Source organism: Streptomyces spiroverticillatus (assembly GCA_014650415.1).
GTDB classification, from domain to species: Bacteria; Actinomycetota; Actinomycetes; order Streptomycetales; family Streptomycetaceae; genus Streptomyces; species Streptomyces spiroverticillatus.
In genome coordinates this window covers 57672-173014 of record BMUX01000011.1, presented here as the reverse complement: position 1 = coordinate 173014, position 115343 = coordinate 57672, and the positions used below count along the sequence as shown (strand labels likewise).

95 protein-coding genes, 5 tRNA genes and 1 pseudogene (2 of these 101 cut by a window edge) are annotated in these 115343 nt (G+C 71.1%); 32 read left to right on the top strand and 69 right to left on the bottom strand.

The window, feature by feature from the left end:
* The 5 genes from ffh to nsdA all read right to left on the bottom strand — a co-directional run.
* Positions 1 to 612 carry the start of a signal recognition particle protein gene (ffh, locus tag IE269_RS27435; RefSeq protein ID WP_189825838.1) on the bottom strand. The gene continues 945 nt to the left of window position 1, outside the view, so 612 of the gene's 1557 nt are visible here — the first part of the coding sequence; its start codon is at positions 610 to 612; the stop codon falls past the left edge of the window.
* Between the two features lie 451 nt (positions 613 to 1063).
* A complete protein-coding gene (locus IE269_RS27430; protein WP_189825837.1) occupies positions 1064 to 3496 on the bottom strand; it encodes a [protein-PII] uridylyltransferase in 2433 nt (810 codons plus the stop codon).
* A 193-nt stretch (positions 3497 to 3689) separates the two neighbouring features.
* On the bottom strand, positions 3690 to 4028 hold the full coding sequence (locus tag IE269_RS27425; protein ID WP_069170469.1) for a P-II family nitrogen regulator: 339 nt from the start codon (positions 4026 to 4028) through the stop codon (positions 3690 to 3692).
* Positions 4025 to 5398 (bottom strand): ammonium transporter, encoded by a 1374-nt coding sequence (locus IE269_RS27420; RefSeq protein ID WP_189825836.1) that lies wholly within the window; start codon positions 5396 to 5398, stop codon positions 4025 to 4027. The genes IE269_RS27425 and IE269_RS27420 overlap by 4 nt, the downstream gene beginning before the upstream one ends.
* A gap of 266 nt (positions 5399 to 5664) precedes the next feature.
* Positions 5665 to 7140, bottom strand: a complete 1476-nt coding sequence (gene nsdA / locus IE269_RS27415; RefSeq protein ID WP_438817633.1) for a transcriptional repressor NsdA — start codon at positions 7138 to 7140, stop codon at positions 5665 to 5667.
* Between the two features lie 519 nt (positions 7141 to 7659).
* On the opposite strand from nsdA, the gene IE269_RS27410 reads away from it, so the two are divergent.
* Positions 7660 to 8313, top strand: coding sequence for a bifunctional DNA primase/polymerase (locus IE269_RS27410; protein WP_189825834.1), 654 nt, complete (start codon positions 7660 to 7662; stop codon positions 8311 to 8313).
* Between the two features lie 102 nt (positions 8314 to 8415).
* Here IE269_RS27410 and ftsY read toward each other — a convergent pair whose 3' ends face one another.
* Positions 8416 to 9624 (bottom strand): signal recognition particle-docking protein FtsY, encoded by a 1209-nt coding sequence (gene ftsY, locus IE269_RS27405; protein ID WP_189825833.1) that lies wholly within the window; start codon positions 9622 to 9624, stop codon positions 8416 to 8418.
* 197 nt (positions 9625 to 9821) lie between these two features.
* On the opposite strand from ftsY, the gene IE269_RS27400 reads away from it, so the two are divergent.
* Together IE269_RS27400 and IE269_RS27395 are read left to right on the top strand one after the other, a co-directional pair.
* Complete coding sequence (locus IE269_RS27400; RefSeq protein ID WP_189825832.1) at positions 9822 to 11303, top strand: cytosine permease; 1482 nt, start codon at positions 9822 to 9824, stop codon at positions 11301 to 11303.
* Between the two features lie 50 nt (positions 11304 to 11353).
* Entirely contained in the window at positions 11354 to 12349 is a 996-nt protein-coding gene (locus tag IE269_RS27395) for an LLM class flavin-dependent oxidoreductase (protein WP_189825831.1), read from the top strand.
* 3 nt (positions 12350 to 12352) lie between these two features.
* Here the strand turns inward: IE269_RS27395 and IE269_RS27390 are convergent, their stop codons facing one another.
* The 4 genes from IE269_RS27390 to IE269_RS27375 form a co-directional block, all read right to left on the bottom strand.
* Positions 12353 to 13774, bottom strand: a complete 1422-nt coding sequence (locus IE269_RS27390; protein WP_189825830.1) for a sugar porter family MFS transporter — start codon at positions 13772 to 13774, stop codon at positions 12353 to 12355.
* A gap of 137 nt (positions 13775 to 13911) precedes the next feature.
* The gene (gene smc / locus IE269_RS27385; RefSeq protein ID WP_189825829.1) at positions 13912 to 17460 is read right to left on the bottom strand and encodes a chromosome segregation protein SMC; all 3549 of its coding nucleotides are present in this window, start codon (positions 17458 to 17460) and stop codon (positions 13912 to 13914) included.
* Between the two features lie 238 nt (positions 17461 to 17698).
* The gene (locus IE269_RS27380) at positions 17699 to 17920 is read right to left on the bottom strand and encodes a hypothetical protein (protein ID WP_189825828.1); all 222 of its coding nucleotides are present in this window, start codon (positions 17918 to 17920) and stop codon (positions 17699 to 17701) included.
* Positions 17921 to 18317: 397 nt separating this feature from the next.
* Complete coding sequence (locus IE269_RS27375; protein WP_189825827.1) at positions 18318 to 18611, bottom strand: acylphosphatase; 294 nt, start codon at positions 18609 to 18611, stop codon at positions 18318 to 18320.
* 134 nt (positions 18612 to 18745) lie between these two features.
* On the opposite strand from IE269_RS27375, the gene IE269_RS27370 reads away from it, so the two are divergent.
* Positions 18746 to 19672 (top strand): CAP domain-containing protein, encoded by a 927-nt coding sequence (locus IE269_RS27370; protein ID WP_189825826.1) that lies wholly within the window; start codon positions 18746 to 18748, stop codon positions 19670 to 19672.
* A gap of 55 nt (positions 19673 to 19727) precedes the next feature.
* Here the strand turns inward: IE269_RS27370 and IE269_RS27365 are convergent, their stop codons facing one another.
* From IE269_RS27365 to rpmB, 11 genes are all read right to left on the bottom strand, one after another.
* The gene (locus IE269_RS27365) at positions 19728 to 20474 is read right to left on the bottom strand and encodes a DUF1963 domain-containing protein (RefSeq protein ID WP_189825825.1); all 747 of its coding nucleotides are present in this window, start codon (positions 20472 to 20474) and stop codon (positions 19728 to 19730) included.
* A gap of 78 nt (positions 20475 to 20552) precedes the next feature.
* A complete protein-coding gene (mutM, locus tag IE269_RS27360) occupies positions 20553 to 21419 on the bottom strand; it encodes a bifunctional DNA-formamidopyrimidine glycosylase/DNA-(apurinic or apyrimidinic site) lyase (RefSeq protein WP_189825824.1) in 867 nt (288 codons plus the stop codon).
* Between the two features lie 81 nt (positions 21420 to 21500).
* Entirely contained in the window at positions 21501 to 22304 is an 804-nt protein-coding gene (gene rnc, locus IE269_RS27355) for a ribonuclease III (RefSeq protein ID WP_189825823.1), read from the bottom strand.
* Between the two features lie 19 nt (positions 22305 to 22323).
* Positions 22324 to 22497, bottom strand: a complete 174-nt coding sequence (rpmF, locus tag IE269_RS27350; protein WP_003965982.1) for a 50S ribosomal protein L32 — start codon at positions 22495 to 22497, stop codon at positions 22324 to 22326.
* Between the two features lie 2 nt (positions 22498 to 22499).
* The gene (locus IE269_RS27345) at positions 22500 to 23138 is read right to left on the bottom strand and encodes a YceD family protein (protein ID WP_229898269.1); all 639 of its coding nucleotides are present in this window, start codon (positions 23136 to 23138) and stop codon (positions 22500 to 22502) included.
* Between the two features lie 170 nt (positions 23139 to 23308).
* Positions 23309 to 24391 (bottom strand): ATP synthase subunit B family protein, encoded by a 1083-nt coding sequence (locus tag IE269_RS27340; RefSeq protein WP_189825821.1) that lies wholly within the window; start codon positions 24389 to 24391, stop codon positions 23309 to 23311.
* A gap of 91 nt (positions 24392 to 24482) precedes the next feature.
* Entirely contained in the window at positions 24483 to 24983 is a 501-nt protein-coding gene (gene coaD / locus IE269_RS27335; protein ID WP_189825820.1) for a pantetheine-phosphate adenylyltransferase, read from the bottom strand.
* Between the two features lie 26 nt (positions 24984 to 25009).
* Positions 25010 to 25594, bottom strand: coding sequence for a 16S rRNA (guanine(966)-N(2))-methyltransferase RsmD (rsmD, locus tag IE269_RS27330; protein WP_189825819.1), 585 nt, complete (start codon positions 25592 to 25594; stop codon positions 25010 to 25012).
* Between the two features lie 74 nt (positions 25595 to 25668).
* Positions 25669 to 28899, bottom strand: a complete 3231-nt coding sequence (locus IE269_RS27325) for a helicase-related protein (protein WP_189825818.1) — start codon at positions 28897 to 28899, stop codon at positions 25669 to 25671.
* Between the two features lie 48 nt (positions 28900 to 28947).
* Positions 28948 to 32028 carry an AfsR/SARP family transcriptional regulator gene (locus IE269_RS27320; RefSeq protein ID WP_189825817.1) on the bottom strand — a complete coding sequence of 1027 codons (3081 nt, stop codon included), beginning with the start codon at positions 32026 to 32028 and terminating at the stop codon, positions 28948 to 28950.
* A gap of 109 nt (positions 32029 to 32137) precedes the next feature.
* Positions 32138 to 32323, bottom strand: coding sequence for a 50S ribosomal protein L28 (rpmB, locus tag IE269_RS27315; protein WP_003957616.1), 186 nt, complete (start codon positions 32321 to 32323; stop codon positions 32138 to 32140).
* A 245-nt stretch (positions 32324 to 32568) separates the two neighbouring features.
* On the opposite strand from rpmB, the gene IE269_RS27310 reads away from it, so the two are divergent.
* Together IE269_RS27310 and IE269_RS27305 are read left to right on the top strand one after the other, a co-directional pair.
* Complete coding sequence (locus IE269_RS27310; protein WP_189825816.1) at positions 32569 to 34239, top strand: DAK2 domain-containing protein; 1671 nt, start codon at positions 32569 to 32571, stop codon at positions 34237 to 34239.
* Between the two features lie 197 nt (positions 34240 to 34436).
* Positions 34437 to 35663 carry an FAD-dependent monooxygenase gene (locus IE269_RS27305; protein ID WP_189825815.1) on the top strand — a complete coding sequence of 409 codons (1227 nt, stop codon included), beginning with the start codon at positions 34437 to 34439 and terminating at the stop codon, positions 35661 to 35663.
* Here the strand turns inward: IE269_RS27305 and thiD are convergent.
* Positions 35654 to 36493: a bifunctional hydroxymethylpyrimidine kinase/phosphomethylpyrimidine kinase gene (gene thiD, locus IE269_RS27300; protein WP_189825814.1), complete on the bottom strand. Its 840-nt coding sequence runs from the start codon at positions 36491 to 36493 to the stop codon at positions 35654 to 35656. The genes IE269_RS27305 and thiD overlap by 10 nt on opposite strands.
* Before the next feature lie 35 nt (positions 36494 to 36528).
* Complete coding sequence (locus tag IE269_RS27295) at positions 36529 to 37494, bottom strand: thiamine-phosphate kinase (RefSeq protein WP_189825813.1); 966 nt, start codon at positions 37492 to 37494, stop codon at positions 36529 to 36531.
* Positions 37495 to 37715: 221 nt separating this feature from the next.
* On the opposite strand from IE269_RS27295, the gene IE269_RS27290 reads away from it, so the two are divergent.
* Both IE269_RS27290 and IE269_RS27285 read left to right on the top strand, forming a co-directional pair.
* Positions 37716 to 37949 carry an Lrp/AsnC ligand binding domain-containing protein gene (locus IE269_RS27290; protein WP_189825812.1) on the top strand — a complete coding sequence of 78 codons (234 nt, stop codon included), beginning with the start codon at positions 37716 to 37718 and terminating at the stop codon, positions 37947 to 37949.
* A 20-nt stretch (positions 37950 to 37969) separates the two neighbouring features.
* Positions 37970 to 38458, top strand: coding sequence for a DUF3515 domain-containing protein (locus IE269_RS27285; protein ID WP_189825811.1), 489 nt, complete (start codon positions 37970 to 37972; stop codon positions 38456 to 38458).
* A 43-nt stretch (positions 38459 to 38501) separates the two neighbouring features.
* Here IE269_RS27285 and IE269_RS27280 read toward each other — a convergent pair whose 3' ends face one another.
* From IE269_RS27280 to IE269_RS27270, 3 genes are read right to left on the bottom strand one after another with little or no spacing between them, the layout of a single operon-like run.
* Positions 38502 to 39659 (bottom strand): D-alanine--D-alanine ligase family protein, encoded by a 1158-nt coding sequence (locus IE269_RS27280; RefSeq protein WP_189825810.1) that lies wholly within the window; start codon positions 39657 to 39659, stop codon positions 38502 to 38504.
* A 58-nt stretch (positions 39660 to 39717) separates the two neighbouring features.
* On the bottom strand, positions 39718 to 40716 hold the full coding sequence (locus tag IE269_RS27275) for an NAD(P)H-dependent glycerol-3-phosphate dehydrogenase (protein ID WP_189825809.1): 999 nt from the start codon (positions 40714 to 40716) through the stop codon (positions 39718 to 39720).
* Positions 40713 to 41489: a lysophospholipid acyltransferase family protein gene (locus IE269_RS27270; RefSeq protein ID WP_189825808.1), complete on the bottom strand. Its 777-nt coding sequence runs from the start codon at positions 41487 to 41489 to the stop codon at positions 40713 to 40715. The genes IE269_RS27275 and IE269_RS27270 overlap by 4 nt, the downstream gene beginning before the upstream one ends.
* Positions 41490 to 41717: 228 nt before the next feature.
* Here IE269_RS27270 and cofC point away from each other — a divergent pair, with 228 nt between their 5' ends.
* Together cofC and IE269_RS27260 are read left to right on the top strand one after the other, a co-directional pair.
* Entirely contained in the window at positions 41718 to 42395 is a 678-nt protein-coding gene (gene cofC / locus IE269_RS27265; RefSeq protein WP_189825807.1) for a 2-phospho-L-lactate guanylyltransferase, read from the top strand.
* Between the two features lie 10 nt (positions 42396 to 42405).
* Positions 42406 to 42636: a hypothetical protein gene (locus IE269_RS27260; protein WP_189825806.1), complete on the top strand. Its 231-nt coding sequence runs from the start codon at positions 42406 to 42408 to the stop codon at positions 42634 to 42636.
* Positions 42637 to 42774: 138 nt separating this feature from the next.
* Here IE269_RS27260 and IE269_RS27255 read toward each other — a convergent pair whose 3' ends face one another.
* The 4 genes from IE269_RS27255 to leuC all read right to left on the bottom strand — a co-directional run bounded on the left by IE269_RS27255 (position 42775) and on the right by leuC (position 46128).
* Complete coding sequence (locus IE269_RS27255) at positions 42775 to 43458, bottom strand: HU family DNA-binding protein (protein WP_189825805.1); 684 nt, start codon at positions 43456 to 43458, stop codon at positions 42775 to 42777.
* 161 nt (positions 43459 to 43619) lie between these two features.
* Entirely contained in the window at positions 43620 to 43847 is a 228-nt protein-coding gene (locus tag IE269_RS27250) for an SCO5555 family protein (RefSeq protein ID WP_189825804.1), read from the bottom strand.
* A 257-nt stretch (positions 43848 to 44104) separates the two neighbouring features.
* Positions 44105 to 44698 carry a 3-isopropylmalate dehydratase small subunit gene (leuD, locus tag IE269_RS27245; protein WP_189825803.1) on the bottom strand — a complete coding sequence of 198 codons (594 nt, stop codon included), beginning with the start codon at positions 44696 to 44698 and terminating at the stop codon, positions 44105 to 44107.
* Between the two features lie 5 nt (positions 44699 to 44703).
* Entirely contained in the window at positions 44704 to 46128 is a 1425-nt protein-coding gene (leuC, locus tag IE269_RS27240; protein ID WP_189825802.1) for a 3-isopropylmalate dehydratase large subunit, read from the bottom strand.
* A 175-nt stretch (positions 46129 to 46303) separates the two neighbouring features.
* Between leuC and ndgR the strand changes: the two genes are divergently transcribed.
* Complete coding sequence (gene ndgR, locus IE269_RS27235; protein ID WP_189825801.1) at positions 46304 to 47023, top strand: IclR family transcriptional regulator NdgR; 720 nt, start codon at positions 46304 to 46306, stop codon at positions 47021 to 47023.
* A gap of 310 nt (positions 47024 to 47333) precedes the next feature.
* Here ndgR and IE269_RS27230 read toward each other — a convergent pair.
* The 9 genes from IE269_RS27230 to IE269_RS27190 all read right to left on the bottom strand — a co-directional run bounded on the left by IE269_RS27230 (position 47334) and on the right by IE269_RS27190 (position 51417).
* Positions 47334 to 47406: transfer RNA gene (locus tag IE269_RS27230), tRNA-Glu, on the bottom strand.
* A 27-nt stretch (positions 47407 to 47433) separates the two neighbouring features.
* Positions 47434 to 47505 (bottom strand) — tRNA-Gln (locus tag IE269_RS27225).
* Positions 47506 to 47553: 48 nt separating this feature from the next.
* Positions 47554 to 47626: transfer RNA gene (locus tag IE269_RS27220), tRNA-Glu, on the bottom strand.
* A gap of 63 nt (positions 47627 to 47689) precedes the next feature.
* Positions 47690 to 47762 (bottom strand) — tRNA-Glu (locus IE269_RS27215).
* A gap of 48 nt (positions 47763 to 47810) precedes the next feature.
* Positions 47811 to 47882: transfer RNA gene (locus IE269_RS27210), tRNA-Gln, on the bottom strand.
* A 90-nt stretch (positions 47883 to 47972) separates the two neighbouring features.
* Positions 47973 to 48692: an HAD family hydrolase gene (locus tag IE269_RS27205; RefSeq protein ID WP_189825800.1), complete on the bottom strand. Its 720-nt coding sequence runs from the start codon at positions 48690 to 48692 to the stop codon at positions 47973 to 47975.
* A 123-nt stretch (positions 48693 to 48815) separates the two neighbouring features.
* Positions 48816 to 50300: a glutamate--tRNA ligase gene (gltX, locus tag IE269_RS27200; RefSeq protein WP_189825799.1), complete on the bottom strand. Its 1485-nt coding sequence runs from the start codon at positions 50298 to 50300 to the stop codon at positions 48816 to 48818.
* Positions 50293 to 51078, bottom strand: a complete 786-nt coding sequence (locus tag IE269_RS27195; RefSeq protein ID WP_189825798.1) for a fumarylacetoacetate hydrolase family protein — start codon at positions 51076 to 51078, stop codon at positions 50293 to 50295. The genes gltX and IE269_RS27195 overlap by 8 nt, the downstream gene beginning before the upstream one ends.
* A gap of 99 nt (positions 51079 to 51177) precedes the next feature.
* Positions 51178 to 51417, bottom strand: coding sequence for a hypothetical protein (locus tag IE269_RS27190; protein ID WP_189825797.1), 240 nt, complete (start codon positions 51415 to 51417; stop codon positions 51178 to 51180).
* Positions 51418 to 51922: 505 nt separating this feature from the next.
* Here IE269_RS27190 and IE269_RS27185 point away from each other — a divergent pair.
* The 8 genes and pseudogenes from IE269_RS27185 to IE269_RS27150 all read left to right on the top strand — a co-directional run bounded on the left by IE269_RS27185 (position 51923) and on the right by IE269_RS27150 (position 63225).
* Positions 51923 to 56161 carry a sensor histidine kinase gene (locus IE269_RS27185; protein ID WP_474184267.1) on the top strand — a complete coding sequence of 1413 codons (4239 nt, stop codon included), beginning with the start codon at positions 51923 to 51925 and terminating at the stop codon, positions 56159 to 56161.
* A 9-nt stretch (positions 56162 to 56170) separates the two neighbouring features.
* Positions 56171 to 56584, top strand: a complete 414-nt coding sequence (locus tag IE269_RS27180; RefSeq protein ID WP_189825947.1) for a roadblock/LC7 domain-containing protein — start codon at positions 56171 to 56173, stop codon at positions 56582 to 56584.
* Positions 56585 to 56708: 124 nt separating this feature from the next.
* Positions 56709 to 57122, top strand: coding sequence for a DUF742 domain-containing protein (locus IE269_RS27175; protein ID WP_189825946.1), 414 nt, complete (start codon positions 56709 to 56711; stop codon positions 57120 to 57122).
* Entirely contained in the window at positions 57103 to 57690 is a 588-nt protein-coding gene (locus IE269_RS27170; protein ID WP_189825795.1) for a GTP-binding protein, read from the top strand. Before IE269_RS27175 ends, IE269_RS27170 begins: the two co-directional genes overlap by 20 nt.
* 392 nt (positions 57691 to 58082) lie before the next feature.
* A complete protein-coding gene (locus tag IE269_RS27165) occupies positions 58083 to 61526 on the top strand; it encodes a sensor histidine kinase (RefSeq protein ID WP_189825794.1) in 3444 nt (1147 codons plus the stop codon).
* Positions 61527 to 61536: 10 nt separating this feature from the next.
* Positions 61537 to 61950: a roadblock/LC7 domain-containing protein gene (locus IE269_RS27160; RefSeq protein ID WP_030980891.1), complete on the top strand. Its 414-nt coding sequence runs from the start codon at positions 61537 to 61539 to the stop codon at positions 61948 to 61950.
* Positions 61951 to 62107: 157 nt separating this feature from the next.
* Positions 62108 to 62752 (top strand): DUF742 domain-containing protein, encoded by a 645-nt coding sequence (locus IE269_RS27155; protein ID WP_189825793.1) that lies wholly within the window; start codon positions 62108 to 62110, stop codon positions 62750 to 62752.
* Positions 62733 to 63225: pseudogene (locus IE269_RS27150) on the top strand (GTP-binding protein). Before IE269_RS27155 ends, IE269_RS27150 begins: the two are co-directional and overlap by 20 nt.
* A gap of 179 nt (positions 63226 to 63404) precedes the next feature.
* On the opposite strand, the gene IE269_RS27145 reads toward IE269_RS27150, so the two are convergent.
* The 3 genes from IE269_RS27145 to IE269_RS27135 form a co-directional block, all read right to left on the bottom strand.
* Positions 63405 to 63617: an acyl-CoA carboxylase subunit epsilon gene (locus IE269_RS27145; RefSeq protein WP_189825945.1), complete on the bottom strand. Its 213-nt coding sequence runs from the start codon at positions 63615 to 63617 to the stop codon at positions 63405 to 63407.
* 56 nt (positions 63618 to 63673) lie between these two features.
* Positions 63674 to 65263 carry an acyl-CoA carboxylase subunit beta gene (locus tag IE269_RS27140; protein WP_189825792.1) on the bottom strand — a complete coding sequence of 530 codons (1590 nt, stop codon included), beginning with the start codon at positions 65261 to 65263 and terminating at the stop codon, positions 63674 to 63676.
* Positions 65264 to 65466: 203 nt separating this feature from the next.
* On the bottom strand, positions 65467 to 69336 hold the full coding sequence (locus IE269_RS27135) for an endo-alpha-N-acetylgalactosaminidase family protein (RefSeq protein ID WP_189825791.1): 3870 nt from the start codon (positions 69334 to 69336) through the stop codon (positions 65467 to 65469).
* Positions 69337 to 69585: 249 nt separating this feature from the next.
* Here IE269_RS27135 and IE269_RS27130 point away from each other — a divergent pair, with 249 nt between their 5' ends.
* Positions 69586 to 70197, top strand: a complete 612-nt coding sequence (locus IE269_RS27130) for a YceI family protein (protein ID WP_189825790.1) — start codon at positions 69586 to 69588, stop codon at positions 70195 to 70197.
* Between the two features lie 137 nt (positions 70198 to 70334).
* A complete protein-coding gene (locus tag IE269_RS27125) occupies positions 70335 to 70598 on the top strand; it encodes a hypothetical protein (protein ID WP_189825789.1) in 264 nt (87 codons plus the stop codon).
* Between the two features lie 36 nt (positions 70599 to 70634).
* Here the strand turns inward: IE269_RS27125 and IE269_RS27120 are convergent, their stop codons facing one another.
* The 8 genes from IE269_RS27120 to IE269_RS27085 all read right to left on the bottom strand — a co-directional run bounded on the left by IE269_RS27120 (position 70635) and on the right by IE269_RS27085 (position 80450).
* Entirely contained in the window at positions 70635 to 72008 is a 1374-nt protein-coding gene (locus tag IE269_RS27120; RefSeq protein WP_189825788.1) for a hypothetical protein, read from the bottom strand.
* Between the two features lie 48 nt (positions 72009 to 72056).
* Entirely contained in the window at positions 72057 to 74072 is a 2016-nt protein-coding gene (locus IE269_RS27115; protein ID WP_189825787.1) for an ABC transporter ATP-binding protein, read from the bottom strand.
* Positions 74062 to 74478, bottom strand: a complete 417-nt coding sequence (locus IE269_RS27110; RefSeq protein WP_189825786.1) for a lasso peptide biosynthesis B2 protein — start codon at positions 74476 to 74478, stop codon at positions 74062 to 74064. The genes IE269_RS27115 and IE269_RS27110 overlap by 11 nt, the downstream gene beginning before the upstream one ends.
* Entirely contained in the window at positions 74475 to 74750 is a 276-nt protein-coding gene (locus tag IE269_RS27105) for a lasso peptide biosynthesis PqqD family chaperone (RefSeq protein ID WP_189825785.1), read from the bottom strand. The genes IE269_RS27110 and IE269_RS27105 overlap by 4 nt, the downstream gene beginning before the upstream one ends.
* Positions 74747 to 76717: an asparagine synthase-related protein gene (locus tag IE269_RS27100; RefSeq protein ID WP_308436985.1), complete on the bottom strand. Its 1971-nt coding sequence runs from the start codon at positions 76715 to 76717 to the stop codon at positions 74747 to 74749. Before IE269_RS27100 ends, IE269_RS27105 begins: the two co-directional genes overlap by 4 nt.
* A 30-nt stretch (positions 76718 to 76747) precedes the next feature.
* Positions 76748 to 76867: a keywimysin-related RiPP gene (locus tag IE269_RS27095; RefSeq protein ID WP_189825943.1), complete on the bottom strand. Its 120-nt coding sequence runs from the start codon at positions 76865 to 76867 to the stop codon at positions 76748 to 76750.
* 319 nt (positions 76868 to 77186) lie between these two features.
* Positions 77187 to 78845: a citramalate synthase gene (gene cimA / locus IE269_RS27090; protein ID WP_189825784.1), complete on the bottom strand. Its 1659-nt coding sequence runs from the start codon at positions 78843 to 78845 to the stop codon at positions 77187 to 77189.
* Positions 78846 to 79226: 381 nt separating this feature from the next.
* The gene (locus IE269_RS27085; RefSeq protein WP_189825783.1) at positions 79227 to 80450 is read right to left on the bottom strand and encodes a PD40 domain-containing protein; all 1224 of its coding nucleotides are present in this window, start codon (positions 80448 to 80450) and stop codon (positions 79227 to 79229) included.
* A 144-nt stretch (positions 80451 to 80594) separates the two neighbouring features.
* On the opposite strand from IE269_RS27085, the gene IE269_RS27080 reads away from it, so the two are divergent.
* Both IE269_RS27080 and IE269_RS27075 read left to right on the top strand, forming a co-directional pair.
* Positions 80595 to 81419 (top strand): endonuclease/exonuclease/phosphatase family protein, encoded by an 825-nt coding sequence (locus tag IE269_RS27080; RefSeq protein ID WP_189825782.1) that lies wholly within the window; start codon positions 80595 to 80597, stop codon positions 81417 to 81419.
* On the top strand, positions 81416 to 82582 hold the full coding sequence (locus tag IE269_RS27075) for an amidase (RefSeq protein WP_189825781.1): 1167 nt from the start codon (positions 81416 to 81418) through the stop codon (positions 82580 to 82582). The genes IE269_RS27080 and IE269_RS27075 overlap by 4 nt, the downstream gene beginning before the upstream one ends.
* A 161-nt stretch (positions 82583 to 82743) precedes the next feature.
* Here IE269_RS27075 and IE269_RS27070 read toward each other — a convergent pair whose 3' ends face one another.
* From IE269_RS27070 to IE269_RS27060, 3 genes are all read right to left on the bottom strand, one after another.
* Positions 82744 to 83835 (bottom strand): branched-chain amino acid aminotransferase, encoded by a 1092-nt coding sequence (locus tag IE269_RS27070; RefSeq protein WP_189825780.1) that lies wholly within the window; start codon positions 83833 to 83835, stop codon positions 82744 to 82746.
* A 247-nt stretch (positions 83836 to 84082) separates the two neighbouring features.
* The gene (locus IE269_RS27065; RefSeq protein ID WP_189825779.1) at positions 84083 to 85126 is read right to left on the bottom strand and encodes a 3-isopropylmalate dehydrogenase; all 1044 of its coding nucleotides are present in this window, start codon (positions 85124 to 85126) and stop codon (positions 84083 to 84085) included.
* An 86-nt stretch (positions 85127 to 85212) separates the two neighbouring features.
* Positions 85213 to 85365 (bottom strand): hypothetical protein, encoded by a 153-nt coding sequence (locus IE269_RS27060; protein WP_189825957.1) that lies wholly within the window; start codon positions 85363 to 85365, stop codon positions 85213 to 85215.
* A 336-nt stretch (positions 85366 to 85701) separates the two neighbouring features.
* On the opposite strand from IE269_RS27060, the gene IE269_RS27055 reads away from it, so the two are divergent.
* Both IE269_RS27055 and IE269_RS27050 read left to right on the top strand, forming a co-directional pair.
* On the top strand, positions 85702 to 86088 hold the full coding sequence (locus tag IE269_RS27055; protein ID WP_189825778.1) for a PadR family transcriptional regulator: 387 nt from the start codon (positions 85702 to 85704) through the stop codon (positions 86086 to 86088).
* Positions 86088 to 86834 (top strand): hypothetical protein, encoded by a 747-nt coding sequence (locus tag IE269_RS27050; RefSeq protein ID WP_189825777.1) that lies wholly within the window; start codon positions 86088 to 86090, stop codon positions 86832 to 86834. The genes IE269_RS27055 and IE269_RS27050 overlap by 1 nt, the downstream gene beginning before the upstream one ends.
* Positions 86835 to 86847: 13 nt before the next feature.
* Here IE269_RS27050 and IE269_RS27045 read toward each other — a convergent pair whose 3' ends face one another.
* On the bottom strand, positions 86848 to 87402 hold the full coding sequence (locus IE269_RS27045; RefSeq protein WP_189825776.1) for a GNAT family N-acetyltransferase: 555 nt from the start codon (positions 87400 to 87402) through the stop codon (positions 86848 to 86850).
* Between the two features lie 100 nt (positions 87403 to 87502).
* On the opposite strand from IE269_RS27045, the gene IE269_RS27040 reads away from it, so the two are divergent.
* From IE269_RS27040 to IE269_RS27030, 3 genes are read left to right on the top strand one after another with little or no spacing between them, the layout of a single operon-like run.
* Positions 87503 to 88090 carry a CDP-alcohol phosphatidyltransferase family protein gene (locus tag IE269_RS27040; RefSeq protein WP_189825775.1) on the top strand — a complete coding sequence of 196 codons (588 nt, stop codon included), beginning with the start codon at positions 87503 to 87505 and terminating at the stop codon, positions 88088 to 88090.
* Positions 88087 to 89034 (top strand): phosphatidate cytidylyltransferase, encoded by a 948-nt coding sequence (locus tag IE269_RS27035; RefSeq protein WP_229898264.1) that lies wholly within the window; start codon positions 88087 to 88089, stop codon positions 89032 to 89034. Before IE269_RS27040 ends, IE269_RS27035 begins: the two co-directional genes overlap by 4 nt.
* A complete protein-coding gene (locus IE269_RS27030) occupies positions 89034 to 90260 on the top strand; it encodes a lysophospholipid acyltransferase family protein (RefSeq protein ID WP_189825774.1) in 1227 nt (408 codons plus the stop codon). The genes IE269_RS27035 and IE269_RS27030 overlap by 1 nt, the downstream gene beginning before the upstream one ends.
* On the opposite strand, the gene IE269_RS27025 is transcribed toward IE269_RS27030, so the two are convergent.
* Positions 90238 to 90675, bottom strand: a complete 438-nt coding sequence (locus IE269_RS27025) for a hypothetical protein (RefSeq protein WP_189825773.1) — start codon at positions 90673 to 90675, stop codon at positions 90238 to 90240. The genes IE269_RS27030 and IE269_RS27025 overlap by 23 nt on opposite strands.
* Positions 90676 to 90832: 157 nt before the next feature.
* Here IE269_RS27025 and IE269_RS27020 point away from each other — a divergent pair, with 157 nt between their 5' ends.
* Positions 90833 to 91660, top strand: a complete 828-nt coding sequence (locus tag IE269_RS27020) for a DUF1206 domain-containing protein (protein WP_189825772.1) — start codon at positions 90833 to 90835, stop codon at positions 91658 to 91660.
* A 4-nt stretch (positions 91661 to 91664) separates the two neighbouring features.
* Here the strand turns inward: IE269_RS27020 and IE269_RS27015 are convergent, their stop codons facing one another.
* From IE269_RS27015 to IE269_RS27005, 3 genes are all read right to left on the bottom strand, one after another.
* Positions 91665 to 92762: a family 43 glycosylhydrolase gene (locus tag IE269_RS27015; protein ID WP_189825771.1), complete on the bottom strand. Its 1098-nt coding sequence runs from the start codon at positions 92760 to 92762 to the stop codon at positions 91665 to 91667.
* 192 nt (positions 92763 to 92954) lie between these two features.
* A complete protein-coding gene (gene pruA / locus IE269_RS27010) occupies positions 92955 to 94586 on the bottom strand; it encodes an L-glutamate gamma-semialdehyde dehydrogenase (RefSeq protein ID WP_189825770.1) in 1632 nt (543 codons plus the stop codon).
* A gap of 90 nt (positions 94587 to 94676) precedes the next feature.
* Positions 94677 to 95603 carry a proline dehydrogenase family protein gene (locus IE269_RS27005; protein ID WP_189825769.1) on the bottom strand — a complete coding sequence of 309 codons (927 nt, stop codon included), beginning with the start codon at positions 95601 to 95603 and terminating at the stop codon, positions 94677 to 94679.
* Between the two features lie 193 nt (positions 95604 to 95796).
* On the opposite strand from IE269_RS27005, the gene IE269_RS27000 reads away from it, so the two are divergent.
* On the top strand, positions 95797 to 96945 hold the full coding sequence (locus tag IE269_RS27000) for a PucR family transcriptional regulator (protein WP_189825768.1): 1149 nt from the start codon (positions 95797 to 95799) through the stop codon (positions 96943 to 96945).
* Positions 96946 to 96947: 2 nt separating this feature from the next.
* Here IE269_RS27000 and IE269_RS43315 read toward each other — a convergent pair whose 3' ends face one another.
* The 10 genes from IE269_RS43315 to IE269_RS26950 all read right to left on the bottom strand — a co-directional run bounded on the left by IE269_RS43315 (position 96948) and on the right by IE269_RS26950 (position 112201).
* Positions 96948 to 98216: a hypothetical protein gene (locus tag IE269_RS43315; RefSeq protein WP_308436986.1), complete on the bottom strand. Its 1269-nt coding sequence runs from the start codon at positions 98214 to 98216 to the stop codon at positions 96948 to 96950.
* Complete coding sequence (locus tag IE269_RS26990) at positions 98213 to 98920, bottom strand: hypothetical protein (protein WP_189825767.1); 708 nt, start codon at positions 98918 to 98920, stop codon at positions 98213 to 98215. Before IE269_RS26990 ends, IE269_RS43315 begins: the two co-directional genes overlap by 4 nt.
* A gap of 75 nt (positions 98921 to 98995) precedes the next feature.
* Positions 98996 to 101392, bottom strand: coding sequence for a Tox-REase-5 domain-containing protein (locus IE269_RS26985; RefSeq protein WP_189825766.1), 2397 nt, complete (start codon positions 101390 to 101392; stop codon positions 98996 to 98998).
* Between the two features lie 328 nt (positions 101393 to 101720).
* Entirely contained in the window at positions 101721 to 102290 is a 570-nt protein-coding gene (locus tag IE269_RS26980) for a TetR/AcrR family transcriptional regulator (RefSeq protein ID WP_189825765.1), read from the bottom strand.
* An 88-nt stretch (positions 102291 to 102378) separates the two neighbouring features.
* Positions 102379 to 103974 (bottom strand): phosphoglycerate dehydrogenase, encoded by a 1596-nt coding sequence (gene serA / locus IE269_RS26975; RefSeq protein WP_189825764.1) that lies wholly within the window; start codon positions 103972 to 103974, stop codon positions 102379 to 102381.
* A gap of 332 nt (positions 103975 to 104306) precedes the next feature.
* The gene (gene ilvC / locus IE269_RS26970; protein ID WP_189825763.1) at positions 104307 to 105308 is read right to left on the bottom strand and encodes a ketol-acid reductoisomerase; all 1002 of its coding nucleotides are present in this window, start codon (positions 105306 to 105308) and stop codon (positions 104307 to 104309) included.
* A 107-nt stretch (positions 105309 to 105415) separates the two neighbouring features.
* Entirely contained in the window at positions 105416 to 105943 is a 528-nt protein-coding gene (gene ilvN, locus IE269_RS26965) for an acetolactate synthase small subunit (RefSeq protein WP_189825762.1), read from the bottom strand.
* Between the two features lie 27 nt (positions 105944 to 105970).
* Entirely contained in the window at positions 105971 to 107827 is a 1857-nt protein-coding gene (locus IE269_RS26960) for an acetolactate synthase large subunit (protein ID WP_189825761.1), read from the bottom strand.
* A gap of 218 nt (positions 107828 to 108045) precedes the next feature.
* Entirely contained in the window at positions 108046 to 110952 is a 2907-nt protein-coding gene (locus IE269_RS26955; protein ID WP_189825760.1) for an EAL domain-containing protein, read from the bottom strand.
* Positions 110953 to 111283: 331 nt separating this feature from the next.
* Positions 111284 to 112201: a 2-hydroxyacid dehydrogenase gene (locus IE269_RS26950; protein WP_229898271.1), complete on the bottom strand. Its 918-nt coding sequence runs from the start codon at positions 112199 to 112201 to the stop codon at positions 111284 to 111286.
* Between the two features lie 125 nt (positions 112202 to 112326).
* Here IE269_RS26950 and IE269_RS26945 point away from each other — a divergent pair, with 125 nt between their 5' ends.
* Positions 112327 to 113349: an aldo/keto reductase gene (locus IE269_RS26945; protein ID WP_189825758.1), complete on the top strand. Its 1023-nt coding sequence runs from the start codon at positions 112327 to 112329 to the stop codon at positions 113347 to 113349.
* Between the two features lie 69 nt (positions 113350 to 113418).
* Entirely contained in the window at positions 113419 to 114609 is a 1191-nt protein-coding gene (locus tag IE269_RS26940) for a PQQ-dependent sugar dehydrogenase (RefSeq protein ID WP_189825757.1), read from the top strand.
* 21 nt (positions 114610 to 114630) lie between these two features.
* Here the strand turns inward: IE269_RS26940 and IE269_RS26935 are convergent, their stop codons facing one another.
* Positions 114631 to 115343: the final stretch of a helix-turn-helix transcriptional regulator gene (locus IE269_RS26935; protein ID WP_189825940.1), read on the bottom strand. It continues 2371 nt past the right edge of the window; the window shows 713 of its 3084 coding nt (coding positions 2372–3084); its start codon lies off the right edge, out of view; the stop codon is at positions 114631 to 114633.

Here is a 115343-nt window from a genome sequence, read left to right as displayed (position 1 = left end):
CATCAGCTCCTGGTCGATGCCGAGGCGACCGGCGGTGTCGACGACGACCACGTCGTACTGCTTGGTCTTCGCGTACTCGATGGAGTCCTTGGCCACGGTGACCGGGTCACCGACACCGTTGCCCGGCTGCGGCGCGTACACGGCCACACCGGCGCGCTCGGCGACAACGCTGAGCTGGTTGACGGCGTTGGGGCGCTGGAGGTCGCAGGCGACGAGGAGCGGGGAGTGCCCCTCGCCCTTCAGCCACAGGCCGAGCTTTCCGGCGAGGGTCGTCTTACCGGCGCCCTGGAGACCCGCGAGCATGATCACGGTCGGGCCGGACTTGGCGAACCGCAGACGGCGGGTCTCGCCGCCGAGGATCGTCACGAGCTCTTCGTTGACGATCTTGAGCACCTGCTGGGCAGGGTTGAGCGCCTTGGAGACCTCGGCACCGGCGGCGCGTTCCTTCACCTTCTTGATGAAGGCACGGACGACGGGCAGCGCCACGTCCGCTTCCAGCAGGGCGATGCGGATCTCGCGGGCGGTGGCGTCGATGTCCGCCTCGGACAAGCGGCCCTTGCCCCGGAGATTCTTGAAAGTCGCGGAAAGGCGATCGGAGAGGGTATCGAACACTGTGGTCGCAGATCCTCGGGTTGGGGGCGGAGTCCTTGGCCCCCCAGAGTATCCGGCCCGGCAAAACGTCAGCCCCCGCCCGCCGGTTTCCGGCGGACGGGGGCTGGAGCCCCGCATGCGTGGGGAGCAGGGCGGCCTCCAAGAGGCTGCCGTTTCCTCGGAGTGGACCATCCCCGCATGTGGCGGGGACCGATAGAAGGTGAACGAGCGAGCCCGATCCAGCGTCACGACGTGCGGCGGCCCGCCGCCCAAGGGGGTCGAGGGAGGCTGCGAAGCAGCCGTCCCTCCAGGGGCGCGGGGAACTGCGCGGCCAGCCACGGCGCACCCGCACGTCACGGGACCAGCCGCGCGGCCAGCGCTCCAGGGAAGGGGCGGGTAGGGGCGGGGAGGGGAGAAATGCCCCGCGCAGCGGCCTGACCCGCAGCCCCCACCGGCCCGCACAAACGCCCCCTCACCCCAACGCCGCCCCCACCCCCCGCGCCACCCCCGCCGCCTCGCCCGCCCCCAGCGGCCCACCATCAACCCCCGTCACATAGAACGCGTCGACCGCACTCGCCCCCAACGTCGACACATGCGCACTCCGCACCCGCACCCCCGCCCCCTCCAGCGCCCGCCCGATCCGGTGCAGCAGGCCCGGGGCGTCCTGGGCCCGTACCTCCAGCACCGTCGCGTGCCGGGAGGCCGAGGCCGCGACCGTGACCCGGGGCGGCGGGGGCTGCACCGACCTGCGCCGCACCCCCGCCTCGTACGCCTTCTCCCGTTCGGCCAGCCGCGACGGCAGGTCCAGCGAGCCGTCCAGCGCCCGCACCAGGTCCGCCCGCAGCCGCGCGGCCTCCGGGAGGCCCCCGTAGGCCGCCGCCACCCGCCACACCAGCAGCAGCACCGGCTCAGCCCCCTCCACCGGCACGTCGGCCAGGCGGAGTTCGGCCGTGCGTACCGTCAGCCGGTGCATCGCCAGCACGCCCGCCACCGCCGGGAGCACCCCGGGCTGGTCCGGCAGCGCGATCGACAGCTCGACCCCGAGCGCCGCGTCCCCCTCCTCCCGGGCCCGCAGAGCCAGCACAGGACCGCCCGTGCGGTACGCCTCGACCGCGAGCCGCTCCTGCTCGGCGCTCGGTACGGCGGGTTCCGCCTCGGCCAGGGGCTCCCCCGCCAGCACGGCGCCCACCCGCTTCACCAGGTCCGCCACCAGTGACGCCCGCCATGCCGACCACGCCGCCGGTCCCGTCGCCAGCGCGTCCGCCTCGGTGAGGGCGTGCAGCAGCTCCAGCGTGGAGACGGACCCGACCGCCTCCGCGACCCCTCGCACCGTCGCCGGGTCGTCCAGATCGCGCCGGGTCGCCGTCTCGACCAGCAGCAGGTGATGACGTACGAGAGTGGCGAGGACGGCGACGTCCGCCGCGTCGAAGCCGATCCGCGCGGCCATGTCGCGGGCGATGGTCTCCCCCGCCACCGAGTGGTCGCCGGGCCAGCCCTTGCCGATGTCGTGCAGCAGGGCTGCCACGAGCAGCAGGTCGGGGCGGTGCACCCGCCGGGTCATCCCGGCCGCGCGCACCGCCGTCTCGACCAGGTGCCGGTCGACGGTCCAGGTGTGCACGGGGTTGCGCTGCGGCCGGCACCGCACGCGCTCCCAGTCCGGCAGCAGCCGGGTGATCAGCCCCTCCGCCTCCAGCGCCTCCCACACCGGAACCGCTGCCTCCGCCGCGCCGAGCAGCGTCACCAGCTCCTCCCGGGCCTCCGCCGGCCACGGCACCGGCAACGGCGGGGCGACCTTCGCCAGTTGTCGTACGACATGGAGGTTGACCGGCACTCCCGCCTGTGCGGCAGCGGCCGCCGCGCGCAACGGGAGCACCGCGTCCTTCTCCGGCCGGGCGGTGCGCGCGAGCACCGCCTCGCCGTCCTGCTCGACCACCCCGTCGGCGAGCGGCGTGCGCTCCGGCGCCGGACGCCCGCCGAGCAGCGCCTTCAGACGCGGGCGTACGGAACGGGACTTGAGCACGCGCTCGACCTCCCGCCAGGTCACCTCGCTGGCGTACGAGAGGGTGCGCGCGGCCTCGTACACCTGCCGCAGCAGTACGTCCGCGTCCAGCAGCCCGAGGGCGTCGGCGACCTGGTCCTGCTCCTGGAGGGCGAGGCGGTCGGTGGCGCGTCCGGTGGTGAGGTGGAGTGCGTCGCGTACGTCGAGGAGGGTGCGGCGGGCGGCGGCCAGGCCCTCGCGGGGGGCGTCGGCCACCCAGGAGGCGGCGACGGCGCGCAGGGCGGTGGCGTCGCGGAGGCCGCCGTGCGCCTCCTTGAGGTCGGGCTCCAGGAGGTACTGCAACTCCCCGGCGCGCTCGGCCCGTTCGAGGCCCAGCTCGCGCAGTTCGGGCAGCCGCTTCACCGCCTGGTTGCGCCAGTCGGCGAGGACGGCGGTGCGCAGTCCCGCGGTGAGGCCGAGGTCGCCGGCGACGTGCCGGGCGTCGAGGAGGCCGAGGTGGACCTTGAGGTCGTCACCGGCGACCTTGCGGGCCTCGGACGCCGTGCGTACGGAGTGGTCGAGGGCGATGCCGAGGTCCCACACCGGGTACCAGACGCGGTCCGCGAGGGCGGCGATCGCGCCGCTGTCCCGCCCGTCGTGCAGGAGCAGCAGGTCGAGGTCGCTGCGCGGGGAAAGCTCGCCCCGCCCGTACCCGCCGACGGCGACGAGGGCGGCGCCGCGCACCCCGGACTCGCGGGCGGCGGTCTCGAAGAGGGCGCTCACCCACTCGTCGGTGATCCGGGAGAGCCCGGAACGGCGCGGCGGCCCGGACCGCGACTCCGCGTCGAGGAGTCGCAGCCGGGCCGCCGCGTAGCCGCTGGGTCCCGGGGAGTCGTTCCGGTCGTCGTTCTCTTCCACACTCGCCACCAGGGGTTCGTCGTCAGGAATTCGTACGTCCGCGGGCTCCGGGGCCGCGTCCGGGACCCGCCTCTGGGGACCCGCCTTCGCAGTACGGTCTCCGGGGGCGTCCGGTGCGGCTCCGGAAGCGCGCGGTGCTCGGCCGCTGCCACGACCGGCACCGCGCCAGTACCCGGAGCCCGCCCGCACCCAGCGCTCCGCGCTACAACGCGTCCGGCCCGCGCTCCCCCGTCCTGACCCGGACCGCCGTCTCGACCGGCACGCTCCAGACCTTGCCGTCGCCGATCTTGCCGGTGCGGGCGGCCTTCACGACCACGTCGATCAGCTGCTCGGCGTCCTCGTCCTCGACCAGCACCTCGATGCGGATCTTGGGGACCAGGTCGACGGTGTACTCGGCGCCCCGGTAGACCTCGGTGTGGCCGCGCTGGCGGCCGTAGCCGCTGGCCTCGGTAACGGTCAGGCCCTGGACCCCGAAGGCCTGGAGGGCTTCCTTGATCTCGTCCAGCCGGTGCGGCTTGACGACCGCCGTGATCAGCTTCATGCGTCCACCTTCTTGCTCGCTTCTGCGGTCGGGCCGGGGACGGGAGTGCGGGGCGCGGTGCCGCCGCCGGCTCCCGTGAAGTCGTAGGCAGTCTCCGCGTGTTCGGTCTGGTCGATGCCGGAGACTTCGACGTCCTCCTCGACCCGCATGCCCATCGTCTTGTCGATGAGGAAGGCGAGGAGCGCGGAGACCAGGAGAGAGTAGGCGAGGACGGCGAAGACGCCCACGGCCTGCTTGCCGAGCTGCTCGAGCCCGCCGCCGTAGAAGAGGCCCTTGGCCTCGGACTGCACGCCTCCGGTGGCGAAGAAGCCGACCAGCAGCGAGCCCAGCACACCGCCGACCAGGTGGACGCCGACGACGTCCAGGGAGTCGTCGTAACCCAGCTTGTACTTGAGGCCGACGGCCATGGCGCACACGACACCGGCGATGACACCGATGGCGATCGCGCCGAGCGGGGAGCAGGAGCCGCCGGACGGGGTGATCGCGACCAGTCCGGCCACCGCGCCCGAGGCCGCGCCCAGCGTGGTGAACGCACCGTGCCGGATCTTCTCGTACGCCAGCCAGGCCAGCATCGCGGCGGCCGTGGCGACCTGGGTGTTGACGAACATGACCGCGCCCACACCGTCGTCGTTGCCCAGCCACGAACCGGCGTTGAAGCCGAACCAGCCGAACCACAGCAGGCCCGCGCCGAGCATGACCAGCGGCAGGCTGTGCGGCCGCATCGGGTCCTTCTTGAAGCCGACCCGCTTGCCGATGACGAGGATGACGCCGAGCGCCGCCGCACCCGCGTTGATGTGGACGGCCGTACCGCCCGCGAAGTCGATGACGCCCATCTCGAAGAGCCAGCCGCCGGCGCCCCACACCCAGTGGGCGACGGGGAAGTACACGACGACCGCCCACAGCGTGATGAACAGCGCCCAGGCGGTGAACTTCACCCGGTCCGCGAGCGCACCGCTGATCAGGGCGGGCGTGATGATCGCGAACATCAGCTGGAAGACGGCGAAGACGTAGATCGGGACGGTGTAGCCGTCCCAGAGTTCGGTGAGGCCGAGGCCGCTCAGCCCGACGAAGTCCGAACTCCAGCCGATCACGGAGCCGATGTCGTCGCCGAAGGCGAGGCTGAAGCCGAAGAGCACCCACAGGATCGTGACGATCCCGAGGCTGATGAAGCTCATCATCAGCATGTTCAGGGTGGACTTGACCCGGACCATGCCTCCGTAGAAGAAGGCCAGGCCCGGTGTCATCAGCATCACCAGGGCGGAACAGATGAGCATGAAGCCGGTGTTGGCGGCAGACAGCGTGGGGGTGTCGGCGGCGAGCGTCACCGCGAGCCCGGATTGCAGGGTGTCTGTCGTGATGCCTGGGGGCATCGGCGTCTCCTCGTCTCGGGGCGGCCAGTGCGGGGGTGGCTGGTTATGGGCCCTGAGAGTGGCGGAGCGCGGTTTCGGCGGATGCCGCTGGGTGTTTCGCCGGGGTGACGATGACGTCGTACGTGTTACGCGGAAATGAACGGACCGATCATCGCCGACAGACATGGGCCGACCGCGACAGCTACCCGGGTGACCTGGCGTGGGGGAGCCGAGTCGGGCTTCACGGGGTCGCTGTCGCGGCCGGGTTCAAGGAGTCCCGCAGGGGACTACACCGCCTCGGCGGCTTCGGGGAGCTTCGCCCCCAACTGGTCGGTGAGATCGTGCACTTCGGCCACGTCGCCGAACTCCCGCACAGCACCTTCGACGGTCTTGCGCAGCCGGTTGTTGACCCGCTCGGAGCGGATCTTCCCGGCGATCTCCAGCGCCCGCTCGGAGTAGTCGACGGCCTGCTCGGGCTCGCGCTTGAGGAGGTGCACGGTGGCCATGCCGATGAGGTTGAGTGCGTACGAGCGCTGGTGCTCGGTGTCCTTCTCGAAGAGCTGCACGGCCCGCTCCATGACCGGTTCGGCGAGTGAGGCGTAGGTGGGGCTGCGGCCGGCGACGTAGGCGAGGTCGCGGTACGAGTGCGAGTTCTCGCCGTTGAGTTCGGCCTCGGAGAAGAAGCCGATCCAGTCGGGGTCCTGCTCGTCGTCGAGGCCTGCGTCGACGAAGGTGTCCTCGGCCATCCGGACGGCCCTCTTGCACTTGCTGGGCTGGCCCATGTTGGCGTAGGCGCGGGCCTCCATCGCATACAGCATGGCCTGGGTGCGGGCGGTGGCGCACTCGCGGCTGCCGTACTGGGCGAGGTGGATGAGTTCGAGTGCGTCGTCGGGGCGGCCGAGGTGGATCATCTGGCGGCTCATGCTGGACAGGACGTAACTGCCGAGCGGCTTGTCGCCCGCCTCCTTGGCGGCGTGCAGGGCGAGCACGAAGTACTTCTGGGCGGTGGGCTGGAGCCCGATGTCGTAGCTCATCCAGCCCGCCAGTTCGGCCAGTTCGGCGGCGCAGCGGAAGAGCCGCTTGGAGGTGGCGGCGGGCTGCGGCTCCTGGAGCAGGTCGGTGACTTCGTGGAGCTGGCCGACGACGGCCTTGCGGCGCAGTCCGCCGCCGCACTGGGCGTCCCACTGGCGGAACATCTTGGTGGTCTCTTCGAGGAGCCGCAGTTCGGGCTCGGACAGCCGGGAAGGCCGCCGGGACGCTCCCGCGGTCTCGGCGGGTCCCGGATCACCGGCCGGCGAGGGAACCAGCCAGCGCTGCATCGGCTCGATCAGCGCGGGCCCGGCGGACAGGGCGAGCGAGGAGCCGAGGAAGCCGCGCCGGGCCAGCATCAGGTCGCTGCGGGAGAACTCGCTGAGCAGCGAGACGGTCTGCGGCCCGGCCCACGGCAGGTCAACGCCGGAGACGGAGGGCGACTGGTGGGCGGCGCGCAGCCCGAGGTCCTCGATGGCGACGACGGCGCCGAAGCGCTCGGAGAACAGCTCGGAGAGGATGCGCGGAATGGGTTCGCGGGGGTTCTCCCCGTCCAGCCAGCGGCGCACCCGGGAGGTGTCGGTGCTGATGTGGTGGGCGCCCATCTGCCGTGCCCTGCGGTTGACCTGACGCGCCAGCTCGCCCTTGGACCAGCCGCTGCGCGCGAACCACGAACCGAGCTGCTCGTTCGGGCGCTTTCCAGCGTTTCCTGCACCAGCGCTGCTGCCGCCCACGGGAACGCCCCCCATTCGTCGTCCGTCGTCCGGAGCGGGCCGCACACCGCGCTCCGGGATTCCTGCCGCATCCATGCCCTGTCTGGGACCTGCGTCCACCACATCCGCCGGGACACAACCCCTTACAGAATGCCGTGAGTTGACGCCCTCTGTACCCACGATGCGCCCCCTCGAACGGGAAACCGGCTTGCCCCCGGCATACCCACGAACGCGCGCACCTCCGGGGTCCATGCACCGAAAGTAATCCTACGATCACCCCCGTAGCGAGGGCACTTACAGAAACGCCACCATTCGCCACCCCTCCGAGTGAACTCCCTTCGCGCGAGGCGCGATTCACTTGACACGGGACGATCAGGATCCGGCGGAGCGACGCACGCCTCGGCGCGCGCACCGCCCCGCACCACCCCGGACGCCCCGGAGCGCCGCCGAAGCCGGATCGACGGCACCACCGACATGACGGAGAGTCACCGAGCCGCTCCGCCTCGTAACCACCGGCGAGTTCGACCCGTTGGAGGGGGCATGGGCTTCACGATCGGCGGCATCCGGGACATGCGCTCCGGCACACGGCGCCGCAGCCGTACGTCAGAGGGCACAGCGGTGGCGGAGTACACCGGGCTGTGGGGCTGGGACGTGGTCCCGGGAGCGAGGGCCGTCGCGGGAGTCTGCTCCTGCGGCAACACCTTGTGCGAGGCGCCCGGCGCCCATCCCTTCGACTTCGCGCAGGTCGTCCCGGCCGGGGCGACGCTGGACGACGTCACGGCGGCGTGGGCGCAGTTCCCCGGGGCAGCGGTGCTGCTCCCGGTGGGCCGGACCTTCGACGTGCTGGAGGTGGCGGAGGCGGCGGGCCGCCGGGCGCTGATCCGGCTGGAGCGGATGGGCGTGCCGCTGGGCCCGGTGAGCGTGACGCCGGACGGGCGGGCGCACTTCTTCGTGGCGCCGGGGGCTGCGGCGGCGCTGCCGGAGCTGCTGTACCGGATGGGCTGGGACGACGCGGACCTGGATCTGCGCTGTCTGGGCCCGGGTTCGTACCTGACCGCTCCCCCCTCGGACCACGCGGGCCTGGGGCACGTCCAGTGGCTGCGCCCGCCGTCGCTCGACACGGCGACGAAGCCCCCGCAGGCCCGGCTGCTGCTGGGCACGCTGGCGTACATCTGTCACCGGCACCTGGCCTGAGCGCCGTACACCGGACGGCCCCACAACCGTACGCACACAAGCCGAAGGGCCCCACCACATCTGCACCATGTGGTGGGGCCCTTCTTCGTGAGGATGCGGGGGTCAGTCCCCGATGAGCGCGTCCACGAACGCCTCCGGCTCGAACGGAGCCAGGTCGTCCGCGCCCTCACCGAGACCCACCAGCTTCACCGGCACACCGAGCTCGCGCTGGACGGCGACGACGATGCCGCCCTTGGCGGTGCCGTCGAGCTTGGTGAGGACGATGCCGGTGATGTCCACGACCTCGGCGAAGACCCGCGCCTGCACCAGGCCGTTCTGACCGGTGGTGGCGTCCAGGACAAGCAGCACCTCGTCCAGCGGGCCGTGCTTCTCCACGACGCGCTTGACCTTGCCGAGCTCGTCCATGAGGCCGGTCTTGGTGTGCAGGCGGCCCGCGGTGTCGATGAGCACGACGTCCGCGCCCTCCGCGATGCCTTCCTTGACGGCGTCGAAGGCGATCGACGCCGGGTCGCCGCCCTCGGGGCCGCGCACGGTGCGCGCGCCGACCCGGTCGCCCCAGGTCTGGAGCTGGTCGGCGGCGGCGGCGCGGAAGGTGTCGGCGGCGCCGAGCACGACCGAGCGGCCGTCGGCCACCAGGACGCGGGCGAGCTTGCCGGTGGTGGTGGTCTTGCCGGTGCCGTTGACGCCGACGACCATGACGACGCCGGGGGTGTCGACGCCGCTCTCCGTCTTCACGGCGCGGTCGAAGTCGGTGCCGACGAGGTTCAGCAGCTCCTCGCGGAGGAGGGTGCGCAGCTCGTCGGGGGTGCGGGTGCCGAGCACGCGGACGCGCTCGCGCAGGCGCTCGACGAGCTCCTGGGTGGGGGCGACGCCGACGTCGGCGGTGAGGAGGGTGTCCTCGATCTCCTCCCAGGTGTCCTCGTCGAGGTTGTCCCGGGAGAGCAGGGTCAGTAGACCCTTGCCCAGGGAGTTCTGGGAGCGGGCGAGCCGGGCGCGCAGGCGCACCAGGCGGCCGGCGGTGGGCTCGGGGACGTCGAGTGCGGGGGCCTCCGGCTCCGGCTCGACGACCGGCTCCTCGACGACGACGGGCGCGTCGGGAAGCTCGACCTCCTCGATGGTGCGGCGCGCTTCGTCCTTCGGCGGAGCGGCGTCCTCACCGACCTGAGGTTCGGCGGGCGGGGCAGTGATGGTCGGCGTGCTCGGCGGTGCCGAGGGCGGCAGCTGCTTCTTCTTGCGGCTGCTGACCACGAGCCCGCTGATCGCGCCGACCGCGACCAGGGCGATGACTACAGCAAGGATGAGGATGTCCATAACCCCACCAGTATCGGCCACGAGTTCGCCCGGGGCCCTCGTGGTGGCTTCCTCCAAGCGACATACCCCTTTTCAGGGGCGCAGTCGGGTCAAAGTACGATGGCCGTGCCTGTATCAACGCGCGTAGAGTCCTGACGATCACTCCCCCACCGGCCCGCGACGTGGCGTGCCGAGCGAGAGGCATGGAACCCCACACCATGAGCAGCACCACCGCAGAAACCCCTCCTGCCGAGGGCAACGAGGGCAAGCCCGGAGCCCAGACCGAGGGCACCGTCGAGACCCGTGGTCTGGAGCCCGTCCCCGACAACGAGCGCACCGGCCGCGTCGGCGAGCTCTTCCCGACCTGGGTCGCCGCCAACATCAGTGTGCTTCTGCTCACCATGGGCGCGGGCCTGATCGTCTTCAACGGCCTGAACTTCTGGCAGGTTCTGGTCGTCTCGATCACCGCGCCGATCGTCTCGTACGGCCTGGTCGGTCTGATCTCCATCGCCGGCAAGCGCGGCGGCTCCCCCGGCATGGCGCTCTCCCGTGCGGTCTTCGGCCAGCGCGGCAACCTCTTCCCGGGCTCGCTGATCTGGGTGGCCCGCTGGGGCTGGGAGACCATCAACGCGGTGACCGGCGCGTACGCAGTACTTACTGTGCTGGATCTGCTCTTCGGGGTGAAGAGCAACACCACCCTGGTGGTCGTCACCCTCCTCCTCTTCGTGGCCTGCACCTTCGTCGTCTCCGGCCTCGGCATCAACGCCCTGCGCGTGTGCCAGAAGTGGTCGACGTACCTCTTCGGCGTCTTCAGCGTGCTCGTCCTCGTCTACCTGATCGCGAACACCGACTGGGCGTCCGTCTTCGCCAAGCCCGCGGGCTCCACCGCGATGCTGATCGCGGGCATCGGCACGATCGCCGCGGGCGGCATCAGCTGGGTCCCCTCGGGCCCGGACTTCACCCGCTACCTGCCGCGCACCGCATCGCCCAAGGGCATGGTCGGCGCGTCGATCGGCGGCGCGGGCATCGTGGTGCTGCCGATGGTGCTGATGGGCGCGGTCATGGCGGTCTCCACGCCGGACCTGGCGAAGGCGCAGGACCCGGTGTCCTTCATCGGTGAGCTGCTGCCGACCTGGATCTCGGTGCCGTACCTGGTGATCGCCCTGATCGGCATGCTCCTCATCAACTCGATGTCGATGTACTCGGCGGGCTTCACCGCGCAGACGCTGGGCATCAAGGTGCCGCGCGCCTGGGCGGTCAGCGTCAACGCGATCATCAGCCTGGTCTTCGGCTTCCTGCTGATGGTGGTGGCGACCAGCTTCATCGGCTCGTTCATCTCCTTCCTGACGCTGCTCGCGGTGGCGTTCTCGGCGTGGATCGGCGTCTTCGGCGTCGACATGTTCACGCGTACGTCGTACGACGGCGAGGCACTGATGGACACCACGCGCACCAGCGCCTACTGGTACAAGGGCGGTTTCGCCTGGACCGCGATGGTCGCCTGGGGCGTCGCGCTGGTCGTCGGTCTGCTCTTCACCAAGGTCGAGTGGTTCACCGGCCCGCTGGCCACCACCTGGCTGGGCGAGAACGGTCTCGGCTGGGTCGTGACGATCCTGGTCGCCGCCGCCCTGTACGCGGTCCTGCCGCGCCAGAAGCCCGCGCCGCAGGCCGCGACGGAATCGCGCGAGACCCTGTCGATCTGACGCTTCGTCAGCTAAGGTCCCCCTCCACCTGTGGAGGGGGATTTCGCGTCATGGCGTTCTCAGTGGTCCGGTTCAACCTGGTCGACCCCGACGCGACTCCGGCGTCCCTGTCCGCGCGCTATCGCGCCGCCCTGGAGATGACCGCGTACGCCGACGAGCACGGCATCGACACGGTCCAGACGGAGGAGCACCACGGCGCCGCCAACGGCTGGCTGCCCTCCCCCTTCGCCTTCGCGGGCGCGGTCTTCGGCGCGACGGAGCGCATCGCCGTGACGGTCTCGGCGATCATCGGTCCGCTGTACGATCCGCTGCGCCTCGCCGAGGACATCGCCGTCCTGGACCTGCTGAGCGGCGGCCGGCTGGTCACCGTCGCGGGGATCGGCTACCGCCCCGAGGAGTACGAGCAGTTGGGCGCCGAATGGGGCAGGCGCGGCAAGCTCCAGGACGAACTGCTGGAGACCCTGCTGAAGGCCTGGTCCGGTGAGCCGTTCGTGTTCCGCGGCCGGACCGTGCGGGTCACCCCGCGCCCGTACACCCAGCCCCACCCCATGCTCTTGGTCGGCGGCAGCTCGAAGGCGGCGGCCCGGCGGGCGGCCCGGCTCGGGCTGCCATTCTTCCCGAGCGCGCACCTGCCGGAGCTGGAGGCGTACTACCAGGAGCAGTGCACGGCCCACGGGACGCAGGGTTTCTGCATGATGCCGGGGGCCGAGACCCCGCTGCTGCACGTCAGCGAGGATCCGGAGCGCGCTTGGGCGACGTACGGGAAGCACTTCCTGCACGAGGCCCGTACGTACGCCTCCTGGCAGTCCAAGGACATCCGCTCGGCGGTACGTTCCTCCGCGACCAGCGTCGCGGAGCTGCGCGCCGAAGGGGTGTACCGGATCGTGACGCCGGAGCAGTGCGCGGCGCTGGACGCGCAGAGCCTCGTACTGCATCCGCTGTGCGGAGGGATGCCGGTGGAGGAGGGGCGGCGCAGCCTGAGCCTCTTCGCCGAAAAGGTGCTGCCCCGGCTCGCGTCGCGAACCGGGGCAGCAGCCGGGGAATGAGCGTCAGCCCATGTCCTCCAGCCGCTTGCCCTTGGTCTCCTTCACGAACTTGAGCACGAAGGGGATCGAGAGGGCCGCGAAGACCGTGTAGATGACGTACGTCCCGGAGAGGTTCCACTCCGACAGGCTCGGGAAGCTCGCGGTGATCGCCCAGTTGGCGATCCACTGGGCGGCGGCGGCCACGCCGAGCGCGGCGGCACGGATGCGGTTGGGGAACATCTCGCCGAGGAAGACCCAGACGACGACACCCCACGACAGGGCGAAGAAGAGCACGAAGACGTGGGCGGCGATCAGGGCCACCATTCCCTGGGTGTCGGGGAGCTTGCCGTCGACCATGTCGGCGGAGAAGGCCCAGGCCTCGAAGGCGAGGGCGACCGTCATGCCGATGGAACCGATCAGGGCGAGCGGCTTGCGGCCGATCCGGTCGACGAAGATCATCGCGATCACGGTGCCGATGATGTTGATGATCGACGTGGTGAACGAGTAGAAGAACGACTGGCTCGGGTCGATGCCCACGGACTGCCACAGCGTCGCCGAGTAGTAGAAGGCGACGTTGATGCCGACGAGCTGCTGGAAGACCGAGAGGCCGATGCCGATCCAGACGATCGGCAGGAAGCCGAACTTACTGCCCAGCAGGTCCTTGAAGGTCGACTTGTGCTCGCTGCGCATGCCCTGCTCGATCTCGGCAACACGGGCGTCGAGGTCGATGCCCTCGCCCTCGACCTCGGTGAGGATCTTCTTCGCCTTGGCGGTCTTGCCGACGGAGATCAGGAAGCGGGGGGACTCCGGGATGGCGAAGGACAGCAGACCGTAGATCACGGCGGGGATGACCATCACCCCGAGCATGACCTGCCAGGCCTCCATGCCCCACAGGATCTTGTGCCGGTCGTTCTCGCCCGCCCAGTTGAGGATGGCCCAGTTGACGAGCTGGGAGATCGCGATGCCCAGCACGATCGCGCCCTGCTGGAAGGAGCCGAGCCGGCCCCGGTACGCGGGCGGGGCGACCTCCGCGATGTACGCCGGGCCGATCACCGAGGCCATGCCGATCGCGATGCCGCCGAGGAAGCGCCACATGGTGAGGTCCCACAGCGCGAACGGCAGTGCGGACCCGACGGCGCTGACCGTGAACAGCGTGGCGGCGATCTGCATGACCCGGATACGGCCGATCCGGTCGGCGATGCGGCCCGCGATGGCGGCGCCGATCGCACAGCCGATCAGGGCGACGGCGATGACCTGCCCGAGGGCGCCGGCCCCGATGTCGTACTTGTCGCCGATGGCCTTGGTGGCGCCGTTGATCACGGAGCTGTCGTAGCCGAAGAGGAATCCACCCATCGCGGCAGCGGCGGTGATGAAGATGACGTGCCCGAGGTGGTCCGGGGCCGGTTGGCTCCCGGACGACGCCGGCGTCTGCTCTGTGCTGGTCACGTGAACTCCTGGGACCCGGCCGCTTCGCCGGGCATGTCCGTGGGGGGCAGGCTCGTCAAGTGGACTTCCAGTGGCGCACACCTGCGCGGTGTTCACCACTCGAAGCCCCGGTACCTGCCCCTGGTACCCCGGGAAGCTCAGCGCAGCCGCTGGCTGATCACCTTCGACACCCCGTCACCCTGCATCGAGACGCCGTAGAGGGCGTCCGCCACCTCCATCGTGCGCTTCTGGTGGGTGATGACGATGAGCTGGGAACTCTCCTGGAGCTCCTTCATGATCCGAATGAGACGCTGGAGGTTGGTGTCGTCGAGCGCCGCCTCCACCTCGTCCATCACGTAGAAGGGGCTGGGCCGCGCCTTGAAGATCGACACCAGCAGCGCGACCGCCGTGAGCGAGCGCTCGCCACCCGAGAGCAGCGAGAGCCGCTTCACCTTCTTGCCCGGCGGACGCGCCTCCACATCGACACCGGTGGTCAGCATGTTGTCGGGATCGGTCAGGATCAGTCGCCCCTCGCCGCCCGGGAACAGCCGCGAGAAGACGCCCTCGAACTCGCGCGCCGTGTCCCGGTACGCCTCGGTGAAGACCTGCTCCACCCGCTCGTCGACCTCCTTGATCACCTGGAGGAGGTCGGCCCGGGTCCGCTTGAGGTCCTCCAACTGCTCGGAGAGGAACTGGTGCCGCTCCTCCAGCGCCGCGAACTCCTCGAGCGCGAGCGGATTCACCTTTCCGAGCTGCTGATACGCCCGTTCGGCGGCCTTGAGCCGCTTCTCCTGCTCCGCCCGTACGAAGGGCCTCGGCCGGTTGCGCGGGTGCTCCGGATCCTCCGGCAGCTCCTCGCCCTCGGCCGCGAGCGACGGCGGCACCGGCTGCTCGGGCCCGTACTCGCCCACCAGCGCCGCCGGCTCCACACCCAGCTCCTCCAGGGCCTTGGTCTCCAGCTGCTCGATGCGCAGCCGCTTCTCCGCGCCCAGCACCTCGCCCCGGTGCACCGAGTCGGTGAGCTTGTCGAGCTCCTGCTTCAGCTCCCGCCCCCGCACCCGCTCGGCGGCCAGCTCCTTCTCCCACTCCGCCTTCGCCGCCTCCGCGACCGACCGCTCCTCGTCGGCCCGTACGAGAGAGACCTCGGCGTGCGCCAGAAGCTGCCGGGCACCGGCCGCGACCGCCGCCGCCACCTGCGCCTCGTACCGCATCCGGGCCCTGCGCTGCTCCGCCCGCGCCCTGGCCTCGCGCTCGGCCCTGGCCCCCCGGTCCAGCGAGTCGGCCCGCCCGGCCAGCCCCTTCACCCGCTCCTCGTGCGTACGGACCTGGAGGCGCGCCTCCATCTCGGTCTGCCGGGCGTTCGCCCCGTCCGCCGCGAGCCGGTCCCGCATCGAGGTGTCCGGCTCCTCCTCGACGGGCGCCTCCTCGGCCACCGCGAGCCGCTCCGCGAGCACCTCGGCCTCCTCCACGGCCCGCTCCAGCGCGTCCTGCGCCTTCGCCGCCGCAGCGGCAGACCGCTCGGCCTCCCCCGAGGCCCCGCGCGCCTGCCCGGCGAGCCGCCCGAGCTGCTGCGCCACCGCCGACCGCTCCCGGTCCCCGGCGCGCCGCACCTCCCCCAACTCCTCGACCAGCGCGGCACATCGGGCCTTGCGCTCCTTGGCGGCCACCAAGGCCCCGGCCAGCTCCTCGCACCGCAGGCCCAGCCCGGCCAGCTCCGCATCCGCCTCGTCCACGGACGCCTGCACCTCAAGCAGACTCGGCGCACCCGCCGAACCACCCTGCGCGAAGTGCGCCCCGAGCACATCGCCCTCGGCGGTCACCGCCGTCAGCCCGGGGTGCGCATAGACCAGGTCCTCGGCGTCCTCCAGGGTCCCGACCACGACGATGCCGCGCAGCAGCCGCCGCACGGCCCCCATCAGCTCCTCGGGTCCGCGTACGAATTCCACGGCGTACGGTGCGGGCCCCTCGCCCGTGGTGACCTCCGTCCGCTCCCCCGCCAGCAGCAGCGCCGCCCGCCCCGCGTCCTGCTTGCGCAGCAGCCGGATCGCCTCGGCCGCGGCCGCGGGGCCCTGCACGGCGACGGCGTCGGCCGCCGCCCCGAGCGCGGCCGCGATCGGGACCTCGTACCCGGGAGTGACCGTCAGCAGCTCCGCCGCCGGACCGAGCAGTCCGGCCAGCTCCTGATCCGCGGCGAGCAGCGCACCGGTGCCGTCCTTGCGGCGCAGCCCGAGCGCCAGGGCCTCCCGGCGGGCGGAAGTGGCGGCCCTGGTGCGCTCGCTCGCCGTCAGCTCCTCCCGTACGTCACTCAACTCGCGCTCTGCATCGGCGAGTTCACGCTTGGCGGCGTCGTCCCGGACGGCCAGTTCTTCGTCGCCCGCGTCCAGACCGTCGACCTCGGCCTTGAGCTGCTCGTACTCCTCCTGCGCGGTGACGGCACGTTCCTGCGCCGCGTCCCGCGCCTCGGCGAGCCGGTCGATCTCGGCCTGCGCCGAACCGGCCCTGCTGCGGGCCGCGTTGACCTGCCCGTGCAGCCGGGCCAGACCCTCGCGGCGATCGGCGATGGCGCGCGCGAGGTCTTTGAGCCGGCGCTCCTCGGCGGCAAGGTCGCGCTCCAGCTCGGCGCGGTGCTCGACGGTGTTGTCCAGGGCGTGCTGCGCCGCCTCCAGGGCGGCCTCCAGCTCGGCCTCCTGTTCGCGGATCCGGGCGGCCTCGCGCTCCATGTCCTCGGGGTCACGACCCCGGCGCTCCTCGGCGGGAGCGGCGTTCGCGCTGGTCACGCGGGCGTCGGCGAGCGAGATCGTGCCCCGCACCCGCTCGGCGAACTGCGACAGCTCGTACCAGGTCTGCTGCGCCCTCTGGAGCCTCGGCGCGAGCCTGCGCACCTCCTCCTCCAGCTCCGCCTCCCGCTGGAGGGCGGCCTTGAGCTGCGTCTCGGCGGCCTCCTTGCGGGCCTTGAGCGCGGCCTCGTCGGCGATCTCCGCGCCGAGCGCTTCTTGCATCCGTACGAGATCGTCGGCGAGCAGCCGCAGTCGTACGTCGCGGAGGTCCGCCTGGATGACGGCGGCCCGGCGCGCGACAGCGGCCTGGCGGCCCAACGGCTTGAGCTGGCGCCGGAGTTCACCGGTGAGGTCCTCGACGCGGGCCAGGTTGGCCTTCATCGCCTCCAGCTTCCGCAGCGCCTTCTCCTTGCGCTTGCGGTGCTTGAGGACGCCCGCCGCCTCCTCGATGAAGGCGCGGCGGCCCATCGGATCGGCGTGCAGGACGGAGTCGAGCTGGCCCTGGCCGACGATGACGTGCATCTCGCGGCCGATGCCGGAGTCGGAGAGCAGGTCCTGGATGTCGAGCAGACGGCAGGTGTCGCCGTTGATCTGGTACTCGCTGCCGCCGTTGCGGAACATGATCCGCGTGATGGTGACTTCGGCGTACTCGATGGGCAGCGCGCCGTCGGAGTTGTCGATGGTGAGCGACACCTCGGCCCGGCCGAGCGGGGGCCGCCCGGTCGTGCCGGCGAAGATGACGTCCTCCATCTTGCCGCCGCGCAGCGACTTGGCGCCCTGCTCGCCCATGACCCAGGAGAGCGCGTCCACCACGTTGGACTTGCCCGAGCCGTTGGGACCCACCACACAGGTGATGCCCGGCTCGAAACGGAGCGTCGTGGCCGACGCGAACGACTTGAAACCTCGGAGGGTCATGGCCTTGAGATGCACGCAGCCGGACTTTACCGGGATGTCGCGATCTCACACCGGACTCGCCGTGCCGTCCCGGTTTCACCGATGAACGTGCAGGGCACATCAGACGTTAAGAAAACGTGGTGTGACCGGGGGGTCGACCAGAGGCGACGAGAGATCGACGGGGGCCGACGAAAGAGAGAAGGGACGCCGAGACGTCCCTTGCAGGATCCACAGGAAACCGCGCAGGTGACGACCTGGGGCGGCGACTGAGGGATCAGGTGAGTGCGGGCTCCGCACGCGGGACGTCGATGTCGAAGTCCTCGTCGAGCAGAGAAGAGTCTCCGCGGTGCTGAGCGGCGGCGGTGAGCGTGTCGTTCTCGTTCTGAATCCGGGTGAGCTCGGACTCGAGATCCTGGACACGCTGCTGAAGCCGTCGCATCTCGGCGAGGAGTCGCGGGTCGGAGCCGCCGACGTAACCGAGAAGCGCCTTTGCCATGATGAGTGGTCCTCCACACTGAGTGACCGACCGAGAGCGGTGTGGGTCGTGAGGGAATCGCACCCGCGGTGCTTGGCAGTGCTGTTGTTTCACTGCGGTTCTCGCTGCCAAACAGCTAAGGTGCGCGGGGATTCCAGAGTCTCACCAAAAAGTTTGACGGTCAACACGATCACAGCCCGTATCGACGGGCAACCCGGGGGCGTTCGGCCGTCTGCGGCACTGGGGGCCGGCGGCGACGCTCTCTCTGCGGGGCCCTGGGGGCGTGGAGATCATCCTCGTACGGGCAGCCTTCCACGGCAACCCGTTTCTGGCAACCACCAGGGCATTTCTGCCGAACGCACGTGACTGCGGCACCCCGGCGCCCGGGGCCCGCAGCATGCTCGGGACGGCCGGCGGGTCAGCGGATCGCGAAGCCGGTGTAGCCCCCACGGGGTGTGCCCCATATCTCAGTGACGCCGTCGACCCGGCCGGGAGTGTCGTCGGAGCGCAGCCACTCCAGCAGACGGTGGCAATTCTCACGCGGCCCCTCGGCGACCACCTGCACCCGGCCGTCGTCGAGGTTGAGCGCGAAGCCTTCGAGGTCACCGATCTGCAAAGCGTTTGCCCTGGTGAACCAGCGAAAGCCCACTCCCTGTACCCGACCGCGCACCCATGCGGTGAGCCGTGCATCGGGTCGTGCATCTTCGTTCATGACTGCACGCTAACCGGCCAAATGCTCAAGCGGCACTTCACCCCCACCCGTCATGCCGTACAGTCCCGACCCAATGAGCCTCATCCTTATGGGTGAACACATTGACCGTCGAGTTTTTGAGGAAGGCACAGCAGATGGGACGCCATCGACGCACTGCCGCCGGGCCCGCCGCAGAGGAATTCGCGGACGGAACGGCAGGCGGCAACCACGGCGGCGACCGCCGGAAGAAGCGCCCCGCCCCCGTGCGCACCGGCCTTCTCGGTGTCTCCGCGGCCATGGCCTTCGGCGCCGTGGCAGTGGCCTCCGGCATCCTCCCCGGCGGTGACAACTACTCCCTCGGCGGCAGCGGGAACAGCGCCGGGGACCACGTGACCGCGGGCGGCGCGGTGGACCTCAAGGCCCAGGGCGGCGCCGACGCGTCCCCGACCGACCGGGCGTCCGCCCCGGCCTCGGCGCGGGGGCAGGAGCGGCCGCAGGGCCCCTCGAAGACCCCGGCCCCCGAGCGCCCCGCACTGCCCGAGGCGCACAAGGCCGACGACGCCGATTCGCAGAAGCAGACGAAGCCGGACGAGGCAAAGAAGGACGCCGCGAAGGCCCCGGAGTCGGCGACCCCGCAGCGTACGGAGAAGACTCCGGCCGCCGAGGCGCCTGCCACCCCCCAGCTACGCAAGGCCCCCGCCTCCGCGAACGACGCGGCGGCCGCGGTCCTGTCCCTGGTCAACCAGGAGCGTGCGAAGGTCGGCTGCAGCCCGGTCCGCCCGGACACGGGGCTGGCCACGCTGGCCGCCAACTTCAGCCGCGACATGGCGGCCCGCGGCTTCTTCGACCACACCGACCCGGACGGCGCGACCCCGTGGGACCGCGCCGCGAAGGCCGGTATCAAGAACCTCGGCGGCGAGAACATCGCCCGCGGCCAGGCCGACGCCCAGGCGGTGATGGACGCTTGGATGAAGAGCGAAGGCCACCGCAAGAACATCCTGAACTGCGAGTACACAACCCTGGGCGTCGGCGTGCACATGGCCGAGGGCGGCCCGTGGTGGACGCAGGACTTCGGCTTCTGACGCTGATGGACCGGGCCCCTGCGGCCCGGTTCCGCCGTCCGGCCCGCCGTCGCTGTCAGTGACAGTCGCCGCGCCAGTCCCACGGCTCTCCCGGGCACCTGCGGCAGCGGAAGAAATAGACGCCGCCGCAGTCACCGAGCTGGATGTCGCCGGTGAGGGTCAGCAGGTGCTCCATGCGGTGCCCCTCCGCGCAGTCGGGCCAGTTCGGGGGCTGCGTCCAGGCGGGCCAGCCTCCGGCCTTGGACGCGATGACATGCCCGTCCCCTTCGCCCTCGTCGTCCTCGTCCTCGCCGCCCCGGGAGTTCCAGGTCTCCCACCCGCTCGGCAGGTCCCGCACCACGGTCGGCGCCAGTACGGACAGCTCCGGGACGTTGTCCTCGTCGTACTCCCCCTCGCGCGCCACGGGTGCCTCGGCCTGCGCCCCGTCGGCCACGACCTGCGCCTCGTTGCGCCAGTACAGCCGCGGCGACACCAGGAAGGGGCCGTCGTCGTGGTTCAGCGCACACCACACCACCTGCAACACGTCCTTCCCCGCGGGGAACTCCAGGCCCGGCGCGTCACGGGCGAAGAGCTGGAGTATCGGCACCATGGGCACCGCGCCGGGGACGATCGGCTCGCTGCTTCCCCCGGCGGAGCCGTACGTCCAGTGCTCCTCCTGCGCGCAGTACGGCCAGGGCTCGTCGGCGGGCCACAGCGGCGGGCCGCCGAGCGAGCTCTCCCGCGCCCCCGGCGAGCCGGGTTCCGCGTTGAGGACGACGGCCTGCCTCTCGGAGAGTTCGGCCGTCGTGAAGGCTTCGGACATCGTGGCTCCTTGCGTACCCTGCGGATCAACGAGACATCGATCGCACACTAGTACGCACCACTGACAACTCGTGGCCGCCTACTGCGCGGTGACCACCCGCGGCGGCCGCTGGCACTTCGGGCAGAAGTAGCTCGACCGGTTCATCCACGGCCGCCGCCGCATCAGGGTTCCGCACCGTCCGCACGGCTGGCCCTCGCGCCCGTACGCGTCGAGCGACCGGTCGAAGTAGCCCGACTCCCCGTTCACGTTGACGTAGAGACTGTCGAAGCTGGTGCCGCCGACGGCGAGAGCCGCGTTCATGACGTCCCGTACGTGGCCGAGCAGTTCGGCCGAGCGGGGCCGGGTCATGGTGGCGGTGGGCCGGTCGTAGTGCAGCTTCGAGCGCCACAGCGCCTCGTCCGCGTAGATGTTGCCGACCCCGCTGATCAGCGACTGGTCGAGCAGCGCCCGCTTGATCGTCGTACGTCGCAGCCGCAGCGCCGTGTGGAAGGCCGCGTCGTCGAACGCCTCGTCGAGGGGGTCGCGGGCGATGTGTCCGATGACGTCCGGCAGGCCGTCCGGGGTGGTGTCGTGCAGCGAGAGCCCGCCGAAAGTGCGCTGGTCGACGAAGCGCAGCTCCGTACCGAGCCCGTCCTCGAACCGCACGCGCACCCGCAGGTGCTTCTCGTCGGACGCCTCCTCGGGCTGCACCAGCAGCTGCCCGCTCATCCCGAGGTGGCCGAGCACCGCGAGCGGTGCGTCGTCCAGCGGCAGCCACAGGTACTTGCCGCGCCGCATGGCGCCTCCGATGCGGTGTCCGCGCAGCCGGTGCGCGAAGTCCTCGCCGCCGGCGAGGTGGCGGCGCACAGCACGCGGGTGCAGGACCTGGACCTCGGCCACCGTGCGCCCGGCGACCCACCGCTCCAGTCCTCGGCGTACGACTTCCACTTCGGGCAGCTCGGGCACGGCTCTCCTCCGGGGGGTATGCGTCCGGCCCCGGTGCGGCCCTGCGAGGGGCGGCACCGGGGCCGGACGTATTGCTGCTGGTCAGGCGACCGGCGACGTGTTCTCGTCGTCCGGCTGGGAAGCGGGAGCCGCCGCCGGAGCCTCGGCTTCGGCCTTCGCCGCCGCCTCGCGCTCCGCCGCAGCCGCGCTGATCGCGCGCCATGCGGACTCCGCCGCCTGCTGTTCCGCTTCCTTCTTGCTGCGGCCGGTGCCGGTGCCGTACGAGACACCACCGACGCGGGCGGCAGCAGTGAAGGTCTTCTCGTGGTCCGGGCCCGTCTCCGTGACCAGGTACTCGGGAACACCGAGCCCCTCGGCCGCGGTGAGCTCCTGGAGACTGGTCTTCCAGTCCAGTCCGGCGCCGAGGCTGGACGACTTCTCGATCAGCGGATCGAAGAGCCGGTGCACCAGCTCGGAAGCGGCGTCCAGACCCTGGTCGAGATAGACCGCACCGATCACCGCTTCAAGGGTGTCGGCGAGGATGGATGCCTTGTCCCGGCCTCCCGTGCCCTCTTCGCCCCGGCCGAGCCGGATGAAGGAGCCGAGTTCGAGGCCGCGGCCCACCTCCGCCAGCGCACGAGAGTTGACCACCGCGGCCCGGAGCTTGGCCAACTGGCCTTCCGGGAGGTCGGGGTGGGTGCGGTACAGCGTGTCCGTGACGACGAGGCCGAGCACGGAGTCCCCGAGGAACTCCAGACGCTCGTTCGTCGGCAGGCCGCCGTTCTCGTACGCGTACGAACGATGGGTCAGCGCACGCACCAGAAGGGCGGACTCGAGGTGATACCCGAGCCGCCCTTCCAGAAGCGTGTGAGACGAGGCATTGTCCGTCTTGTGTGACTCAGACATGGTGCCTCTCACCAGCCGCTCAGACCTCGAGGACCTGGCGCTTGTTGTACGTGCCGCAGCTCGGGCACGCAATGTGCTGGAGCTTCGGCTCCTGGCAGCGCTCGCACGACACCAGGGTGGGGACCGCAGCCTTCCACTGCGACCGGCGGTGGCGCGTGTTGCTGCGCGACATCTTCCGCTTCGGAACAGCCACGGCTACTTCTCCTGCTTCTCGTCAACGCCAGATTCAGCGTCGTCCACGTTGTCCTTCTCGTCGACCTGGCCGGTCTCGACGAGTCCCTGCAACGCCGCCCAACGGATGTCGACGGCGTCATGGTGGTGGTCCGGGTTCTCGTTCAGGCTGGTCCCGCACTGCGAGCACATACCTGCACAGTCCTCCCGGCACACCGGCTGCATCGGCAGTGCGAGCACCACCGCATCACGCAGCACCGGTTCGAGGTCGAACAAGCCGTCCTCGAGGAAGAGTGTGTCCTCGTCGTCCTCGGCGTCGTCGCCCGGTTCCGCTTTTGCACGGCCCCGGTCGTCGGCGTCAGGGTACGAGAACATCTCCTGGAAGTCCGCCGCGACGTCGAGTCGCACCGGCTCCAGACACCTTACGCACTCCCCCTCGGCCTCCGCACGGACGGTGCCTGTGACAAGCACCCCTTCCATGACGGATTCGAGGCGGAGCCTGATCTCCAAGGGCGCACCTTCCGGTACGCCGATGACCCCTTCGACACCGAAGTCCTTGGGGGCCTCCGCGGAGCGGGTCAGCCGCTGAAGGGCACCGGGACGCCGGCCCAGCTCGTGTGTGTCGAACACGAGAGGGTTGCGGTGGTCGAGGCGCGCGTTCAGGGGATTTCCTGCTTTCGGATTGCTGTGGAGGGACTGCCGTAGCGTCGCAGGACGGAAATCCATGGCGAATCGGGCAGCCGAAATCGCAGACGTGGTCCGCGACGAATGGCCAGGATACTTGACGCTTCGCCCAGGGCCCAATCCGGTCCCCGGGCTCCCCCGGCCAGGCGCTAGCGGCCCTGTTCGTACTCGCGCAGCTGGTCGAGATTGATCATGCTCGTGTCGAACATGCTGGTCTCGTCGAGGGCGCCCTGCTGCTGGTGGGACTGCTGGGGCTGGTGCTGCTGCTGCGGTACGGGCTGGCCGTACTGGTCGTACCCCTGCTGGGCATAGGAGGCCGCGTACGGGTCCTGCTGGTAGCCGTACGGGTCCTGCTGGCCGTAGCTCGCGGCGTAGGCGTCCTGCTGGGGCTGCTGCCCGTACTGGGCGGCGTAGGGGTCGTACGGCTGCTGGGCGGGGACCTGGGGCTGGAGCTGCGGGGGCTCGGGGGCGCGCGGCGGGGCGGCCTGGGCCGGGACGGCGGGCTGCGGCTCGGCGAGGTCGGCGAGGAAGTCGGCGTCGGAGCCGCGCAGGCCGGAGGGGTTCAGGTCGTCCTGGGCGGCCATGTGCAGGCCGAGGTCGTCGTGGGCGACGCGGCCGTGCAGCTTCTGGCGGCCCTTGCCGACGGCTTCGAGGGTCTTGGCGAGGACGGCCTCGAAGGCGCCCAGCTTGGTGTCGACGTACTCGTCGGCGCGGCTGAGCAGGGTCGCCGGGTCCGGGCTGTAGTCCGGGGCGTCCTCGTCGGCGTACCCCTGCTCGTCCAGGCCGGGGCCCCGGCCGAGCAGCTTCTCGCGGCCGCGGCCCACCGAGCCGATGGTCTTGGTGAGGACGACCTCGAAGTTGGCCAGCTTGGAGTCGACGTACTCGTCGGCCTCCGCGCGGATCTCCTCGGCCTCCGCGCGGGCCTCGGCGAGGATGCGGTCGGCCTCGGCCTGGGAGCGGCGGGCGACCTCGGTGTCGGAGATCAGGTCGCCGCGCTGGGCCTGGGCGGACTCGATGATCCGCGCGGCCTCCTCGCGGGCCTGCTCGACCAGCTGCTCGCGGCCGCCGATCAGCTCCTGGGCATGCGCCAGGGAGTTCGGCAGGGCCTGCCGCACCTCTTCGAGCATGTCCAGCAGGTCGGCGCGGTTGACCACGCACGAGGCCGACATGGGCATGGACCGGGCGCTGCCGATCGCCTCGACGATCTCGTCCAGCTTGTTCTGCACGTCCACCGTGTACTCGCCACTCTCTCGGCCTGGTGTGGAGACGGACGGGACGACTGTAAGGCCAGTCGGCTCCCGCCCGACACCTGCTGACGGTCTGTCAGTTCTCCTGCGCCTGGGCGCGCTTCTCCGCGAGGCGCTTGGTGAGCTCCGCGTGGACGTGCTCCGGCAGCAGGTGCGCGACGTCGCCGCCCCAGGCCGCGACCTCCTTGACCAGACTGGAGGAGAGGAAGCTGTAGGTGGGGTTGGTGGGGATGAAGAGGGTCTCGACGCCCGAGAGCCCGTTGTTCATCTGCGCCATCTGCAGCTCGTAGTCGAAGTCGCTGACGGCCCGCAGACCCTTGACGATCGCGGGGATGTCGCGTTCCTTGCAGAAGTCGACGAGCAGCCCGTGGTGGGACTCGACCACGATGTTGCCGTAGTCGGCGGTGGCCTCCCTGATCAGCTCGATCCTCTCCTCCACGGAGAAGAGACCTTTCTTCGACTGGTTGATCATCACCGCGACGTGCACCACGTCGTACAGCCTGGAGGCTCGGCCGATGATGTCGAGATGTCCGTTGGTGATGGGGTCGAACGACCCGGGACAGACTGCCCGGCGCATCTGTGGTCCCTCGCTCTCCGGTCCGGTCATCGTGCGTCTTCGCACGGTGAGGCGGCGTGACCGTACCAAAGCGTCCCCTCGCCGTAACGACGGGCCCGCAACGGCTCGAATCCCTTGGGCCACTTGAATTCTCCGCCCCTGGTGCTGCGTTCCACGGTGGCGATCGCGTCCTCGGCGAGCCAGCCCTGGGTCCGCAGTGTGAGGAGAATCTCCCGAAGATCGTCATCGGTGACGGCGTACGGCGGGTCCAGGAAGACGATGTCGTACGGATCGGCGGGCGCCTGCGTGGTCACGACCTGCTCCGCCTTGCCGGCCCGGACCTCGGCTCCGGGCAGCCCCAGCGTGCGTACGTTGTCCCGAATCGTCCGTACGGCCTTCGGGTCGGCCTCCACGAGCAGGGCGTGCACCCCGCCCCGGGACAGCGCTTCGAGCCCGACGGCGCCGGAGCCCGCGTACAGATCGGCGATCCTGACGCCCTCCAGGGTCCCGAGCAGCGCCTCCCAGGTCGAGAACAGGCCCTCGCGCGCGCGGTCGGAGGTGGGGCGGGTGCCGTTGCCCGGCGGTACGGCCAGGCGGCGTCCGCCGGCGGTGCCTGCGATCACGCGGGTCATGGGGTCCTCTGGGTCGTGCCTGCTGGGGGTGTTTCTCGGGTGCGTCTCCTTCCACGATATGGCGTACGGGCCGGTCAGCCCTTGTCCAGGTACTCCTCCCGGTCCTTGTCCAGCAGCGCGTCCAGCGCGGTCCGCAGCTCCGGCAGCCGCTCCAGCTCGGGGTCGTCGGCGACGATCCGGACGGCCTCCTCGCGGGCGGCGGCGATGACCTCCTCGTCCTCGATGACGGCGAGCACGCGCAGCGAGGACCGCACTCCGGACTGGGCCTGTCCGAGCACGTCGCCCTCGCGGCGCTGTTCGAGGTCGATACGGGACAGCTCGAAGCCGTCGAGGGTGGCGGCGACGGCCGCGAGCCGGGCCCTGGCCGGGCTCGCCTCGGGCATCTCGCTCACCAGGAGGCACAGGCCGGGGGCCGATCCTCGTCCGACCCGGCCGCGCAACTGGTGCAGCTGCGAGACCCCGAACCGGTCCGCGTCCATGATCACCATGGCCGTGGCGTTGGGCACGTTGACCCCGACCTCGATGACCGTGGTCGCGACCAGCACGTCCACCTCACCGGCCGCGAACCGGCGCATCACGTCGTCCTTGTCGTCGGGCTGCATCCGCCCGTGCAGCACCTCGACGCGCAGCCCGCCGAGCGCCCCCGTACGGAGCTGTTCGGCGATCTCCAGGACGGCCAGCGGCGGCCTCTTCTCCGGGTCCTCGGCCTCCTCCGCCGCCTTCTTGGACTTCTTCTTCGGCTCGTCCTCGCCGTCCCCGATGCGCGGGCAGACGACGTACGCCTGATGCCCGTTCTCCACTTCTTCCCGCACCCGCTCCCAGGCCCGCGTCAGGAAGTGCGGCTTGTCCTTCGCCGGTACGACGTGGGTGGCGATCGGCGAACGCCCGGCCGGGAGCTGGTCCAGCACGGACGTCTCCAGGTCGCCGAAGACGGTCATGGCGACGGTGCGCGGAATCGGGGTCGCCGTCATGACCAGCAGGTGCGGCGGCTGCTTCCCCTTCGACCGCAGCGCATCCCGCTGCTCGACCCCGAACCGGTGCTGCTCGTCCACGACGACCAGCCCCAGGTCGTGGAACTGCACCTTGTCCTCGATCAGCGCATGCGTGCCGATGACGAGTCCGGCTTCACCGGTGACCAGGTCGAGCAACGCCTGCCTGCGCGCGGGCATCCCCATCGACCCGGTGAGCAGGACGACCTTCGTCCCGAGCACGGACCCACCGAGCATCCCGCCCTCGGCCAGCTCCCCCATCATCTCGACGATCGACCGATGGTGCTGCTGCGCGAGCACCTCGGTGGGCGCCAGCATGGCCGCCTGCCCGCCCGCATCCACGACGGCGAGCATGGCGCGCAGGGCCACCATCGTGTTGTGGGTGACGGTGAAGTGATCCGTCACGTAGGCGTGGCTCGGATGGGCAACGCTGATGCATTGCACTTCCTTGCGGCCTACGTACTCGACCGCCCTGATTCCCCGGCGGAAGGTGTTGTATTTCGGCCTGCCTGTCATCCGCCGCGCCTTCCGCTCCAGCCGGAAGGGCGGGTAGGCATCGGGCAGGGCGACGGACACGTTGAAGGCGGCCTTCTGCGGAAGGACTCTCGCACGTCCTCCGAGGGACCGGACGAGCCATGCCACGTCGTCGGCCAGTCGCCGGGAAGCGGAACAGAACGAGACGGACATGCCGTTGGCCTGCACGGTCCCGTCTGTGTCCATCAACCCCTGCAGGACCGCCAAACGGTTCTTGAGCGACGTGTCCTTGAACTTCGCAGGAACGAACTTGTCGTGCGAGGAAGCTCCCCACAGCCCGAGGGCCCTCAGCTCACTGATGACGGGGTTGCGACGCGTGCCGTCCTTCGGTCCCGTCATGCGGATGGTGAAGTCACAACGGGATCCCGGGACCGGTCGCAACTCGCACTCCGGGGCCACTGTGGAACGCACTGCGGCGATGAGTTCGTCGTCGGCCGAGCTGAAGCGCAGGTTGTGCCGGAACGACCCGTCTCCGAGGAGGAGGCCGAAGAGGTACGGGTCGAAGGGAAGCAGTTCGTCACCTCCGAGATCCACCGGAGCTGCCACGGGGAGATACCACTTCGAGCTTCCATTGGCCTTGTAGGTGTCCGACCTGATCTCGCGTGTGGTCATGACCTTCGGGGCCTGCTCACGGGCCCAGGCGCAACTCGTACCGACGATCCACAGATGCTCGTCGTCGCACTCCACGGACGTGCCGTCGGAGAGCTGAATGCGCCAGACGTCGCGTTTCCCCTGGGGGAAGACTCCGTCCAGTACCGCGATGTCCCCGGACGGCACCACGACTTCGTCTCCGACAGCCATGTCGCCCATGCGCCGGAAGCCCTGCGGCGTCAGCACCAGGGAATCGAGCGGCTGCGCCTTCCCGCTGCCGACCTCCCCCTGGAGCAGCCGGTGCATCGGATGTTCGGTGGCGAGGTCGTCGAAGATCTCCTTGGAGACCTGTCGCTGGCCGTCGGTGAGGGTGAAGGGGAGCTTGGCGTCGAAGGCGTCGAGGAGGCCGTCGGGGGTGGGTTTGCGGGCGACGGCGGGGAGTTGGGTCTCGGCGAACCGGCGGCGGGCCAGGGCGACTTGGAGGACGAAGGCCTCGTCCCACTTGAGGCGGTCGCGGGCGTCGGCGATCTCCGCCTTGGTGCGCGGGCGGTGGATCTTGCGGAAGGCGTCGGGGAGCGGGATCAGGCCCCGGCCCTCGCGGAGGGCGGGCGGGAGCGGGTCGACCAGCTCGGACCAGTTGGTGGCCTCCATGGAGGCCAGGACCAGGTCGACGGTCTTGGCGATCTTCCAGCTCTCCATCTGGGCGCAGGCCGGGTAGAGCGGGATCAGCTGGTTCGCCCAGGCCTCCACCGCGTCGGAGCCCGCGTCCTTGCCGAGCATCTCGTACGCCGGGTGGGAGAGCTGGCGGATGTTGCGGAACATGCCGACCTTGCCGGAGAACATGCCCTTGCGGCCCGGCAGGAGCTCTTTCTGGTGGTGGTAGATCGTCTTGCCGAAGAAGACCAGCTGGAGGCGTCCGCTGCCGTCGGTGAGGGTGACTTCGAGGCGCTGGCCCTTGCCGTTGTTGAACCGCAGGATGCGGGCGTCCGCGACCTGGGCGACGACGGTGGCGTGCTCGTCGAGCGGGAGGTCGGCGAGCTGGGTGAGCTCGCCGCGCTCGGCGTACCGCCGGGGGTAGTGGTGCAGCAGGTCACCGACCGTGTGCAGGTCGAGGTGCTCGGCCATCACCTTCGCGGTGGTGCCGCCGAGTGTCTTCTTGAGTGGTTCGTCGAGCGAGGGCACGAGATCCATTGGACACCATCCCTCTGACAACACCCGTCCCCTGTGGAAAACCCCGCGTCACGCGCGGGCCCGACGCCCCCGCTCGTACGCAGCCCGGTACGCATCCGGGGTCAGCGCAGCGCGGGCCGCCTGCATGGTTCGTACGACGTCGAGGTCGCCCAGCTGGGGTGCCCCGCGATGGGCCTCCGCCTCGCCCAGCAGTTCCGCCGTTCGTCGCGGCGGGCCCGCTTCCGCCCGGGCTTCGGCGAGCTCGGCCAGGATCAGGCGGCCGGGCTGGTTCCGGGCCAGGACGGCGGCCTGGGCGAAGCACTCCTCGGCCAGGTCCCGGTCGCCCTCCGCGAGGGCGGTGCGGCCGAGGCCGAGGAGCACGCGCAGGGTTTCGCCCGTGCCGAACCAGCTGTCCGTTCCGCCGGCGAGCGCCGTTTCGTAGTGCGCGCGAGCGCGGGCCGTGTCCCCGGCGATGCGGGCCGCGTCGCCGAGTCCGCGCAGTGCGCCGGCCGCCTTGTCGGGGACACCGACGGCCCCGGACAGTTGGGCGGAGCGGGTGAAGAGGGCGACGGCCTCGTCGGCGCGGCCCGCGTGCAGCAGGACGTGGCCGCGTCGCATCAGCATGTCGGCGGTCTCCTCGGGGGCACGGAGCTCGGTGACGAGGACGAGTGCTTCGTCCAGGAGTTCCAGCGCCCGGGTGTGGTCGCTGCGCCAGTGCGCGAACGTGGCCAGCGGGTCGAGGGAGTTGGCGATGCCCCAGCGGTCCCCTGTCGCCCGGAAGCCGGTCAGGGCGTCGGTGAAGTCCTCCTCCGCCGGTCCGGGCCGCCCCGCGAACAGGTGCTGGTAGGCGCGGCCCATCCGCAGCAGCGCCGCCGCCCAGGGGCTGCTGTCGCCGTACGCCGCCTCCGTCTCCGGCGGCGCTCCGGTGCTCGTGCGAGGGCCCGACGCGAGGGACCACAGGGTAAGGACGTGCGGCCGGCGCAGGGTGCCGATCAGGCCCGCGATCAGCCGGTCGGCGTGTGCGGTCAGTTCCTCGTCCGCCACGGTGACGGCCGCTCCGGCACGGTGGTCGACGGCCGCGAGCAGGCACAGTACGTATTCCTCCACGAGCCCCTCCGGGGGCTGCTGCCCGGTCCTCTCCAGCACCGCACGGGCCGCCTGTGCCAGTTCCCCCGAGCGTCCGCGCAGCGGTGCGTACCAGGAGAGGCAGGCGATCAGGCGCAGGGAGGTGGCGGTGCCGCCGTGCCGCACGGCCGCCAGGAGGTCGGTGTGCTCGGCCTCGATGCGGTCCAGCCAGTGCAGCTGCGTCGCCCCGCGCAGGTGGGGTTCGGCCTCTTCGGCGAGGTTCAGGAAGTACGCCGCGTGAGCGGCCCGGAACTCCCGTTCCTCCGTGCCCAGTTGCTCCGCGCAGAAGGCCCGGATCGTCTCCAGCATCCGGTAGCGCCCGTCGGTGACCGTCACGAAGGACTTCTCCACGAGGGAGGTCAGGACGTCCTCCGCGTCGACGACCGCGCACACCTCCTGCACGGCATCCGCCGTCGCCCCACCAGCGAACACGGTGAACCTTCGCGCCAGCTCCTGCTCCGCCTCGTCCAGCAGTTCCCAGCTCCACTCCACCACCGCGCGCAGAGTCCGGTGCCGGGGCTCCTTGGTGCGGTCGCCGCGCGACAGCAACCGGAAGCGGTCGTCACCGGAGCCAGCACCGGAACCGGAGCCGCCCAGCCGGTCGCCCAGGCGGTCGGCGAGTTCCTCGACCGTGAGGGTGCGCAGCCTGGCCGCCGCGAGCTCCAGGGCGAGCGGCAGCCCGTCCAGGGCGGCGCACAGCCGCACCGCGCGGGTGTGCCCCTCGGCGCCGGCGCGCAGGTCGATTCCCGGGCGTACCGCTGCCGCGCGCTCCGCGAAGAGGCGCACCGCCGCCGGCTCCCCGAGCGGTTCCACCGTGACCAGCGTCTCCCCGGTGATGGCCAGCGCCTCCCTGCTGGTGGCCAGCACCCGCAGCTGCGGGTGCGCGCCCAGGATCCGTACCGCCAGCGCCGCCGCCCCGTCGACCAGGTGCTCGCAGTTGTCCAGCACGAGGAGCAGACCGGGGAGGGCCGCCAGCGCCGCCAGCAGCCGGTCCAGGGCGTCCGCGCCCCCTGCCCGGTCCGGGAAGCCGCTCTCGCGTACGCCGAGGGCCGCCAGTACGGCGTACGGCAGGCCCGCCGCGTCCGGCACCGGTGCCAGTTCGACGTAGCAGACCGCACCGGGCCACCGCCCCGCACCCTCCTGTGCGAGGCGCGTCTTGCCCGCGCCGCCGGGCCCGGTGAGCGTCACCAGGCGGGCGGTGCGCAGCAGCCCGCCGAGCTGCTGCAGGGCGTCCTCGCGGCCGACGAAGCTGGTGAGCCGGGCGGGCACCGGCCGGGGTGCTGCGGCGCCTTCCGGGCGCAGGAGTTCCAGGTGGAGGGCGGCCAGCTCGGGCGAGGGGTCGGCACCCAGGTGCTCGGCGAGGGTGTGCCGGGCGTCCTCGTACACGGCGAGCCCCTCGGCGGTCCGCCCGGCCGCCCTGAGGGCGCGCATCAGGAGTCCGTACGGGCGCTCCCGCAGCGGTTGTGCGGCGATCAGCTCGCGCAGTTCCGGCACCAGCGCGGTGCCTCCCCCGAGCCCCAGCTCCGCCGCCGCGAGATCCTCCCGGGCGTCGAGCCGGGTCTCTTCCAGGCGACGGGCCTCCGCTGTGACGCAGGGCACGGGCGTCAGGTCGGCGAGGGCGCTCCCCCGCCACAGTGCGAGGCCCTCGCGCAACAGTGCTGCGGCCCGCCCGTGCTCCCCCGCCGCCAGTGCGGTGCGTCCGGCGCGCACAGCGTTCTGGAACAGGTGCACGTCGGTGTCCGCCGGATCCACGTCCAGTCGGTATCCGAAGGGAACTGACTCGATCCGTACGCCGAGCACCTGGAGGCGTCTGCGCAGCCGTGACACCTGTGACTGGAGGGCGTTCGCGGCTCCGGCCGGCGGCTCGTCGCCGTACAAGCCCTCTATGAGGCGTTCAACGCTGACACCACGCCCGGTGCTCAGAAGCAACAGTGCGAGGAGAGTGCGCGGGCGCTCGCCGCCGGGGTCGAGACTCTCACCGGTGTCGGTGCGTATCTCCACGGGGCCCAGCAGTCCGAAGCGCATGCGCCGATTGTGCTCACCGAAGGACAAGAAACGGGCAAGAAAAAACCGGCCCACCCGAGGGTGGACCGGTTCTTCAAGCAACCAGCTAGGTGGCCGCGCTATCTAGACGTCAGCGCGAGACCTTGCCGGCCTTGATGCACGAGGTGCAGACGTTAAGCCGCTTCGGCGTCCGACCGACCACTGCACGCACGCGCTGGATGTTGGGGTTCCAACGACGCGAGGTACGGCGGTGCGAGTGCGAAATGTTGTTGCCGAAGCCCGGCCCCTTGCCGCAGACGTCGCAGTTGGCAGCCACGGTCACTCCAAAGACTTCAGATGCACTTACAGTGAATTCCGGCATGCCGAAAGATCCGAGGATCCTGTGGCGTAGCCGGGGGAATGTCCCGATTTTCATCGGGCAACCGGAGCAGCATACAACGACTGCTCTCGTACAACGAAACTACCACGGCTCCCGGGGACCTCGCCCCGGCCCCTTCTGCCGCCGCCCCTGCCCCGGGGGCTAATCTGCGAGAGTTCCCGCTGCTCAAGGAGGAGGCCCAGGTGCCGCAGTCCCCCGACGACCTCGACGCCGTCGCGGTACGCACCTGGTGCTCGCTGGCTCTCGCCGCCCTGGGTGCGGAGCGCGAGGAGATCGACGCGATCAACGTCTATCCGGTCGCCGACGGGGACACGGGGACGAATCTGTATCTGACGATGGAGTCCGCCGCACAGGCCGTGGAGGCCGTCTTCGCCGCGCACGAGACGGTGACGGGTCCGGCCGCTTCGGCTCCGCTGCTGTCCGATGCGGTACGGGCCATGGCGCACGGTGCGCTGATAGGCGCCCGGGGGAACTCCGGCACGATCCTCTCCCAGCTCCTGCGGGGGATGTCCGAGGAGCTGGCCGCCGCGGAGCGCGCGGACGGGGCGGCGCTGCGCCGGGCCCTGGAGCGGGCGGCGTCCCTGGCGTACGAGGCGGTGGCGCACCCCGTGGAGGGGACGGTGCTGACCGTCGCCACGGCGGCGGCGCAGGCGGCCGCCTCCTCACTGGCCGCCTCCTCACTGGCCGCCTCCTCCTCGGGGGCCGCGTCCGTGTCCGTCGTCGCCCGGGCCGCGTACGAGGGCGCCCGGGCCGCGCTGCCGCAGACCACCGGGCAGCTCGCCGCCCTCGGCCGGGCCGGGGTCGTGGACGCCGGCGGGCGGGGGCTCGTGGCGGTGCTGGGGGTGCTGGTCGAGGCGGTCACGGGGGAAGCGGTGGCCGTACGGGCGAAGGCTCCGGCCCTGCCGCCCGCCGCCGACGACTGTTCCGCGGACCACGCCGACGAGGGCGGGCCCGCCTTCGAGGTGATCTACCTGCTGGAGGCGGACGACGCGGCCGTGGACCGGCTGCGGCACCGGCTCGACGGGCTCGGGGACTCGCTGGTCGTGGTGGGCGGGGACGGGCTGTGGAACGTGCACGTCCATGTGGACGACGCGGGTGCCGCCGTGGAGGCGGGGGTCGAGGCCGGGCGGCCGTACCGGATCCGCATCACGCACTTCGGTACGGACCGGGTGGCTCCGCCGCGTGAGCGCGCGCAGCGGGCGGTCGTCGCGGTGGTTCCCGGCGAGGGCCTGCTGGAACTGTGCATGGAAGCCGGTGCGACGACCGTGCTGGCCCGGCCCGGGGAGCCCCCGGCCAGCGGCGAACTGGTCGAGGCGATCCGGCGGGCGCACGCGCGGGAGGTCGTGCTGCTGCCCAACGACGCCGATCTGCGGCACACGGCTGCGGCGGCCGCCCAGCAGGTACGGACGGAAGGGGTGCGGGTCGCGCTGATCCCGACCCGGGCCGCCGTGCAGGGCATCGCGGCGCTCGCGGTGCACGAGCCGGACCGGCGCTTCGACGAGGACGTCGTCGCGATGACGTCGGCGGCGGGGGCCACCCGGTACGCCGAACTGGCCGTCGCGGAACGGCAGTCGTGGACTACGGCGGGCGTCTGCCAGGCGGGGGACGTACTCGGGCTCATCGACGGGGACGTCGCCGTGATCGGCACGGACGTCGCCGTGACGGCACGGACGGTGCTGGACCGGATGCTGTCGGCGGGGGGTGAGCTGGTGACGCTCGTGCTGGGGGACTCGATGCCGGAGGGGCTCGGTGAGGCGCTCGAAGCCCATGTGCGGGGGCGGCACTTGGCCGTGGACACGGTGGTCTATCGGGGTGGGAGGCAGGCTTCCCCACTCCTGATCGGCATCGAGTAGGTCCCTCCCGGCACCGGGCACGTGAAGCCCCCTGGCCCGCCGGGCCAGGGGGTCCCCAGCCCCGCCCCTCCACCTAAAGCGCTCGGCCGCGCGGCTGGGTGGGTGGCTGGTCGCGCAGTTCCCCGCGCCCCTGAAGGGGCACGGCCCCGTCAGCGCGCGGTCAGTACCCGGTAAGCCCGCCCCGCCACGCTCCCCCCATGACCAAGCAGCCGCAGGACCAGAGCCTCGCCCACCTCCACCTCCTCGTCTCCGGCGCCAGCGTCGCCGGCCCCGCCCTCGCCCTCCAGCTCGCCCGGCGCGGGGCCCGTGTCACCGTCGTCGAGAGGGCGCCCGCGCTGCGGCCCGGCGGGTTCGCCGTGGACTTCCGGGGGCACGTGCACCGGAAAGTCCTTCAGGACATGGGGATCTGGGAGGAGGTGCACGCCCGCCAGACGCACATGGGCGTGCAGACCCTCGTCGACGCCGACGGAAGTCCCCGCATCGAGCTGCCCGCCGCCATGATGAGCGGCGACGTGGAGATCGCCCGCGGTGAACTCGCCGCGATCATGTACGAGCGGACCCGGGACCTGCCCCATGTCACGTACGTCTTCGGGGACTCGGTCGCGAGCCTTCACGAGACCCCGACCGGCGTCGACGTCACCTTCGAGAAGGGTGCGCCCGACACCTTCGACCTCGTCGTCGGCGCCGACGGCCTGCACTCCCGCACCCGCGCCCTCGCCTTCGGCGACGAGTCCCGGTACCTGACGTACCTCGGGTACTGCGTCGCCGGATTCGACGTGCCCAATCATCTGGGGCTCGACCGCACCGCCCGCATCCACAGCGACCCCGGCCGCATGGTCGGCATCGGCAACGCGGACGGCGTCCCCTCCCACGCCGGGGCGACCCTCGTCTTCTCCTCCCCCGAGCGGCTCGACTTCGACCGGCGCGACCTCGCGCAGCAGCAGAAGATCCTCACGGAGCGGTTCCGGGGGATGGGGTGGGAGGCACCGCGCGTCCTCGAAGCGCTGGGCGGGCTCACCTCCGTCGACGAGCTGTACTTCGACGCCATCGCCCAGATCCACGTCGACCGGCTGTCCGTCGGGCGGGTGGTGCTCGTCGGCGATGCCGGGTACGGGGCGACCATGGGCGGCATGGGGACGGGGGCGGCCGTCGTCGCCGCGTACGTCCTGGCCGGTGAGCTGGCGGCGGCGGGCGGCGACCACCGCACCGCCTTCGCCGCGTACGAGGCCGCCTTCGGCGACTTCGCCAAGGGCTGCCAGAAGATCGCGGGCAACGCGGGCCCCTTCCTCGCGCCGCCCACCGCGCGCAAGATCCGGCAGCGGGACCTCACGTACCGGATGCTCTCCGCACGCCCGCTGGCCGGGTTCTTCAAGAAGCTGACCGAGAAAGCGGCGACGGACATCGTCCTGCGCGACTACCCCTGACCCGCGCCCTCCGCCGGGTTCCGCAGCCGCCACCCGTGGTCGACCGGGCCGATGCCCGCGCCCAGTGCGAAGCCCGCCGCGATGGCCTCCGTGACGTACTCCTTCGCGGCGGAGACCGCCTGCGGCACGTCGAGGCCCTTCGCCAGACCGGAGGCGATGGCGGAGGCGAGGGTGCAACCGGTGCCGTGCGTATGGCGGTTGTCGTAGCGAGGGGCGCGCAGCCAGTGCTCGTCGGTGCCGTTCGTGAGCAAGTCGACGGCGTCGCCCGGGAGATGACCGCCCTTGATCAGCACCCAGCGCGGCCCGCAGGCGAGGAGCGCGTCCGCCGCCTCGCGCATCCCGTCCTCCGACTCCACGCGTACGCCCGTGAGTTGGGCCACTTCGTCGAGGTTCGGGGTGGTGACGGTGGCCGTCGGCAGGAGGTGCTTGCGTACGGACTCCACGGCCGAGGGGGCGAGCAGGGAGTCGCCGTGCTTGGAGACGCCCACCGGGTCCACGACGACGGGCGCGTCGGTGGCGGCGAGGAGGGCCGCCACCTCCTCGACCAGTTCGGCGGAGGAGAGCATCCCGGTCTTCACGGCCTGCACGCCGATGTCGTCGACGACGCTGCGGTACTGGGCGCGCACCGCCTCCACCGGAAGGTCCCAAACCCCCTGCACACCAAGGGAGTTCTGGGCGGTGACGGCGGTCAGCACGCTCATCCCGTGCACGCCCAGGGCCAGCATCGTCTTCAGGTCCGCCTGGATGCCCGCACCGCCGCCGGAGTCGGAACCGGCGACGGTGAGCACGCAGGGGAGCACGCCGTGACGTGCGGCAGGAGTTATTCGCATACCTGCGAATGTAGCGCGGCCGTACGCCGCACAGATCAGCCCTCGATGTCCCCGAAGTGGTCCCAGCCGCCCTTGTTGGTCCAGGGCGCCCCGTCGACCGTCACCTGCGGCAGCGCGGACGGGTTGAGGACCTCGCCGATGACCTTCCAGCGGGCGGGCAGTTTCACGTCCGGCGGGAAGGTCGCCACGATCGCGTGGTCCTCTCCCCCGGTCAGCACCCACTGGATCGGGTCGACGCCGACGGCCTGCCCGATGTCCGACATCTGGGTCGGGATGTCGATGAGACCCGAGCGCAGGTCGATGCGGACCTTGCTGGCCTCGGCGATGTGCCCGAGGTCGGCGACCAGGCCGTCGCTGACGTCGGTCATCGCGGTCGCGCCGAGCCCGGCCGCCGCGGGGCCCGCGTGGTACGGCGGTTCCGGCCTGCGGTGCGCCTCGACGAAGGCGCGCGGCGAGCGGAAGCCGCGCGAGAGGACCGCGTGCCCGGCCGCGGACCAGCCCAGCCACCCGGTCACGGCCACCACGTCGCCGGGGCGGGCCCCGGAACGTACGACCGGCTCATGATTGCGCAGGTCGCCGAGCGCGGTGATCGCGACGGTGATGGTGTCTCCCCGTACGACATCGCCTCCGACCACGGCCGCGCCCGCGACCTGGCACTCGTCGCGCAGCCCGTCCATCAGCTCGGTGGGCCAGGTGGCCGGGAGTTCGGCGGGGACGACCAGGCCGAGGAGGAGTGCGGTGGGTACGGCGCCCATGGCCGCGATGTCGGCGAGGTTCTGGGCGGCGGCCTTGCGGCCCACGTCGTACGCCGTCGACCAGTCGCGCCGGAAGTGCCGCCCCTCCAGGAGGATGTCGGTGCTCGCGACGACCCGCCGGTCCGGTGCCGCGACGACCGCCGCGTCGTCGCCGGGCCCGAGCCGTACGGCCGGGGTGGAGGTGAGGCGGGAGGTCAGCTCTCTGATGAGGCCGAACTCTCCCAGCTCGCCCACGGTGCCCTTCATGAATGTGCCCCTTCTGCCCCAGTGCGCTTGCGGTCGCGAGCCAGCACTGCTCTAGGTACCGTCAACGTGTACGTCAACTTCTGTTCGCCGCACGCCTCGATGCGCTTCTCGCGCACGGGCGTGACCGGCCGCGCAAGTCTCCCCACCGCCCGCGACGACACGGTACGGTGGCGTCTCTTTCCCCCACCCCACATGATCCTCGTGGCCGCCTTGGAGGTTCCGTGGTACAGGCGTACATCCTCATCCAGACCGAAGTCGGCAAGGCTTCGACGGTCGCCGATCTGATCGGCAAGATAACGGGAGTCATCCAGGCCGAGGACGTGACAGGACCCTACGACGTGATCGTGCGGGCCCAGTCGGACACCGTGGACGAGCTCGGTCGCATGGTGGTCGCCAAGATCCAGCAGGTGGACGGCATCACGCGCACTCTGACCTGCCCGGTTGTCCACTTGTAGCCCCGTCTACGCTTGGTCGCATGGCTTCCTCGACCCACCGGCTCCGCCGTGCCTCGGCCGCCGCAGCGCTCCTGCTGTCGGCGGCCGTTGCCTGTTCTCCCAGCGACGGTTCCGCGGCCGTGGCGGTTCCTTCGCCGGACGCCGAGGTCGCGGGGTACTGCAAGGCGCTCCACAGGGAGCTGCCGGCCAAGGTCATGGACGACGTGGCGCGCCGCGACACCTCGCCCGATTCCGCGTACACGGCGGCCTGGGGCGACCCCGCGATCGTACTGCGCTGCGGCATCGAGCGGCCCGCCGAGGTCCTGGACCCGCAGAACAACGCGGCGGAGGTCAACGGCGTGGGGTGGGTCGTGGACGACCGGGGCGACGACGGAATCCGCTTCATCTCCCGCTACCGGGAGGCGTACGTGGAACTGCTGGTCCCCGCCTCGTACCACCCGGACGCGAGCATCCTGGTCGACTTCGCGAAGCCCGTCGAGAAGACGATCCCCAAGACCGTCGACGACTGAGCCGGTCCGCCCCGGGGCGGACCGGCCCGTGTCACCGAAGGGTTCAGCGCAGGCCGGTCGAGCGGCGCAGCGCCGCCTGGATCAGCAGGTCGACCAGCTCCGGGTAGGAGACGCCGGTCTCCTGCCACATGCGCGGGTACATGGAGATCGGCGTGAAGCCCGGCATCGTGTTGATCTCGTTGATCACGAACTCGCCGTTGTCCTGGAGGAAGAAGTCCGCCCGGACCAGGCCCTCGCAGGACGCCGCGTCGAACGCCGCGACCGCGAGCCGCTGGAGTTCGGCGGTCTGCTCGGGCGTCAGCGGTGCGGGGACGATTCCGGCCGCCGAGTCGATGTACTTGGCCTCGAAGTCGTAGAAGTCGTGCGCGGAGACCGGCGGGATCTCGGCGGGCACGCTCGCCCGCGGCCCGTCCTCGAACTCCAGCACCCCGCACTCGATCTCGCGCCCGGTGAGCAGCGACTCGACCAGCACCTTCGGGTCGTGGCGCTGCGCCTCCTCGATCGCCTCGTCAAGACCGGAGAGGTCGTTCACCTTGGTGATGCCCATCGAGGAACCACCGCGCGCGGGCTTCACGAAGAGCGGCCAGCCGTGCTCCCCGGCGAAGTCCACGATCCGCTTGCGGGCGGCCGAGGGGTCGGCGGCCCACTCGCGGGGGCGGATCACCTCGTACGGGCCGACCGGCAGCCCGAAGGAGACGAAGACCCGCTTCATGTACTCCTTGTCCTGGCCGACGGCCGAGGAGAGAACGCCCGAGCCGACGTACGGGACGCCGGAGAGCTCCAGCAGACCCTGGAGGGTGCCGTCTTCTCCGTACGGACCGTGCAGGACCGGGAAGACGACGTCGACCTCGCCGAGCGCCTTGGGCACGGAGCCCGGCTCGCTGTAGACGACCTCGCGGTTGGCCGGGTCGACGGACAGCACCACGGACGCCTCGGAGGCGTCGGTGAGCTGCTCGACGTTGGGGACCTTGCGGTCGGTGATCGCCATCCGGTCGGGTTCGTCGGCGGCCAGCACCCAACGCCCGTCCAGGGTGATGCCGATCGGCAGCACGTCGTACTTCTCGCGGTCGATGGCCCGCATGACGGCGCCGGCCGTGACGACCGAGATGCCGTGCTCGGAGCTGCGACCGCCGAAGACGACGGCCACACGCGGCTTGCGGGGCTCCTGGTCAGGGCTCTGGGGGAGGTTCTCGCTGCTCATATCGGCTTGAGGGTACCCGAGGTGCCCCCGCGCACCCCTGGCGGACGCCGCGTGGAACTCAGCGTTCCGGCTTGGCGCTGCGCGACATCAGCTCCTTCACCGCGACCAGCGGCGGCTTGCCCTCGTGGACGATGCTCACCACCGTCTCGGTGATCGGCATCTCGACGCCGTGCCGGGTCGCCAGATCCAGTACGGACTCGCAGGACTTGACGCCCTCGGCGGTCTGCTTGGTGGCGGCGACGGCCTCCTGGAGCGTCATGCCGCGCCCCAGGTTGGTGCCGAAGGTGTTGTTGCGCGACAGCGGCGAGGAGCAGGTGGCGACCAGGTCGCCCATGCCCGCGAGCCCGGCGAAGGTGTGCGCGTCGGCGCCCATCGCGAGGCCGAGCCGGGTGGTCTCGGCGAGGCCGCGGGTGATGAGGGAGGCCTTGGTGTTGTCGCCCATGCCCATGCCGTTGGTGATGCCGACGGCCAGCGCGATGACGTTCTTGACCGCGCCGCCCAGCTCCACGCCGACCACGTCGGTGGTGGTGTACGGGCGGAAGTACGGGGTGTGGCAGGCGGCCTGGAACCGCACCGCCGCGTCCTCGTCGCGGCAGGCGACCACGGCGGCGGCGGGGTGCCGGGCGGCGATCTCCTTGGAGAGGTTGGGCCCGCTGAGCACGGCGACCCGCTCTTCGGGCACCTTCGCGACCTCGGCGATCACCTCGCTCATGCGCTTGGCGGTGCCGAGCTCGACGCCCTTCATCAGCGATACGAGGACGGAGTCGGCCGGCAGGAGGTCCTTCCAGCCGCTCAGGTTCTCCCGGAGCGTCTGCGAGGGGATGCACAGCACCGCGAAGTCCGCGCCCGAGGCGGCCTCGGCGGCGTTGGCGGTTGCGGTGATGCCGTCCGGGAGCTGCACGCCGGGCAGGTAGTCGGGGTTGGTGCGCGTGGCGTTGATGACGTCCGCGCGCTCCGCGTTGCGGCCCCACAGGGACACCTCGCAGCCCGCGTCGGCGAGCACCATGCCGAAGGCGGTCCCCCAGGAGCCGTTGCCGAAGACGGCGACCCGTGTCACTTGGTGTTCTCCCCCGACTGCTGCTGCTTCTTCTTCTCGTTGGCCTTGCGACGCTGCTCGGCCCGTGCCTTGCGGTGGTCGTACACCTCGGCGGGCACCGGCTCCTGCCGTACCTCCGCGAGGAGTTCGGTGATGGCGGCCATGATGGCCTCGGTCGCCTCGCGGAGCACGTCCGGCGTGGGTTCCTTGTCGTAGAACCGCTCCAGGTCCACCGGCGGTCCGGCCAGCACCTGGAGGGTCTTGCGCGGGAAGAAGTGCGTCTTCTTGCCCTTGGCGTACGGCGGCATCGCGAGGTTGGCGCCCCACTGGGCGACCGGGATCACGGGCACCTTGGTCTGGAGTGCCACGCGGGCGGCGCCGGTCTTGCCGGCCATCGGCCACATGTCGGGGTCGCGGGTGAGGGTGCCCTCCGGGTAGAAGGCCACGCACTCGCCGCGCTCGATGGCGTCGATGGCGGCCCGGAAGGCGTTCATCGCGTCGGTGGTCTCCCGGTAGACCGGGATCTGGCCGGTGCCGCGCAGCATCATGCCGACGAACGGGGTCTTGAAGAGCCCCGCCTTGGCCAGGAAGCGCGGTACGCGGCCGGTGTTGTACTGCCAGTGCGCGTACGACAGGGGGTCCACGTAGGAGTTGTGGTTCACGGCGGTGATGAAGCCGCCGTCCGCCGGAATGTGCTCCATTCCGCGCCAGTCCCGCTTGAAGAGCACAAGCAGCGGGGGTTTGGCGATGACCGCGGCCAGGCGGTACCAGAAGCCGATTCTGCGGCGGGACACTCGGGACACCTTCCTCTAGGACCCTGGCCACTGCACCCCGTGTGCACTTGTGCGCCTGGTTCAGGCGGACAAGTGTCGCCCCGGGTCCCTCGTCTGTCGAGAACACCGTACGCCCCGGTCCGGGGACCGGGCCTCCTGGCCGGGGAGGTGCTGGGGCGACAATGGGCCCGTCCGCCTCCCCGAACCCTCGCGCCGCCCGGCAGGGCACCGGACGAAAGGCCCTCCCCCTTGAACGCGTCCCGGACCCCCCGCTGGTCCCTGGTGGTGCCGCTGAAGCCCTTGGCACGGGCGAAGAGCAGGCTCCTGCCCGCCGCCGGAGAGGTGCTGCGGCCGGGCCTCGCGCTGGCGTTCGCGCAGGACACCGTGGCCGCCGCGCTGGCCTGTGAGGCGGTCCGCGATGTGGTGGTCGTCACGGACGACCCGGTGGCGTCCGCCGCGCTCGCCGAGTTGGGCGCCCGGACCGTCCCGGACTCCCCCGCCGCCGGTCTCAACGCGGCGCTCGCACACGGAGTGCGTACGGTACGGTCCCGCCGCCCCGGTGCTTTCGTCGCCGCCCTCAACGCGGACCTGCCCGCGCTGCGTCCATCCGAATTGCTGCGCGTGCTCAATCGGGCGACGGAATTTCCGCGCGCATTTCTGACCGACGCCGCAGGAATCGGAACTACATTCCTTTCCACTGCGCCAGAAGTGGAATTCCGGCCCTCGTTCGGGGGACCCTCCCGTATCCGGCACATGATTTCGGGTGCGGAGGAACTGCTGCTCGAATTGGTGGATTCCGTACGTCAGGACGTGGATACGGGCGACGATCTGCGCACCGCGTTCGCCCTGGGGGTGGGCCCGCACACGGCCGCCCTCTCCCCCGCCTTCGCCGAGGCTTCCGCCCTCATCTCGCCGGACAGGCCCTAGGCTTTCCGGCATGCAGGCGACCGCGTACACGTACGACCCCGAGACCCGCAGCGGCAGTGTGCTGCTCGACGACGGCACTCCGGTGCCCTTCGACGCGGCGGCCTTCGACGCGGGCGGGCTGCGGCTGCTGCGCGCCGGTCAGCGCGTGCGCATCGAGACGGCGGACGGCCAGACGGCCGGTGGGGCGTCCGGCGCGGGCTCGCCCTCCCGGATCACCCTGGTGACCCTCCAGACCTTCTGAGCGGGGCTCCTGGGGCCGGACGAGGCCCCTGTGGCGCGAGGGGCCGGGCCTCTCGCACGTACACCTGCCGAAAAACACCGCGGGCCGGGCTCCCCGGAGGGAGCCCGGCCCGGCGTGTGAGTACCGCGTCGCCCAGAACTACTTCTTCTTGGCGGTGGTCTTCTTCGCGGTGGTCTTGCGCGCCGTGGTCTTCTTGGCCGGGGCCTTCTTGGCGGTGGCCTTCTTCGCCGGGGCGGTCTTCTTGGCGACGGCCTTCTTGGCGGTGGTCGCCGTGGCCTTCTTGGCCGGAGCGGCCTTCTTCGCCGTGGCGGTCGCCTTCTTGGCGGTCGCGGTGGCCTTCTTCGCCGTGGTCTTCTTCGCCGTCGCCGTCGCCTTCTTGGCGGCCGTCGCGGTGGTCTTCTTCGCGGCGGTGGTCTTCTTCGTCGCGGTCGCCTTCTTGGCGGTGGCCTTCTTGGCCGCGGCCTTGGCGGTCGTACGGGTGGAAGAACCGCCCGACAGGCTGCCCTTGGGCGCCTTCTTCACGGCCACGTCGTTCTTCGGGAGCTTCTTCGAGCCCGCGACGAGGTCCTTGAAGCCCTGACCGGCGCGGAAGCGCGGCACGGACGTCTTCTTGACCCGGACGCGCTCACCCGTCTGCGGGTTGCGGGCGTAACGGGCCGGACGGTCCACCTTCTCGAACGAGCCGAAACCGGTGACCGAGACGCGGTCGCCGGCGACGACGGCGCGGACGATCGCGTCCAGGACGGCGTCCACGGCGTCAGCGGCCTGCTGACGGCCGCCGACCTTGTCGGCAATCGCTTCTACGAGCTGGGCCTTGTTCACGTCTTCCCCTTCGGAGACATTGCCGGAACGAAATGTCCAGGCTTATTCGCACGTTAGGCAGATATATACCGCAAATCAAACACGAAACGGGCTAATCACCCTAGTGCCGCAACGTTGTAGGTCTTACGGGAGTCCTCAGAGGAGTTCCGAAGCCCCAGTTGCTAGTCGACTTCGGGGAATCGGCCTTCGTCGAGGTCCATCAGGAACCTGCTCAGACGCCGGTCGGCAGTCGCGAGATCGTGTTTCGCCGCGGCCGATATGACCAGCAGCTTCCGGTTCAGCGCCATCCGTACGCCCTCCGGGACTTGCAGTGCACGCACCCGCGTGTGTGCTTCTTTCAGTTGGTCCGCGACCGCCTCGTACAGCTTGAGTTGGCTGTCTCGTTCCATGCACCGATTGTGCCATCTGGGGCGAGTTGTCGCCTCCGCCGGGGGCAACTAACGGAATTCCAGGCTCCATCAGCCCCTCAAGTCACTTCTGACCCACTGCCCAACTCCCGTACTCACAAGCGCAGTTGAGACCCGGAACACAGTTCGGCGCCCCCTGCCACGAATGGCGGGGGGCGCCGAAAGTGAGGCGTGGATCTCAGGCCGAACGGGCTACGGGAGACCCGGAAACGAGTCCCTCGGAAGGGTCCGGCGGGGGATCAGGCGCGGATCGTACTCGGCTTGTGGGCCGGGCGGCCGGATTCGTACGCCGCGATCGCGTCCTCGTTCTGGAGCGTGATGGAGATGTCGTCCAGGCCGTTGAGGAGGCGCCAGCGGGCGTTCTCGTCCAACTCGAAGTCGGCCGTGATGCCCTGGGCCCGCACCTGCCGGTCCTGGAGATCAACGGTGATTTCGGCGTCCGGGTCGGCCTCGACGAGCGACCACAGCCGGTCCACCGTCTCCTGCGGCAGAACCACCGTGAGCAGGCCGTTCTTGAGCGAATTGCCCCGGAAGATGTCCGCGAAGCGGGAGGAGACAACTGTCTTGAAACCGTAGTTCTGGAGGGCCCAGACGGCGTGCTCGCGGCTGGAACCGGTGCCGAAGTCGGGTCCGGCGACCAGCACGGAGGCACCCTGGCGCTCCGGCTTGTTGAGCACGAACTCCGGGTCCTTGCGCCAGGCCTCGAAGAGCCCGTCCTCGAAGCCGTCCCTGGTCACCTTCTTGAGCCAGTGGGCGGGGATGATCTGGTCGGTGTCCACGTTGGAGCGGCGCAGGGGCACGGCCCGGCCGGTGTGCGCGGTGAAAGCTTCCATGGTTCTCAGGCCTCCACGAGGGCGGTTGCGTCGGTCAGGTCGGCGGGCGACGCCAGATGGCCGAGGACGGCCGTGGCGGCTGCCACCTGCGGCGACACCAGGTGCGTACGACCGCCCTTGCCCTGCCGGCCCTCGAAGTTGCGGTTGGAGGTGGACGCGGAGCGCTCACCGGGGGCCAGCTGGTCGGGGTTCATGCCCAGGCACATCGAGCAGCCCGCGTGCCGCCATTCGGCCCCGGCGGCGGTGAACACCTTGTCCAGGCCCTCGTCCATGGCCTGGAGCGCGACGCGCACCGAACCGGGGACGACCAGCATCCGGACGCCGTCGGCCACCGAGCGGCCCTCGACGACGGAAGCGGCGGCGCGCAGGTCCTCGATGCGGCCGTTCGTGCAGGAACCCACGAAGACCGTGTCGACCTTGATGTCACGCAGCGCCTGCCCGGCCGTCAACCCCATGTATTCCAGGGCCTTTTCGGCGGCGTTGCGCTCCGAAGCGTCTTCGTACGAAGCCGGGTCGGGGACGTTGGCCGACAGCGGAGCGCCCTGGCCGGGGTTGGTGCCCCAGGTGACGAACGGGGCCAGCGAGGCGGCGTCGACGACGACCTCCGCGTCGAAAACCGCGTCCTCGTCGGACTTGAGCGTCTTCCAGTACGCCACGGCGGCGTCCCAGTCCTCGCCCTGGGGCGCGTGGTCACGGCCCTTCAGGTAGTCGAAGGTGGTGGCGTCGGGGGCGATCATGCCCGCCCGGGCGCCGGCCTCGATCGACATGTTGCAGATGGTCATGCGGGCTTCCATCGACAGCTTCTCGATGGCCGCGCCCCGGTACTCCAGGATGTAGCCCTGACCGCCGCCGGTGCCGATCTTCGCGATGATCGCCAGGATCAGGTCCTTGGCGGTGACTTCGGCGGGCAGTTCGCCGTCGATGGTGATGGCCATCGTCTTGGGGCGGGCCAGCGGCAGCGTCTGGGTGGCCAGCACGTGTTCCACCTGCGAGGTGCCGATGCCGAACGCCAGCGCGCCGAATGCGCCGTGCGTGGAGGTGTGCGAGTCGCCGCAGACCACCGTGGTGCCCGGCTGGGTCAGTCCCAGCTGCGGTCCCACCACGTGGACGACGCCCTGCTCGACGTCGCCCAGCGGGTGCAGCCGGACCCCGAACTCGGCGCAGTTCTTGCGCAGCGTCTCCAGCTGGACCCGGGAGACCGGGTCCGCGATCGGCTTGTCGATGTCGAGGGTCGGGGTGTTGTGGTCCTCGGTGGCGATGGTGAGGTCGATACGCCGTACCTCGCGGCCGTTCTTGCGCAGCCCGTCGAAGGCCTGCGGGCTGGTGACCTCGTGCAGCAGGTGAAGGTCGATGAAGAGGAGATCGGGCTCTCCTTCAGCACGCCGGACGACATGGTCGTCCCAGACCTTCTCCGCGAGTGTCCTACCCATCGCTTTCCCTCCGGCCGGCGGCTTTGCCGGCTCAACTAGAGATGTCGGTTCACCCCGCCCGGACCCCCCGTACGGGGCGGTGACCGCGGGCCGTTGTACGGCCGCCGGTACAGCGTGACAAGTTCGTTGGAAAATTGAACTTGCGTTTCACAGAGTGAGACGCGAGTATCGACGCATGGACAACTCTAGCGGCGTCGGCGTTCTCGACAAGGCGGCGCTCGTGCTGAGCGCCCTGGAGTCCGGTCCGGCCACCCTCGCGGGGTTGGTCGCGGCCACCGGGCTCGCACGACCCACGGCACACAGGCTCGCCGTGGCTTTGGAACACCACCGGCTGGTGGCACGGGACATGCAGGGCCGTTTCATTCTCGGCCCCCGGCTCTCCGAACTGGCCGCGGCGGCCGGCGAGGACCGCCTCCTGGCCACCGCAGGACCGGTACTGACCCACCTGCGCGACGTGACGGGCGAGAGCGCGCAGCTCTACCGCCGCCAGGGCGACATGCGCATCTGCGTCGCCGCGGCGGAACGGCTGTCCGGACTTCGGGACACGGTCCCGGTGGGCTCCACGCTCACCATGAAGGCCGGTTCCTCCGCGCAGATCCTGATGGCCTGGGAGGAGCCGGAGCGCCTGCACCGGGGCCTGCAGGGCGCCCGCTTCACGGCCACGGCCCTCTCCGGGGTACGTCGCCGGGGCTGGGCCCAGTCGATCGGCGAGCGCGAGCCGGGCGTGGCCTCGGTCTCCGCCCCGGTGCGCGGACCCTCCAACCGCGTGGTCGCGGCCGTCTCGGTCTCCGGTCCGATCGAGCGCCTGACCCGTCACCCGGGCCGGATGCACGCCCAGGCGGTCATCGACGCGGCGGCCCGCCTCTCGGAGTCCCTGCGCCGCTCGGGCAGTTGACGCCCGCCCCCTCCCAACACCCCTTGTCCGTACGTCACTTCAGCCGAAGCCCCGAACTCCCGCGCCACGCACCGGAGTTCGGGGCTTCGGCCGCGCAGGGGTCGGGGCGCTCCCGCCCGGCGCCGGTTCCTGACCGGCGAGGCCGGCGGAATTCACCGCGGAATTCCGCCCGCCCTTTCCCCGTACCGCAATCCGAATTCCCGGACCCGGAAGAAGCCGCGGAATTCCAGCGTCCCGACAGGAGCATCCTCACCGGTGCCCGGACATGCGAGAAGGCCCCGCATCAGTGATGCGGGGCCTTACCTGTGCGTACCCCCGACCGGATTCGAACCGGCGCTACCGCCTTGAGAGGGCGGCGTGCTAGGCCGCTACACAACGGGGGCTTGCTCTATGTGCAGTTGTGATCTGCGCTGGGCTACCAGGACTCGAACCTAGAATGACGGTACCAGAAACCGTAGTGTTGCCAATTACACCATAGCCCATGGTGGTTGAGACCATTTTGAAATTTGATTCGCACTGGTTTTAACCAGTACCCCCGACCGGATTCGAACCGGCGCTACCGCCTTGAGAGGGCGGCGTGCTAGGCCGCTACACAACGGGGGCCCTAGCGATCCTCGCGTCGACACATCCAGGAGCGACCTGAAGGTGTCGGAAAGAAAGGATCTGTACCCCCGACCGGATTCGAACCGGCGCTACCGCCTTGAGAGGGCGGCGTGCTAGGCCGCTACACAACGGGGGCCCTAGCAGAGCTGCATCTTGATCTATGAACTTCAACAGCTCTTGCAAGCTGGGCTACCAGGACTCGAACCTAGAATGACGGTACCAGAAACCGTAGTGTTGCCAATTACACCATAGCCCACCAAAACTCAACCCCCTGACCGGGGGTCTTCGTTCGGCTTGCGCTTCCCGGCCGGACCTTTCGGCCCTCTCGGGCGGCGCAGAAAGAACATTACCCGAAGGTTCCCGGGGCTCCAAAACGGGTATTGCCCGCCAGCAGGTCAGGGACCTGATCCAGCCCCGAGACGCTCACCAGCTCGGGCCGTCCGCCCCTGCCGGTGCGGTCCAGCCAGATGCCGTTCAGGCCCGCGGCAACGGCTCCCAGGGCGTCGATGTCCGGCTCGTCCCCGATGTACGCGACCTGCTCGGGCGGCAGCCCCAGCGCGTCGCAGGCGGCGTGGAAGGCCCCGGGCGCCGGCTTGGAGAGTCCCAGCTCGGCGGCGCACAGGACGGCCTCGAAGCGGTCCCAGACGCCCAGGACCTTCAGCTTCCGCTCCTGGACGGCCAGGCTGGAGTTCGACAGCACCGCGTGCCGGTAGCCGTCGCCAAGGGCGTCCAGGACCGGCACGGCGTCCGGGAAGAGGGCCCAGGCGGCCTCGAAGTGGACGAGGTGGCGGGCGAACCAGTCGTCGGCCTCCCGGTCGCTCAGCGGGCCGCCCAGGAAGCCCTCCACGCGGGCCCGGCGCTGTTCGTCGAAGGTGCACTCCCCCGCCGCGAAGCGCGCCCAGTGCAGCTTCATCAGCTCCCGCCACCGGGCCAGGGCCTGCTCGGCGCTCTCGTACCCGGCGGGCAGCCCCTCGGCGGCGAACTGGGAGCGCATCCCGGCGAGGTCGGCGGAGGTGTAGTCGAAGAGGGTGTCGTCGATGTCCCAGAGGACGGCACGGATCGCCATGCGGGCCAGGCTAGGTGCCCGGGGGCGGTGACGTAAGTCGCACTCGTACCTCTGACGACGCGGAGAAGGGGCGGCAGCCGGTGGGTACCGGCTGCCGCCCCTTCTCGGGCGTGCGTCGGGCGCTCAGGCGGCGAGCTTCGCCAGCGCGGCGTCGATGCGGGTCAGGGTCTTGTCCTTGCCCAGGATTTCGAGGGACTCGAAGAGGGGCAGGCCGACCGTGCGGCCGGTGACGGCGACGCGGACCGGGGCCTGGGCCTTGCCGAGCTTGAGGCCGTGGGCCTCGCCGGCGGTGAGGACCGCGTTCTTGAGGGACTCGGGGTCCGACCAGTTCGCGGCTTCCAGGTTGGCGCGGGCCGTGGTCAGCAGGGCGGCGGGGTCGCCCTTCATGGCCTTGGTCCAGGACGCCTCGTCCTCCACCGGCTCCTTGAGGAACAGGAAGTCGACGTTGGCGGTGATGTCGGAGAGGACGGTCACGCGGGTCTGGGCGTGCGGCGCGATGGCCTCCCAGGCGGCGCGGTCGAAGTCCTCGGGGGCCCAGTTGGCGTGCGGGGCCGTGAGCCACGGCTCGCAGGCCTCGGCGAAGGCCTTGGGGTCCAGCAGGCGGATGTGGTCCGCGTTGATGGACTCGGCCTTCTTCAGGTCGAAGCGGGCCGGGTTGGCGTTGACGTCGGCGACGTCGAACTTCTCGATCAGCTCGGGGATCGTGAAGATGTCCTGGTCGGCGGAGAAGGACCAGCCGAGCAGGGAGAGGTAGTTGAGCAGGCCCTCGGGGAGGAAGCCGCGCTCGCGGTAGATGTTGAGGCTCGCCTGCGGGTCGCGCTTGGAGAGCTTCTTGTTGCCCTCGCCCATGACGTACGGCAGGTGGCCGAAGGCGGGGATCGAGTGGGCGACGCCCAGGTCGATCAGCGCGCGGTAGAGGGCGATCTGGCGGGGGGTGGAGGAGAGCAGGTCCTCGCCGCGCAGGACGTGGGTGATCTCCATCAGGGCGTCGTCGACCGGGTTGACCAGGGTGTACAGCGGGGCGCCGTTGGCGCGCACGATGCCGTAGTCCGGGACGTTCTCGGGCTGGACGGTGATCTCGCCGCGGACCAGGTCCGTGAAGGTGATCGCCTCGTCGGGCATCCGGAAGCGGACGATCGCGGGGCGGCCCTCGGCGACGTACGCGGCGACCTGCTCGTCGGTCAGCTCGCGGCAGTGGCCGTCGTAACCGGACGGCTTGCCGGCGGCGCGGGCGGCGTCGCGGCGGGCGTCGAGCTCCTCGGTGGTGCAGTAGCAGTGGTAGGCGTGGCCGGCCGCGAGGAGCTTCTCGGCGACGTCCTTGTAGAGGTCCATGCGCTCGGACTGGCGGTACGGCGCGTGCGGGCCGCCGACCTCCGGGCCCTCGTCCCAGTCGAGGCCGAGCCAGCGCAGGGAGTCGAGGAGCTGGTGGTAGCTCTCCTCGGAGTCGCGTGCGGCGTCGGTGTCCTCGATGCGGAAGACCATGGTGCCGCCGGTGTGGCGGGCGTACGCCCAGTTGAAGAGGGCGGTACGGACGAGGCCCACGTGCGGGTTGCCCGTCGGGGAGGGGCAGAACCGGACGCGGACGGGGGACGAGGGGGTGTTAGCCACGCTTGATCACCTTGTTGGTGAGAGTGCCGATGCCTTCGATGGTGACGGCGACCTCGTCGCCGACGTTCAGGGGTCCGACACCCGCGGGGGTGCCGGTGAGGATGACGTCTCCGGGGAGGAGGGTCATCGCTTCGGAGACGTGCGCGACCAGGTCGGCGACCGAGCGGATCATGTCGCTGGTGCGGCCGAGCTGGCGCTGCTCTCCGTTGACCGTGCACTGGATGGTGAGGTCGGAGGGGTCGACCTCGGTCTCGACCCAGGGGCCGAGCGGGCAGGAGGTGTCGAAGCCCTTGGCGCGGGCCCACTGCTTCTCGCGCTGCTGGACGTCGCGCGCGGTGACGTCGTTGGCCGCGGTGTAGCCGAAGATCACGTCCTTGACGCGCTCCTTGGGGACCTCGCGGCACATGCGTCCGATGACCACGGCGAGCTCCGCCTCGTGGTGCAGTTCGGAGGAGAAGGAGGGGTACGCGATCGAGTCGCCGGGGCCGATGACCGAGGTGGACGGCTTGAAGAAGGCGACGGGGACGTCGGGGACCTCGTTGCCGAGCTCCGCGGCGTGCTCGGCGTAGTTGCGGCCGATGGCCACGACCTTGCTGGGGAGCACCGGGGGAAGGAGCCGCACCTTGTTCAGCGGGACCTTGACGCCGGAGAGTTCGTGGTCGGCGTACGGAATGCCCTTGATGATGTCGAGGACGAGGTCACCCGACTCGGGTGTTCCCTCGCCCTCGACCGCGCCGAAGGCGACATTGCCGTCGATGGAGAATCTGGCGATGCGCACGGGATGCCTGCGCCCCTTACCTGTTTGCCTGAGCTGGCCGAAGTCTGACGCTCCAGGCTAACGCGGGTTGATTCGCCGGACTCCCTGATCAAGGAGGGCTCAGGCGGCGGGGACGGCCTCGGGGAGCTGCTGGATCTCCGGGGCGACCATCAGGATGGTGCGGCGGGTGTTCGCCGTGGCGGAGGGCAGCTCCTGCGCGTACTCCGGGAGGGCGGCCGGCTTGGGGGTGCCGGTCTTCTTGTCCAGGTGCGCGAGGGTGGTGCGCTGCGGGTTGGCCAGGTTGCGGATCGCGGGGGCCGTCTTCTTCGCCGTCTTCGTGGTCTTGAGCGTGGGCTGCATGTGAGTGGTCGCGCCTTGTCGATGAGGGCGCCGGACGGGCGCCGGTGGTCGGATTCGCAATCCCTGTAAAGCGTCAGGCTAAACATCCGCTTCCCGGCCAAAACCGGGAATCTGCAGGGATCTTCGTGTGAGTTTGCTCACGAGGTGTGGGGCAATTGCCTCAATTCGGACTGTTGATCTTGGGTGCAGAAACGGACATTGCATCCCTGAAGGACCGATTCCGCTCCTGATCGTCTCGACTGGGGCACCCCCCACCCGTAAGCGACTCGTACGCAAATGTCTATTTCGTACGGGAAAGGATTCTACGACTGGTGACGTGCCGGGCACAAAGCGTCACCCCAGGTGCACCGGGTCACACGGGCCTTGTTGGAGATCCGGCACTGTGCTGGAATTCCCCGGACCGCGGTCACTCACGACCACCCAATGGGGATGATCCGGTACCCCACGACTCGACACCGTTCTGCCGCTCGGCGACAGAACGCCTGGTCCAGAGGTTGCGACGCTAGTGCAGGGACGTTTCAAGAGGGATGGCATGGGGTCTCCCCAGGCCCGCCAGGGCCGTGGGGAAACCCCGGCCGAGCAGGAGCCGCGCGGCCAGGCCGCCCCGGGCTCATCGCCCCAGCCCCCGCACGCCCGGACTCCCCAGGGTGACGGCCCGGCGCAACCCGGTGGCGGGCCCGCCCGGCCCGGTCCGGCCGGTCCCGGCGCGGGCGGCGCCTTCGGCGGCGGTGGCGGTGCCTTCGGCGGCGGTCCCTCGCAGGAACCCCCGGCGGCCTCCGACGCGGCCGCGGGCAAGAAGGCCAAGGCGCCGAAGCCCATCACCGAGGGCACCCGAATATCCCTGCGCAACTGGAGCATCAGCACGCGACTGGTGTCGCTGCTGGCCCTCCCCGTGGTCGCGGCCACCGCGCTCGGTGGGCTGCGTATCAACGAGTCCCTCAGCGACATGCAGCAGTTGGAGCACATGCAGCTGCTGACCGACATGACCCGCAAGGCGACCGACCTCGCCGCGGCGCTCCAGAACGAGCGCGACAAGACCGCGGGTCCGCTGGCCAACGACACCCCCAAGAACGACCCGACGATCCAGGCCGAGCAGGCCAAGAGCGACCGGTTCCGGGAAGCGTTCATCATCGGCACCAAGGGTGTCGACGTGGGTGAGGAGAACGACGAGTCCCTCACCAGCATCCGGGACAGCCTCACCGACATCAGCGTGCGGCTGAACACCCTGAAGACGATCCGCGAGAAGGCGTTCCAGAACCGCACCGCGGCCGGCAACTCGCAGACGGTCAGCGCCTACAGCGGTCTGATCACCGCGCTGCTCAGCCTCTCGCAGGACATGGCGCAGGCCACCTCGAGCCCCGAGATGATCAAGCGCACCCGTGCGCTGGCGGCGTTCTCGAACGCCAAGGAGTACGCCTCGGTGCAGCGCGCGATCATCGCCGCCTCGCTGCCGATGAACCCGGACGACCCCAAGGGCGCCAACCTCCAGGAGAGCGACCGGCTGTTCGGCCAGACCGCACGGTCGAACGAGAAGACCTCGCTGGACACCTTCAGCAGCATCTACGGCGCCAAGGCCGGCGAGCTGCTGGGCGTCCTGACCAACTCCAACCCGGACTCCAAGCGCGCCGACGAGTACGCGGACAAGGTCCTCAACACCGAGGGCGGCATCAAGCAGCTCAAGGTCCGGTCCTACAAGGACTGGGAGGACCAGGCGAGCAACGAGATCGACTCGATGACGCGCATCGAGCGCACGCTGCTCGACCAGATGGAGCAGAAGGCCCGCGAGCTGAAGGCCGACTCCGAGCGCTCGACGATCATCTCCGGTGCCGTCATCCTCCTCGTGCTCGGCGTCTCGCTGGTCGGCGCGTTCGTCATGGCGCGGTCCATGATCCGCTCGCTGCGCCGCCTCCAGGACACCGCGACCCGGGTCGCCCAGGACCGTCTGCCGGAGCTCGTCAAGGCGCTCTCCGAGTCGGACCCGCAGGACGTCGACACCTCCGTGGAGTCGGTCGGCGTGCACAGCAGGGACGAGATCGGCCGTGTGGCCACCGCGTTCGACGACGTGCACCGCGACGCGGTGCGACTCGCCGCCGAGCAGGCGTTGCTGCGAGGCAACGTCAACGCGATGTTCACCAACCTCTCGCGCCGTTCGCAGGGCCTCATCCAGCGTCAGCTGTCGCTGATCTCCGAGCTGGAGGCCCGCGAGGCCGACCCGGACCAGCTGTCCTCGCTCTTCAAGCTCGACCACCTCGCGACCCGTATGCGCCGGAACGGCGAGAACCTCCTCGTCCTCGCCGGTGAGGAGCCGGGCCGTCGCTGGACGCGCCCCGTGCCGCTGGTCGACGTGCTCCGTGCCGCCGCCTCCGAGGTGGAGCAGTACGAGCGCATCGAACTGGCCTCCGTGCCCTCGACCGAGGTCGCCGGCAGGGTCGTCAACGACCTCGTGCACCTTCTCGCAGAGCTGCTGGAGAACGCGACGTCGTTCTCCTCGCCGCAGACCAAGGTCCGCGTCACCGGTCACGCGCTGCCCGACGGCCGGGTGCTGGTCGAGATCCACGACACCGGCATCGGTCTCTCCCCCGAGGACCTCTCCGCGATCAACGAGCGGCTCGCCGCTCCCCCGACCGTGGACGTCTCGGTCTCCCGCCGCATGGGTCTGTTCGTGGTCGGCCGTCTGTCCCTGCGACACGGCATCCGCATCCAGCTCCGCCCGTCCGACTCCGGCGGTACGACCGCGCTGGTCATGCTGCCCGTGGACGTCGCGCAGGGCGGCAAGAAGCTTCCCGGCAAGCCCGGCGGCCCCGGTGCTCCCGGCGGCGCCCCGCAGATGCCCGCCGGCCAGGGTCCGCGTCCGGGTCTGCCCGGCGGTCCCGGTGCGGGCGGCGGCCCCGGCAGCCGTCCCGGTGGGCCTGCCCCGCAGGGCGGCGGGATGCTCGGCTCCGAGCCCTCGCGCCGTCAGGTCCCGGCGGGTTCGGGTCCCCGGGCCGCGCTGCCCGGCCGTACTCCCGGCGCCGGTCTGACCGGTGCTCCCCCGGCCTCCACGGGCAAGCGCGGCGGCGGTCTCGCCGGTGCGTTCGGCGGCGGGCGCGGCGGGCGCGAGGACGTGCGCCAGGCGCACGCTCCCGAGCCGGACCGCAGCCTGCCCCGCGCGAACGGCCCGCGTGCCGAGCTGCCCGGCGGCAACCCCGCCGCGCCGCCGCAGCGCCCGGTGCCGCCGCAGGGCGGTCAGCCCACCAGCTGGGGCGCCCGGCCGAACCCGGCCGACCAGCCGCGCGGCCACGAGGAGACGGAGGACCGCCAGGGTCCCGGCTCCACCGCCGAGTTCGACCGCCCGGACTTCAACGGGCCGCCGCCGGGATCGGCGACGGGCCAGTTCGAGCGCCCGGACGTCCGCCAGAACCCGGCGTCCACCGGCCAGTTCGAGCGTCCCGACGTACGGCAGGACCCCGCGTCCACCGGTCAGTTCGAGCGCCCGGACGTGCGCGGGCCGCAGGGCCGTGGCGTACAGGCACCGCAGGGACCCGGCCACACCGGACAGTTCCCGCAGGTGCGCGGGCCGCAGGACCCGGCCTCGACGGGGCAGTTCCCGCAGCCGGGCTTCCAGGACCCCGCGTCCACCGGGCAGTTCCCGCAGGCGGCTCCGCAGAATCGTGGCCCGCAGGACCCGGCGTCCACCGGCCAGTTCGCGCAGCAGGACTTCGCGGCGGCGGGCGACTACGAGCGTCCCGACGTGCGCCAGGAGCCTTCGGGCACCGGTCAGTTCGAGCGCCCGGACGTGCGCGGGCCGCAGGGCCGTGGCGTACAGGCACCGCAGGGCCCCGGCCACACCGGACAGTTCCCGCAGGTGCGCGGGCCCCAGGACCCGGCGTCCACCGGGCAGTTCCCGCAGCCCTCGTTCCAGGACCCGGCGGCGACCGGCCAGTTCGCGCAGTCGGACTTCGCGGCGGCGACGGGCAACTACGAGCGCCCCGACGTCCGCGAGCCGCAGCGCGGGCCCGACCCGTACGACACCGGCGCGCACCGCTCCGACCCGTACGACACGGGTGCGCACCGCAGCGACGGGTACGACACCGGTTCCTACGACCGGCCGACGCCCGCCCCGCCCACCGGCGCCCCGCGTCCGCGCGGCGGCGAGGCCGGCCGGGACGACTCCGCCTTCCGGCCGCCGCGTCCGGTGGCGAGCCTGCCGGGCCAGCCGGGTGCCTACCAGCAGCCGTCCCAGGCGCCGCAGTCGCCGCAGTCGCCGCAGCAGACCCAGCCCGTCCCGCAGGTGCAGCAGGACTCGCTGCCGCCCGCCGCGGGTCCCGGAGACGGCCGTACGCCGCTCTTCGACACGCTGGAGTCGAACTGGTTCCACCAGGACCAGGGCGGCACCCCCCAGCCCGCCGCCTCCGTGCCCGCCCAGCCGACGGTCTCCGCTCCCGAGCGCGAGTCCGCCGAGGCGGCGTGGCGGCCCTCGCCGAACGACGAACTCGTCCGGCAGGCCGAGCGGGTGCGCAAGCCCGCTGCGGGCGGCGTCACCACCTCAGGACTTCCCCGTCGCGTCCCGAAGGCCAACCTGGTCCCGGGCACGGCGCAGGAACAGAACCACCAGACAGGTCCGCAGGTCTCCCGTGCGCCCGATGACGTACGCGGCCGGCTGACCAATCTTCGTCGGGGTATCCAGCAGGGCCGCCAGGCCGGAAGCAACGGCACCACTGGCACGTTCCGCACCGTTGACCCCACTCACCAGCAGGAGCGTTAGTTGAGTCCGATGAGCCAGGCGGCGCAGAATCTGAACTGGTTGATCACCAACTTCGTGGACAACACCCCCGGTGTTTCCCACACGGTGGTGGTCTCCGCCGACGGACTCCTTCTGGCGATGTCCGAAGGTTTCCCCCGTGACCGTGCCGACCAGTTGGCGGCGGTGGCCTCCGGGCTCACCTCGCTGACGGCGGGCGCGTCCCGGATCTTCGAGGGCGGCCCGGTCAGCCAGACCGTGGTGGAGATGGAGCGCGGCTTCCTCTTCCTCATGTCGATCTCGGACGGCTCGTCGCTGGCGGTGCTCGCGCACCCCGACGCCGACATCGGTCTGGTCGGGTACGAGATGGCGCTGCTGGTCGACCGGGCGGGCACGGTCCTCACCCCGGACCTCCGCGCGGAACTCCAGGGCAGCCTTCTCCACTAGGTGCCCACTGGGTACATACGCATCACCCGCACCACACGCACCACAACCGTCCGGCCGTAGTCCGATCCCCCACCGGCCCCGTCAGACGGCACGCCGACACCCTGCTGTCATGCCCGGAGGACCCATGACCCCGCCCCCTGCCTCTCACGATCCGTACGGCGGCGCGCATCTCGACGCGCCGTACGACCACGAGGGCGATCAGCCGCTGGTACGTCCGTACGCGATGACCGGTGGCCGGACCAGGCCGCGTTACCAGCTCGCCATCGAGGCGCTGGTATCCACCACGGCCGACCCGGCGCACCTGTCCACGCTGCTCCCCGAGCACCAGCGCATCTGCCACCTGTGCCGTGAGGTCAAGTCGGTGGCCGAGGTCTCGGCGCTGCTGTCGATGCCGCTCGGTGTCGCGCGCATCCTGGTCGCCGACCTGGCCGAGGCCGGGATGGTGGCCATCCACCAGCCGGGCGAGGGCGCGGAGGCCGACGGAACGCCGGCCGTGACGCTGCTGGAAAGGGTGCTCAGTGGACTTCGCAAGCTCTGACGGCGCGACGGGCGCGGCCCGTTCCACCACCTCCGCCAAGATCGTCGTGGCGGGTGGCTTCGGCGTCGGCAAGACCACGTTCGTGGGTGCCGTCTCGGAGATCAACCCGCTGCGCACGGAGGCCGTCATGACCTCCGCGTCCGCGGGGATCGACGACCTCACCCACACCGGGGGCAAGACCACCACCACGGTGGCGATGGACTTCGGCCGCATCACGCTGGACCAGGACCTGATCCTGTACCTCTTCGGTACGCCGGGCCAGGACCGCTTCTGGTTCATGTGGGACGACCTGGTGCGCGGCGCGATCGGCGCCGTCGTCCTGGTCGACACCCGCCGTCTCGCCGACTGCTTCCCGGCGGTCGACTACTTCGAGAACAGCGGCCTGCCCTTCGTGATCGCCCTCAACGGCTTCGACGGCCACCAGCCGTACACGCCGGAGGAGGTGCGCGAGGCGCTCCAGATCGGGCCGGACACCCCGATCATCACGACGGACGCCCGACACCGTGCAGATGCGAAGAGTGGCCTGATCACGCTGGTCGAGCACGCGCTGATGGCCCGTCTGAAGTAGCGCACAGGTACTTCACAAGTCGGGTCTGCGGTACGGAAGTTGTCGTAGTCCCACAGGGGCGGGTTGTGTCGTACGACACTCTCCGCTCCGGCTCCGCAGTGGAGTTCATAACGTTTCGAATGAGAATTGCCCGAGCGGGGCAACCCGGTGCGTTCATCCGGTGTCGCTGCGCTCACACGAGCCCCGTCTTTTGACGGGGCTCGTTCTTTATGCCCGTTTTATCTGAGGGATGGGCCACTAGGGAGGCCTTCTTCCGGCTGTTTGGTTCAGAACCGTCGGCCGTGCTGGAATTCGGCGAAACTCCTGAGTAAGTACGCACAGGACAGCAGTAGTACGGCCCCGAACGAAACACGGCACAGCGTTGGTGCCGACGCCGAGAGGTTGTTGGTCGAGTGAGGCGAAGCAAGAAGAGCTCCGCAGAGCAGCAGACACGGGGCAACTTCACCCCGCCGTCGCGCACTGCGGCGTCGCCTGCTGCCGAGGCGCCGAGCCAGGCGCCTGCCCCGGGCGGCAGTTCCAGCCGGATGTCCCCGCGCAACTGGCGCGTGGCCACCCGGCTGAACGCGATTCTCCTCATACCCGTGCTGGTCGCCCTCGTGATGGGCGGCTTCCAGGTCAACGGCTCCATCCGGACCTGGCGCGAGGCCCAGGACGCGGAGAAGACCGCACTCATCGTGCGCGCCGCCGCCGAGTACGGGCACGCGCTGCTCAACGAGCGCGACCTGACGGCCCAGCCGCTGCTGGCCGGCAAGCGCACCGCGCCGGCCGTCGAGGAGGCCAGGTCGGCCACCGACGCCGCGAAGAAGAAGTTCGACACCGCCGTCGCGGGCGCGCCCGACAACCAGGGCCTGAAGAACCGCCTCACCCGCATCCGGCAGGCCGAGCCGAAGCTCACCCCGCTGCGCGAGACCGCCTACACCGCGGGCGTCGAGAGCAAGAACCCGGTCGCCACCGAAGAGGGCTACCGCGACGTCCAGCACTTCCTGATGGAGGTGTCGAACGAACTGAGCATCGGCTCCGGCAACATCACCTCCTACGGCCGGACCGTGTACGCGGTCGAGCTGGCGAAGGCCGCCGAGTCCCTCCAGCGCTCCATCGGAATGCACCTGCTGGTGCGGCCGAACGGCGAGGACGCCGTCTTCGACGGCCAGGTCAAGGCGTTCTGCTCGTACAACTACCTGGAGACGATCGCTCTCGGCGAGTACGTCTCGGGCGGCACCCAGCACGACGTGGACCGGCTCCGCGACGTGATGAAGGGCAAGGCCGAGGAGGGCGGGAAGAAGCTCGCCGAGGCGCAGGCCGCCGCGCAGGCCACCGGCAAGCCCTTCCCGACGCCGCCGTCCAAGAACGGTTCGGTCCTCGACGGCATGGCCGCCGAGATCTGCAAGGGCCAGAAGCAGAGCAGGCTCGCCGCCAAGGGCATCGTCCCGCTGACCTGGATGGCCGCGGCCACCGGCAAGTTCGACGGCTACACCGAGATCGAGAACGAGCTCGTCACGAAGGCCGTGAACGACGCCGCGCAGATCTCCGAGGACTCCCGCAACGACGCCCTCATCAACGGCGCCATCGTCGTGATCGCCGTGCTCGCCGCCTTCGTGCTGGCCGGTGCGGTCGCCCGCCAGATGAGCCGCTCGATGAAGCGCCTGCGCACCGCCGCCTTCAGCGTCGCCGAGCAGCGCCTGCCGATGCTGGTCGACCAGCTCTCGCGTACGGAGCCGGGCCGCGTGGACACCCGCGTGCAGCCCATCCCGATCACCTCGCACGACGAGATAGGCGAAGTCGCCCGCGCCTTCGACCAGGTGCACCGCGAGGCCGTGCGGCTCGCCGCCGAGCAGGCCATGCTCCGGGGCAACGTCAACGCGATCTTCACCAACCTCTCGCGCCGCAACCAGTCCCTGATCGAGGGCCAGCTGACCCTCATCACCGACCTGGAGAACAACGAGGCCGACCCGGACCAGCTCGAAAGCCTCTTCCGGCTCGACCACCTCGCCACCCGTATGCGCCGCAACGGCGAGAACCTCCTGGTCCTCGCGGGCGAGGAGCCGGGCCGCCGCTGGAACCAGCCGGTCCCCCTCGTCGACGTGCTGCGCGCCGCCTCCTCCGAGGTGGAGAGTTACGAGCGCATCGAGCTGACCGGCGTCCCGGAGTCGGAGATCCACGGTCAGGCCGTGACCGACCTCGTGCACCTCCTCGCCGAGCTGCTGGAGAACGCCACCACGTTCTCCTCCCCGCAGACCAAGGTCCGCGTCAACGCGACGCGTCTGCCCGACGGCCGCGTCATGGTCGAGATCCACGACAAGGGCATCGGGCTCACCCCCGAGGACTTCGCGGACATCAACCACAAGCTGGCCAACCCGCCGACGGTGGACGCCGCCGTCTCGCAGCGCATGGGCCTGTTCGTGGTCGGCCGCCTCGCCGACCGGCACGGCATCCGCGTCCAGCTGCGCCCCTCGGGCGAGCAGGCGGGCACGACCTCGCTGGTCATGCTCCCGGACGCGATCACCCACGGTGGCGGTGGCGAGAACCAGCCGCAGGACGACTTCACGGTCTCCTCGATCATCGCCGAACAGCGCCCGGAGCAGCCGTCCCTGGACGCCGCCCCGATGCGCACCGCCGCCGAACTCGGCTTCGACGACTCGCGCTACGAGGCCGGCCAGGGCGAACGCGCACCGCTCGATCCGGTGAACCGCTCGCTGCTCCGCGAGGAGCGCAGGGCCGCCCTGGAGGGCCGCGCCGCGCAGCCCGACGGCCGCCCGCTCTTCCGCGACGAGGTGCAGGAGCCCCAGCAGGCTTCGTACGAGCAGGGGTACGGGCCCCAGCAGGCGGCGCCGCAGGGGTACGACCCGAACGCCTACGACCCGCAGCAGCAGGCGTACCAGCAGGGTTACGACCCGAACGGCTACCCGCAGCAGCAGGGCGAGCACGCCGGCTACCAGGAGCAGCAACCCGCCCCCGGCGGCTTCGACGGCTTCGGCCAGCGCGAGGCCTTCGGCTCCACGGAGCGCTTCCCGGCCCAGCAGGCTCCGCAGACCCCGCAGCCTTCGCAGTCCTTGCCGCAGCAGGGCTATGCGGAACCCGAGTACCAGGCGTACGAGGAGCAGCCGCAGCAGGCCCAGTGGCAGGACCCGAACGGATTCCAGTCCGGCTACGAGCCCTCGTACCCGGCCGAAACGGAATCCGGAACCGCGCCTTCCGGACAGTCTTCGCAGGAGACTCCCCCGGCGGCCGACGACCCCGTAGGCTTCGACCGTCCGGGCACCGCCCCGGACGCACCGCGCGAGGGTCACGCCCTGACGGACGCGGGTCTTCCGCGCCGCGGCAGCCAGCCCGGCCAGGAGAGCCAGCTCAGCCGGCACAGCAAGTCCGGCCGTGCCGAGCAGTCGGCGTCCGCGTCGTCCTCGGCATCGGAGAACCAGCAGCGACCGCAGGCCGCCCTGCCGACCCGCAAGCCGCAGCAGCCGTCCTCCACGGGCGTGCCGGAGCAGCCGCAGCGGTCCGCACCGGCGCGGCAGGAGCCCCCGGCCGACAGCGGCTGGCGCACGTCGAACGACGAGCGCTGGCAGCGGGCCGAGAAGCTCAAGGACCCGAAGGCGGGCGGGATCACTCCCTCCGGCCTCCCCAAGCGGGTGCCCAAGGCCAACCTGGTCGAGGGCACCGCGGAGCAGAGCCCGCAGAGCGGCCCCCAGGTCTCTCGCGCACCCGAGGACGTACGCGGCAGGCTGAGCAATCTGCGCCGGGGCGTCCAGCGGGGACGCAGCGCGGGAACCGACCAGAACCAAGCGGCCACTTACGATCAGCACAGTGGACCGGGTAGTACCTACAACCAGGAGCGTTAGTGTGAGCCCGATGAGCCAGGCGGCGCAGAATCTGAACTGGTTGATCACCAACTTCGTGGACAACACCCCCGGTGTTTCCCACACGGTGGTGGTCTCCGCCGACGGACTCCTGCTGGCGATGTCCGAAGGATTCCCCCGTGACCGTGCCGATCAACTGGCGGCCGTGGCCTCCGGTTTGACGTCGCTGACGGCGGGTGCCTCTCGGATCTTCGAGGGCGGCGCCGTCAACCAGACCGTGGTGGAGATGGAGCGAGGATTCCTTTTCATCATGTCCATCTCCGACGGATCTTCCCTCGCCGTCCTCGCCCACCCCGATGCCGACATCGGCCTCGTAGGCTACGAGATGGCACTGCTGGTGGACCGGGCCGGCACGGTGCTGACCCCGGATCTGCGGGCCGAACTCCAGGGGAGTCTGCTGAACTGAACCCCTCAGCGGAGGGCGTGTTCCTCCGCTGAGGGTTCTTGACGAAGTCTGTTCAACTGGCAGACACCCCGTGCGTATTGGCATCCCCGGGCTTTAGGGTTCGGGGATGTGGCTCCACAGGTGATGGTGCCCCGCAGTGCAGTCGGAGGAGGAGAACGTGGCAACGCCCCCCAACGGTTCGTCGGCCGACTGGCCCTATGGCCGTGGCCCGGGCCAGGGCCAGAGCGGTCAGAGCGACCCCTCGCAGAACCGGTTCAACTTCCCCTCTGCGCCCAGCCGTTCCCCGCAGGGCGGTCAGCAGTCCTCGGGATACCAGCAGCCGTACGAGCAGCGCCCCTACCAGCAGCAGCCCCCGCAGCCCCCGCGCCACGGGCAGCCCTCCGGCATCCAGCCGGTGCCGCCCCGGCAGCAGACGGGCCGTGCGGGGTCCCCGTCGTCCTCTTCCTCCGGGGGCGGCGGACACAACCCCCTGGTGCGTCCGTACGCCATGACGGGCGGCCGGACCAGGCCCCGCTACCAGCTCGCCATCGAGGCGCTGGTGCACACCACGGCGGAACCCAGCAGGCTGCAAGGGCAGTTGCCCGAGCACCAGCGGATCTGCCACCTGTGCCGTGAGATCAAATCGGTCGCCGAGATCTCCGCACTCCTCTCCATCCCCCTCGGCGTAGCCCGAATCCTCGTCGCCGACCTGGCAGAGGCCGGACTCGTCGCCATTCACCAGCCCGGCGGCGACGAAGCCGCGGGCGGTCAGCCAGATGTGACACTGCTCGAAAGGGTGCTCAGTGGACTTCGCAAGCTCTAGCAGCGGAGCAGCCCGCTCCACAACCTCCGCGAAGATCGTGGTGGCGGGCGGCTTCGGCGTCGGCAAGACGACGTTCGTCGGAGCCGTGTCGGAGATCAACCCGCTGCGCACCGAGGCCGTCATGACCTCCGCCTCGGCGGGCATCGACGACCTCACCCACACCGGTGACAAGACGACCACGACGGTCGCCATGGACTTCGGCCGCATCACCNGGCGCCGTCGTCCTGGTCGACACCCGCCGTCTCGCCGACTGCTTCCCGGCGGTCGACTACTTCGAGAACAGCGGCCTGCCCTTCGTGATCGCCCTCAACGGCTTCGACGGCCACCAGCCGTACAACCCCGAAGAGGTCCGGGAAGCCCTCCAGATCGGCCCCGACACCCCGATCATCACCACGGACGCCCGCCACCGCGCGGACGCCAAGAGCGCGCTCATCACGCTGGTCGAGCACGCCCTGATGGCCCGCCTGCGCTAGCGGCTTCTTGTACGGGCTCGGGCCCGTGCCCCCTCTCACCGGGGGGCACGGGCCCTTCGGCGTCTTCGGGCCGGTGTCGGGGGTGCGGGCGGGGGGAGGGCCTCGCCGCAGCCCCCGCACACGCCGAAGGCCCGGCCCCCGCAGCAAATGCGGGGGCCGGGCCTTCGGGAAGGGAGGGCTCAGCCCTGCCAGCTGTGGGGGGCGCGGAAGCCCGGGGTGCGCTCCAGCCGGCGCCAGCCGGCAGCCGTGCGGCCGTGCGGGGCCGAGACCTCGGCGGGCCGGGCGGCGGCACGGGCCAGGAGGATCGCGGTGATGGCCGCGAGCTCCTCGGGGGCCGCCTCGCCCTTCTCCACGCGCAGGAGGTTCTTCGTATCGGCAGGGGTACTCATCAGTTTCGTCGTCTCCGTCGTCTCGTCGCAGTCTCAGTCGGTCGTCAGGCTGAGGAAAGTCACTGGGGCGGGTTGCCGTGCTTGCGCGACGGCAGGTCCGCGTGCTTGTTGCGCAGCATGGCCAGCGAGGAGATGAGGACCTGACGGGTCTCCGCCGGGTCGATCACGTCGTCCACCAGGCCTCGCTCGGCCGCGTAGTACGGGTGCATCAGCTCGGCCTTGTACTCCTTGACCATGCGTGCCCGCATCGCCTCGGGGTCCTCGGCCTCCGCGATCTGCTTGCGGAAGATGACGTTGGCCGCGCCCTCGGCCCCCATCACGGCGATCTCGTTCGTCGGCCAGGCGTACGTGAGGTCCGCGCCGATGGACTGCGAGTCCATGACGATGTACGCGCCGCCGTACGCCTTGCGCAGGATCAGCGAGATCCGCGGCACGGTGGCGTTGCAGTACGCGTACAGCAGCTTCGCGCCGTGCCGGATGATGCCGCCGTGCTCCTGGTCGACGCCGGGCAGGAAGCCGGGGACGTCGAGCAGCGTCACAATGGGGATATTGAAAGCATCGCACATCTGGACGAAACGTGCGGCCTTCTCACTTGCCTCGATGTCCAGGACACCGGCGAGGGACTGCGGCTGGTTCGCCACGATGCCGACGACCTGGCCGTCGAGCCGGGCCAGGGCGCACAGGATGTTGGTGGCCCAGCGCTCGTGGATCTCCAGGTAGTCGCCGTCGTCGACGAGCTCCTCGATGACCTTGCGCATGTCGTACGGCCGGTTGCCGTCGGCCGGGACCAGGTCCAGCAGGACGTCGCCGCGCCGGTCCGCCGGGTCCTCGGAGACCACGGTCGGCGGGTTCTCCCGGTTGTTGGAGGGCAGCATCGAGATCAGGTACCTGACCTCGGCGATGCAGGTCTCCTCGTCGTCGTACGCGAAGTGCGCCACACCCGAGGTCTCGGCGTGCACATCCGCACCGCCGAGCCCGTTCTGGGTGATCTCCTCGCCCGTCACGGCCCGCACCACGTCGGGACCGGTGATGAACATCTGCGAGGTCTCGCGGACCATGAACACGAAGTCGGTGAGCGCCGGGCTGTAGGCCGCGCCGCCCGCGCACGGGCCGAGCATGACCGAGATCTGCGGGATGACACCGGAGGCCCGGGTGTTCCGCTGGAAGATCCCGCCGTACCCGGCAAGGGCGGAGACGCCTTCCTGGATACGGGCGCCCGCGCCGTCGTTCAGCGAGACCAGCGGGGCACCCGCCGAGATCGCCATGTCCATGATCTTGTGGATCTTCGTGGCGTGGGCCTCGCCCAGCGCACCGCCGAAGATGCGGAAGTCGTGCGCGTACACGAAGACCGTGCGGCCCTCGACCGTGCCCCAGCCGGTGATGACACCGTCGGTGTACGGCTTCTTGTTCTCCAGGCCGAAGCCGGTCGCCCGGTGCCGGCGCAGCTGCTCGACCTCCTGGAAGGAGTCCGGGTCCAGCAGCAGCTCGATGCGCTCGCGCGCGGTCAGCTTGCCCTTGGCGTGCTGCGCCTGGGTGGCCCGCTCGCTCGGGCCCTGTACGGCCTGCTCACGCAGTGCGTGCAGCTCGGCCACCCGGCCGCGGGAGTCGGTGGGCTCGCCCTGGGCGCCCGGAGTATCCAAAACGGTCATGTGTCGACCCTACGAAGAACGCCAAGAAAACGGTCCGTCGACTCTGCACAGTCTCCGGACCGTATCCCTGTCGACCCTGCACAGAACCATGTCGGGAAGCGAGGGAATCGCCTGCTCCTGGCGGGTCGGCGTTGTAAAGGTTCAACAAAGGCCGCCGGTGTGGTGTGCGGCACTCGCCGGAGCGGCGCCGCACACCACGCGTCTCAGCCGCCGCAGTGGAAGCGGGCGCTCCCCCAGTCGGCGTGGTCGTTGCCGGGTCCGTCGCCGCCGTCGCCGGTCACCAGGTCGACGTACTTCGCTCCGGTGACGTCGGCGGTGAGCGCCCAGCCCGGGTCGGCGCCCTTGAGCACCGGGGACTTCACCTTCTCCGTACCGTCGGCGAGGACGCTGAACTGTACGCTGCCGCGGCTGCTCTGGACGTCGTCGAGGCCGACGGAGGCGGTGAAGGAGGTGCACTTGCCGCCCAGGTAGTAGCGGATCCTGCCGGGTGAGGCGGTGCCGAGCCCCTTCGCGTGGGCGACGCCGTTGAGGGTGATCGGCTTGCCGTCGCCGGGTGCGGTCTCGCCGTTGGACATGTCCTTCTCGGCGGGGCCCCAGCCGTTGTCCATGGTCGTCCAGTCCAGGTCACTGGCGTACGTGTCCTGGACGGGCGGCGGCGGCAGGGTGCGGACGCTCGCGGCGGCGGCGAGCTTGCGGGCGGTGCCGCCGACCGCGTACGAGGCGGCCGAGGTCAGCTCGTACGGCTGGTACTTGGCGTCGACCGGCGGGGTGACCTGCCAGCTTCCCGTGACCTTGGCGCCCGGGTCGACGGACGGGAAGGCGACGGGCCCGGCGGGCTCGGCGGTCCAGCCCTCGGGGAGGCCGAGGGTGAGCTGCACGTCGGTGGCCGCGGTCGCCTCGTTGTTGGTGAAGGCGGCCGTGACCTGGTGCTTCTGGTCGGGCTCGAAGGCGCCGGGGGCCGGGGTCAGGGCGAGGGTGCCGCAGGCGGCGCGCTCGGGGGCCGGGCCCAGGTCGGTGACGGTGAAGTCGTCGAGGACGAAGTCGGCGCCGTCGGGTGCGCCGTCCTTCTTGCGCAGCCCGACCCAGGTGTCGCCGCAGCCCGCGGTGACGGTCTCCAAGAAGCGGGCGGTGGTGCGCTGTTCGGCCAGCGGGGTGCGGCGGGTCTCGACGGAGGCGGGCTTGCCGTCCGCGCCGATGCGGTCGTAGCCGGTCACCCACTCGTAGGAGCCGGAGTGGCTGGTCTGCCGGTCGAACTCGACCTTGTACCGGTGGCCGTCCTTCATGGGGACGGTCCACGGCGCGGTGCGGTAGACGAGCCCGTCGTTCTCCTCGTGGGACTTCAGGGACTCGGCGCCGCCGAGGACGTCGTCGATGCGCTTTCCGTTCCAGCCGGCCTGGGTGTACGGGGCGTTCTTCTGCGCGACGTGGGTGCGGGGGTCGGTGTCGCCGCCCGCGTCGCCCTTGAGGAAGGGGCCCCAGCCCTGGTCAACGGCCTCGAAGTCCTCGTGGACGAGGGCTCCGGGCTTGGTCGCGGGGGCGTTGGCGAGGAGGCGGACGTCGTCGATCCGGACCCGTACGTCCGAACTCGCCCTGTCCGTACGGACGGTGAGCGTGTCGGATCCGCCGCGTGCGGTGAAGTTGACCTTGGCGCGCTGGAAGTAGGTGCCGTGCCAGTCGTTGGCGGCGGTCTGCTCCTTGGCGGTGGAGCGCTCCACGACGACGTCCTTGCCGCCGATGCTCAGGGTCGTACGGCGCTCCTTGCCGGGCTGGACCTCGATCCAGGCGGAGGCGGTGTAGCGCTGCCCCGGCTTGAGCCCGGTGATGCGCTGGGAGAGGGCGGCGGGGGCGGTGCCGGAGAGGGCGGCGCTGTTGCGGCCCTGGTCGTCGCTGTCACGGACGGCCTTGCCCGTGGTGCGCCAGTCGGCGAGCTTCGCGTCGTTGAAGCCGGGGTCGGCGACGTGACCGCCCTCGCCCCAGTTCGCGTCACGGGTGGCGGGGGTGCGGCCGGCCGGGTGGAGGACGTACGGCTGACCGGCTTCCGCCCGGAGGGTGACCTTGCCGTCCTTGACGGGGACGGTGGCGGTCTTCACCCGGCCGTTGTCGGTGAGCTTGCTGACGGTGAAGGAACCGGCCCGCTGGAAGGCAGCCGGGACGTCCCACGTGGTCGTCCCTCCGGCCTTGTTGTAGTGGTACAGCTTCTTGTCGCCGTCCCACGGGAGGAGGTAGTTCGCGCCGTCGAGGACCTTGGCGTCACCGACGTAGAAGGCGCGCCTGCCGTTCTCGACGGTGCCGCGCACGCCGCCGGTGAAATCGATGCGGTCCTTGTCCCAGTGCTGGATCTTCTGGTGCTGGAGGAACTTGGCGGGCAGGTTGCGCTGCCAGACGTTGTCGTAGAAGGCGTTCCAGTCGGTCTCGCCGGTCCAGCCCTCGAACTCCTCGATGGCGGTCTGGCCGAGGATCGGGTGGTCGTTCCAGATGTCCTTCTCGCCGTTGCGGATGAAGCGGATGATCTGCGAGTTGAGGCCCTTGTTGGTCTTGCCGCCGTAGTTGAGGTCGTTGGCCCAGTGCGACCAGAGCGAGGCGTGCTCGAACTTCTCCGCCCACTCGGTGCCGACGTTCCAGCCCTGCTTCTGGACGGCCTGGAGGGTCTTGTCGGCGATCCAGCCGTGGGTGTAGTAGACGTCGATGTAGAGGAAGTTGAGGTTGCGGTCCGTCTCGTCGCGCAGTTGCTGGAAGCGCTTGGCGAGGTCGCCGCTGTTCACGTCGCGCCGCTGGTCGATGTAGTAGCTCTGGTTGAGCCAGTTCCAGCCCGGCTTGGTCTTGTCGACGAGGGTCTCGTTGAAGTTCTTGGCCTCGGGGTACGACTCGGTGGCGTTCACGTGGACGCCGAAGGTGGCGCCCCACTTCTTGCCCGCCTTGAGGAGCTTGTTGAGGTCGGTGAGGCCGCCGGCGCGCTTGTTGTAGTTGCCGCCGTAGTCCGGGTGGGCGGAGTCGTGGCCCTCGGACCCGTACCCCTTGAGGACGGCGAGCTGCCCGAGTCCGTCCGTCGCCTGCGAGACGCGCTTGACGTCGTCGAGGGTGCGCAGGAAGGGGTGGGTGGCCTGGCTGGCGAAGTTGAAGGGGATGTGGGTGACGACCCGGTCGGGGGTCTCCTTCGACCCCGGGGCCTCAATCCCGACGGACCGGAAGGCGATCGCACCGTCCTGCCAGTCGACCTTCTTGTCGCTGTTCGCGTCGGGGGTCACGACGACCTTCGCCCAGGGCAGGTCCTTGCCGCTCTCGGGCTTCGGCGCGCCTTCTCCCCGGTACGTCCACTGGCCCGACCAGACCCCGACCCGGACGGACCCGTCCTCGCCCTTGGTCGCCCGGTGCCAGAGGCGTGCGCCGTCCCGGCCGCTGGCCCCGCTCGGCTTGTCGTACGAGGAGTTGGACTCGACGGCGGCGGCGAGGGCCCCGGTGTTCACGATCCCGTACGAGGCTCCGACGGGGGCGGCCTCGACGGGCGTCGCGGCGGTCACCTTCCCGAAGACGTCGGCGGTGCGGGTGGAGTCGGGGTCGAGCCGGGTGAACGCGGTCTCCGCACCGGCCTCCCCGCTGCCCACCGACACCAGGTCGTGCCCGGGTATGTCGAGCGTCCCCACCCGGAACGCCTCCGTGTCGCGGATCGCCGTCACCCGGAAGGTGGTGGCCCGGCCGCGCACGGACAGCGTGGCGTCGATCTCGACGCCGGGGAGGGAGGGCACGAGCAGGGTGTACGAGGCGGAGTCGGCCCGCATCCGGGGTGCGGCCTTGGCCTGCACGGGGCGGGCGGTGCCGTTCAGGACGATTTCGGTGACCGGCTTCGTGCTGCCAAGGAGCCGGGCACCGCCCGCGCGCTCGGTGTACGAGAGAACCCGGGGGAAGTCCTTGGCCACGGTGACGGTGAGCTGCGGGGACTGGATGACGGCGGTGTCGGCGGCGGGGGCCGGGGCGGCCGGTACCGCGGCCGACGTGGGAAGCGCCGGACCTGCCAGCGCGAACACGACGGACGAGGCGGCGGCGACGGCGCACGACGCACGGAATCTCAGCGACATGGGGCTTGAGTAAGCCCGGCCCCAGGAGCCCCGTCAACGGAAACGGACCCCACGGGTCCCGGCAGTCCAACAACCCCGTTCGGGAAGTCCAAGCGGGGTTGTAGGACTGCGGTCCCGTTCGGCCCGGCTGGGCCGAACGGCTGAATTCCGACCGCCACGGACCGTGGAAGTTGAAACTTGAACATCATCGCGCTATGGTCATCTCAGTTGAAGGTTCAACAAACAACTTCTCGTCTTCAGGAGGACGTCATGGGTCTCTTCGGCCGCAACAGCAACACCCCCGCCGCCACCGCCGCTCCGGCCGCCGTGGACCCGGCACTGGCCGCCCTGACCGGCGAGTACACGGTCGACGCCAGCCACACCCGGATCGGCTTCACCGCCCGCCACGCGATGGTCACCAACGTCCGGGGCGCCTTCACCGACCTCGACGGCACCCTGAAGCTGGACGGCTCGAACCCGTCGGCCTCGGAGGCCTCGATCACGGTCCGCATGACCAGCATCGACACGGGCTCCGACGACCGCGACAACCACCTGCGCAGCGGCGACTTCTTCGACGTGGAGACCTTCCCGGAGATGACCTTCCACTCCACCAAGGCCGAGCAGCTGGGCGGCTCGGACTACCGGATCACGGGCGACCTGACCATCAAGGACACCACCCGCCCGCTCTCCATCGACCTGGAGTTCAACGGCTCGGCGACCGACCCCTTCGGCAACGAGCGCGTGGGCTTCGAGGGCAGCGCGACGATCCTGCGCTCCGAGTGGGGCCTGACCTGGAACGCGGCGCTGGAGGCCGGTGGCGTGCTGGTCAGCGACAAGATCAAGCTGAACTTCGACATCTCGGCCATCAAGAACGCCGGCTGACCCGGGCACCCTCTGTCCGGGCATTGCGGCCACAACGCCAAAATCCTGGACAAATCCTTCTGACGTGCGGGAGCGGCGGTGTCAGCTGACACCGCCGCTCCCGCATGCCGGGAAGTCCAGGAAGGCGGGAAGGCCGAGTGAAACGCGCGCAGGGCCGCAGGCGAGGGCGCGCCTCATGGTGGCCGGTCACCGGGCACCACTTCCTTCTGGCGGCCATGGGCTGCGGACTGGGCTTCACCGGCGCCCTCCTCGCCCTGACGAGCGGCGCCTTGCCCCTCGGCCAACGCGTCCTCGACTTCCTGGGCGCCCTTGCCCTCGGAATCGTGTCCCTGCGCTTCCTGGCTCGCTGCATCCAGGAGTTCACCCGGAGATCCGATCTCCGACGGCGGACGCGGAACTGAGGGCACGCAACGTCTCGCAGGGCCGTCCCGGGAGGGTCAGAAGCTGCCGCCGCCGAAGTCTCCGCCTCCGCCGAAGTCGCCGCCGCCCCCGAAGTCCCCTCCGCCGCCGAAGTCGCCGCCATTGAAGGCCGAGGTGTCGAAGTCGGAGCCCGAGACGTCGCCGCCTTCGAAGCCCGCGCCCGGGTCGTCGAAGCCGGTGCCCGCGCCGTACTCGGACGCGTAGGCCGGGGTGGAGAGCATCGAGCCGAGCATGGTGCCGACCAGGAGGCCGGGGAGGATTCCGCCGCCGAAGTAGCCGCCCGCCCACGGGCCGTAGGCCGGGCCCGCGTCGTAGTAGGGGCGGCGGCCGTCGGGGGTGTCGACGGTGCGGACCGCCGGGTCGAGGCCGTCGGACAGGCGGGCCGCGTCGGCCGCGCAGACCGGGACCTCGCGGGGTGCGCCGCCGGACGGGGTCCAGGTGGCGTCCGTGACGGAGGGGCCGTGGCGGGGGTCGAAGAAGCACGGGGAGCGGCGCTCGGGAAGGGGCTTGCCCGTGCGGCGGGCGTCCAGGACGGCGAGGGAGTAGCGGCCGTCTTCGAGGGCCTCGGTGACGCCTCGTACGTCGGCGGGGTGACGGACCTCCGCCATGCGGGACTTGGCGGTTTCGTACAGGTCGAGGGCCTTCTCGTAGTCCGTGCGCATCTCGTCCGTCGCGCCCGGCTCGGAGGGATGGAAGTCGAGGCGGTCGAGTTCCTCTCCGTACGCGGTGATGTCCTCGTCGACGACGACCGTCAGCTTGCGGAGGGATTCGAGGCGCTCTTCCTCCTTGCGCTTGCGGCTGCGGCGGACCAGGGCGACGCCGCCCGCGCCCGCGATCACCACGGCCGCGCCCACTCCGATCAGTGCGCCCGTGCTGATGCCGTCGTTCGAGCCGCCGTCCCAGGAGGCCGGGGCGTGGCCCTGGATCTGCGGGAGGGCCTGGTCGACGAAGGTGTTGAGCTGGGTGGCCGCGTCCAGGCCCGCGGGGGTCTTGGCCGCCGTGACCAGGTTGCGGACCGAGGCGCGGGGCAGGGCGCGCGGATCGGCGCCGGCCTCGAAGCCGTCGCCGAGGCGGACCGCGTAGACGCCCGTCACACCGGTCGCGTTGCGGAGGTTGCCGCGGACGGTGGTCGGCGGGAAGTCGGGGGTGCGCGGGAGGACCGCCACGAAGAGGGGCTTGTCGGCGTCCTTGATCTTCTTCGCGAGGGCGTCCTGGTCGGCCTGGGAGAGCTGGCTCCTGGCCTCCGGGGCCACGTACACCGGGCCCTTCTTCAGGGCGTCGCCCGCCTCCGTCGTACCGGTCGCGGCAGCCGCGGCCGACGCGAACGGGAGAAGCAGCAGGAGCGTCGATCCCGCGAGGGCGGATATGACGGAAAGCGGCCTGTTCCTCATATGTTCGAATTTACCCGATGGGGATCGGGCACGGAGGGCGACCGGTCGTCACCCCTTCGTCAGCACGCGCTCCGTGGCGAACTGGGTCGCCGCCAACTCCCCGTACAGGGCGTCCGACTCGACCAGTTCCGCGTGCGTGCCGACCGCGCGGACCCGGCCCGCCTCCATGACGACGATGCGGTCGGCCCGTACGACCGTCGAGAGGCGGTGGGCGATCACCAGGACCGTGGTGTCGGCGGCGAGTTCGAGGATCACCTCGCGCAGGCGTTCCTCGTTGACGGCGTCGAGCTGGGAGGTGACTTCGTCGAGCAGGAGGATCGCCGGTTTGCGGAGCAACGCCCTTGCCAGGGCGATGCGTTGGCGTTCGCCGCCGGAGAGGGTGGTGCCGCGGTGGCCGACCTGGGTGTCGAGTCCTTCGGGGAGGCGGTCGACCAGGTCGGTGAGGCGGGTGCGGGTGAGCGCGTGGGCGAGTTCGACGGTGGATGCGTCGGGTGCGGCGAGCAGGAGGTTGTCGCGGAGGGTGCCGGCGAGGACGGGGGCGTCCTGTTCGACGTAGGCGAGGGCGGCGCGGAGTTCGGCGAGCGGCCAGTCGCGGATGTCGCGGCCGCCGACGGTGAGGGTGCCCGCGTCGTGGTCGTAGAAGCGTTCCAGGAGGGCGAAGACCGTCGTCTTGCCCGCGCCGGAGGGGCCGACGAGGGCGGTCAGGCCGCCGGGGGGCGCGGTGAAGGTGATGCCGTGGTGGGCGGGGGCACGGGTGTCCGCGTAGGCGAAGGCGACGTCCTTGAACTCGATGCCGAGGGGGGCCGGTTGGCGTTCCGGCTTCGTCGCGTACGTGTGGGTCTCGCCCGGCAGGGACTCGATCTCGTCGATGCGGCGGACGGCGGCCAGGCCGGTGTTCAGGCCGGTCCAGCCCTCGGTGAGCTGGCTGAGGGGGGCGAGCAGTCCGAAGACGTACAGGAGGAAGGCGACCAGCGCCGAGACCTCCATCGCACCCGACACCACGCGTGCGCCGCCGACGCCGAGCACGGCGAGGAAGGCGAGCTGCGTGGCCAGGAACATCGCGACCTCGGAGGCCGAGGTCCAGCGGGCGACGGTGATTCCCCGGTCGTGCGCGGTGCGCGCGGCCCCGCCGATCGCGGCGGCCTCGCGGTCCTCGATGCCGCTGGCCTTGACCGTACGGAACGCCTGGAGGGCGCGGTCGAGCAGCGAGCCCATCTCGCCGACGGCCTCCTGGGCCTGGAGCTGGGCGCGCTGGATGCGCGGCATGAGGAGGGCGAGGACGGCGGCCGAGAGGAGGAGGACGAGGGCGGTGACGGAGAGGAGGAAGGCGTCCACGACCGCCATCAGGACGATCGTGCCGATGAGGGTGAGGGCGCCGGACGCGGCCTCGACGACGCTGCGGGAGAGGACGGTGTGCAGGAGGGTCGTGTCGCTGGTGGCGCGGGAGAGGAGGTCGCCGGGGGTGAGGCGGTCGACGGCGGCGACCTTGAGGCGGAGCAGGCGGGTGACGAGGCTGCGGCGGGCCCGCAGGACGACGGCTTCGCCGGTGCGGGCGAGGAGGTAGCGGCCGAGGGCGGCGAGGAGGGCACCGGCGACGACGACGGCGAGAAGGGCGAGGAGGGGGCCCTTGGCCTGGGCGGCCGCCCCTCCCCCGTAGGCCTCCACGGCGTACTTGGCGGCCATGGGCATGGCGAGGCCGGCGGCGGAGCCGAGGAGGGAGAGGAGGGTGCCGGTGAGGAGGAGGGGGCGGTGGGGGCGGGCGTGGGCGAGGAGGAGGGTGAGGGGGGTGCGGGACTTGCCCGGGGCGGGCGGGGCTCCGTCCGGGGTGCGGCCGGTGGCGGAGGCGGGGCGGGGGTGCTCCGGGGTGGGCCCGGAGCGGGCGGGGCCGCCCCCCTTGCCCGCCCGTTCCGCCCCCGGGGGGCGGCCCCGCCGCCCAAGGGGGGCTGGGGTGGCTGCATCGCGGCCATGGGGGGCTGGGGTGGCTGCGGCGCGGCCATGGGGGGCTGGGGTGGCTGCGGCGCGGCCGTGGGGGGCGGGGGTGGCTGCGGAAGCCTCAGTCGGCACCCGGGCCGACCTTCATCAGGGGCCGGAAGTCCGTCACGTTCTGCTCGCCCACCGTGCGGCCCCCCGCCGAGACCCACGCGTGCGGCTGGAACGGCGGCGCGTTGCGGACCCCCGCGTGCCACTCGGGGAAGGTTCCCGACATCCGGCACACCAGCGAGATCGCGATCGAGCGCGGCAGACACCCGTACCACCCCGCGCACTTGCGGCTCGTCGCCACGACCCGTTCGTACGTTTCGAGCGTCTGGTCGTACGAGGCCGGCCGCGCCCCCGTGCTGACCAGCGCGAGGACCTTCCGCAGCCGTCCCGGCTTCAGCTTGGCCAGCAGCAGCGCCGCCCCGATCGCCGCGCGCAGGCGCACACCACCGGGGCCCGCCCCGCGCCGGGGCATCGTCATCTCGGTGGTCATCGGCGCGCCCCGGCCCGCGTCACGATCTTCGCCTTGACCAGCTGGTCCGTCAGCTCGGCGACGTCCGCCTCGACCTCCGCCCGCTCCACCTCGTACTCCGCGAGGAGCTGTTCGACGGCGTCGGACGGCGAGCGGCCCTCGGCGATGGCGGTCACGACGAGCGTGCCGCACTCGTTGAGCTGCCAGTACGTGCCGTCCTTCTCGTCCAGCAGGACGCCCCCGTACTCGGTGGTGGTGACGGCGATTCCCTTGCGGAGCTGCCACTCGCTCATGTGCGTGCCTCGCTGTTCTCGGTAGGGGCCCAGGCGTCCTGCGCGGTGCGCAGCCAGGTCTCGCAGGACACGGTGGAGTCGATGGGGTGCTGCTGGAGCAGCGGGGAGTACGGGTCGTCGGCGAGGCGGCGGAGCTGGTCGGCGTCGATCAGTCCCCGCTCGGCGAGGACGGATCCCGTCCACAACTCCCGCAGGTCCGCGGCGTGTTCGCGCAGGCCCTGGATGTCGTCGGCGGACATGTGGTCCTTGGTGGTACGGGCAAGGAGCTCGTCGGGGACGACCCCCCGCATCGCCTCCACCAGCAGCGGCTTGTACCGCCAGGGGACGACGCGGTCCTCGACCCGTACGGACATGACCGCCTCCACGACCCTGTCGTCGAAGAAGGGCGCGGCGACCGGCAGCCCGAGGCCCGCGCCGAGGTCCTCCATGGCCTGGAAGTAGCGGGCACCGAGGCGGACGGTGTCCAGGTCCATGTGCCGGCCGGGGCGCGGCGCGATGGGCTGTGCCCGGACGGCCGCCGCCCGGAACTCCTCCCGGATCAGGTCGCGGGCCTTGTCCGTGAACCAGGGCCGCATCGCCTGCCGCATGCCCCAACTCACCTGCGGGGTACGGGAGTCGGCGGTCGCGGTGTCGATGAGCGAGCCTGCGAGCCAGTTGCCGAAGGAGGGCGGGAAGAGCATGCCGCGCAGGGTCGGCAGCAGCGGCCAGCCGGACTGGTGGCGCAGGGCGCTGATGCGGTTCCATGCCTTGAGGGGCTTGCCCGGCAGGAGGTCCTGGCAGGCGGAGGCGAGGCCGTTGAAGAGTTCGTCGCCGCCGTAGCCGGTGAGGTGGTACTCGGAGCCGGTGGCGGCGGCCCGCCCGAGCAGCATCGCGGCGCGGGCCCGCGCGGGGGCCACCGGGAAGGGTTCGTCGAGGAGTTCCCCGGCGGTGGCGCGCAGGTCGGCGTAGAAGAGGGGGGCGTCGTCGGCGGGCACGAGGGTGTGCTCGATCTTGCGAGCGGAGCCCGGGTCCTCGCGCACGGAGCCCACGTCCTCGCGTACGGAGCCCAGGTCCTCGCGCGCGGAGCTCAGGTCCTCGCGCGCGGAGCCGAGATCCTGGCGCGCCAGTTCCACCCCCTTCTCTGCCCAGAACTGGTCCTCGGAGCGGTCGTCCCGGGCGGCGACGGTGAGCAGGACGGTGTCCTGCGCCCCGGCCCGCTGGGCCAGGAAGGTCACGGACGTGGAGTCCATGCCGCCGGAGAGTTCGCCGCTGACGCGGGTACGTCCCTGAAGGTGCGCGGCGACGGACGCGGCCAGCGCGGCTGCCACCAGCGGGGCGCCCTCGGCCATGGTCAGCCGGGGCACCGGGGGCTGCCACCAGCGTCGTACCGAGAAACCGGGACCCGACCCGGAACCGGCGCGCAGCAGCAGCGCGTACGCCGGGTCGATCTCCTCGACGCCCTGCCAGACGGGGCGTTCCCGCAGCGGGTGCGGGACGAAGTCGAGGAGGCGCAGCGCGAGCGCGCCGTCGTCGAGGGCCGCGCCGGTGAGGCGGGCGAGGGCGGCGGGCCGGTCGGAGGCGACCCGGCCGCCGGCGTGGGCGGCGTGGTAGACGCGGCGGTGGCCGGACGCGGTGCCCCGCACGCAGGTCTCGTCGCCGATACGTGTCACCACGTGGCCGAGACCGGGCAGTTCGGTGAGCCGGCGGTGCAGGTCGAGGGTGTCGCGGGCCGGGCCGAGCACGGCCTCGAGGCGCGCGGCGGGTGTCTTGTTCGGGCCGATCAGCACCAGGGCGTCGTCGCCCCGGGTGACCTGGACCAGATTGCGTACGAGCAGTCGCGCGAGGATCCACGGACGGCCCGACGGGTGGGCAACGGTCTCGAAGGCGCCCGCAGGGGCCGCCGAGCGAAGATGCCCGGCCGCCGCCTCGCCTTCATCGGTGTCCGGAAGGACGACAAAGAAGTCACGCAGGCTCTCGCGGCCGGGCATCTCCATCACTCAGTTACCGGTTTCCGCAGCTCAGATACAGAGCCGACGGGACCAGAACTCCTTGCACGAGGCATAGAACATGCCCGCGGTCTTCTTGCTGAAGTCGCCCTGGTTGAACAGCGACGGCTTGACGTAGGTCTTCTTCATCATCGTCACGTCCTCTCCGTAAGTAGGGGTGCACTGAGTAAGAAAGCGACTGTGACGGATGTGCACGGTGGGAACCGTGTGGACTCCGTGACGGCCGGGGACAGTTGATCCGCTTCCCGAACTCTTGTGCACCCCCGGACCCCGGAGATGGCTTGATCAACCTCACACGTGACGAGTTCACCCCCCTTGACCGAGGGTGAACGAGCGCTTACTAGTTGCTCATTGAACCTAAATCGGCCACGCGGACGGGTTTCCGGTCACTCCGACGGGTCACTCCGACGGGTCGCTGCGGCGGGCCACTGCGTCGGATCACTCCCTCGGATCACTCCGTCGGTTCGACGCCCGCGCGCAGCAGTCCGTAGGTGTACGCGTCCTCCAGCGCCTGCCAGGACGCCGCGATGACGTTCTCCGCGACGCCGACCGTCGACCAGTCGCCGCCCGAGTTGCCGCCGTCGCCGGTGGTGATGAGGACGCGGGTGGTGGACTCAGTGCCGTGGGTGCCCTCCAGGATGCGGACCTTGTAGTCCACCAGCTCCAGCTTGGCGAGCTGCGGGTAGATCCGCTCCAGGGCCACCCGCAGCGCCCGGTCCAGGGCGTTGACCGGGCCGTTTCCCTCGGCGGTCGCGACGATGCGCTCGCCCTTGGCCCACAGCTTCACGGTCGCCTCGTTGGCGTGCGTGCCGTCGGGGCGGTCCTCGACGATGGCCCGCCAGGACTCGATGCGGAAGTAGCGGCGGGCGCGGCCCTCCGCCTCCTCGCGCAGCAGGAGTTCGAAGGAGGCGTCGGCCGCTTCGTACGTGTAGCCCTTGAGCTCGCGCTCCTTGACCCGGTCCACGACGCGGCCCACCAGCTCGCGGTCGTCGCCGAGTTCGACGCCCAGCTCCTTGCCCTTGAGCTCGATGGAGGCGCGGCCGGCCATGTCGGAGACGAGCATCCGGATGCGGTTGCCGACGAGGTCGGGGTCGATGTGCTGGTAGAGGTCGGGGTCGACCTTGATGGCGGAGGCGTGCAGGCCCGCCTTGTGCGCGAAGGCCGAGACGCCGACGTACGGCTGGTGGGTGGAGGGCGTGAGGTTGACGACCTCGGCGATGGCGTGGGAGATGCGGGTCATCTCGCGCAGGGAGCCCTCGGGGAGGACCTTCTTGCCGTACTTCAGCTCCAGGGCGGCGACGACGGGGAAGAGGTTGGCGTTGCCGACGCGCTCGCCGTAGCCGTTGGCGGTGCACTGGACGTGGGTGGCGCCCGCGTCGACGGCGGCCAGGGTGTTGGCGACGGCGCAGCCGGTGTCGTCCTGGGCGTGGATGCCCAGGCGGGCGCCGGTGTCGGCGAGGACGGTGGCGACGACGGCCTGGATCTGGGCGGGGAGCATGCCGCCGTTGGTGTCGCAGAGGATGACGACGTCGGCCCCGGCCTCGGAGGCGGCCCGCACGACGGCCTTGGCGTACTCGGGGTTGGCGCGGTAGCCGTCGAAGAAGTGCTCGCAGTCGACGAAGACGCGGCGGCCCTGCTCGCGGAGGTACGACACGGTGTCGCGGACCATCGCCACGTTCTCGTCGAGCGTCGTGCGCAGCGCCAGCTCGACGTGCCGGTCGTGGGACTTGGCGACCAGGGTGATCACCGGGGCCCCGGACGTCAGCAGGGCGTTGACCTGCGGGTCGTCGGCTGCCTTCGTACCCGGGCGGCGGGTCGCGCCGAAGGCCACCAGCTGGGCGTTGCGGAAGGTGATCTCCTGCTGGGCGCGGGAGAAGAACTCGGTGTCGCGGGGGTTGGCGCCGGGCCAGCCGCCCTCGATGAAGCCCACCCCGAAGTCGTCCAGATGCCGGGCGATGGCCAGCTTGTCCGCGACGGTGAGGTTGATCCCCTCGCGCTGGGCGCCGTCGCGCAGCGTGGTGTCGAAGACGTGGAAGCTGTCGTCAAGGCCCTCTGCGGTGCCTGCGCTCTCTGCGGTGCCTGCGCTGTCTGCACTGCCTGCGGTCGTCATGCGTCTGACTCCTGTCGGGTCCTGGGGTGCACCCCAGGCTGCGGAATGGCTTGCTCCACTTGCCTCCATCTTCGCGTGCGCCTCGTTCCTCGGGCCGGGGTGGGGCCGGAAAACGAAAAAACCCCTCGCGGGTGCGAGAGGTCTGCGCGCGGGTCTGGAGCTCGGTGGCCGCGCCGTACGGGCTGGTGGGCGTACGGGGCGGTCACTGCGGACCGGCGCGCCTGCTGCCGATAATCATGGCGAACGAGGACACGGGGGCAGTCTGGCACAGGACCGCCCCCGCGTCTCACGGTGTCTCAGGATGCGGGCCGCATCCTGACCGGGCTCACTTCACGTGCCCGGATTCACTTGACCTGCCGGGCCCACTCCACCTGCCCGGGCTCACTTCAGTTGGCGTACGAAGAGGTCCCATTCGCCGTTGGTGTCGCCGGGGACGAACTTCGCCTCGTCGTCCGCCCCGAAGACGACGGTCGAGGCGTCCGCGCTCAGGACACTGCCCACCGTCCCCGTCGGCTTGCCCTCGATGTTCGGGCTGGCCAGGGTCGAGCTGCCGGTGGTCAGGTCGCGGACGTACAGCGCACTCTCGTAGCCGCTGCCCACCACGTTGATCAGGGCTTTCTTGCCGTCGCGGGAAATGCCCTGCGCCAGAGTGGTGTTCGTGGGCGTGAGGCCGTCGATGCGGGTCAGCTTCCCGGTCTTCAGGTCGCGGACGAACGCGTGGTAGCCCTTGGTGGGCGGGCCGGGGACGAGGTTGGTGGCCAGCGACGTGAAGGTGACCTTGGTGCCGTCGCCGCTGATCAGCGCGCCGCTGGACTCGTAGTCGGCCGGGGCCCCGTTGTGGGTGGTGTCCGCCTGGACCCTCTTGCCGGTGGTGCGGTCCCAGACGTAGAGGTCGCTCCAGTCGCCGCCGACCGGGCCATTGGCGTACGCGTCCTGGTAGACGACCTTGGTGCCGTCGTCGCTGATCGCGGCGACGCCGCAGGAGCGCTGCCAGTGGTTCGGCTTCTCGCTGATCCGTACGGTCTTGCCGGTCTGCCGGTCCAGCAGATAGACCCTGCCGCCGTCCCCCGCCCCGGCCGGGGTGGCGTCCGTGGGGTGGGCGTCGAGAGCGACGTAACGCCCGTCGGCGCTGATCGGGGCGGGGCCGTCGGCCCGGTAGGCGTCCGAGAGCTTCGGGTCGAGGCGGACCGTCTTTCCGGTGGTCAGGTCCCGCAGGTGGAGCGTGTAGACGAAGTCCGCGTCGCGGGCGGTGAAGGTCAGGTAGCGGCCGGTGGAGCTGAGCCGCGGGCCGGACGCCTGCTTGCCCGGCACGGACACCCGCACGAGCGCGCTGCTGCCCGGCCTGCGCACGAACACGTCCTCGGTGTCCGGGGTGTCCCCCGCGACCAGGTTCGAGGCGTCCGAGCTGAAGGCGATGGTCTTCCCGTCGGCGCTCAGCACGGGGCCGCCCGACGACTTGTCGGCCTGCGCACCCCCGGGCCCGGTGCTGAGCTTCTCGGTGCGCGGGGCGAGCGGGCCGGCGGAGGCGGAGGCGGCGGGCAGGGTCAGGACGGTGAGGGCGGCGACGAGCGCCGCGCCGAGTGCGGTGCGTGTTGCGGCGTGCATGGTGGAACTCCCCGTATGTGTGCGGTTGTTGTGCCGTACGGGACACAAGACGCGCACGCACCGCGATCGGTTCGCAGCCCGGGCGGCGTTGTCCGAATTCCGGTGCCCGGCCACCGGCGCGGGGCGTGCCGGTAGGTTCGGCGCATGCGCGTACTGACATGGAATCTGTGGTGGCGGTTCGGCCCGTGGGACGCCCGCCGGAAGGCGATCCTGGACGTGCTGCGGGAGCAGCGGCCGGATGTCGTCGTCCTCCAGGAGGTGTGGGCCAACCACCGGGAGAACCTGGCCGATTGGCTGGCGGACGAGCTGGGGCTCGCCCACTGGACGTGGGTGCGGTTCGAGGAGCCGCACCACTGGCAGCGGCGCACCGACGGCGACGCCTCCGACATCGGCGTGGCCGTCCTCTCCCGGTGGCCGATCGGCGCGCGGGCGTCGGTGCGGCTGCCCGCCGACGGGGCCGTCGACAACGGCCGGATGGCGCTGTACGCACGGGTGGACTCGCCGGACGGCCCGGTGCCCGTCTTCACCACCCACCTGAACTCCGCCGTGTACGACTCGGCCACCCGCTGCGTCCAGGTGCGCGCCCTGCACCGCTTCGTGGCCGAGCACCGGGGCGACGGGCCCTTCCCGCCCGTGATCGCCGGGGACTTCAACGCCTGGCCCGACTCGGACGAGATCCGGCTGATGGGCGGCTACAAGACCGCCCCGCCAGTACCGAAGCAGGTCTTCGTGGACGCCTGGGAGTACGCGGAACCTGGCGCTCCGTACGCCACTTGGGACGCCGGCAACGGCTACCACACGCCCGGCCCGAGCACCCGGATCGACTACGTGTTCCTGGGCGTACCGGGCCCCGGCGGGCTGGGCGCGGTGCGGTCGGTGGCCCGCTTCGGGCACGAAGCGGTGGACGGGGTGTGGCCTTCGGACCACGCCGGAGTACGAGTGGACCTGACGACGGGAGCAGCGGAATGAAGGCCTCGGAGCTTGCCCAACTGGACGCCGATATACGGGCGTTCGTGACGTACACCGACCCGCCGCCGGTGTCCGCGCCCGGCCCCCTGAGCGGGATCGCCGTCGGGGTCAAGGACATCATCCACGTGGACGGCATGCCCACCGGCGGCGGCTCGGCCCTCCCGCCCGAGGCCCTGGCCGGACCACAGGCGACGATCATCACCAGGCTGCTGGCGGCGGGCGCGTACGTGGCGGGCAAGACGGTGACCGCCGAATTCGCGATCCTGGCCCCCGGCCCGACCCGCAACCCGCACAACCTCGCGCACACTCCCGGAGGCTCCAGCAGCGGCTCGGCGGCGGCGGTCGCGGCCGGAATGGTGCCGCTGGCCGTGGGCACACAGACCGTCGGCTCGATGATCCGCCCGGCCGCCTACTGCGGAGTCGTCGGCTTCAAGCCGACCCACGGCCGCATCCCGATCGACGGCGTGATCCCGAACGCCCCGTCCTTCGACACGCTGGGCCTGTACGCGCCCGACGTGGCCGGGGTCGCGGTCGCGGCCTCGGTCGCCTGCGACGACTGGACCGAGCCCGAGCCGGGACCGCCCGTACTCGCAATCCCCGACGGCCCGTACCTGTCCCAGGCCTCCCCCGAGGCCCTGGCCGCCTTCGCCGAACACGTACGCATGCTGCGGGACGCCGGGTACGAGGTGCGGCGGGTGCCCGTCATGCCGGACTTCGACGCGATCCGCCGCCAGCTCTTCACCATGAACCGCTACGAGGCGGTACGGTCCCACGCCCCCTGGTTCGCCACGTACGGCCACCTCTACCGGGAGGAGACCCTGGCGGTCCTGCGCGAGGGCGAAGGGATCTCCGATGCCGCGTACGAGGCGGCTTGCGCGGCCCGGGAAGGTTTCCGGGAGCGGCTCGCGGAGTCGGCACGCTCGGCCGGGGTCGACGTCTGGGTGACCCCGGCGGCCCCCGGCCCGGCTCCGGCGTCCCTCGCGACGACCGGCAGCTCGGTGATGTCCCTGCCGTGGAGCAACGCGGGCCTGCCGTCGCTCTCCCTCCCGGCGGGGAGGGCGGCGAACGGGCTGCCGCTGGGGGTGCAGTGCGTGGCCGGGGCGGGTGAGGACGAGAGGTTGCTCGCCTGGGCGGCGGGCTTGGCCCCAGTGCTGCCGGGCTAGCTCGACCGGTGTCGGGGGTGCGGGCAGGGGGCGGTGCCGGGGCGGGCCCGGAGCGAGGGGGCCGCCCCCTTGCCCGCCCGTCCCGCCCCCGGGGGGCGGCCCCGCCGCCCAAGGGGGCGGGGCGGAACCGAGAGGCCCCGGCCCGCACTCCCCCGCACCGATTACGCCAGCTCGTGCATCCACCCGTGGGTGTCCGCCGCCGAGCCCGTCTGGATCTCCAGGAGGGCCTTGCGGAGGGCCATCGTCACGCGGCCCGGCTCGCCGTCCGCCGTGGTCCACTCGGCGGAGGCCGACTTCACGTGGCCGACGGGGGTGATGACCGCCGCCGTGCCGCAGGCGAAGACCTCCGTGAGGGCCCCGGACTCGGCGTCCGCGCGCCACTGGTCGGTGGAGATGCGGCCCTCGGAGGAGGTGTAGCCCAGGTCACCGGCGAGCTTGAGGAGAGTGTCGCGGGTGACGCCCGCGAGGAGGGAGCCCGTCAGCTCCGGGGTGACGATCTTGTCGCCGTACACGAAGTACAGGTTCATGCCGCCCATCTCCTCGACCCACTTGTGGTCGAGCGCGTCCAGCCAGACGACCTGGTCGCAGCCCTTCTCGGCGGCCTCGGCCTGCGCGAGGAGGGACGCGGCGTAGTTGCCGCCGGTCTTGGCGTAGCCCATGCCGCCGGGGACGGCGCGGACGTAGTTCTCCGAGAGCCAGACGGAGACGGGCTTCACGCCGCCCGGGAAGTAGGCGCCGGCCGGGGAGGCGATGACGATGAAGAGGTACTCGTTGGCGGGGCGGACGCCCAGGCCGACCTCGGTGGCGATCATGAAGGGGCGCAGGTAGAGGGACTCCTCGCCGCCGTGCGGCGGGACCCAGGCCTCGTCCTGCTTGACGAGTGCGTCGCAGGCGGCGATGAAGGTCTCGACGGGGAGTTCCGGCATCGCCAGACGGTGCGCGGAGGACTGGAAGCGCTTGGCGTTGGCCTCGGGGCGGAAGGTGGCGACCGAGCCGTCGGGGCGGCGGTAGGCCTTGAGGCCCTCGAAGATCTCCTGCGCGTAGTGCAGGGTCATGTTCGCCGGGTCGATGGAGAGCGGGGCGTACGGCACGAGCTGGGCGTCGTGCCAGCCGCGGCCCTCGGTCCAGCGGATGGTGACCATGTGGTCGGTGAAGTAGCGGCCGAACCCGGGGTTGGCGAGGATCGCCTCGCGCTCCGCTTCGGACAGCGGGGTGGAAGAGGGCTTGAGCTCGATCGTCGTGGGCGTCGTCATGAGTGCGTGTCCTTCACCGGTTTGTTTGGAAGTGGGCCGCGTCACGCCTTCCGTCACAACTAGGACGTCCGAGCTTCCTCTCATACCGCGACCCTGCGTTCGATTATCGCGCGCGCAGGGGTGGGTACGAAATGGGGTCTTTGGCGTGGGGTGCGGCCCAGGGGTCGATGGTCGCACCCGGGGCCGGAAAAGGAACAGCCGCCGGGTGTCGGTTCCCGGCGGCTGCTTCAGGGGTGACAGTCGCCGGTCAGCCCGCTACTCGGGCCGCGAGCGCGTCGCCGATCTCGTCCGTGGTGCGGACGACTGCGGGGGTGCGCTCGGCGAGGTCGGCGGAGACCGCCTCTTCGATACGGGCGGCCTCGGACTCGTGACCGAGGTGGCGGAGCAGGAGTGCGACGGAGAGGACCGTGGCCGTCGGGTCGGCCTTGCCCTGGCCCGCGATGTCGGGCGCGGAGCCGTGCACGGGCTCGAACATCGACGGGAACGCGCCCGTCGGGTTGATGTTGCCGGAGGCGGCCAGGCCGATTCCGCCGGAGACGGCGGCGGCGAGGTCGGTGAGGATGTCGCCGAAGAGGTTGTCGGTGACGATGACGTCGAAGCGCTCCGGCTGCGTGACGAAGAAGATCGTCGCGGCGTCGACGTGCAGGTAGTCCGTGGTGACGGACGGGTACTCGGCGGCGATGCGGTCGAAGGTGTTCTTCCACAGGTGGCCGGCGTAGACGAGCACGTTGTTCTTGTGGACGAGGGTCAGCTTCTTGCGCGGGCGGGCCGCGGCGCGCTCGAAGGCGTCGCGGACGACGCGCTCGACGCCGTACGCCGTGTTGAGGCTGACCTCGGTGGCGACCTCGGCGGGCGTGCCGGTGCGCAGGCTGCCGCCGTTGCCCGTGTAGGGGCCCTCGGTGCCTTCGCGGACGACGACGAAGTCGATCTCCGGGTCGCCGGCCAGCGGCGTCGAGGTGTTCGGGAACAGCTTCGACGGGCGGAGGTTGATGAAGTGGTCGAACGCGAAGCGCAGCTTCAGGAGCAGACCGCGCTCCAGGACGCCGGACGGGACCGAGGGGTCGCCGATCGCGCCGAGGAGGATCGCGTCGTGCTGCTTGAGCGCGTCGAGTTCCGCGTCGGGAAGGGTCTCCCCCGTGCGGTGCCAGCGCTTGGCGCCGAGGTCGTACTCCTTGGTCTCCAGCTTCACGTCCTGCGGGAGTACGGAGTTGAGGACCTTCAGGCCCTGGGCCACGACCTCCTGGCCGATGCCGTCACCGGGGATCACTGCGAGATTGATGCTGCGAGACATGTCCGGGACCCTACTCCGCGTCCCAGGGGATGACACGTCGCGTCCGCCATGTGGACGCGACGGTCACCCTGCCGTCCCGCGGAGGCTCAGTGGCCGGTCTCGCCGCCGTTGTCGCGGCGGTCCAGGGCGCGCTGGAGGGCGGCGGCGGCCTGCTTGCGGTCGGCCGCCTCGGCGGAGCGGGAGGAGTGGCGGACGCGGCGGGCGGTGGTCGCGTGCATGGTGATCGAGGTCTCGGACATGAGGGATCGACTCCTTCAGAAGCATGCAGAAGTGAATTGAGTGCATGAGGGGATTGCTGCATCTGTGAGGCGCCGGAATGAGGCGGGGGGCGGGTGCGGCAGGGGTTGCCTGCTTCGGGGCACCGGCCCGCGGCCGCCATTCGCTGATGGAGCGAGACGTTCGGCTTCTACAAAGCTAGGGCAGGTACGGGCAGCTGTCTCCACAATTACTCGGACTTCCTACTATCTGAGACGCGATCATGCGTGACCCCTTGCGGCGCTTGATTCGACATCGCCAGCTAGCTCGCTCCGCCCACTAGGTTGCATTCCTACCTAGGTGGTGGTGTCATGTTGCGCATGGCTGCCACGAACCGCCCCTCGGACCGCACACCGGACCGGACCCCCGATCGCAGATCGAGCTGGCTCAAGGGAGTCCTCGACCTCCTCGTCCTCTCCTGTCTCACCGAGGGCGAGAGCTACGGGTACGAGATCTCCAAGGCCCTGGCCGGGGCCGGGCTCGGAGACATCAAGGGCGGCACGCTCTACCCGGTCCTCAACCGGCTGGAGGAGGCCGGGTACGTCGTCGGCGAGTTCCGCGCCGCCGAGCGCGGCCCGGGCCGCCGCTACTACCGCCTCACGGGTGAGGGACGGACCGCACTCGCCCACCAGACGGACGCCTGGCTGGACTTCCACGCGTCCGTGCGCACCACGCTCACCGCATCGCTCAGCACGGGGGAATCATGATGACTGCCAACGACACCTACTTCGACCGGCTGGGTACGGCCCTGCGCGCCGCCGGGATGTCCGGGGACGAGGCCGCCGCGACCGTCGCCGATCTGTCCGCGTACGTCGCGGACGGCGACGGCGTGGACCCGGTGGAGGAGTTCGGGGCGCCGGAGGAGTTCGCGGCGCGGCTGACCGGCGGCGGGCCCGCCGAGGGCCCGTCGGCGCAGGCCGAGGTCTGGAAGTGGACCTGCGACCTCTACAACGACCGCAAGCTGCTCAACCAGTACGGCGACCAGGGCTGGGAGGTCGAACGCATCGACCGGGTGGGCCGGTTCGTGTGCCGCCGCGACCCGTCGGCCGCGCTGCGCTGGGAGTACCGGCGGGAGATCGCCAACAACGCGCAGGAGCGGGCCGCCCGGATCGCGGAACTGGCCCCCGAGGGCTGGGAGCCGAGCGGGCACTGGCTCTTCTCCCTCTACTTCAAGCGCCCGAAGGCGGCCAGTGCGGGCCCGGCGGCCGGTCTCGACGTACTGCCGGAGACTCCGGCCGAGCGCGTCCTGCTGGGGGTGCGCATCCGGAAGCTCATGCTGTTCACCGCCCTGATGGCGATGCTCTTCGCGGTCCTCGTCACCACCGGCTTCGTCGACGTCACCAGCCCCTCCTTCCTGTACGCCCTGCCGGTCGCGCTGGCCGTGGGCGGGGGCCTCGGCTACTACGGCACCCGGCGGGACGCGCGCGCGGGCGTGGAGGACCTGGAGAAGTAGGAGGCCCCCGGCGTCACAGCACGTCGCCGTCCCGCCAGTCGAAGAAGAGCGTGGCGTCCGGGTCGGGCAGCGTGCGGCCCAGTGCGGGGCGTACGTACGTCGTGCCCTCCTCCTCCGGCAGGGGTACGACACCGGTCGGCCCCAGCGCGGCCAGGCCGCCGGGCCACACCCGCCAGCCCCGGCCCGCGTAGAGCGCGGCCCCCGCGTCGGACGCGGAGAGGGCGCCGAGGACGTACGCCCGGTCGACCAGCTCCTCCAGGGCCGCCATGATCCGCCCGGCCAGACCCTGCCGGCGGGTGTCCTCGCGTACGGCCACGGCCTCGACGTAACCGATCCGCAGCGAGTGCCCGCGGTGCAGGACGCGGCGCGGGACGAGGCTGCCGTGGGCGAGGACCGTGCCGTCCCGGGGGTCGGTGATCAGGGCGTGCATGCCGCCGAGCGCGTGGTCCCAGTCCTCCTCGGCGAAGTCGCCGTCGAAGGCGGCGTCGAGGAGGGCGCGGACCGCGGCGAGTTCGGCGGGGTCGAGGTGGGCGGTGTGGGCGAGGCGCGGTGCGGCGTACTCAGTCATGCGCAGCACTCTCGCAGGCCCCGTGCGTGACAGGTACTCAGGCACCGTTTGAGTAGCTGTGCCGTGTCGTACGGCCGCGCCCCGCACCAGAGTTGGGGCCATGTCCACGAAGACCTCACCCGGGCTGTACGCCCTGAAGCCCTGGTACGCGGCCCGGTTGTCCGGGGTGCGCGGCGCGCTGGCCCGGCGCGGCACCTCACCGGACGCGTTGACGGCGGCGGGGGTGGTGTGCGCGGCCGGGGCGGCTGCGGTACTGGCCTGGCTGCCCGCGCCCTGGGCGGCGCTGCCGGTGGCGGCGCTGCTCGCGGCCCGGCTGGCCTTCGCGAACCTGGACGGGGCGCTGGCCCGCGACACGGGCCGTACGACCCGGCGCGGCGCGCTCCTCAACGAACTGGGCGACCGCGCGGCCGACTTGACCGTCCTGGCGGGCTTCCTTCCCCTCGCCCCGCTGTGGCTGGTGGCGGTCGCCGCACTGGCCGCCACGCTCCCCTCCTGGGTCTCCCTCGCGGGGGCGGCGGCGGGTGCGGAGCGCCTGAACGGCGGCCCGGTCGGCAAGACGGAACGCTGCCTGCTGGTGGTCGTGGCGGCGGCGGTACCGGGCTGGGCCTTCGGGGTGCTGGTGGTCCTGGCCGCGGGCTCTGCCCTGACGGCCGTGGTGCGCTGCGCCCGTCTGTGGAGGTCGCTGTGAGCGCGGGGGTGCCGGTGCTGGTGGCCGGGGTGCTCACGGTCAGCGGGGCGGCGCTCGCTTTCGTCCCGTCCCGGGTACGGATGCGGGCCGAGCTGTGGCGCCGCTGGCGGACCTGGGCCCTGGCGGCCCCCCTGTACGTGGGCGCCCTGTGGCTCGGCACCCCGGGCGCGGTCGCGCTGGCGGCGGGGCTGGGAGTGGTGGGGGTCCTGGAGTACGGACGGATGGCGCTTCCGGGACGGGTCGAACAGGGGGTTGGGGCTGGGGGTGGGGCTGGGGGTGGGGCTGGGGCTGGGGGTGGGCGGCCCACCTCCCCGGAGGACCGCCCCACACCGCCGCCTCACCGAAACCTCGACCTCCTCCCCCTCACCGCCGCCGCCCTCACCCTCCCCCTCCTCGCCACCCTCGCCCCGAGCGCCCTCGACCTCCGCGCCACCGCCCTCCTCCTCGTCGCCGCCGCCCTCCCCCCACTCCTCACCGGCGACGCCGACCACGGCTTCACCCGCACCGCCCGCAGCGCGTTCGGGATGCTGTGGATCCCGGTGCCCCTCACCGGCCTCGTCCTCCTCGGGCAGGACACCGCCCTGGCGATCGGCCTCGCGGTGGCCCTCGGGGACGTCGGCGCCTGGTGCGGCGGCACCGCCCTCGGCCGGCACGGCCCGCTGGCCCGCCGCCTCTCCCCCGTCTCCCCGAACAAGACCTGGGCCGGAGTCGTCGGCTGCGGGGCGGCAACTGCCGCCGCCCTCGCGGCAGTCGGCGCCTTCACCCCCGCCCTGTGGGCCGCGGTCCTCCTCGGCTGCCTGCTGGGCGACCTGCTCGAATCCCTGGTCAAGCGGGAGTCCGGCGTGAAGGACGCGGGCTCCTGGCTGCCCGGCTTCGGCGGCCTGCTCGACCGCATCGACTCCCTGCTCCTGGCCCTCCTGCTCGCGATGGCGGTGACTCTGTAATGCGTACGAGTGGTACGACGCGCCCGACCCTGACCGCGAAGGACCTCACCGTCCCCGCCCCCCGCCGCACCCCCGCCCTCCTCCGCCGCGCCCTGTGGTGGGGCCTCCTCACCCTCACCGGCGGTGTCGAACGCCGGGGAAGGCTCCCCAAGGGCGGCTGCGTCGTCGTCGCGAACCACTCCTCGCACGCCGACACCGCCGCCCTGCTCGCCGCCCTCGACGCCCGGCACACCCCGGCGATCGGCGCGGCGGCGGACTACTGGTTCGCCTCCCCGTGGCGCAGCCGGATCTGCCGCCGCCTCGCGGCAGGCTTTCCCGTACGCCGCAAGGGCGGTGGCATGGACGACCTCCTCGCGATGAGCGACGACCTGCGGGCGGGCCGCGCGGTGGTCCTCTTCCCGGAGGGCACCCGCACCGACAAAGCGGAAGCGGGACCGGGCTCCTTCCACCGGGGCGCGCTCCTCCTCGCCGAGCACGCGAACGTCCCCGTCGTCCCCGTCGGCATCGCGGGCACGAACCGCCTGCTCCCCAAGCACGGCAAGCTCCGCTCCGCCCTGGTCCGCATCCGGATCGGCGACCCGCTCCCGTCGACGGCCACCCCGGAGCAGGCCCGCGAGGCCGTGGCCGCACTCCATCGACGTACGAACGACGAAACCCTCCGGGACTCGGTCGTACGCCGCCGGATCGCGGCCGTGGCGGCGTCCCGCTGGGGACTGCCGCTCGCCTTCCTCTGGGCGGGCGCCGAAGCCCTCAGCTGGCCGCTCATGCCCGAACTCCTCCTCGCCGTGGCCTGCGTGGCCGCCCCGCGCGCGGCCCTCAAGCTCTCCCTCACCGCACTCGCGGGCAGCCTCGCCGGAAGCCTCCTCGCCCTCCAACTGGCTGCTTCCGGAACCCAGTTGCCCGCCCCGCTCACCACCGACCGGATGCACACCACCGTCCGCACCCAGCTCGCCGCCGAGGGCGCGGCGGCCATCCGCCACCAGCCCTGGAACGGCATCCCCTTCAAGGTGTACGCGGCGGAGGCGGGCCGCGCAGAGGTCCCGGCCGGCGACTGGCTCCTGGCCTCCGCGAAGGCGCGCGGCACCCGCACGCTCGCCGTGGGCCTGGGCTTCGCCGCCTTCGGCCTGCTGATGCGGCGCTGGCGGCGCTTCTACCCGGGCTACCTGGCGCTGCTGGGAACGGGCTTCGCCCTCGGGCTCACCCTCATCGTCCTCGGCTGGACCTGATCCGCTCCGAGGAGAGGGAGACCCGGTGCAGGTACGCCCCGGCGAGATGACTGCGCCACAACTTCAGCGCGGGGTAAGGGGGTTGACCGGTCAGGGCCTCCTGCACCTCGTCCTGCGGATACCCGAGAACATCGACCCCGTCGAGGACCACCGGCGCGGCGGCGGGCTCCAGGGGCGCATGCACCGCCCGCTGAAGGTCCACGACGTCCAGACCGTGCCCGTGCGAGCCCCCGACCAGCAGCTCCAGCCCCTCGTACACGGCCCCGAACGACCACTCCAGCCCGCACACCCAGCTCTCACGCACATCGCACAGCGTGGCGACGGCCCACTGGGCATCCCGCTCCGCCATGCCGAAAACAAGCGTCCCGGCACCGCGCGGCAGCACCAGCCCCCGGTCCGGCAGAATCTCGAACACCGCTGCACCTTCGCACGGTTGACGACACCTCCGCATCAGGAAAGCTCCGCCCCGCCCCGGACCGCCCGACACCCCCGCCCACATGTTCGTTTCCGCACCCCCACAGGGGGCACACGTCTGCCGACCCAGTACCGGGCGGACGAGGAGGCGACGGCGGATGAACGCCACGACCGCGACAGGGACCGCCCGTCGGGCTGCCCGCAGCGACACGGTGAAGTACGCGGCACGCGCGGGGTTCGTCGCGCGCGGCCTGATCTATCTGCTCGTCGGCCTGCTGGCCCTGAACATCGCCTTCGGCGGCGGGGAGAAGTCCGCCGACCGGGGCGGGGCGCTGGCCGAGATAGCCGAGAAGCCCTTCGGGAAGTTCCTCCTGTGGGCCATGGGCATCGCCCTGGTCGGCATGGCGCTGTGGCGGCTCTCGGAAGCCCTCTTCGGTGCGGCGGGCCCCGACGGCCACAAGGCCAAGAAGCGCCTGCTGTCCGCCGCCCGCTTCGTCTTCTACGGCTTCGTCGCCTACTCCGTACTGGCCTTCGCGGCCGGTGACAGCAGCAGCGGCGGCGGCTCCAGCGACCAGCAGTCGAAGGACGTGACGGCGAGGGCGATGGAGCTGCCCGCCGGGCAGTGGCTGGTCGGCGCGGGCGGGCTCGTGATCGTCGGCGCGGGCGTCTGGATCGGCGTACGGGCGGCGATGCGCAAGTACCACAAGCACCTGAAGATGGGTGAAATGTCCCAGCGCGTACGGCAGTTGGTGGACGTCACGGGCGTCGGCGGCGGTGTGGCGCGTGGCCTGGTGTTCGCGGTGGCGGGCGGTTTCGCGGTCGCGGCGGCCGTGACGTACGACCCGGACAAGGCCAAGGGGATGGACGACACGATCCGCAGCTTCCGGGAGACCCCGGTGGGGCCGTGGCTGCTGGTGGTGCTGGCGGTGGGGCTGATGCTGTTCGGCGTCTTCTCCTTCGCGATGGCCCGCTGGCGCAAGCTCTGACCCGCTACCGGGCTCCGGTGCCGTCGGGGCTCGGTCCACCTCGATGTGGTCCAGTTCGGCGTAGCGGTCGCCCTTGGACAGCCGGACCGCGTTCCAGCCGGTACGCAGCGGGACCGTGCGGGTGGCCGTGCGCCAGGTGTCCCAGGCGGTGTGGGGGTAGCGGACGGGGTCGGTCTCGGCGCCGTTGACGGACAGGCGGTGGGTGGCCGGGGCCGGGCGTCCCGCCGCGTCGAGGGAACCGTTCGCGTACCGCACGGACAGCGTGTGCGGGGCCCGGTGACGCGGCGAACACCCGGAACTCGACCCGGCTGCCCGGGTGGTCGATGTGCCCGACCGCCCGGCCCTCGCAGGCCCCGGGGGCGGTCCGCACGGTGACGTCGGTCGGCCGCGCCCGCTCCGCCTCGTACGCCTGCGCGCCGCCGCGCACCACCGGCCGTCCGTCGGCCCAGTCCAGGTCGGCCAGGTACAGGAAGCGGGCGCCGCCGTACCGGCCGTGCAGGAGGAGGTGGTCACGCCCGTCGGGTCCCTCGACGACGTCCTGTCCCCCGGGGCCCCGGACCGCGCCGGAGAAGGTGCAGGTCGTCAGGAGGGGGCGGGGGGCCTTGGTGTACGGGCCGGTGAGGTGCGGGGAGAGGGCGTAGCCGGTCGCGTAGGCGCCGGTGTCGTAGGCGTTCGCGGAGTACAGCAGGACGTACTGTCCGGCGCGCTTGACCAGGGTGGGCGCCTCCGCCAGTCGGCCCTCCCAGGGCCGGTCCTGGCGGATCAGCCGCACCGGGGGCCCGGTGAGGCGGGTGCCGTCCCAGGTGGTGGGCTGGAGGTGCAGCCAGGTGTCCCGGCCGAGACCGCAGCAGTTGCCGTCGTTCTTCCACAGCAGATAGCGCCGGCCGTCGCCGCGGGCGGGGCCGCGGCGACGGCGGTGGCATGGGCGGGGAGGACGAGGGCCGGGGCGGTCAGGCAGGTGAGGGCGAGGGTGGGCAGCAGGGTGCGCAGGGTGCGGGAGCGAGGGGACACGGTGGTTCTCCTGGTGCGAGAGGTTCATGGGAACCGGCACGCACTCGCCGTCCGAAGCGTCCGAAGCGGCGGTCAGCGGGGCCGGTGACATGAGTTTGTGCAGGTCACAGCCCCTCGCCAAGCGGATCCCGGCTGCTTCGGCCGTCCCGGGACAGCCGCCCTCCTGGCCTGCCGGGACTCCCCTGTCCCGGGACGGGAAGCGGGAGCGGACATGACACCGCCCCCGTCCGATGTGGGGTCGGACGGGGGCGGGGATCAGGGGCTACCGGCGCAGCCCAGGGGCTCAGCCCTGGTGCGGGTAGCGGTAGTCGGTCGGCGGGACCAGGGTCTCCTTGATGGCCCGGGTCAGGGTCCAGCGCTGGAGGTTCTGCGGGGCGCCGGCCTTGTCGTTCGTACCGGAGGCGCGACCTCCGCCGAACGGCTGCTGGCCGACGACGGCGCCCGTCGACTTGTCGTTGATGTAGAAGTTGCCCGCGGCGAAGCGCAGCTTCTCCATCGTGTGGGCGGCGGCGGCGCGGTCGTTGGCGATGACGGCGCCGGTCAGGGCGTAGTCGGAGACCGACTCCATCTGCTCCAGCATGGCGTCGTACTGGTCGTCCTCGTACACGTGCACGGCCAGGATCGGGCCGAAGTACTCGGTCGTGAAGACCTCGTTGGCCGGGTCCGAGCACTCGATGACGGTCGGGCGGACGAAGTAGCCGACCGAGTCGTCGTAGGTGCCACCGGCGACGATGGTGCAGGAGTCGTCGGCCTTGGCGCGGTCGATCGCCGCCTTGTTCTTCGCGAAGGAACGCTCGTCGATGACGGCGCCGATGAAGTTGTCGAGGTTGGTGACGTCACCCATGGTGATGCCGTCGACCTCGGCCGCGAACTCCTCCTTGAAGCCGTCGTTCCAGATGGAGGCCGGAACGTAGGCGCGCGAGGAGGCCGAGCACTTCTGGCCCTGGTACTCGAAGGAGCCGCGGGTCAGCGCGGTCTTCAGGACGGCGCGGTCGGCGCTGGGGTGCGCGACGACGAAGTCCTTGCCGCCCGTCTCGCCGACGAGACGCGGGTACGTGCGGTACTTCGCGATGTTCTCGCCGACCGTCTTCCACAGGTACTGGAAGGTCGGGGTGGAGCCGGTGAAGTGGATGCCGGCCAGGTCGCGGTGGTTCAGGGCGACCTCGGAGACGGCGATGCCGTCACCGGTGACCAGGTTGATGACGCCCTTGGGCAGCCCGGCCTCCTCCAGGAGCTGCATGAGCAGCACGGCGGCGTGGGTCTGCGTCGGGGACGGCTTCCACACGACGACGTTGCCCATGAGCGCCGGGGCGGTGGGCAGGTTGCCCGCGATGGCCGTGAAGTTGAACGGCGTGATCGCGTACACGAAGCCTTCGAGCGGGCGGTGGTCCATGCGGTTCCACACGCCGGGCGCGTTCGCCGGGGGCTGCTCGGAGAGGATGTCGCGGGCGTACTTGACGTTGAAGCGCCAGAAGTCGACGAGCTCGCACGGGGTGTCGATCTCGGCCTGCTGGGCGGTCTTCGACTGGCCGAGCATGGTGGAGGCGGCCATGGTCTCGCGCCACGGGCCGGAGAGCAGCTCGGCGGCGCGCAGGATGATCGCCGCGCGGTCGTCGAAGGACATCGCGCGCCACGCCGGGGCGGCGGCCAGGGCGGCGTCGATCGCGTCCTGGGCGTCCTGGGTGGTGGCGTTGGCGTACGTACCGATGACCGACTTGTGGTTGTGCGGCTGGCGGACGTCGAAGCGGTCGCCACCACCCATCCGCTTCTCGCCGTTGATGGTGCACGGGAGGTCGATCGGGTTCTCGGCCAGCTCCTTGAGCTTGGCCTCCAGGCGGGCGCGCTCCGGCGAACCGGGGGCGTAGGAGTGCACCGGCTCGTTGACCGGGGCGGGGACCTGGGTCACTGCGTCCATGTGTTCCTTGGCTCCTTGCGTCGGGGTGTCGTCGGGGACGAGAAGTGTGGGGGGAAAGGGGGGCCCGGTGGGGTGGGACCCCGTGGGGGATCAGTTCTTGGTGAGGACCGAACGCCCGAAGAAGAGCAGGTTCGCGGGCTTCTCGGCCAGGCGGCGCATGAAGTAGCCGTACCAGTCGGTGCCGTACGCCGTGTAGACGCGCATCCGGTGTCCCTCGGCGGCCAGCCGGACGTGCTCCTCGCTGCGAATGCCGTAGAGCATCTGGAACTCGTACTCGTCCAGCTTGCGCCCGGCGCGCCGGGCGAGCTCCTGTGCGATGGCGATCAGGCGCGGGTCGTGGGACCCGATCATCGGGTAGCCGTCGCCCTCCATCAGGATGCGCGTGATGCGGACGTACGCCTTGTCGATCTCGGCCTTGTCCTGGTACGCGACGGAGGAGGGCTCCTTGTAGGCGCCCTTCACGATGCGCACGCGGCTGCCGGCGGCGGCCAGGCGGCGGGCGTCGTCCTCGGTGCGGAAGAGGTACGCCTGGATGACGCAGCCGGTCTGCGGGAAGTCCTTCCGCAGCTCCTCGTGGATGGCGAACATCGAGTCGAGGGTGGTGTGGTCCTCGGCGTCCAGGGTGACCGTGGTGCCGATCGCGGCGGCGGCCTCGACGACGGGGCGCACGTTCGCGAGGGCCAGCTCGTGGCCGCCCTCCAGCGCCTGGCCGAACATCGAGAGCTTCACGGACATCTCGGCGCGGGTGCCCAGACCCAGGTCCTTGAGGTGCGCGATCAGGTCGAGGTACGCGTCGCGGGCGGCGTACGACTGCTCGCGGGTCGTGATGTCCTCACCGACGACGTCCAGCGTCACTTCGAGGCCCTTGGCGGCGGCGTCGACGACGATCGGCACGACCTGGTCGACGGACTCACCGGCGATGAACCGGTCGACGACCTGTTTGGTGCCCGGGGCAGCCGAGACGAAACGGCGCATCTGGTCGCTGCGCGATGCGGCGAGGATCACGGGACCCAGCACGGGGCACCTCCACGAATAAGTGTCGAAGGGGCCGTCTACCAGGTCTTTTGTGACAGAACTGGGACGGCACGGATAACCACGGTGAAATCTAGGTATCGCGCCGAGCCTGGACTATCGACAGCTGTCACGCATCCGGAGCCCCCGCCTCATACAGATGTCTGAAGAACCGGTTCGCCGGTGCGAGAATGGGCTCGTGAATGCCGATTACCAGGACCTGGTCGACGAGATTTCCGCGCTCCTCGGCGCCCCCGCCACCCTTGAGGACCGGGATTTCCGGCTGATCGCCTTCGGCGCGCACGACAGCGAGGACGCGGGCGCGATGGACCCGGTCCGCACCCGCTCGATCCTGACCCGCCGGTCCACCACCGAGGTCCGCGCCTGGTTCGAACGCTTCGGCATCACCTCCGCCGCCGGCCCGGTCCGCATCCCGGCGGACCCGGCGGCGGGCGTCCTGCGCGGCCGCCTCTGTCTTCCCGTACGTCACAGGGGCACCGTCTACGGGTACGTCTGGCTGCTCGCGGCGGACGCTTCGGTGCCTTCCCTCCCCGACTCGGCCCTCGACGCCGCGATGTCCGTGTGCGGCCGGATCGGTGCCCAGCTCGCCGACGAGGCCCGCGCCCGCGCCGACCTCGGCCCGCACCTCAACACCCTCCTCACCTCCGACTCCGACGAACGCCGCGCCTCGGCCCTGGCCACCCTCTCGGCCCCGCTCGGCACGGGCGGACCGTACGGACTCCTGTGCGTCGCCCCCTGGCAGGACCCCGTCCCGGGCATGCGTACGGTCCCGGGCGCATCCGTGCTGACCCTGGTCCCGGTGCCGGGCGCGTCCGGCCCGCGCCTCGCGGTCCTGGTCCGGCTGAGCGCGGGCGGGGACCTGGGCCCGGCGCACGGGGCGGCGCGGGGGCTACTGGGTGCGGAGGGGACCCGCACCGTGGGCCTGAGCACCCCCGTCCGCAGCCTGGCCGACCTGCCCGCCGCCTGGCGAGAGGCGTCCGCCGCCGCACGGGCGGCGCTGGCCCGCCCGCATCTGGGCCCGGTCGCGGAGTGGTCGGCGATCGGCCCGTACCGCCTGCTGGCCGCCCTCCCGGACAGCGGCCCCGGCCACCCGGTCGACCCGGCGGTGAGCCCGCTCCTGGCCCCCGCCCATGCCGAACTCGCCCGTACCGCCGAGGTGTTCCTCGACTGCGCGGGCCAGGCGGGCCGCACGGCCACGGCCCTGAACATCCACCGCCAGACCCTCTACTACCGGCTCTCCCGGGTGGAGCAGCTCACCGGCCTGGACCTGCACGAGGGCGAGGACCGCCTCCTCCTCCACATGTCCCTCAAGGCCGCGAAGCTCTGACCTCAGAGCTTGCTGCGGTCCATGGGCGTCGGCAGCGGCTGGAGCGCAGCGGAATCCCGCAGACGCACATGCGCGGCGAGCACGGCCTCGTGGTCGCTCGGCGCGGCGAGATCCAGCAGGACTCCGCCGGTCGCAAGCGTCGTACGTACGGCCTTGAGATCGTCGGGAACGAGAGCGGCGCGGCCCGGCGAGAGATAGGTCAGCCATCCTGCGTTGTCGTCCCCGGGCTGGAGGTCGGCCCGTTCCTCCAGGAGGTCGAAGACGTCGTCGTCCAGGACGTTGCCGATGTCCGGATCCCACAACTCCGCGACACACGCGAGGAGTTCGGCCTCACGGACGGATGCGGAGTGCGGGGCGCGCACGGTGAGGACCACCGACTGGGAGAGGTACGCACTGGCGTGACCCGCGTGGCCGCTGATGTCGAGCGACCACCCTTCCTCCCCTTCGATCACGAGGGACAGGCTGCCGTCCCCGTCGTCGCGCAGGGCCCGGACCAAGGACTCCTGGTCGGCGGCCACGGGCGTGGCCGGGCCGTTGGCGGTGATCCGGTGCCAGGTCCACGGGTCGGCGGCCCGGTCCCCCGCCTCGGGCACGAGTTCGGCGACACGGCGCAGGGTGGGTGCCCAGCGGGCCGCCAGGCCCTCCGGGGTTTCCGGCCGGGGGCCCCAGAAGGCCCGTACGACTCGGCGGGACCGAGGGGCCTCGGGGACCGTGCGGGAAGCCGCCGGAGGGCCGGCCTCCTCGCCCTCCTCCGGCTCCCTGATCGGCCGGTCCGTCACGACGGCGATCAGGAAGTGCGGGGTGTCGCCGTCGATCTGGTTGACGGAGATCCCGACCCAGCGGTCGCTGTCCCCGTCGGGTACCCGTACGGGACCCCAGACCCGCAGGTCTCCGAAGGCGTCGAGGTTGCGCAGCTCCGTGTACAGCGGCGGTACGGGATCGCCGCTCGTCGCCCGGAAGACGGCCGCCGTCATGCCGACCTCCTCGTGCGTACCCCAGCGGGCGTCCAACTCCTCGGTCAGCACGTCGAGATGGCCGGACGCCTGCTCCTCGGCGGCATCCCATTCGCGGCCGTACACCCCGCTCAGGTCCTCGCCCGCCCAGAGTTCGGCGATCACGAAGCCCGCACCACGGGAGGACAGCCAGTTCCCGGTGTACTTCTGCCGCTCGACGTTCGTCGGCCCGGACGCGGGAACGGCTCCGGCGAGCAGGGCGTCGATCTCGGCGCGGGCCCGCCCGGCCTCGAAGGTCTCGCCGCCGCGCGCGTTCACAGCTTGCTCCGGTCCATCGGCTTGGGCAGGGGCTGGAGGGCGCCGGACTCGCGCAGGCACAAGTGGGCGGCGAGTGCGGCTTCGTGGTCGCCCGGCGCGGCGATGTCGAGGAGGACTCCGCCGGTGGAGAGCGGAGTGCGTACGGCCTTCAGTTCGTCGGGGACGAGGGCGGCGCGGGCCGGGGAGAGGTAGCCGACCCGGCCGGCACTGGGTTCACCGACCTTGGCCCCGGCCTCCCGCAGCGTGCCCAGAAGGTCGTGGTCGACCACGTTCCCGTAGTCCGGGTCCCACAACTCGGCGAGCGCTGCGAGGAGTTCGGCCTCCGGGAGTTCGGCACCGTCCGGGCACTCGACGTCGACGAGCACCGCTTGCGACAGATGCCCGGAAACACCGCCGCCCCGGCCGGACACCGAGACCTCCCACCCCGGCGCCCCCTCGCACACGAGGCTGGGCGCGACACCGGTCTGGTCCGACCAGTCGTCCTCCGCGAGCTCTTCCTCGAGCGCGGCCAGGAGGGAGGGCACATCGGGCCGCAGGGGCAGCGCGGGCCCGTTCGTACGGATGCGGTGCCAGCCCTCCCCGCCGCCCGGCACGGCCTCGGGGAGCAGTTCGGCAAGCCTGTCCAGCGTTGCCTTCCAGCGGGACGCCAGAGCTTCCGCCGATTCCGCCCGGGGCCCCCAGAAACCCCGCACCATGCATTCCATCTCCGGCCTCCATCAGCTCTCACGCACCACGTGCGGTGTTCTGCGGTGTTGCAAGTCACCTGTCTCCGGGGCAGGTTAGTCAAAGGCGTCCGGCTTCTTGGGACCCCCTGGCTCCCGCTTCGTCACCTTCACCACGATCGGCATCTCCTTGCCGTCGAACAGCTTCTGGGCAGCGGCGGCCACTTCCTTGTTGGAGAAGTGCCACTCGACGGTCTTCCCCTTCGCGGCGGCGAGCTGCCCCTGGGCCTCGGCCACGAACTTGTCCGCGCCGGACTTGGTGAGCTTGGTCTTGCCGGGCCGGGCGAGGTAGCTGTCGTAACCGTTCTTGGCCTCCAGGAACACCTGGCGTCCGGAGTCCCAGCCGTCGAACTCCACCGCCCTCTTGCCCTTCTCGGGGTGCGGCACGACGTACTCGTGGCCGCGCGTGGTGCCCGTGATCTGCTCCTGGTAGCGGAGCCAGGACTCGTTCTTGAAGGTGGGTGCGGGGTTGCGGTCCCGGCTCGCCCAGTAGCCGTCGCCGAGGTCGGCGTCGCCCAGGGTCGGGGTCTTCAGGTCCTTGGCGAAGGCACCCGGCTCGTAGTTGCGAGGATCCTTCTTGTCCCCGTGCACCGGATCGGGCCACTTCTTCGCGTCCTTCGCCGCCTGGGCCGCGCGGGCCGGTTCCTCGGCGCGCTTCTTCGCCAGATAGGCGTCCCGCTCCTGCTTCCTGGCCTCCTCCGCCTCCTTCTTGGCGGTCGTGTCGCAGCCCTCGTCGGCGAGGTAACGGATACGGGGCGCGGGTCCGGCCGCGATGAGGCCCGTACCGGAACCGGGCACTCCAGCCATGCCGGGTCCGTACGGCAGCGCAATCGAGCACCCCGTCCGCCGCGCCCGCTCCTCCGCCTTGTCGGCGGCCTCGTCCGCCTCCTTGGCGGCCTTCCGCGCCCCCTCGACATCCCCCGCCTCGGCCGCCTTTCGGGCCCGCTTGGCGGCGGCGCCCGCGTCCCCGGCGGCCTCCGCGGCCTCGGCGACGCCCTTGGCGGCCTTGCCCAGGTGGGTGAACTTCCCGGCGACCTTGGCGACGTCGTACCCGGGGATGAAGAGCGAGCCGACGTTCCAGACCACATTCGAGACGGCCCGCGTCTTCTGCCCGTTGTTCCACCGCTCGCGGACCTCGTCGCCGACGAAGAGGTCGTCCGCGATGCCGACGGCGGACTTGCCGGTGGCTGTGGCCCAGTCGCCGATCGCCCCGAAGTAATCCCCGCTCGCCCACTTGCCGGGCGCCTTCTTGGCGTTCTCGGCCCAGTCCCCGGCGATCTGCTTGCCGTAGTCACCGATACCGGACCAGGTGTCCGCGCTGAACAGCCCGAAGAACCCGGTGACATCGCCCACCACGCCGTCCACGACGACGCCCTGAAAAACCTGCCCGACCCTGTCGGCGGCGCACCCGAACATGCCCCACCCGGAGCAGTCCTCCTCCTCTTCCTCCTCGGGCTTCTCCTGCGGCTGCTGCTGGGGATCGTCGGGATCGGCCTCCGGTACGTCGTACTGCTCCTCCGGCTCCTCCCCTTCACCGGAGGCGTCGTCCCCGCCCTCCGGCCCGATCCCGTCAACGGGAGCGACATCCTCCCCGGCCCCACCCGCACCGCCTGGTCCTCCACCGGTGGCCCCACCCGTGTCTCCAGCACCACCCGCACCGCCACCCCCGGGACCACCACCCCCGGTGCCACCCACCGCGCCCCAGGCATCCGCCCCGCCCGAACCCCCGGCTCCCCCACCCGCACCACCCGCACCACCCGCAGGCGGCCGCCCCTGCGCCTGATCGCCTCCTCCCCCGCCCGCACCCCCACCACAATCCGCACCACTCGTGATGGAACAGACAGCCGTCCGGATGCCGTCGACGATCCGGCCGCCGAACCCGGTCAGGGTGAGGGCGAGCACGATGCCCGCGATGATGACGACGAGCCCGGCGTACTCGGCGGTGGACTGCCCCCGGTCCCGCCGCCACCGGATCATCCGCGGCAACGAGAACCGCCACCCGGCACGCCGGCGTAACTCCCCTGCCTCCCGCCCCGGCCTGCCGAACCACTCCCGGCTCTCCGCCCGCGTCAGGAACCACAGCACCAGCAACGGCAGCACCAACTGCGCGAACCCGCGCCCGGACCCGCCCCCGATGTTCCCGACGGCCCCCGCGACCATCCACAGCTGTACGGCGATCAGCCCGCCCCGCACCCGCCGCCCACCGGTACGCACCCGGCGCGCCAGCAGCATCCCGACCACGCCGGGCGCGGCCCCGTACAGCACGAGCCCGACCAACTGGGCCAACGGCCCGTCCACCGCGAGCCCGGACCCGAGGAGCCCGAGCCCGCCGAGGAGGCTCAGCCCGAACAGCAACTGCACCAACGCCCGCGCGGCCGCCACGGGGAACGGGAGCGGGGGCGGTCCGGTACGTACCGGAACCGGCCCCGCAGGTATGCCGCCGAGCGCAGACATGCATCACCCCAACTGCCGCACCCCGCAAGCGGAATGCCACACGGGGATGCCCAAGCTAGGCCGCCCCGCCCACCCCGTCATGGGCCCCAGGACCCCACTCCGGACCCATCCGCGCAGGGCCAAGCCGGTCCGGCGCCGGAGGTGCAGGTGGGGGCCGGTGCCGGGGTGGGCCCCGCCGTCCAAGGGGACGCGGGGAAAGGGGGATGGTGCCCGGAGGGCATCCATCCGGGGGCGCGGGGAACTGCGCGACCAGCCACGACGCACCCGCACGGGACAGAGACCACCCACCGCCCCGCACCCGCACCCGCACCCGCACCCGCACCCAGAATCAAGCCCCCGGCGCCATGATCGCCCGCAGCCCCTCCGCAAGATCCCTCGCCGACGGCGCCGTCCCCGGATCCGTCATCCACTGGATCATCACGCCCGCCATGAGCGCCTGCGTCAGCATCCCCGCCACCCGCGCCCGCTCCGGGTCCGCCTCCTGGTCCATCCCCAGGAATGCCTCCGCGAGCCCCAACCGCCCTTCCTCCTGCGGCCCCTTGATGGCCGCCCGCAGCGCCTCGTCGTGCTCCAGCCGCGTCACGACCTCCAACTGGAGCGTCCACACCTTCCGGCTCATCTCGAAGGAGTCGATGAACCGCCCCCAGATCACCTCGAAGCGTTCGTACGGGTCGGAGGGCAGCGCGCCCTCCCCCGCCGGCCCGACCGCCTCCCCCCACTCCTCCGTCAACGCGAGGAAGGCCCGCTGGAGCAGTGCGTCCTTCGACCCGTAGTGGTACCCGATGGACGCGAGGTTCGTCCCGGACGCCGCGACGATGTCACGGGCCGTGGTCCGGGCGTACCCCTTGTCCAGCAGGCATTGCTTGGCGCCTTCGAGCAAATCTTCACGATGTCCCATGAACGCAGCGTACCCCCGCTCTAGACGCGCGTATAAGACGCACGTCTAAAACAGGGGTACGCAGAGAAATCAGGGCCCGACTAGCGCCCTAGTCCGCCAGGTTGACCGACCGCGCCGAAGCCGCGCCGATCTCCTCCGCCAGCTCCGTCAGCACCGACTGCGGAACCGTGTCGTCCACGGTGAGCACGGCCAGCGCCTCGCCGCCCGCGTCCGCCCGCGAGACCTGCATGCCCGCGATGTTCAGCCCGGCCTCGCCCAGCACGCGGCCGACCGTGCCGACGACGCCCGGACGGTCCTGGTAGCGCAGGACGACCATGTGGTCGGCGAGCGCCAGGTCCACGTCGAACTCGCCGATGGCGACGATCTTCTTGAGGTTCTTCGGACCGGCGAGCGTGCCGGACACCGAGACCTCCTCGCCGCCCGTCAGGGTGCCGCGCACGGTCACCACGTTCCGGTGCTCCGGCGACTCGCTGCTCGTCGTCAGACGGACCTCGACCCCCCGCTCCTGCGCGAACAGCGGCGCGTTCACGTACGAGACGGTCTCGTCCACGACATCCTCGAACACGCCCTTCAGCGCGGACAGTTCGAGCACCTTCACATCGTGCTGCGTGATCTCGCCGTACACCTCGACGTCGAGCCGGGCCGCGACCTCGCCCGCCAGCGCGGTGAAGATCCGGCCGAGCTTCTCGGCAAGCGGCAGACCCGGACGTACGTCCTCGGCGATGACGCCACCCTGGACGTTGACCGCGTCCGGGACCAGCTCGCCCGCCAGGGCCAGCCGCACCGACTTGGCGACCGCGATACCGGCCTTCTCCTGCGCCTCGTCCGTCGACGCGCCGAGGTGCGGGGTGCAGACGACCTGGTCGAGCTCGAAGAGCGGGGAGTCCGTGCAGGGCTCCTTCGCGTACACGTCGAGACCGGCGCCCGCGACGCGGCCCTCCTTGAGGGCCGAGTACAGCGCGGCCTCGTCGACGATGCCGCCACGGGCCGCGTTGACGATCCGGACAGCGGGCTTCACCTTGTGGAGCGCCTCGTCACCGATCAGGCCCAGCGTCTCCGGGGTCTTCGGCAGGTGGACCGTGATGAAGTCGGAGACCTCAAGCAGCTCGTCGAGCGTCAGGACCTTCACGCCCATCTGGGCGGCCCGCGCGGGCTGCACGTACGGGTCGTACGCGACGACCTTCATCCCGAAGGCCGACATCCGCTGGGCGACCAGCGCACCGATCCGACCGAGACCCACCACGCCGAGGGTCTTCTCGGCCAGCTCGACGCCGCTGTACTTCGAGCGCTTCCACTCGCCGTTCTTCAGGGCGGAGTTGGCCTGCGGGATGTTGCGCGCGGTGGCCAGGATGAGACCGCAGGCGAGCTCGGCGGCCGTAACGATGTTGGAGGTCGGCGCATTGACGACCATGACGCCCGACTTGGTGGCGGCCGAGACGTCGACGTTGTCGAGGCCGACACCGGCGCGGGCGACCACGCGGAGTTTCTTCGCGGCGGCGATGGCCTCCGCGTCGACCTTGGTGGCCGAGCGGACGAGGATCGCGTCCACGTCGGCGATGGCGGGCAGGAGTTCCGCTCGGTCGGCTCCGTTGCAGTGCCGGATCTCGAAGTCCGGCCCCAGGGCGTCGACAGTGGCGGGCGACAGCTCTTCAGCGATGAGTACGACAGGCTTGGCAGTGCTCACGTGAGTCCTCACTGGTCCTTTGCGGACGGCCGTCCCGACGGCCGCAGGCGGTGGAGGGGCTTGCCGCGTGGAAGACGCACGACGCTGTGGGCCTGACGCGTAGATGTGGTTCAGAAGTGTAGTGGTGCCGAGCGGGTGATTCTTCGCCCGTTCGGCAGGATCACCCGTCCGTGGCTGGACGTTGTATCGAGTCCGGCCACCGGAAGGCCGGGGGTCCGGCCACCGGACAACCGGGGGTCCGGTCACCGGAAACCGGGTGTCCGGCCACGGGGAAAGCGGGTGCGGGTGAGGGGCCGCAGCCCGGAAGCTGCGGCCCCTCACCTGCTCAAGGCTTACGCCTCGTCGTCGTTCACCCAGCTCATGAGCTTGCGGAGCTCCTTGCCGGTGGTCTCCAGCAGGTGGTTCTCGTCAGCGGTCTTGTACTCGTTGTACTTCTTCAGACCGCCGTGGTACTCGTCCATCCACTGCTTGGCGAAGGTGCCGTCCTGGATCTCGGCGAGGACCTTCTTCATCTCGGCCTTGGTGGCGTCCGTGATGATGCGCGGGCCGGTGACGTAGTCGCCCCACTCGGCGGTCTCGGAGACCGACCAGCGCATCTTCTCCAGGCCGCCCTCGTACATCAGGTCGACGATGAGCTTCAGCTCGTGGAGGCACTCGAAGTAGGCGATCTCCGGCTGGTAACCGGCCTCGGTCAGGGTCTCGAAACCGGCCTTGACCAGGGCGGCGGTGCCACCGCAGAGGACGGCCTGCTCACCGAACAGGTCGGTCTCGGTCTCCTCGGTGAAGGTCGTCTTGATGACGCCGGCGCGGGTACCGCCGATCGCCTTCGCGTAGGAGAGGGCCAGCTCGAAGCCCTTGCCCGTGGCGTCCTGCTCGACGGCCGCGATGCACGGAACGCCGCGGCCCTCCTCGTACTGGCGGCGGACCAGGTGGCCCGGGCCCTTCGGGGCGACCATGGCGACGTCGACACCGGCCGGCGGCTTGATGAAGCCGTAGCGGATGTTCAGGCCGTGGCCGAAGAACAGGGCGTCGCCGTCCTTCAGGTTGTCCTTGACGGACTCCTCGTAGACCTGGGCCTGGATCGGGTCCGGGACGAGGATCATGATGACGTCGGCCTCGGCCGCCGCCTCGGCGGGGGTGACGACGCGCAGGCCCTGCTCCTCGGCCTTGGCCTTGGACTTCGAACCCTCGTGCAGACCGACGCGCACGTCGACGCCCGAGTCACGGAGCGACAGCGCGTGGGCGTGGCCCTGGCTGCCGTAACCGAGAACCGCGACCTTGCGGCCCTGGATGATGGACAGGTCTGCGTCGGCGTCGTAGAACAGCTCGGCCACTGGGTTTCTCCTATGTGTGCTGGTGTTGCGACCCACCGTACGGCGGGCGTGTGGAAGGAAGTTTTCGGGTCTCGGTATCCGAGAGCCCCGGTATTGACGCCGTGTACTTACGCCGTGCGGTCGAGAGCGCGCAGCGAGCGGTCGGTGATGGACCGCGCCCCGCGCCCTATGGCGATCGTCCCGGACTGCACGAGCTCCTTGATGCCGAACTGCTCCAGCATCTTGAGCATCGCTTCGAGCTTGTCGGCGCCGCCGGTGGCCTCGATGGTCACGGCGTCCGGCGAGACGTCCACGGTCTTGGCGCGGAACAGCTGGACGATCTCGACGATCTGGGAGCGGGTCTCGTTGTCGGCGCGGACCTTCACCAGGACGAGCTCGCGCTGGATCGCAGCGGCGGGCTCCAGTTCGACGATCTTCAGGACGTTGACCAGCTTGTTGAGCTGCTTGGTCACCTGTTCCAGCGGCAGGGCCTCGATCACGTTCACCACGATGGTGATGCGCGAGATCTCGGGGTGTTCGGTGGTCCCCACGGCGAGGGAGTCGATGTTGAAGCCGCGCCGGGAGAAGAGTGCGGTGATGCGGGCGAGGACGCCGGGCTTGTTCTCCACCAGGACGGAGAGCGTGTGCTTGGACATGATTCTCTCTCTGCTCTCTCTGCTCGCTCAGTCGTCTTCGTTGTCGCCGAAGTCGGGGCGGACGCCCCGGGCGGCCATGACCTCGTCGTTGGAGGTGCCGGCGGCGACCATCGGCCACACCATGGCGTCCTCGTGGACGATGAAGTCGACGACGACCGGGCGGTCGTTGATGGCGTTGGCCTCCTCGATGCACTTGTCGAGGTCCTCGGGGCGCTCGCAGCGGATCGCGTAGCAGCCCATCGCCTCGGACAGCTTCACGAAGTCGGGGACCCGGGTGCCCTTGGCCTCGTTGCCCTCGCAGTCCTGACCGCTGTGCAGCACGGTGTTGGAGTAGCGCTGGTTGTAGAACAGCGTCTGCCACTGGCGGACCATGCCGAGGGCGCCGTTGTTGATGATGGCGACCTTGATCGGGATGTTGTTCAGGGCGCAGGTGGTGAGTTCCTGGTTGGTCATCTGGAAGCAGCCGTCGCCGTCGATCGCCCAGACGGTGTTCTCCGGCATGCCGGCCTTGGCGCCCATCGCGGCGGGGACCGCGTAGCCCATCGTCCCGGCGCCGCCGGAGTTGAGCCAGGTCGCGGGCTGCTCGTACTGGATGAAGTGCGAGGCCCACATCTGGTGCTGGCCGACGCCGGCCGCGTAGATGGTGTTCTCGGGGGCGAGCTCGCCGATGCGCTGGATGACCTGCTGCGGGGAGAGCTGGCCGTTCTCGGGGAGGTCGTAGCCCAGCGGGTACGTCTCCCGCCAGCGGCTGAGGTCCTTCCACCAGGCGCTGTAGTCGCCCTTGTTGCCCTCGGTGTGCTCGGCCTGGACCGCCTGCACCAGGTCGGCGATGACCTCGCGGGCGTCACCGACGATGGGCACGTCGGCGGCGCGGTTCTTGCCGATCTCGGCGGGGTCGATGTCGGCGTGGACGACCTTCGCGAAGGGGGCGAAGCTGTCCAGCTTGCCGGTGACGCGGTCGTCGAAGCGGGCGCCGAGGGCGACGATCAGGTCGGCCTTCTGGAGCGCGGTGACGGCGGTGACCGCACCGTGCATGCCCGGCATTCCGACGTGCAGCGGGTGGCTGTCGGGGAATGCGCCGAGCGCCATCAGTGTGGTGGTGACGGGCGCTCCGGTGAGCTCTGCGAGGACCTTCAGCTCGGCGGTGGCCCGTGCCTTCAGGACGCCGCCGCCGACGTACAGGACGGGCCGTTTGGCGGCGGTGATCAGCTTGGCGGCCTCGCGGATCTGCTTGGCGTGCGGCTTGGTGACGGGCCGGTAGCCGGGCAGGTCGTTGGTGGGCGGCCAGGAGAAGGTGGTCTGCGCCTGGAGGGCGTCCTTGGCGATGTCGACGAGGACGGGGCCCGGGCGGCCGGTGGAGGCGATGTGGAAGGCCTCGGCGATGGTGCGCGGGATGTCGGCCGGGTCGGTGACCAGGAAGTTGTGCTTGGTGATCGGCATCGTGATGCCGCAGATGTCCGCCTCCTGGAAGGCGTCCGTGCCGATCGCCTTGGACGCGACCTGGCCGGTGATCGCGACCAGCGGGACGGAGTCCATGTGGGCGTCGGCGATCGGGGTGACCAGGTTGGTGGCGCCGGGGCCCGAGGTCGCCATGCAGACGCCGACCTTGCCGGTGGCCTGGGCGTAACCGGTGGCCGCGTGGCCCGCGCCCTGCTCATGGCGGACCAGGACGTGGCGGACCCGGGTGGAGTCCATCATCGGGTCGTACGCCGGCAGGATCGCGCCGCCGGGAATGCCGAATACCGTGTCGGCCCCGACCTCTTCGAGGGAGCGGATGAGCGACTTGGCGCCCGTCACGTGCTCGATCGGGCTGGTCTGGGATCCGTGGTGACGGGGCCGGGGCTGCGGATGGTGGGCCCCGGTGGCCTGCTCGGTCATCGGCATTCTCTTCTCGAAGCTGAGGGTTTGAGCTGAGGGTTTTGCGTGGTTTTGCAACGTGCCGGTGCAACAAAAAACCCCCCGTGCCGTCAGGCAAGCGAGGGGAGCGCGTCGGAGACAGACAAGCAGGTTCAGCAGTGAACCGTGCTTCAGCCGACGCGCTTTCCAAGTACGAGAATTCGGGTGCGCATGGCATTGACCCTCCCTCCGGCCCACTGGATGTGTCAAGTGGGTGGGACGGACGTCTCAGTATTTGAGCGCAATGGCGGATGTGTGAACGAGTCGATTCCGGGTGCGTTCGTATGCCGTACGGGAAGTGATCCGCCCACCGGTCCCCCGGCCAGCACGGGCAGTGCGCTGCCTTCTCCGCCGGGTACGGGGAAGTCCCCGCGCACGAGTGCGCGGCGCAGCCGGTACTCGTCCAGCGGCCCGGAGAAGGCCATCCCGAGCCCGTGCGTGCAGCCCATGGCGCGCAGCGCCTGCACCTGCTCGGGGAGGTCGACGCCGTCGGCCACGGACTCCATGCCGAGGTCGGTGGCGATCCTGAGCAGCCCGCTGGTGATCTTGTGCAGCCGGGGGGACTCGACGACGCCCTCGATGAGCCCCCGGTCCAGTTTGAGTACGTCGATGGGGAGCCGGCGCAGTGCGTTGATCGCCGCGTAGCCGCTGCCGAAGCCGTCGAGGGCGATCCGTACGCCGAGGCGGCGCAGGGCGGACAGACGGTGCTCCAGGTCGTCGTAGGAGACCCGTGGGTCGCTGTCGGTGATCTCGATGACGAGCGCCCCGGACGGCAGCCCGTGCCGGGTGAGCAGGGCCTCCACGGAGCCGAGCGGCATGGACCGGTCGAGGAGGCGGCGGGCGGTGAGGCGGACGGTGACGGGGACGCAGTGCCCGGCCCTGCCGCGCTCGGCGGCCTGCTCGACGGCCTCCTCCAGGAGCCAGCGGCCCAGTTCGGCGGTGCGGTCGCTGTCGTCGGCGACCCGCAGGAACTCGGCGGGGGTGAAGAGGATGCCCTGTGCGGAGCGCCAGCGGGCCTGGGCGGCGACGGCGGCGACCCGTCCGGTGGCGAGGTTCACGACGGGCTGGTGCAGCAGGGCGAACTCGCCGTCGTGCAGGGCGGTGCGCAGCCGGGTGGCCAGTTCCGTACGCCGTACGACTTCGGCCTGCATCTGCGGGGCGTACAGCTCGACGCGGTCCTTGCCCGCGGCCTTGGCGCGGTACATGGCGAGGTCGGCGTTGCGCATGAGGTCGGTGGGGGTGATGCCGGGTTCGGCGAAGGCGACGCCGATGGAGGCGGCGACGCGGACATCGTTGCCGTCCACTTTGTACGGCTGCGAGAGGGTGAGGCGGAGCCGGTCGGCGATCTCGTGGACCTGGTACTCGCGGGCGGCCTGGTCGCGGGTGCCGTCGCCGAGGATGAGGGCGGCGAACTCGTCGCCGCCGAGGCGGGCGGCGGTGTCGCCCATCCTGACCGAGTCCTGGAGGCGGCGGGCGGCCTGGATGAGCAGCTCGTCGCCGGCTTGATGACCCAATCGGTCGTTCACCGCCTTGAAGCCGTCCAGGTCGATGAAGAGGACGGCGGTGCCGAGGTCGGTGGCCCGGCGCCCGGCGAGCGCCTGGCGCACCCGCTTGGTGAACAGGGCCCGGTTGGGCAGGTCGGTGAGTGGGTCGTGTTCGGCGTTGTGCTGCAACTGGGCCTGCAGGCGCACCCGTTCGGTGACGTCGCGGCTGTTGAAGATGAGGCCGCCCTGGTGCCGGTTGACGGTGGACTCGACGTTGAGCCAGTCCCCCGTCCCGGACTTGAAACGGCATTCGATACGGGTGGTCGGCTCCTCCAGCGGGGAGGCGGCGAGGAAGCGCCGCACCTCGTGGACGACCGATCCGAGGTCGGCGGGATGGATGATCGAGGCCAGCTCGGAACCGACCAGTTCCTCCGCCTCGCGTCCGTAGACACCGGAGGCGGCGGGGCTGACGTACCGCAGTATCCCGGTCGGCGCGGCGATCATGATGACGTCGCTGGAGCCCTGCACCAGGGACCTGAAGTGGTTCTCCTTCTGGGCCAGTTCCTGGGTGAGGGAGATGTTGTCGACGAGCATGATGCCCTGGCGCACGACCAGGGCGAGCACGACCGTGCACCCGGTGAAGAGGACGACGCGGTCGAGCTTGTGGCCGTCCATGACGTTGTAGAGGATGCCGAGCACGCAGACGGCGGCCGCGAGGTACGGGGTGAGGGCGGCCAGCGATCCGGCGATCGGCCGGCTGGAGCCCGCCCGGACGGCACGCCCCGGCTGGGGCGGGGCCCCCTGCGGCTGTCCGTACGGAGGCCGATGCGAGGCCCGGCTCACCCCCCAGGGCGCGTACGCGAGGAGAAGCGAGCCGGCGAACCACCCGGCGTCGAGGATCTGCCCGGAGTGGTAGTTGTCCCGCAGCAGCGGCGAGGTGAACAGCGCGTCGCACAGGACGGTCATGGCGAGGGCCGCGATGGCGGTGTTGATGGCGGCCCGGTTCGCCGAGGAGCGGCGGAAGTGCAGGGCCAGGACCATGCTGACGAGCGCGATGTCCAGGAGCGGGTAGGCGAGCGAGAGCGCGGCGTGCGCCGTGTTCGCCCCCTTGAGTTCGGCGGTGTGGGCGAGGGCCAGGCTCCAGGAGAGGGTGAGCAGCGAGCCCGCGATCAGCCAGGCGTCGAGGGCGAGGCAGACCCAACCGGCCCTGGTGACGGGCCGTTTGGCGAGGACCAGCAGGCCGATGATGGCGGGCGGCCCGAAGCAGAGGAAGAAGAAGTCGGCAAGCGAAGGGGCCGGTACCTGGCGCCGCAGCACCACTTCGTACCAGCCCCAGACCGCGTTCCCGCCCGCCGCCATCAGGGAGGAGGCGGAGAACAGCAGCCAGGCGGGCCTGAAGCGGCTCTCCCTGGTCCGCGCGTAGAAGTAACAGGAGACGGCGGCGATGAACGCGGCGACGGCGAGACCGAAGTCGCCCATGATCAGCGCGACTTCCGCCGATCCCCAGCCGAGGGCCGAGCCCGCGGCGTATCCTCCGCAGACGAGCGCGAGCAGGAGCTGGGGCAGCAGCCCCGACCCGCTGCGACCGGTGGTCGGACGCTGGGCCAGGACGGCCCCCGGGGCACTCACCGGACCTCCCCGTGCGGGGGTTTCGGGTGGCGAAGGATCCGGGGACGGCCGGGCCGCTGCCTGCGGCTTCGCCGACTTCGCCGCGTCGGATCGTCTCTCCATTGGCAGTGCATCGCCCGTCGCCCCCCTTGCAGTGTTCGTCGTGCTCCCCAGCGCCGTGGGTGTGGTGCATGGCGCAGCCCCTAGGTCGGGACGATACACCAGTCCCGTCACTCAGGGACATAGTTGCTCTACTCTCCGTAACTACCAGCGGGATTACGGGAACTGGTTGCGTTCGCACGGCTCCGGAGCGTGTCCGCGGGCGGACTTTTCGGGCAGTCGGTACGTGGGGTCAGCGCGGGCCCGCGACCACGTTGTCGAGCGCCTCCCCGGCGGCGAACCGGTTCAGCTGGCGGGCGATCAGCCGCTTGGCGCGGGGCAGGAAGGCGGACGAACTGCCGCCGACGTGCGGGCTGATCAAGGTGTTCGGGGCGTGCCAGAGCGGATGCCCGGCGGGCAGCGGCTCCGGGTCCGTGACGTCGAGCGCGGCGTGCAGCCGCCCCGCTGCGACTTCGGCGAGCAGGGCCTTGGTGTCGACGACGGGCCCCCGCGCGACATTCACCAGCAGCGCCCCGTCCTTCATCCGCCCCAGGAACTCGGAGTCGACCATTCCGGCAGTGTCATCGGTGAGCGGCATGGACAGAATCACCACGTCCGCCTCGGCCAGCAGCCGGGGCAGTTCGGTGAACGCGTGCACGTCGCCGCGCTCCGTGGTGCGTGCGGAGCGCGCGACGCGCGCCACCCGCGCGCATTCGAAAGGGGTGAGCCGGTCCTCGATGGCGGCGCCGATGGACCCGTACCCGACGATGACCACGGACTTGTCCGCGAGCGCCGGATAGAACCCCGACCGCCACTCCTCCCTCTGCTGCCCCTCCACGAATCCGGGGATCCCCCGCAACGACGCCAGGACGAGCGCGAGCGCCAACTCGGCCGTACTCGCCTCGTGCACCCCCCGCGCATTGCACAGCCGCACCCCCTGCGGCACCGACGCCCGGACGTCGTCGACACCGGCGGTGAGGGTCTGCACGACCCGCAGCGAGGTCATCTCCGGAACGGGCCGCAGGGCGACCTCGGCCCCCTTCATGTACGGCACCACGTAGAAAACGCAGTCGGCGGGATCGGCGGGGAACTCCTCCTCCCCGTCCCAGACACGGTAGACGAGGCCGTGCTCGGCGGCGTCGGGAAGCCCGTCGATCCCGGCCGGGTCCATCGGGAGCCAGACGTCTGCGGGGCGTTGCTGGATGTCGTACGCATTCATGCTCAGGAGGCTATGCGAACTCGCCTGACCTGCAACGGTTAGTTTGGGGGCGCGGCAAGACGGAGGGGTACGGCACGGTGGAGCGCAGGACAATCGGGGCGACAGCGCTCGAAACGGGGGCAGTCGGGCTCGGCTGCATGCCGATGAGCTGGGCCTACACGAGTTCGCGCCGGCGCGGCGAGGAGTCGGTGCGGGCGCTGCACACGGCGCTCGATCTGGGGGCGAACCTCCTGGACACGGCCGACATGTACGGCCCCTTCACCAACGAACTCCTCCTGGGCCGCGTCCTCAGGGAACGCCGCTCGGAGGCCTTCGTCTCCACCAAGGCGGGCCTGCTCGTCGGCGACCAGCACATCGTCGCCAACGGCCGCCCCTCCTACATCCGCCGCGCCTGCGACGCCTCTCTCCGCCGCCTCCAGACCGACGTCATCGACCTCTACCAACTCCACCGCGCGGACCCGGAGATACCCGTCGAGGAGACCTGGGGCGCGATGGCGGATCTGGTACGAGCGGGAAAGGTGCGCGCCCTCGGGCTGTGCGCGCTGGGCGCACGGGCATCGCGCCGCACAGGCACGGGCGTGGGCCGCCCTTCAGCGGGAGACCTGCACGACGGAACGATCCGCCAACTGGAGCGGGTGCAACAGGTGTTCCCCGTCGCGGCCGTCGAGGCGGAACTCTCCGTCTGGTCCCCCGAAGCCCTCCGCACCCTCCTCCCCTGGTGCGAGGCCCGCGGCGTGGGCCTTCTGGCAGCCATGCCCCTGGGCAACGGTTTCCTCACCGGCACGCTCACCCCCGGCTCGGGCTTCGAACCGGACGACATGCGGGCCCGGCACCCCCGCTTCACCGCGGAAATGATGGCCGCCAACCAACCGGTGGTGGCCGGCCTGCGCCGCGTGGCCGAACGCCACGGCCCGGCCGTGACCCCGGCCCAGGTAGCCCTGGCCTGGACCCTCTCGCAGGGCCGCCATGTGATCCCGATCCCGGGCACGAAGAGCCCCCACTGGGCGAGGGAGAACGCGGGGGCGGCATCCCTCGTCCTCTCCCCGTCGGACCTGGCAGAGATCTCCTCGCTGCCTGGGGCACGGGGGTCGTGGGACTGAGCGCCGCTCGAGGGGCCGCACGGAACCCTCTTCTCCCTCACGTGGGAACCCTGAGCAGTCGGCCGGTGTATGAACAAGTGCCAGGCCTCACCGACGGAGGGACCCCCAACCGTGCGCCACCCCGCAGCCACCACCCTGCTCACCGCCACCTGCCTCCTCCTCGCCACCGCCTGCTCCGGCACACCCCCCAAATCCCCTTCCCCCTCCGGGAGTTCCGCCGCCCCTCCCGGCCGGACGGCCACCCCCACCCCCCAGGGCGCCCCCGCCAAAGGGGAGGCCGCCGTGACCGGCACGGTGGCGCGGGGTCTCAAGTCCCCCTGGGGCCTCGTCGCCCTCCCCGAGGGCGACCTCCTGGTCTCCTCCCGCGACGAGGGCACGATCACCCGCGTCGACGTCGAGACCGGCAAGCTCACCCCGGTCGGCCAGGTGGTGGGCACCGCCCCCGGCGGCGAGGGCGGCCTGCTGGGCCTCGCCCTCTCCCCTTCGTACGCCTCGGACCACCAGGTCTACGCCTACTTCACCACCGCATCCGACAACCGCATCGCCCGCATGCTGTACGACGAGAAGCGCCCGGCGGGCCAGCAACTGGGCGCGCCGGACACGGTGTTCAAGGGCATCCCCAAGGGCTCCAACCACAACGGCGGCCGCATCGCGTTCGGCCCCGACAAGATGCTCTACGCGGGCACGGGCGAGACCGGCGACACCAGCCTCGCCCAGGACCCGAAGTCCCTCGGCGGCAAGATCCTGCGTATGACGAAGGACGGCAAACCGGTCCACGGCAACCCGGAGGCCGACTCGGTCGTCTACTCCCTCGGCCACCGCAACGTCCAGGGCCTGGCCTGGGACAAGGAGGGCCGCCTGTGGGCATCGGAGTTCGGCCAGAACACCTGGGACGAGCTGAATCTGATCGAGCCGGGCAAGAACTACGGCTGGCCCGAGGTCGAGGGCCAGGAGCAGAAGGAGGGCTTCGTCGCCCCGGTCGCCCAGTGGAAGACCTCCGAGGCCTCCCCCAGCGGCATCGCCGTCGCGGAGGGCTCGGTGTGGATGGCGGGCCTGCGCGGCGAACGCCTGTGGCGCATCCCGTTGAACGGCACGAAGCCGGTGGCGGCCCCCGAGGCGTTCTTCACCGAGAAGTACGGCCGGCTGCGGACCGTACTGGCCACGGGCGGCGACCAGTTGCTGCTGGTCACGAGCGAGACGGACTCCCGGGGCGCCCCGGAGCCCGGCGACGACCGCATCCTGAAGGTGACGGTGAAATAGGCCGTGACCCCGCCCGCCGCGCTACGCCACCGCGTCCTCCTGGAAGAGTCCGAGCCGGTGCGCCACCGCCGCCGCCTCGCCCCGGCCGGTGACCTCCAGCTTGGCCAGGATGTTGGAGACGTGGACGCTCGCGGTCTTGGGCGAGATGTAGAGGGCCTCGGCGATCTGCCGGTTGCTGCGCCCGGCGGCGACGAGCCGCAGGACGTCGCGTTCGCGCGGGGTGAGGTGGAAGTCCTGCCCCCCGGAGGTGTCCGGCGCGGGGGCAGGGGTGAGACGGGCCCGCCGGGCGACGGCGGCGACCTGTTCGGCGAGCGGCCGGGCGCCCAGCCGTTCGGCGGTCTCCCCGGCGAGCAGCAGGAGCTCCCCGGCCTGCTCCCGGCCGCCGGGCTCCACCGCCGCACCGACACCGGCGTCCAGGAGGGCCACGGCCAGGCGCAGCCGGACCCGGGCCAGGTCGTAGGGCCGGTCGAGCGGTTCGACGGCGGTGACGACCGCGCCCCACTCCTCGGGGGTGTCCCGCCCCTCCGTGCGCGCCAGCTCGGCCCGCACCCACTTCTCGTACGCCTCCCACACGGGCGCTCCGGTGGCGAGCCGGCGCGCGTGGGTGCGCAGCAGGGCGAGGGCGTCGGCGCGGCCGGGGGCCGCCGCGGGGAGGGTGCGGGTGTCGGCCTCCATGGCGGCGGCCTCCTGGAGGAGCGGCCAGGCGTAGCGGTGGATGCCGAGGGGGAAGCCGT

What these genes read in the sequence shown, in the direction of transcription:
- IE269_RS27160 (WP_030980891.1), top strand. Translation starts at nt 61,537, where the DNA reads ATGAGCCAGGCGGCGCAGAATCTGAACTGGTTGATCACCAACTTCGTG.
- leuC (WP_189825802.1), bottom strand. Translation starts at nt 46,128, where the DNA reads ATGGGTAGGACACTCGCGGAGAAGGTCTGGGACGACCATGTCGTCCGG.
- IE269_RS27400 (WP_189825832.1), top strand. Translation starts at nt 9,822, where the DNA reads ATGAGCAGCACCACCGCAGAAACCCCTCCTGCCGAGGGCAACGAGGGC.
- IE269_RS27105 (WP_189825785.1), bottom strand. Translation starts at nt 74,750, where the DNA reads ATGAGCGAGTGGCAGCTCCGCAAGGGAATCGCCGTCACCACCACCGAG.
- IE269_RS27205 (WP_189825800.1), bottom strand. Translation starts at nt 48,692, where the DNA reads ATGGCGATCCGTGCCGTCCTCTGGGACATCGACGACACCCTCTTCGAC.
- IE269_RS27425 (WP_069170469.1), bottom strand. Translation starts at nt 4,028, where the DNA reads ATGAAGCTGATCACGGCGGTCGTCAAGCCGCACCGGCTGGACGAGATC.
- IE269_RS26940 (WP_189825757.1), top strand. Translation starts at nt 113,419, where the DNA reads ATGAACAAGTGCCAGGCCTCACCGACGGAGGGACCCCCAACCGTGCGC.
- IE269_RS27015 (WP_189825771.1), bottom strand. Translation starts at nt 92,762, where the DNA reads ATGTCACCGGCCCCGCTGACCGCCGCTTCGGACGCTTCGGACGGCGAG.
- IE269_RS27080 (WP_189825782.1), top strand. Translation starts at nt 80,595, where the DNA reads ATGCGCGTACTGACATGGAATCTGTGGTGGCGGTTCGGCCCGTGGGAC.
- IE269_RS27305 (WP_189825815.1), top strand. Translation starts at nt 34,437, where the DNA reads ATGACCAAGCAGCCGCAGGACCAGAGCCTCGCCCACCTCCACCTCCTC.
- IE269_RS26960 (WP_189825761.1), bottom strand. Translation starts at nt 107,827, where the DNA reads ATGCCGATGACCGAGCAGGCCACCGGGGCCCACCATCCGCAGCCCCGG.
- IE269_RS27030 (WP_189825774.1), top strand. Translation starts at nt 89,034, where the DNA reads ATGCGTACGAGTGGTACGACGCGCCCGACCCTGACCGCGAAGGACCTC.
- IE269_RS27370 (WP_189825826.1), top strand. Translation starts at nt 18,746, where the DNA reads ATGGGACGCCATCGACGCACTGCCGCCGGGCCCGCCGCAGAGGAATTC.
- ftsY (WP_189825833.1), bottom strand. Translation starts at nt 9,624, where the DNA reads ATGGACATCCTCATCCTTGCTGTAGTCATCGCCCTGGTCGCGGTCGGC.
- IE269_RS27250 (WP_189825804.1), bottom strand. Translation starts at nt 43,847, where the DNA reads ATGGAACGAGACAGCCAACTCAAGCTGTACGAGGCGGTCGCGGACCAA.
- rsmD (WP_189825819.1), bottom strand. Translation starts at nt 25,594, where the DNA reads ATGACCCGCGTGATCGCAGGCACCGCCGGCGGACGCCGCCTGGCCGTA.
- IE269_RS26990 (WP_189825767.1), bottom strand. Translation starts at nt 98,920, where the DNA reads ATGGAATGCATGGTGCGGGGTTTCTGGGGGCCCCGGGCGGAATCGGCG.
- IE269_RS27320 (WP_189825817.1), bottom strand. Translation starts at nt 32,028, where the DNA reads ATGCGCTTCGGACTGCTGGGCCCCGTGGAGATACGCACCGACACCGGT.
- IE269_RS27325 (WP_189825818.1), bottom strand. Translation starts at nt 28,899, where the DNA reads ATGGATCTCGTGCCCTCGCTCGACGAACCACTCAAGAAGACACTCGGC.
- IE269_RS27040 (WP_189825775.1), top strand. Translation starts at nt 87,503, where the DNA reads ATGTCCACGAAGACCTCACCCGGGCTGTACGCCCTGAAGCCCTGGTAC.
- IE269_RS27120 (WP_189825788.1), bottom strand. Translation starts at nt 72,008, where the DNA reads ATGAGGAACAGGCCGCTTTCCGTCATATCCGCCCTCGCGGGATCGACG.
- IE269_RS27045 (WP_189825776.1), bottom strand. Translation starts at nt 87,402, where the DNA reads ATGACTGAGTACGCCGCACCGCGCCTCGCCCACACCGCCCACCTCGAC.
- thiD (WP_189825814.1), bottom strand. Translation starts at nt 36,493, where the DNA reads ATGCGAATAACTCCTGCCGCACGTCACGGCGTGCTCCCCTGCGTGCTC.
- IE269_RS27285 (WP_189825811.1), top strand. Translation starts at nt 37,970, where the DNA reads ATGGCTTCCTCGACCCACCGGCTCCGCCGTGCCTCGGCCGCCGCAGCG.
- IE269_RS27260 (WP_189825806.1), top strand. Translation starts at nt 42,406, where the DNA reads ATGCAGGCGACCGCGTACACGTACGACCCCGAGACCCGCAGCGGCAGT.
- ndgR (WP_189825801.1), top strand. Translation starts at nt 46,304, where the DNA reads ATGGACAACTCTAGCGGCGTCGGCGTTCTCGACAAGGCGGCGCTCGTG.
- coaD (WP_189825820.1), bottom strand. Translation starts at nt 24,983, where the DNA reads ATGCGCCGGGCAGTCTGTCCCGGGTCGTTCGACCCCATCACCAACGGA.
- IE269_RS27055 (WP_189825778.1), top strand. Translation starts at nt 85,702, where the DNA reads ATGGCTGCCACGAACCGCCCCTCGGACCGCACACCGGACCGGACCCCC.
- pruA (WP_189825770.1), bottom strand. Translation starts at nt 94,586, where the DNA reads ATGGACGCAGTGACCCAGGTCCCCGCCCCGGTCAACGAGCCGGTGCAC.
- rnc (WP_189825823.1), bottom strand. Translation starts at nt 22,304, where the DNA reads ATGTCTGAGTCACACAAGACGGACAATGCCTCGTCTCACACGCTTCTG.
- IE269_RS27135 (WP_189825791.1), bottom strand. Translation starts at nt 69,336, where the DNA reads ATGTCGCTGAGATTCCGTGCGTCGTGCGCCGTCGCCGCCGCCTCGTCC.
- IE269_RS27410 (WP_189825834.1), top strand. Translation starts at nt 7,660, where the DNA reads ATGGGCTTCACGATCGGCGGCATCCGGGACATGCGCTCCGGCACACGG.
- IE269_RS27175 (WP_189825946.1), top strand. Translation starts at nt 56,709, where the DNA reads ATGACCCCGCCCCCTGCCTCTCACGATCCGTACGGCGGCGCGCATCTC.
- IE269_RS27065 (WP_189825779.1), bottom strand. Translation starts at nt 85,126, where the DNA reads ATGTCTCGCAGCATCAATCTCGCAGTGATCCCCGGTGACGGCATCGGC.
- IE269_RS26950 (WP_229898271.1), bottom strand. Translation starts at nt 112,201, where the DNA reads ATGGACCCGGCCGGGATCGACGGGCTTCCCGACGCCGCCGAGCACGGC.
- IE269_RS27375 (WP_189825827.1), bottom strand. Translation starts at nt 18,611, where the DNA reads ATGAACGAAGATGCACGACCCGATGCACGGCTCACCGCATGGGTGCGC.
- ilvN (WP_189825762.1), bottom strand. Translation starts at nt 105,943, where the DNA reads ATGTCCAAGCACACGCTCTCCGTCCTGGTGGAGAACAAGCCCGGCGTC.
- IE269_RS27365 (WP_189825825.1), bottom strand. Translation starts at nt 20,474, where the DNA reads ATGTCCGAAGCCTTCACGACGGCCGAACTCTCCGAGAGGCAGGCCGTC.
- IE269_RS27130 (WP_189825790.1), top strand. Translation starts at nt 69,586, where the DNA reads ATGGGTCTCTTCGGCCGCAACAGCAACACCCCCGCCGCCACCGCCGCT.
- cimA (WP_189825784.1), bottom strand. Translation starts at nt 78,845, where the DNA reads ATGACGACCGCAGGCAGTGCAGACAGCGCAGGCACCGCAGAGAGCGCA.
- IE269_RS27050 (WP_189825777.1), top strand. Translation starts at nt 86,088, where the DNA reads ATGACTGCCAACGACACCTACTTCGACCGGCTGGGTACGGCCCTGCGC.
- IE269_RS27070 (WP_189825780.1), bottom strand. Translation starts at nt 83,835, where the DNA reads ATGACGACGCCCACGACGATCGAGCTCAAGCCCTCTTCCACCCCGCTG.
- IE269_RS27280 (WP_189825810.1), bottom strand. Translation starts at nt 39,659, where the DNA reads ATGAGCAGCGAGAACCTCCCCCAGAGCCCTGACCAGGAGCCCCGCAAG.
- IE269_RS27395 (WP_189825831.1), top strand. Translation starts at nt 11,354, where the DNA reads ATGGCGTTCTCAGTGGTCCGGTTCAACCTGGTCGACCCCGACGCGACT.
- IE269_RS27140 (WP_189825792.1), bottom strand. Translation starts at nt 65,263, where the DNA reads ATGACCGTTTTGGATACTCCGGGCGCCCAGGGCGAGCCCACCGACTCC.
- IE269_RS27075 (WP_189825781.1), top strand. Translation starts at nt 81,416, where the DNA reads ATGAAGGCCTCGGAGCTTGCCCAACTGGACGCCGATATACGGGCGTTC.
- IE269_RS27085 (WP_189825783.1), bottom strand. Translation starts at nt 80,450, where the DNA reads ATGCACGCCGCAACACGCACCGCACTCGGCGCGGCGCTCGTCGCCGCC.
- IE269_RS27110 (WP_189825786.1), bottom strand. Translation starts at nt 74,478, where the DNA reads ATGACCACCGAGATGACGATGCCCCGGCGCGGGGCGGGCCCCGGTGGT.
- IE269_RS27020 (WP_189825772.1), top strand. Translation starts at nt 90,833, where the DNA reads ATGAACGCCACGACCGCGACAGGGACCGCCCGTCGGGCTGCCCGCAGC.
- IE269_RS27295 (WP_189825813.1), bottom strand. Translation starts at nt 37,494, where the DNA reads ATGAAGGGCACCGTGGGCGAGCTGGGAGAGTTCGGCCTCATCAGAGAG.
- IE269_RS27420 (WP_189825836.1), bottom strand. Translation starts at nt 5,398, where the DNA reads ATGCCCCCAGGCATCACGACAGACACCCTGCAATCCGGGCTCGCGGTG.
- IE269_RS26985 (WP_189825766.1), bottom strand. Translation starts at nt 101,392, where the DNA reads ATGTCTGCGCTCGGCGGCATACCTGCGGGGCCGGTTCCGGTACGTACC.
- IE269_RS26980 (WP_189825765.1), bottom strand. Translation starts at nt 102,290, where the DNA reads ATGGGACATCGTGAAGATTTGCTCGAAGGCGCCAAGCAATGCCTGCTG.
- leuD (WP_189825803.1), bottom strand. Translation starts at nt 44,698, where the DNA reads ATGGAAGCTTTCACCGCGCACACCGGCCGGGCCGTGCCCCTGCGCCGC.
- IE269_RS27060 (WP_189825957.1), bottom strand. Translation starts at nt 85,365, where the DNA reads ATGTCCGAGACCTCGATCACCATGCACGCGACCACCGCCCGCCGCGTC.
- IE269_RS27190 (WP_189825797.1), bottom strand. Translation starts at nt 51,417, where the DNA reads ATGCAGCCCACGCTCAAGACCACGAAGACGGCGAAGAAGACGGCCCCC.
- IE269_RS27100 (WP_308436985.1), bottom strand. Translation starts at nt 76,717, where the DNA reads ATGCCCGGCCGCGAGAGCCTGCGTGACTTCTTTGTCGTCCTTCCGGAC.
- IE269_RS27180 (WP_189825947.1), top strand. Translation starts at nt 56,171, where the DNA reads ATGAGCCAGGCGGCGCAGAATCTGAACTGGTTGATCACCAACTTCGTG.
- IE269_RS27095 (WP_189825943.1), bottom strand. Translation starts at nt 76,867, where the DNA reads ATGATGAAGAAGACCTACGTCAAGCCGTCGCTGTTCAACCAGGGCGAC.
- IE269_RS27380 (WP_189825828.1), bottom strand. Translation starts at nt 17,920, where the DNA reads ATGGCAAAGGCGCTTCTCGGTTACGTCGGCGGCTCCGACCCGCGACTC.